The 113,094-nt window shown below is 68.7% G+C and carries 104 protein-coding genes and 1 tRNA gene (1 of these 105 only partly in view); 50 read left to right on the top strand and 55 right to left on the bottom strand.

Annotated elements, in window-relative coordinates:
- From EZ242_RS00515 to EZ242_RS00505, 3 genes are all read left to right on the top strand, one after another.
- Positions 1-432, top strand: partial view of a TlpA family protein disulfide reductase gene (locus EZ242_RS00515; protein ID WP_167784590.1) — the 3' portion only. 24 nt of this gene lie to the left of the window's left edge; only the last 432 of its 456 coding nucleotides appear in the window; its start codon lies beyond the left edge, outside the window; its stop codon occupies positions 430-432.
- A gap of 25 nt (positions 433-457) precedes the next feature.
- Complete coding sequence (locus EZ242_RS00510; RefSeq protein WP_205960569.1) at positions 458-1,426, top strand: metallophosphoesterase; 969 nt, start codon at positions 458-460, stop codon at positions 1,424-1,426.
- 121 nt (positions 1,427-1,547) lie between these two features.
- Positions 1,548-2,114, top strand: coding sequence for a hypothetical protein (locus EZ242_RS00505; protein WP_135283157.1), 567 nt, complete (start codon positions 1,548-1,550; stop codon positions 2,112-2,114).
- Between the two features lie 127 nt (positions 2,115-2,241).
- Here EZ242_RS00505 and EZ242_RS00500 read toward each other — a convergent pair whose 3' ends face one another.
- Positions 2,242-3,354, bottom strand: coding sequence for a PRC-barrel domain-containing protein (locus EZ242_RS00500; protein WP_135283156.1), 1,113 nt, complete (start codon positions 3,352-3,354; stop codon positions 2,242-2,244).
- Positions 3,355-3,614: 260 nt separating this feature from the next.
- On the opposite strand from EZ242_RS00500, the gene EZ242_RS00495 reads away from it, so the two are divergent.
- On the top strand, positions 3,615-4,727 hold the full coding sequence (locus EZ242_RS00495) for an endonuclease/exonuclease/phosphatase family protein (protein ID WP_135283155.1): 1,113 nt from the start codon (positions 3,615-3,617) through the stop codon (positions 4,725-4,727).
- A 16-nt stretch (positions 4,728-4,743) separates the two neighbouring features.
- Here the strand turns inward: EZ242_RS00495 and EZ242_RS00490 are convergent, their stop codons facing one another.
- Positions 4,744-6,438: a long-chain fatty acid--CoA ligase gene (locus EZ242_RS00490; RefSeq protein WP_135283154.1), complete on the bottom strand. Its 1,695-nt coding sequence runs from the start codon at positions 6,436-6,438 to the stop codon at positions 4,744-4,746.
- Between the two features lie 194 nt (positions 6,439-6,632).
- Positions 6,633-6,959: a hypothetical protein gene (locus EZ242_RS00485; RefSeq protein WP_135283153.1), complete on the bottom strand. Its 327-nt coding sequence runs from the start codon at positions 6,957-6,959 to the stop codon at positions 6,633-6,635.
- Positions 6,960-7,163: 204 nt separating this feature from the next.
- Between EZ242_RS00485 and EZ242_RS00480 the strand changes: the two genes are divergently transcribed.
- From EZ242_RS00480 to EZ242_RS00465, 4 genes are all read left to right on the top strand, one after another.
- Positions 7,164-7,763, top strand: a complete 600-nt coding sequence (locus EZ242_RS00480) for an ATP-dependent Clp protease proteolytic subunit (protein WP_135283152.1) — start codon at positions 7,164-7,166, stop codon at positions 7,761-7,763.
- A gap of 35 nt (positions 7,764-7,798) precedes the next feature.
- The gene (locus EZ242_RS00475; RefSeq protein WP_420821216.1) at positions 7,799-8,461 is read left to right on the top strand and encodes a trimeric intracellular cation channel family protein; all 663 of its coding nucleotides are present in this window, start codon (positions 7,799-7,801) and stop codon (positions 8,459-8,461) included.
- A 104-nt stretch (positions 8,462-8,565) separates the two neighbouring features.
- The gene (locus tag EZ242_RS00470) at positions 8,566-9,309 is read left to right on the top strand and encodes a lipid-binding SYLF domain-containing protein (protein WP_167784589.1); all 744 of its coding nucleotides are present in this window, start codon (positions 8,566-8,568) and stop codon (positions 9,307-9,309) included.
- A gap of 62 nt (positions 9,310-9,371) precedes the next feature.
- Positions 9,372-10,394, top strand: coding sequence for a P1 family peptidase (locus tag EZ242_RS00465; RefSeq protein ID WP_135283150.1), 1,023 nt, complete (start codon positions 9,372-9,374; stop codon positions 10,392-10,394).
- A gap of 276 nt (positions 10,395-10,670) precedes the next feature.
- Here EZ242_RS00465 and EZ242_RS00460 read toward each other — a convergent pair whose 3' ends face one another.
- On the bottom strand, positions 10,671-11,351 hold the full coding sequence (locus EZ242_RS00460; protein ID WP_135283149.1) for a YiaD family glycine zipper/OmpA-like lipoprotein: 681 nt from the start codon (positions 11,349-11,351) through the stop codon (positions 10,671-10,673).
- 104 nt (positions 11,352-11,455) lie between these two features.
- Complete coding sequence (locus EZ242_RS00455) at positions 11,456-11,902, bottom strand: MarR family winged helix-turn-helix transcriptional regulator (protein WP_135283148.1); 447 nt, start codon at positions 11,900-11,902, stop codon at positions 11,456-11,458.
- Between the two features lie 93 nt (positions 11,903-11,995).
- Here EZ242_RS00455 and EZ242_RS00450 point away from each other — a divergent pair, with 93 nt between their 5' ends.
- From EZ242_RS00450 to EZ242_RS00425, 6 genes are all read left to right on the top strand, one after another.
- Positions 11,996-13,186 carry a 3-hydroxybenzoate 6-monooxygenase gene (locus tag EZ242_RS00450; protein WP_135283147.1) on the top strand — a complete coding sequence of 397 codons (1,191 nt, stop codon included), beginning with the start codon at positions 11,996-11,998 and terminating at the stop codon, positions 13,184-13,186.
- Between the two features lie 23 nt (positions 13,187-13,209).
- Complete coding sequence (gene gtdA, locus EZ242_RS00445) at positions 13,210-14,268, top strand: gentisate 1,2-dioxygenase (protein ID WP_135283146.1); 1,059 nt, start codon at positions 13,210-13,212, stop codon at positions 14,266-14,268.
- On the top strand, positions 14,265-14,966 hold the full coding sequence (locus EZ242_RS00440) for a fumarylacetoacetate hydrolase family protein (RefSeq protein ID WP_135283145.1): 702 nt from the start codon (positions 14,265-14,267) through the stop codon (positions 14,964-14,966). Before gtdA ends, EZ242_RS00440 begins: the two co-directional genes overlap by 4 nt.
- 57 nt (positions 14,967-15,023) lie before the next feature.
- Positions 15,024-15,500, top strand: a complete 477-nt coding sequence (locus EZ242_RS00435) for a TRAP transporter small permease (RefSeq protein ID WP_135283144.1) — start codon at positions 15,024-15,026, stop codon at positions 15,498-15,500.
- On the top strand, positions 15,497-16,816 hold the full coding sequence (locus tag EZ242_RS00430) for a TRAP transporter large permease (RefSeq protein WP_135283143.1): 1,320 nt from the start codon (positions 15,497-15,499) through the stop codon (positions 16,814-16,816). Before EZ242_RS00435 ends, EZ242_RS00430 begins: the two co-directional genes overlap by 4 nt.
- 69 nt (positions 16,817-16,885) lie before the next feature.
- Entirely contained in the window at positions 16,886-17,953 is a 1,068-nt protein-coding gene (locus tag EZ242_RS00425) for a TRAP transporter substrate-binding protein (protein WP_135283142.1), read from the top strand.
- A 137-nt stretch (positions 17,954-18,090) separates the two neighbouring features.
- On the opposite strand, the gene hmgA is transcribed toward EZ242_RS00425, so the two are convergent.
- Positions 18,091-19,398, bottom strand: a complete 1,308-nt coding sequence (gene hmgA / locus EZ242_RS00420) for a homogentisate 1,2-dioxygenase (RefSeq protein WP_135283141.1) — start codon at positions 19,396-19,398, stop codon at positions 18,091-18,093.
- Between the two features lie 142 nt (positions 19,399-19,540).
- On the opposite strand from hmgA, the gene EZ242_RS00415 reads away from it, so the two are divergent.
- Both EZ242_RS00415 and EZ242_RS00410 read left to right on the top strand, forming a co-directional pair.
- The gene (locus tag EZ242_RS00415; protein WP_135283140.1) at positions 19,541-20,083 is read left to right on the top strand and encodes an NUDIX hydrolase; all 543 of its coding nucleotides are present in this window, start codon (positions 19,541-19,543) and stop codon (positions 20,081-20,083) included.
- Between the two features lie 136 nt (positions 20,084-20,219).
- Positions 20,220-20,651, top strand: coding sequence for a CopD family protein (locus EZ242_RS00410; protein ID WP_167784587.1), 432 nt, complete (start codon positions 20,220-20,222; stop codon positions 20,649-20,651).
- Between the two features lie 30 nt (positions 20,652-20,681).
- Here the strand turns inward: EZ242_RS00410 and EZ242_RS00405 are convergent, their stop codons facing one another.
- A complete protein-coding gene (locus EZ242_RS00405) occupies positions 20,682-21,155 on the bottom strand; it encodes a DUF2231 domain-containing protein (protein WP_135283138.1) in 474 nt (157 codons plus the stop codon).
- Positions 21,156-21,164: 9 nt separating this feature from the next.
- Between EZ242_RS00405 and coxB the strand changes: the two genes are divergently transcribed.
- The 4 genes from coxB to EZ242_RS00390 all read left to right on the top strand — a co-directional run bounded on the left by coxB (position 21,165) and on the right by EZ242_RS00390 (position 26,835).
- Positions 21,165-21,863, top strand: a complete 699-nt coding sequence (coxB, locus tag EZ242_RS00400) for a cytochrome c oxidase subunit II (RefSeq protein WP_135283137.1) — start codon at positions 21,165-21,167, stop codon at positions 21,861-21,863.
- The gene (ctaD, locus tag EZ242_RS00395; RefSeq protein ID WP_135283136.1) at positions 21,860-24,385 is read left to right on the top strand and encodes a cytochrome c oxidase subunit I; all 2,526 of its coding nucleotides are present in this window, start codon (positions 21,860-21,862) and stop codon (positions 24,383-24,385) included. Before coxB ends, ctaD begins: the two co-directional genes overlap by 4 nt.
- A 7-nt stretch (positions 24,386-24,392) precedes the next feature.
- Entirely contained in the window at positions 24,393-24,755 is a 363-nt protein-coding gene (locus EZ242_RS21860) for a hypothetical protein (protein WP_167784586.1), read from the top strand.
- 82 nt (positions 24,756-24,837) lie between these two features.
- Positions 24,838-26,835: an acyltransferase family protein gene (locus tag EZ242_RS00390; protein WP_167784585.1), complete on the top strand. Its 1,998-nt coding sequence runs from the start codon at positions 24,838-24,840 to the stop codon at positions 26,833-26,835.
- 3 nt (positions 26,836-26,838) lie between these two features.
- Here the strand turns inward: EZ242_RS00390 and EZ242_RS00385 are convergent, their stop codons facing one another.
- The gene (locus tag EZ242_RS00385; RefSeq protein ID WP_135283134.1) at positions 26,839-27,555 is read right to left on the bottom strand and encodes a DUF4142 domain-containing protein; all 717 of its coding nucleotides are present in this window, start codon (positions 27,553-27,555) and stop codon (positions 26,839-26,841) included.
- 210 nt (positions 27,556-27,765) lie between these two features.
- Here EZ242_RS00385 and EZ242_RS00380 point away from each other — a divergent pair, with 210 nt between their 5' ends.
- On the top strand, positions 27,766-29,418 hold the full coding sequence (locus EZ242_RS00380) for a cation:proton antiporter (RefSeq protein WP_135283133.1): 1,653 nt from the start codon (positions 27,766-27,768) through the stop codon (positions 29,416-29,418).
- Between the two features lie 88 nt (positions 29,419-29,506).
- Here EZ242_RS00380 and EZ242_RS00375 read toward each other — a convergent pair.
- From EZ242_RS00375 to aceA, 10 genes are all read right to left on the bottom strand, one after another.
- A tRNA-Pro gene (locus EZ242_RS00375) sits at positions 29,507-29,583 on the bottom strand.
- Between the two features lie 55 nt (positions 29,584-29,638).
- Positions 29,639-30,109, bottom strand: a complete 471-nt coding sequence (locus tag EZ242_RS00370; RefSeq protein WP_135283132.1) for a MerR family transcriptional regulator — start codon at positions 30,107-30,109, stop codon at positions 29,639-29,641.
- 124 nt (positions 30,110-30,233) lie between these two features.
- Positions 30,234-30,563 carry an integration host factor subunit alpha gene (locus EZ242_RS00365; RefSeq protein WP_135283938.1) on the bottom strand — a complete coding sequence of 110 codons (330 nt, stop codon included), beginning with the start codon at positions 30,561-30,563 and terminating at the stop codon, positions 30,234-30,236.
- 48 nt (positions 30,564-30,611) lie between these two features.
- On the bottom strand, positions 30,612-33,032 hold the full coding sequence (pheT, locus tag EZ242_RS00360; protein WP_135283131.1) for a phenylalanine--tRNA ligase subunit beta: 2,421 nt from the start codon (positions 33,030-33,032) through the stop codon (positions 30,612-30,614).
- A gap of 43 nt (positions 33,033-33,075) precedes the next feature.
- On the bottom strand, positions 33,076-34,122 hold the full coding sequence (pheS, locus tag EZ242_RS00355; protein WP_135283130.1) for a phenylalanine--tRNA ligase subunit alpha: 1,047 nt from the start codon (positions 34,120-34,122) through the stop codon (positions 33,076-33,078).
- A gap of 90 nt (positions 34,123-34,212) precedes the next feature.
- Complete coding sequence (gene rplT, locus EZ242_RS00350; RefSeq protein WP_135283129.1) at positions 34,213-34,572, bottom strand: 50S ribosomal protein L20; 360 nt, start codon at positions 34,570-34,572, stop codon at positions 34,213-34,215.
- 28 nt (positions 34,573-34,600) lie between these two features.
- Positions 34,601-34,804: a 50S ribosomal protein L35 gene (gene rpmI, locus EZ242_RS00345; protein WP_013901101.1), complete on the bottom strand. Its 204-nt coding sequence runs from the start codon at positions 34,802-34,804 to the stop codon at positions 34,601-34,603.
- Between the two features lie 187 nt (positions 34,805-34,991).
- Positions 34,992-35,588, bottom strand: coding sequence for a translation initiation factor IF-3 (infC, locus tag EZ242_RS00340; RefSeq protein WP_135283128.1), 597 nt, complete (start codon positions 35,586-35,588; stop codon positions 34,992-34,994).
- An 18-nt stretch (positions 35,589-35,606) separates the two neighbouring features.
- Positions 35,607-37,514, bottom strand: a complete 1,908-nt coding sequence (gene thrS / locus EZ242_RS00335; protein WP_135283127.1) for a threonine--tRNA ligase — start codon at positions 37,512-37,514, stop codon at positions 35,607-35,609.
- 239 nt (positions 37,515-37,753) lie between these two features.
- On the bottom strand, positions 37,754-39,079 hold the full coding sequence (gene aceA, locus EZ242_RS00330) for an isocitrate lyase (protein ID WP_135283126.1): 1,326 nt from the start codon (positions 39,077-39,079) through the stop codon (positions 37,754-37,756).
- Positions 39,080-39,376: 297 nt separating this feature from the next.
- On the opposite strand from aceA, the gene EZ242_RS00325 reads away from it, so the two are divergent.
- Positions 39,377-40,312 carry a DMT family transporter gene (locus EZ242_RS00325; protein ID WP_135283937.1) on the top strand — a complete coding sequence of 312 codons (936 nt, stop codon included), beginning with the start codon at positions 39,377-39,379 and terminating at the stop codon, positions 40,310-40,312.
- A gap of 146 nt (positions 40,313-40,458) precedes the next feature.
- Positions 40,459-40,950: an SWIB/MDM2 domain-containing protein gene (locus tag EZ242_RS00320; protein ID WP_135283125.1), complete on the top strand. Its 492-nt coding sequence runs from the start codon at positions 40,459-40,461 to the stop codon at positions 40,948-40,950.
- Positions 40,951-41,012: 62 nt separating this feature from the next.
- Here EZ242_RS00320 and EZ242_RS00315 read toward each other — a convergent pair whose 3' ends face one another.
- Genes EZ242_RS00315 through EZ242_RS00305 form a run of 3 tightly spaced genes read right to left on the bottom strand, consistent with a single transcriptional unit; the run spans position 41,013 to position 44,629 of the window.
- Positions 41,013-42,710 carry a thiamine pyrophosphate-binding protein gene (locus EZ242_RS00315; protein ID WP_135283124.1) on the bottom strand — a complete coding sequence of 566 codons (1,698 nt, stop codon included), beginning with the start codon at positions 42,708-42,710 and terminating at the stop codon, positions 41,013-41,015.
- 51 nt (positions 42,711-42,761) lie between these two features.
- The gene (xerD, locus tag EZ242_RS00310) at positions 42,762-43,658 is read right to left on the bottom strand and encodes a site-specific tyrosine recombinase XerD (protein WP_135283123.1); all 897 of its coding nucleotides are present in this window, start codon (positions 43,656-43,658) and stop codon (positions 42,762-42,764) included.
- A complete protein-coding gene (locus EZ242_RS00305) occupies positions 43,655-44,629 on the bottom strand; it encodes a tripartite tricarboxylate transporter substrate binding protein BugE (RefSeq protein ID WP_135283122.1) in 975 nt (324 codons plus the stop codon). The genes xerD and EZ242_RS00305 overlap by 4 nt, the downstream gene beginning before the upstream one ends.
- A gap of 127 nt (positions 44,630-44,756) precedes the next feature.
- Here EZ242_RS00305 and EZ242_RS00300 point away from each other — a divergent pair, with 127 nt between their 5' ends.
- Positions 44,757-45,674 (top strand): AEC family transporter, encoded by a 918-nt coding sequence (locus EZ242_RS00300; protein ID WP_135283121.1) that lies wholly within the window; start codon positions 44,757-44,759, stop codon positions 45,672-45,674.
- Here the strand turns inward: EZ242_RS00300 and queG are convergent.
- Positions 45,664-46,710, bottom strand: coding sequence for a tRNA epoxyqueuosine(34) reductase QueG (queG, locus tag EZ242_RS00295; RefSeq protein WP_135283936.1), 1,047 nt, complete (start codon positions 46,708-46,710; stop codon positions 45,664-45,666). The two genes, EZ242_RS00300 and queG, sit on opposite strands and share 11 nt — an antisense overlap.
- A gap of 27 nt (positions 46,711-46,737) precedes the next feature.
- Here queG and tsaE point away from each other — a divergent pair, with 27 nt between their 5' ends.
- The 3 genes from tsaE to EZ242_RS00280 all read left to right on the top strand — a co-directional run bounded on the left by tsaE (position 46,738) and on the right by EZ242_RS00280 (position 48,979).
- Positions 46,738-47,226, top strand: a complete 489-nt coding sequence (gene tsaE / locus EZ242_RS00290; RefSeq protein WP_420821224.1) for a tRNA (adenosine(37)-N6)-threonylcarbamoyltransferase complex ATPase subunit type 1 TsaE — start codon at positions 46,738-46,740, stop codon at positions 47,224-47,226.
- Entirely contained in the window at positions 47,223-48,584 is a 1,362-nt protein-coding gene (locus EZ242_RS00285) for an N-acetylmuramoyl-L-alanine amidase (RefSeq protein WP_135283119.1), read from the top strand. Before tsaE ends, EZ242_RS00285 begins: the two co-directional genes overlap by 4 nt.
- Positions 48,585-48,754: 170 nt before the next feature.
- Complete coding sequence (locus EZ242_RS00280; protein WP_135283118.1) at positions 48,755-48,979, top strand: glycine zipper 2TM domain-containing protein; 225 nt, start codon at positions 48,755-48,757, stop codon at positions 48,977-48,979.
- Positions 48,980-49,098: 119 nt separating this feature from the next.
- On the opposite strand, the gene EZ242_RS00275 is transcribed toward EZ242_RS00280, so the two are convergent.
- Genes EZ242_RS00275 through EZ242_RS00265 form a run of 3 tightly spaced genes read right to left on the bottom strand, consistent with a single transcriptional unit; the run spans position 49,099 to position 51,587 of the window.
- Positions 49,099-49,578, bottom strand: coding sequence for an aromatic-ring-hydroxylating dioxygenase subunit beta (locus EZ242_RS00275; protein WP_135283117.1), 480 nt, complete (start codon positions 49,576-49,578; stop codon positions 49,099-49,101).
- Positions 49,579-49,582: 4 nt separating this feature from the next.
- The gene (locus tag EZ242_RS00270) at positions 49,583-50,893 is read right to left on the bottom strand and encodes an aromatic ring-hydroxylating dioxygenase subunit alpha (protein WP_135283116.1); all 1,311 of its coding nucleotides are present in this window, start codon (positions 50,891-50,893) and stop codon (positions 49,583-49,585) included.
- Positions 50,894-50,930: 37 nt separating this feature from the next.
- A complete protein-coding gene (locus EZ242_RS00265) occupies positions 50,931-51,587 on the bottom strand; it encodes a DedA family protein (protein ID WP_135283115.1) in 657 nt (218 codons plus the stop codon).
- A gap of 29 nt (positions 51,588-51,616) precedes the next feature.
- Here EZ242_RS00265 and mutL point away from each other — a divergent pair, with 29 nt between their 5' ends.
- From mutL to EZ242_RS00210, 11 genes are all read left to right on the top strand, one after another.
- On the top strand, positions 51,617-53,452 hold the full coding sequence (gene mutL / locus EZ242_RS00260; protein WP_135283114.1) for a DNA mismatch repair endonuclease MutL: 1,836 nt from the start codon (positions 51,617-51,619) through the stop codon (positions 53,450-53,452).
- A 35-nt stretch (positions 53,453-53,487) separates the two neighbouring features.
- The gene (locus tag EZ242_RS00255) at positions 53,488-54,339 is read left to right on the top strand and encodes an alpha/beta hydrolase (protein WP_135283935.1); all 852 of its coding nucleotides are present in this window, start codon (positions 53,488-53,490) and stop codon (positions 54,337-54,339) included.
- Positions 54,340-54,384: 45 nt separating this feature from the next.
- Entirely contained in the window at positions 54,385-55,617 is a 1,233-nt protein-coding gene (locus EZ242_RS00250; RefSeq protein ID WP_205960568.1) for a multidrug effflux MFS transporter, read from the top strand.
- A complete protein-coding gene (gene miaA, locus EZ242_RS00245; RefSeq protein ID WP_135283113.1) occupies positions 55,595-56,575 on the top strand; it encodes a tRNA (adenosine(37)-N6)-dimethylallyltransferase MiaA in 981 nt (326 codons plus the stop codon). The genes EZ242_RS00250 and miaA overlap by 23 nt, the downstream gene beginning before the upstream one ends.
- A complete protein-coding gene (locus EZ242_RS00240; protein WP_135283112.1) occupies positions 56,572-57,255 on the top strand; it encodes an ABC transporter ATP-binding protein in 684 nt (227 codons plus the stop codon). Before miaA ends, EZ242_RS00240 begins: the two co-directional genes overlap by 4 nt.
- Positions 57,256-57,357: 102 nt before the next feature.
- A complete protein-coding gene (locus tag EZ242_RS00235) occupies positions 57,358-57,831 on the top strand; it encodes a hypothetical protein (protein WP_135283111.1) in 474 nt (157 codons plus the stop codon).
- 136 nt (positions 57,832-57,967) lie between these two features.
- A complete protein-coding gene (locus EZ242_RS00230) occupies positions 57,968-58,453 on the top strand; it encodes a hemerythrin domain-containing protein (RefSeq protein WP_135283110.1) in 486 nt (161 codons plus the stop codon).
- Between the two features lie 37 nt (positions 58,454-58,490).
- Positions 58,491-61,019: an FtsX-like permease family protein gene (locus EZ242_RS00225; protein WP_135283109.1), complete on the top strand. Its 2,529-nt coding sequence runs from the start codon at positions 58,491-58,493 to the stop codon at positions 61,017-61,019.
- 112 nt (positions 61,020-61,131) lie between these two features.
- The gene (locus EZ242_RS00220) at positions 61,132-62,478 is read left to right on the top strand and encodes a hypothetical protein (RefSeq protein ID WP_135283108.1); all 1,347 of its coding nucleotides are present in this window, start codon (positions 61,132-61,134) and stop codon (positions 62,476-62,478) included.
- Between the two features lie 119 nt (positions 62,479-62,597).
- The gene (locus EZ242_RS00215) at positions 62,598-63,704 is read left to right on the top strand and encodes a lipocalin-like domain-containing protein (protein ID WP_135283107.1); all 1,107 of its coding nucleotides are present in this window, start codon (positions 62,598-62,600) and stop codon (positions 63,702-63,704) included.
- A gap of 35 nt (positions 63,705-63,739) precedes the next feature.
- Positions 63,740-64,270, top strand: a complete 531-nt coding sequence (locus EZ242_RS00210) for a hypothetical protein (protein ID WP_135283106.1) — start codon at positions 63,740-63,742, stop codon at positions 64,268-64,270.
- Positions 64,271-64,369: 99 nt separating this feature from the next.
- Here the strand turns inward: EZ242_RS00210 and EZ242_RS00205 are convergent, their stop codons facing one another.
- Positions 64,370-65,533 (bottom strand): PilT/PilU family type 4a pilus ATPase, encoded by a 1,164-nt coding sequence (locus tag EZ242_RS00205; RefSeq protein ID WP_276606526.1) that lies wholly within the window; start codon positions 65,531-65,533, stop codon positions 64,370-64,372.
- A gap of 183 nt (positions 65,534-65,716) precedes the next feature.
- A complete protein-coding gene (locus tag EZ242_RS00200) occupies positions 65,717-67,153 on the bottom strand; it encodes a multicopper oxidase family protein (protein ID WP_135283105.1) in 1,437 nt (478 codons plus the stop codon).
- A gap of 44 nt (positions 67,154-67,197) precedes the next feature.
- Here EZ242_RS00200 and EZ242_RS00195 point away from each other — a divergent pair, with 44 nt between their 5' ends.
- Together EZ242_RS00195 and EZ242_RS00190 are read left to right on the top strand one after the other, a co-directional pair.
- Positions 67,198-68,994, top strand: coding sequence for an ABC transporter transmembrane domain-containing protein (locus EZ242_RS00195; RefSeq protein WP_135283104.1), 1,797 nt, complete (start codon positions 67,198-67,200; stop codon positions 68,992-68,994).
- Between the two features lie 412 nt (positions 68,995-69,406).
- A complete protein-coding gene (locus EZ242_RS00190; RefSeq protein WP_135283103.1) occupies positions 69,407-70,270 on the top strand; it encodes a hypothetical protein in 864 nt (287 codons plus the stop codon).
- 101 nt (positions 70,271-70,371) lie between these two features.
- Here the strand turns inward: EZ242_RS00190 and EZ242_RS00185 are convergent, their stop codons facing one another.
- The 3 genes from EZ242_RS00185 to EZ242_RS00175 form a co-directional block, all read right to left on the bottom strand.
- A complete protein-coding gene (locus EZ242_RS00185) occupies positions 70,372-71,139 on the bottom strand; it encodes a hypothetical protein (protein WP_167784584.1) in 768 nt (255 codons plus the stop codon).
- Between the two features lie 177 nt (positions 71,140-71,316).
- Positions 71,317-71,967 carry a hypothetical protein gene (locus tag EZ242_RS00180; protein WP_135283101.1) on the bottom strand — a complete coding sequence of 217 codons (651 nt, stop codon included), beginning with the start codon at positions 71,965-71,967 and terminating at the stop codon, positions 71,317-71,319.
- A 100-nt stretch (positions 71,968-72,067) separates the two neighbouring features.
- Positions 72,068-72,640, bottom strand: a complete 573-nt coding sequence (locus EZ242_RS00175) for a hypothetical protein (protein WP_135283100.1) — start codon at positions 72,638-72,640, stop codon at positions 72,068-72,070.
- 482 nt (positions 72,641-73,122) lie between these two features.
- Here EZ242_RS00175 and EZ242_RS00170 point away from each other — a divergent pair, with 482 nt between their 5' ends.
- Both EZ242_RS00170 and EZ242_RS00165 read left to right on the top strand, forming a co-directional pair.
- Positions 73,123-73,587 carry a type III secretion system chaperone gene (locus EZ242_RS00170; RefSeq protein ID WP_135283099.1) on the top strand — a complete coding sequence of 155 codons (465 nt, stop codon included), beginning with the start codon at positions 73,123-73,125 and terminating at the stop codon, positions 73,585-73,587.
- A gap of 276 nt (positions 73,588-73,863) precedes the next feature.
- On the top strand, positions 73,864-75,381 hold the full coding sequence (locus tag EZ242_RS00165; protein WP_135283098.1) for a hypothetical protein: 1,518 nt from the start codon (positions 73,864-73,866) through the stop codon (positions 75,379-75,381).
- A gap of 180 nt (positions 75,382-75,561) precedes the next feature.
- On the opposite strand, the gene fcl is transcribed toward EZ242_RS00165, so the two are convergent.
- Positions 75,562-76,539 (bottom strand): GDP-L-fucose synthase, encoded by a 978-nt coding sequence (gene fcl, locus EZ242_RS00160; RefSeq protein WP_135283097.1) that lies wholly within the window; start codon positions 76,537-76,539, stop codon positions 75,562-75,564.
- 519 nt (positions 76,540-77,058) lie between these two features.
- Positions 77,059-77,322 (bottom strand): hypothetical protein, encoded by a 264-nt coding sequence (locus EZ242_RS00155; protein WP_167784583.1) that lies wholly within the window; start codon positions 77,320-77,322, stop codon positions 77,059-77,061.
- 433 nt (positions 77,323-77,755) lie between these two features.
- Between EZ242_RS00155 and gmd the strand changes: the two genes are divergently transcribed.
- The 5 genes from gmd (at position 77,756) to EZ242_RS00130 (ending at position 85,244) form a co-directional block, all read left to right on the top strand.
- Positions 77,756-78,874: a GDP-mannose 4,6-dehydratase gene (gene gmd, locus EZ242_RS00150; RefSeq protein ID WP_135283095.1), complete on the top strand. Its 1,119-nt coding sequence runs from the start codon at positions 77,756-77,758 to the stop codon at positions 78,872-78,874.
- Between the two features lie 145 nt (positions 78,875-79,019).
- Positions 79,020-81,197 (top strand): YjbH domain-containing protein, encoded by a 2,178-nt coding sequence (locus EZ242_RS00145; protein ID WP_167784582.1) that lies wholly within the window; start codon positions 79,020-79,022, stop codon positions 81,195-81,197.
- Between the two features lie 61 nt (positions 81,198-81,258).
- Positions 81,259-82,482 (top strand): polysaccharide biosynthesis/export family protein, encoded by a 1,224-nt coding sequence (locus EZ242_RS00140; RefSeq protein WP_135283093.1) that lies wholly within the window; start codon positions 81,259-81,261, stop codon positions 82,480-82,482.
- Positions 82,483-82,506: 24 nt separating this feature from the next.
- Positions 82,507-82,938 carry a low molecular weight protein-tyrosine-phosphatase gene (locus EZ242_RS00135; protein WP_135283092.1) on the top strand — a complete coding sequence of 144 codons (432 nt, stop codon included), beginning with the start codon at positions 82,507-82,509 and terminating at the stop codon, positions 82,936-82,938.
- Between the two features lie 5 nt (positions 82,939-82,943).
- Positions 82,944-85,244 carry a polysaccharide biosynthesis tyrosine autokinase gene (locus EZ242_RS00130; protein ID WP_338101433.1) on the top strand — a complete coding sequence of 767 codons (2,301 nt, stop codon included), beginning with the start codon at positions 82,944-82,946 and terminating at the stop codon, positions 85,242-85,244.
- Positions 85,245-85,385: 141 nt separating this feature from the next.
- Here the strand turns inward: EZ242_RS00130 and EZ242_RS22610 are convergent, their stop codons facing one another.
- The 12 genes from EZ242_RS22610 to EZ242_RS00075 form a co-directional block, all read right to left on the bottom strand.
- Entirely contained in the window at positions 85,386-85,709 is a 324-nt protein-coding gene (locus EZ242_RS22610) for a class I SAM-dependent methyltransferase (protein ID WP_420821223.1), read from the bottom strand.
- Between the two features lie 195 nt (positions 85,710-85,904).
- Complete coding sequence (locus EZ242_RS22605) at positions 85,905-86,573, bottom strand: WecB/TagA/CpsF family glycosyltransferase (protein WP_420821222.1); 669 nt, start codon at positions 86,571-86,573, stop codon at positions 85,905-85,907.
- 74 nt (positions 86,574-86,647) lie between these two features.
- Complete coding sequence (locus EZ242_RS00115) at positions 86,648-87,484, bottom strand: glycosyltransferase (RefSeq protein WP_167784581.1); 837 nt, start codon at positions 87,482-87,484, stop codon at positions 86,648-86,650.
- A complete protein-coding gene (locus EZ242_RS21855) occupies positions 87,481-88,671 on the bottom strand; it encodes an O-antigen ligase family protein (RefSeq protein WP_167784580.1) in 1,191 nt (396 codons plus the stop codon). Before EZ242_RS21855 ends, EZ242_RS00115 begins: the two co-directional genes overlap by 4 nt.
- 63 nt (positions 88,672-88,734) lie before the next feature.
- Positions 88,735-89,952, bottom strand: coding sequence for a glycosyltransferase family 4 protein (locus EZ242_RS00110; protein WP_135283090.1), 1,218 nt, complete (start codon positions 89,950-89,952; stop codon positions 88,735-88,737).
- Positions 89,949-90,815 carry a glycosyltransferase family 2 protein gene (locus tag EZ242_RS22600; protein WP_135283089.1) on the bottom strand — a complete coding sequence of 289 codons (867 nt, stop codon included), beginning with the start codon at positions 90,813-90,815 and terminating at the stop codon, positions 89,949-89,951. The genes EZ242_RS00110 and EZ242_RS22600 overlap by 4 nt, the downstream gene beginning before the upstream one ends.
- Entirely contained in the window at positions 90,812-92,278 is a 1,467-nt protein-coding gene (locus tag EZ242_RS00100) for a lipopolysaccharide biosynthesis protein (RefSeq protein ID WP_135283088.1), read from the bottom strand. Before EZ242_RS00100 ends, EZ242_RS22600 begins: the two co-directional genes overlap by 4 nt.
- Before the next feature lie 17 nt (positions 92,279-92,295).
- A complete protein-coding gene (locus tag EZ242_RS00095) occupies positions 92,296-92,985 on the bottom strand; it encodes a class I SAM-dependent methyltransferase (RefSeq protein ID WP_135283087.1) in 690 nt (229 codons plus the stop codon).
- 9 nt (positions 92,986-92,994) lie between these two features.
- Positions 92,995-94,146, bottom strand: a complete 1,152-nt coding sequence (locus EZ242_RS00090) for a glycosyltransferase (protein ID WP_135283086.1) — start codon at positions 94,144-94,146, stop codon at positions 92,995-92,997.
- 78 nt (positions 94,147-94,224) lie between these two features.
- Positions 94,225-95,397, bottom strand: a complete 1,173-nt coding sequence (locus EZ242_RS00085; protein ID WP_135283085.1) for a nucleotide sugar dehydrogenase — start codon at positions 95,395-95,397, stop codon at positions 94,225-94,227.
- A gap of 18 nt (positions 95,398-95,415) precedes the next feature.
- Positions 95,416-96,858 carry a mannose-1-phosphate guanylyltransferase/mannose-6-phosphate isomerase gene (locus tag EZ242_RS00080; RefSeq protein ID WP_135283084.1) on the bottom strand — a complete coding sequence of 481 codons (1,443 nt, stop codon included), beginning with the start codon at positions 96,856-96,858 and terminating at the stop codon, positions 95,416-95,418.
- Positions 96,859-97,001: 143 nt separating this feature from the next.
- Entirely contained in the window at positions 97,002-97,835 is an 834-nt protein-coding gene (locus EZ242_RS00075) for a sugar transferase (RefSeq protein ID WP_240786929.1), read from the bottom strand.
- Positions 97,836-98,101: 266 nt separating this feature from the next.
- Between EZ242_RS00075 and EZ242_RS00070 the strand changes: the two genes are divergently transcribed.
- Positions 98,102-98,479, top strand: a complete 378-nt coding sequence (locus EZ242_RS00070; protein WP_167784579.1) for a VanZ family protein — start codon at positions 98,102-98,104, stop codon at positions 98,477-98,479.
- A gap of 348 nt (positions 98,480-98,827) precedes the next feature.
- Entirely contained in the window at positions 98,828-100,156 is a 1,329-nt protein-coding gene (locus tag EZ242_RS00065) for a hypothetical protein (RefSeq protein ID WP_135283082.1), read from the top strand.
- A 21-nt stretch (positions 100,157-100,177) separates the two neighbouring features.
- Here the strand turns inward: EZ242_RS00065 and acs are convergent, their stop codons facing one another.
- Positions 100,178-102,163, bottom strand: a complete 1,986-nt coding sequence (acs, locus tag EZ242_RS00060) for an acetate--CoA ligase (RefSeq protein WP_135283081.1) — start codon at positions 102,161-102,163, stop codon at positions 100,178-100,180.
- A 129-nt stretch (positions 102,164-102,292) separates the two neighbouring features.
- On the opposite strand from acs, the gene EZ242_RS00055 reads away from it, so the two are divergent.
- A complete protein-coding gene (locus EZ242_RS00055; protein ID WP_135283080.1) occupies positions 102,293-102,901 on the top strand; it encodes a YqhA family protein in 609 nt (202 codons plus the stop codon).
- A 10-nt stretch (positions 102,902-102,911) separates the two neighbouring features.
- Here EZ242_RS00055 and EZ242_RS00050 read toward each other — a convergent pair whose 3' ends face one another.
- The 10 genes from EZ242_RS00050 to EZ242_RS22180 all read right to left on the bottom strand — a co-directional run bounded on the left by EZ242_RS00050 (position 102,912) and on the right by EZ242_RS22180 (position 112,892).
- Positions 102,912-104,294 carry an ATP-binding protein gene (locus EZ242_RS00050; RefSeq protein ID WP_167784578.1) on the bottom strand — a complete coding sequence of 461 codons (1,383 nt, stop codon included), beginning with the start codon at positions 104,292-104,294 and terminating at the stop codon, positions 102,912-102,914.
- Between the two features lie 194 nt (positions 104,295-104,488).
- Entirely contained in the window at positions 104,489-105,889 is a 1,401-nt protein-coding gene (fumC, locus tag EZ242_RS00045; RefSeq protein ID WP_135283078.1) for a class II fumarate hydratase, read from the bottom strand.
- Between the two features lie 120 nt (positions 105,890-106,009).
- Positions 106,010-107,674: a complex I subunit 5 family protein gene (locus EZ242_RS00040; protein WP_135283077.1), complete on the bottom strand. Its 1,665-nt coding sequence runs from the start codon at positions 107,672-107,674 to the stop codon at positions 106,010-106,012.
- Entirely contained in the window at positions 107,671-109,134 is a 1,464-nt protein-coding gene (locus tag EZ242_RS00035; protein WP_135283929.1) for a complex I subunit 5 family protein, read from the bottom strand. The genes EZ242_RS00040 and EZ242_RS00035 overlap by 4 nt, the downstream gene beginning before the upstream one ends.
- Positions 109,134-110,621: a complex I subunit 5 family protein gene (locus tag EZ242_RS00030; protein WP_135283076.1), complete on the bottom strand. Its 1,488-nt coding sequence runs from the start codon at positions 110,619-110,621 to the stop codon at positions 109,134-109,136. Before EZ242_RS00030 ends, EZ242_RS00035 begins: the two co-directional genes overlap by 1 nt.
- Positions 110,618-110,911, bottom strand: a complete 294-nt coding sequence (locus tag EZ242_RS00025; RefSeq protein ID WP_135283075.1) for an NADH-quinone oxidoreductase subunit K — start codon at positions 110,909-110,911, stop codon at positions 110,618-110,620. Before EZ242_RS00025 ends, EZ242_RS00030 begins: the two co-directional genes overlap by 4 nt.
- Positions 110,908-111,834, bottom strand: a complete 927-nt coding sequence (locus tag EZ242_RS00020; RefSeq protein ID WP_135283074.1) for a hydrogenase subunit MbhD domain-containing protein — start codon at positions 111,832-111,834, stop codon at positions 110,908-110,910. Before EZ242_RS00020 ends, EZ242_RS00025 begins: the two co-directional genes overlap by 4 nt.
- Positions 111,831-112,139 carry a cation:proton antiporter gene (locus tag EZ242_RS00015; RefSeq protein WP_205960565.1) on the bottom strand — a complete coding sequence of 103 codons (309 nt, stop codon included), beginning with the start codon at positions 112,137-112,139 and terminating at the stop codon, positions 111,831-111,833. Before EZ242_RS00015 ends, EZ242_RS00020 begins: the two co-directional genes overlap by 4 nt.
- A complete protein-coding gene (locus tag EZ242_RS00010) occupies positions 112,136-112,420 on the bottom strand; it encodes an MrpF/PhaF family protein (protein ID WP_205960564.1) in 285 nt (94 codons plus the stop codon). The genes EZ242_RS00015 and EZ242_RS00010 overlap by 4 nt, the downstream gene beginning before the upstream one ends.
- The gene (locus EZ242_RS22180; protein ID WP_205960563.1) at positions 112,413-112,892 is read right to left on the bottom strand and encodes a Na+/H+ antiporter subunit E; all 480 of its coding nucleotides are present in this window, start codon (positions 112,890-112,892) and stop codon (positions 112,413-112,415) included. The genes EZ242_RS00010 and EZ242_RS22180 overlap by 8 nt, the downstream gene beginning before the upstream one ends.
- Positions 112,893-113,094: the final 202 nt, after the last annotated feature.

The following is a 113,094-nucleotide window of genomic DNA, read 5'->3' as shown; positions in this document are numbered from 1 at the left end:
TTCAAGGCGACGGTGTTGACCGGCGAAGTCGTCACCGAGCAGAAACTGCTCGGCCAGCCCACGGTGCTGATCGTCACCCCCAGCCGGGACGCGGCGCAGGAAACCCGCCAATGGGTCCAGGCGCTTCGCAAGAACATCCAGCCGGGCAAGGTCCGCGTGCGCGATGTGCTCGCACTGGACCTGCCCTTCTTCATCTCCGAGCAGGACGCCCTGTCCCGGGCCCGCCAGAAGATTCCGGACCGGTACCACGACCAGACCTGGCTGATGAACGAAGGCCCGCTGGAGGAGGCCTTCAGCATTCCCGCCTCCAGCGAGGACGCGTTCGTGCTGGTGCTCGATTCGCAGGGCCAGGTGGTCGCACGCGCCAAGGGCCAGCCCACGCAGGCCAACCTGCAGCAGATCCAGGATGCCGTTCGCAAGCTGACCGGCTGATCCCGGAACGCTGGGCTCGCTGGCAGTGAAGAGGCTCATCGCCTTCGTCTTCGGTGCGCTGGTGCTCGTGGCGGGCTGGGGTTTCGTCGAACCCCGGCTGGTCCTCGACGAAACCCATCGAGAGGCATCCATTCCAGGGCTTCCAGAGGCCTGGGACGGCGCGCGCATCGCCGTCATGGCCGACTGGCAGACGGGCATGTGGCTGGCCAACGAGGGAATGATCCGGCGAGGCATTGCCCGTGTGGTCGCACAGGCGCCCGCCGCCCTCCTGCTCGCCGGCGACTTCCTGTACCAGCCCGTCGATGAGGAATCCGCCCAGGAAGCCAATGAAGAACTCGAGCCCGAGGACCTGAAGGAAATCGAGGCCCAGATCGCCCGTACCGTCGAACTCTTGCGGCCGGTCCTTGCGGCCGGCATTCCGGTCTATGCCGTGCTCGGGAACCACGACTACCTCAAGGAGGAGTTCGAGTCCGCAGCCGTGAGCGGGGTGGCGGACCAGCTGGCGAACGCATTGCGCAGTGCGGGGGTGACTGTCCTGCGCAACGAAGCCGTCGCCCTGCCCCCTCCGAAGGGTCGATCGCCTGTGGCCGGCGCCCGGTCCCTGTACCTGGGGGGAATCGATTCGCTCCTGGCCGGACGCGCCGAGCCCGAGCGCATGCTCGCCGCCATCCCACAGGGCGCCCCGCGCCTGGTGCTGATGCACAACCCGGACGTGTTCGCCAAGCTGCCGGCCTCGAGCGCGCCGCTCGCGCTGGCGGGTCACACGCACGGAGGGCAGATGCGGGTGCCCGGCTTTCCGCGATGGTCCTGGATGGCGCTGCGTGCGTCCGGGCGCGTCACGGTGGATGGCTGGATCCACGACTACGGTGCCCCCGGCAACCGCCTGTATGTCAATCGCGGCATCGGCTTCAGCACGGCCCCGATGCGGATCAACTGTCCGCCGGAGCTGACCTGGTTCACGCTGCGCGCGCAGCCGTCGGGAGAGACCCGGTGAAGCTGCTCGCGTACTCCCAGCAAGCCTCGAATGGACCCGCAGCGTGGAGTCCGGTGCGCCCTCGTTCGGCTGCACCGCGAGGCGTGTCCAACCCCAAACGAACCGACTGAAGGGAAATCCAATGAAGTTCAAGTCCATAGCCCTGGCTGTGTCGATGAGCCTCGGTGCCGGCTTCGCTGGCGCGCAAGCCACTCCGGCGAAGCCTCCGGGCGCGGCACCCGGCGGCGTGCTGACAGCGAGCCAATCGAAGACTGTCGAGAACCTGCAGAACGCAACCAACCGGCTGCACGAGTCGATCAAGGCCATGGAGAACAAGGGCGAAGGCAAGCAGCGCCACGAGGCGATCACGCGCGCCCAGAAGGCGCTGATCGACACCCAGCAAGCCATGCTGGCCCTGCCCGACGAGATGCGCCAGTCGCCGGCGTTCACGATGTCAACGACCGAGTACAACGAGTCGGTGAAGAAGCTGATGCAAGCCGCCGAGTCGCTGCGCAAGTCCGTTCAGGCCATGGCGCAGATGCCGGCGGGTGAAGCGCGCAACAAGGCCATCCAGCAGGTCAACCAGGCCCTGGTGGACACGCAGGCCGCGATGGTGCTGGCCTCCGTACCCGCCACGGGACAGACCGGGACCATGGGCGCTGCCGGCACCGGCACGGCCGCCAAGCCGGCGGGCGAGACGAAGAAATAGAGCGAGGCTTCCGGGGCATGGCGAGGCGAGCGCCCCGGCCATGCCATCCGGATGCTGAAGATGCGCAAGGGGGCCGCTCGGCCCCCTTGTCCTGTGGGGCCGGCCGGCCCCACGTCCTGAGCGCTCGTCACCGCTCGGTGCGCCGCTCCTCGCGCACGCCGAAGCGCGTGAACTCCTGGCGCGAGAGGCGCCCGTCGCGGTCCGCATCAACCGTTCCCCAATGCCGGCCGAGGTCGGGCACCGCGTCGAGCTCACGGCGGTCCAGCCAGCCGTTGCCATCCTCGTCCAGGCGGTTGAACAGGTTGGTGTTGGGGCCGCTGCCCATCACCCCCGTGTCGACCAGCGCCGTGCCCGTGCCCACGCCGAGGAAGGTGCGATCGACGCCCGCAACGTAGGCCGGGTCGTTCAGCCGCCCGTACCAGTTGCGGTCCAGCGCCGGCATGTTGCCGACGCGCTGCTTGGTGAGGTTGGTGCTCAGTTCGTCGGACTCCATGCCGCGACCGCGCTGGAAGGCGGTGATCGGCACGGCGATCTTGCGTTCAGGCGACAGCCAACCCGGATCGAACTCCAGCACCGCGTAGTGGACCTTGGAGTTCGCCAGGTTGACCACCAGGGCTTCGATCTCGCCGATGTCGTCCTCGGTGGCGGTGTTCACCTCGCGGTCGATGATGCGGGTGGCCAGCATGGCACCCGGCGTGGCGGTGGGCGTGCCCATGCCCCAGGTCCGGTCGATGCCCGTCCACAGCGGCCGGTTGTCGAACAGCCTGGCCTCGCGCCTGTCGAACAGCCCGCCCTCGTAGTCCGTGCGCCGCACGGCCGAGGCCATGAGCTGCTCGCGGTTCATGCCCTGCAACACCAGCGCACCATCGCGCACCGTCTGGAACAATTGCTTCGTGGGTACCGCGGCCAGGGCGTCTTCCTGGAACAGTCCGCGCTCGAAACTCAGGAGGGCGTAGCGGACGTCGCCGGTGCTGATATCGATCACCAGGTCCGACAAGGTGCCCATGCGCCGGTTGTCGGGGCTGACCACCGGCATGCCGATCATGTCGTTGACACGCATGCCGCGGTAGTTCTGCACGCCGCTTTGGGCGCCCGAGCCTTGCTGGGCCTGCATGGCCTGCGATCCGGACGAGCCGGTAGCGCCGGAGGACTGCGCCTGGGCGGCTGCACCGCCCGCCAGCGCGAGCGCCAGCACGGCCCCGCTGATGATGTGCAGTCGGGCTTTGGAGGACTTGAGCATGGAATTTCCTTTCGATGGGTGTCAATGGGCGCCCGCGACCGGGCGCGCCTCGTCTTCGATGGAGCCCGCCTGCAGGCACGTCGTTCATCCCAGCAAAACCGCCTTTCAACTCTCGCCTCATGTCACTTGCGCGGCGGGGAACCGGCGCCGGAGCCGACGCCGGGTCGGGCTCATTCCGACACAGTCGTGCCGTCCCGCGCTACACACGGCGGCGGCATGCGTCGGTATCCTGAAATGCATCCACTACCGGCGAAGCGTGCATGGCTGCATCGAATGCGAAGTCCCTGTCGATGCTGCGGCGGGGCGCTGGCGCCCTGGTCCTGCTGCTCCTGGGCGCGGCCTGCGTCGCTTCGCTCCTGCCCCTGACGGAGACCGACACCTGGTGGGTGCGGTACCTGGACTTCATCCGGGTCCAGTTGTTCATCGCCATCATCATCCTGCTGGTGCTCTGGCTGCTGCTGGTGCCACCGTGGCGGGCGGGGAGAACCCTGGGCCTGGGCGTGCTGGTCTTTCCTGCGCTGGCACTGGGCTACCACGCCTACCGCCTGCATCCCTACGCGCCGGGTGCGGCGGTGCAGGCCGTGTCCATGGACGCCTGCCCCGAAGACGCACGCCTGCGGGTGCTCGTCGCGAACGTCAAGCGAGACAACGAACTGGCCGAACCCTTCCTGGCACTGGTGAAGCGGTCCGATCCGGACGTGCTGGTGGTGCTCGAAACCGATGCCTGGTGGGACCAGAAGCTGTCGGCGCTGCGTGGGCGCTTCGGCCACGTCGTCCAATCGATCCCGCAGGACAACGCCTACTACGGCATGCACGTCTTCTCGCGCTTCGAGCTCCTCGGACCCGAGTTCCTGCACCTGTTCGGCGACGTGACCCCGACCTTGTCGTCCGGACTGCGCCTGCCCGGTGGCGGACAGGTCCGGCTTTTCGCCCTGCACCCGCGCCCGCCGCAGGCCTGGTCGCAGCCGACGACCAGCCGCGACGGGCACCTGATGCAGATCGCCCTGGATGCCCGGGAGTCCAGGGTGCCCAGCATCCTGGCGGGCGACTTCAATGCGGCGCCCTGGGAGCGCTCGGTGCGCCGCGCGATGCGCATCGGCGGGCTGCTCGATCCCCGCGTGGGACGGGGCTTCATCCCGACCTTCGAAGCCGGCAGCACGCTCAAGTCGTGGCCGCTCGACCAGGTGCTGTTCCAGGAAGGCCTGGGGCTGATGGCCTTCGAGCGCTTGCCGGACTTCGGCTCGGACCACTACCCGGTCATGGCGCAGCTTTGCCTGAGCCAGGACGCCGCCGCATCGCAGTCGGCCCCGGCGCTCGAGCCGGACGACCTGGAGGAAGCGGCCGCCACCCTGCGCGCCGCGCGGCGCTCCTGATCGCCCCGCGCCGCGTCTAGGGGCTTGTTTCCCGCTCCTGAAGCGTCCGCCACATGACCTTGCCGCTGCCGCTCTTGGGCAGCGCCTCCACGAACTCGATCACGCGCGGGGCCTTGTAGACCGCCATGGTCTCGCGGCACCAGGCGATGAGGTCCTGCTCGCTCACCTGCCCGCGGTGCGAAGGCCGCAGCACCACCACGGCCTTGACCGTCTCGCCCCGGTAGCTGTCGCGGGCGGCGATCACGCAGGCTTCCTGCACTGCCGGGTGCCGGAACATGAGGGCTTCCACCTCGGCCGGCCAGACCTTGAAGCCCGAGGCATTGATCATGCGCTTGAGGCGGTCGGTGATGAAGAAGTAGCCGTCCTCGTCCACGCGCCCCAGGTCGCCCGAGCGGAAGAAGCGCTTGCCCCCGATCTCCACGAAGGCGGCCGCCGTGGCCTCGGGCCGGCGCCAGTAGCCCTGGAAGACCATGGGCCCTTGGATGACGATTTCGCCCTGCTCGCCCGGCGGCAGCTCGCGCAGGGTCTCGGGATCGACCACGCGCGCGTCGCAGCCGATGAAGGGAATGCCCAGGCACTGCTGCTTGGTCGCGTCGGGCGGGTTGTTGTGCGAGGGCGCGGCTGTTTCGGTCAGGCCGTAGCCCTCGGCGTAGCGCAGTCCGAACTGGTCCCACAGGCGCTGCGCCACGGCCTGCGGCATGGCCGCGCCGCCGCCGCTGATGTTGGTGAGGCTGGAGAGGTCGAACTGTTCCAGCCGCGGACTCGCCAGCAGGTCGATGACCATGGTGGGGATGTTGGTCCAGTGCGTGACCCCATGGCGCGAGATCAGCTCGCCCGCCAGCTCGCGGTCCCAGCGCGACATGAGCACCTGCGTGGAGCCGGCCCACACGCCGCAGTGCATCAGGCACACCATGCCGGTGATGTGGAACATGGGCACGGCCAGCAGCGACACGCTTTCTGCCGTGACGGAACCCCACAACGCGCTGGCCACGGCGTTGTGCATCAGGCTGGCGTGCGTGTGCATGCAGCCCTTGGGCAGGCCGGTGGTGCCGCTGGTGTAGGGCAAGGCGGCGAGGTCCTGCGGTCCGGCGTGGGTGTCGGCCAGCGGCAGGGCGTTGCCCAGCGCTTCGTCCCAGGCCATGACCTGCGTCGAGTCCAGCCGGGGCAACGCGGGTCGCGCAAGCAGCCATTCGCGCCAGGCCGGCGGCATGCGCCGGGCTTCTGCGGAGTCCGCATCGAAGGCGTCGGTGAACTGCGTGACCACGAGGTGCGACAGGCGCTGCGACGGCGGCAAGGCCTGGCTGGCCGCGGCGATCTCGGGAGCGAGATCGGCGGTGGTGATGGCCACCCGCAGTTCGGGGTCGGTGATGTAGTGCCCCAGCTCCGCGGCGCGGTTCATGGGGTTGACCGGCACCACCACCGCGTCGCAGCGCAGGATGGCGAAGTGCGCCACCACGAGTTGCGGGCAGTTCTGCATGTCCAGCATCACGCGATCGCCGGGGGCCACGCCCAGGGACTGCAGGCGCGCTGCGAGCCGCTCGGCCTGCGACAGCAGTTCGCGCCAGGAGGTCGAGCGGTCGAAGAAGACCAGCGCCGGCTTGTCCGGGTAGCGCCGTGCGGTGGTGGCGAGGTTGTCCCAGAGCGAAGTCTGCGGGACGGTGATGGCGCGCGGCACGCGCCGGGGCCAGAACTTGTCGTGGAAGCGCTGCAAGAAACGTCCTCTGGAAATCCGGGGCAGGCCGCAGACTAGGACGCTTTGAAGCCGCAGGGCATCAGGGTCGGCCCTCAGGCGGCGTCGCGCAGGTGACGCCCTGCGTCCGCCGGCAGGGCGCACGCAGGCCCCCGCCCCGCCCGGGCTGGGGGTTCAGCAGCAGGGCAGGCGCTCGCTCAGACGCGAGCGCGGCCTCAATGGGTGAACAGCTTGCCGAAGATCACGCCGGCGAGGAAGGCCACGCCCAGGGCGGCCAGCGGGTTCTCACGCACCTGTCCGCGGGCGTACTCGCCGTACTCCTGCTGCATGCCCATCACGCGCTGGCCGCTGGAGCCCAGGGTCTGCTCGAGGCGATCGACGGCTTCATGGGCGCGCTGCGCCACGCGGCGCACGGTGTTGTCGCTGCCGCCCGCGTCGCCGCCCTGTTCCCGCTGGGGCGTGGTGCCCACGGCACTCGAACCGGCGCCGGTGCCCATGCTGGTGCTGGTGGGGAAGGGATTGGTGCTGGTCTCGCTGTTCATGTCGGGGATCCTCTTGGCGGGTTGGTTGGATGGCCAGCGGCGCTGGCTGCGGAAACTGTAGGAAGCACAGCGTTGAGGGCCTGTCGCGAAGGAGCGGCTTCGGCTGTAGGACGTGGCCGCAGGCGGCCCTGCAGCCGAGCAGCGCGCAGGGAACGAAGGAACGGGACAGTGCATCATTCGCACCGGCAACCTAGGAGAACCTCGATGGAACACCCCGAATCAGAAACCCCCGCCTCGACGGCAGAGCCGCGCAACTCGTTCCTGGAGGAAAAGGCCTTCAAGTCGCGCACCGTACTGGTGTTCGGCGCCATCACCGACGAGTCCGCCGGCGGCGTCGCCCGGCGGCTGATCGCGCTGGACGCGGACTCGCCCGCGCCCATCGACATGCTGGTGAGCTCGCCCGGCGGCCACCTGGAATCGGGCGACGCCATCCACGACATCATCCGCTTCATCACCGCACCGGTGAACATGATCGGCACCGGCTGGGTGGGCAGCGCCGCCACGCACCTGTATCTGGCCGTGCCGCGCGAGCGGCGTTTCTGCCTGCCCAACACGCGCTTCCTGATCCACCAGCCCAGCGGCGGCGCCGGCGGCCAGGCGACCGACATCGCCATCCACGCGCAGGAGATCATCAAGGCCCGCGAGCGCATCGCCCGCACCATCTCCCGCGAGACCGGGCGGCCGCTGGACCAGGTGCTCACCGACATCGAGCGCGACCGCTGGCTGTCGGCCGAGGAAGCCGTCGAGTACGGCCTGGTGGGCCGCATCATTTCCCACAAGACCGAGCTGCGCCGCGGCGGCTGATCCGTCCCCGCTGACCTGGTCCATACTGCCGACCCATGTTGGACATGGGTTGGCTCAGCCTCGCCACCGCGCTGACCGCCATCGAGGCCGCGGCGGTGATCGCCTTCGCCCTGTCGGGCGTGGTGGCGGCCGCGCGCAAGCGGCTCGATGCGGTCGGCGTGTGCATGGTCGCCGGGCTGGCGGCCTTCGGCGGCGGCACCGTGCGCGACGTGCTGCTGGACCGGCGCCCCTTCTTCTGGGTCGAGCATGCCCTGTGGCTCTGGGTGCTGCTGGGCCTGTGCGTGGGGGCCATGTCCTTCCTGCGCTCGCGCCACCTGTCGCCCACCCTGCGCGCCATGCAGTGGCCCGACGCGATCGGCCTGGGCCTGTTCACCGCCAACGGCACGCAGATCGCCCTGGTCGAGGGCATGCCGGCCATCGTGGCCGTGCTCATGGGCATGATCACCGGCACCTTCGGCGGCGTGCTGCGCGACATCGTCTGCAACGAGATCCCGACCGCTTTCGCCGACCACCGGCCCTATGCGATCTGCGCCTTCGCCGGCGGCTGGGCCCTGGTCGCGGCGCAGGCCCTGCAGTGGCCGGGCGAGGTGGGGCTGCTGCTGTCCATCGTGCTGGCCACGGGCCTGCGCGCCTGGGCCTTGCGCACGGGATTCACGCTGCCGCGCTGGGAGGCCGATGAGCCCGGCCCGCCGCGCTGAAGCGATGAGCCGCCGCAACCCGACGCACCCGTAACCGTCCCATCCGGGAACGCGGGGCGCCCGCAGCCATCCCACCTTGCATGCACTCAAGATGGGACAAGCCAATGAACACGTTTCCACGCCGCCTGGTCGCGGCCGTCTCCGCCCTGCTCCTGGCCACGGCCGTCGGCGCGCAGCCCTGGCAGCCCCGCACCGCCCCCGGTGAAGGCGTGAACCCCGCGCGCGAGCCCGAGCCGGTCGTCGTCCGCCCGGCGAGCGAAGCCCTGGAAGAGGTGCGAGAACGGGTGCGGGAAGCGGTGCAGGCGGTGCGCCTCATGAAGGCCGACCCGCAGCTCGCCGTGCTGCTGCAGCGGGCGCAAGGCCTGTTCATCCTCACGGACTACGGGCGCGCCGCGGTCGGCCTGGGCGTGCGGGGCGGGCAGGGGGTGCTGGTCACGCGCCAGGGCACGGACTTCGGCAACCCGGTCTTCTACAACATGGCGGGCCTGAGCGTGGGCCCGCAGATCGGCGCCACCGGCGGGGACGCGGCCTACCTGCTGATGACGGAACGCGCCGTGCAGGAGTTCATGTCCGATCGCACCTTCGCGCTCACGGCCGGCGCCGGCCTGACCTTCGCCACCACCCACAAGGCGCGCGGCATGGCCGCGACCGGCAAGGTCAGCGACGTGGTGGTGTGGACCGGAGCGCCGGGGCTCTACGCGGGCCTGAGCGTGGGCGTGATGGGCATCCGGCCCGACGGCGATGCCAACCGCGTGTACTACGGCGCCGAGGCCTCGCCGCTTTCGATCCTCTCCGGCCGCGTGCCCAACCCGAACAACAACGTCCTGGCCATGGTGCTGGCCATCTGAGGGGGCGCCGGCTCGGCCACAATGCAGCGGCCCGGGCCCGCGTGCCCGCCCTGCCCCGCGCCATGACCCGAGCCGCTTCCCCGCCCCACCGCTTCGACACGCCTGCCGGCGCGATCACCGACGTACCCGGCATCGAGGTCGGCCACTTCACCCACGCGCTGCGGCCCACGGGCTGCAGCGTGGTGCTGGCGCGGGCCGGCGCGGTGGCCGGCGTTGACGTGCGGGGCGCCGCGCCCGGCACGCGCGAGACCGAGCTGCTGGCGCCCTCGAACACGGTCGAACAGGTGCATGCCATCGTGCTGGCGGGCGGCAGCGCCTTCGGGCTCGATGCGGCAGGGGGCGTGATGCGATGGCTGGACCAGCGCGGCATCGGCATCCCGGTGGGCCCGGTGCGGGTGCCCATCGTCCCGGCCGCGGTGCTTTTCGACCTGGTCCTGGGCGACGGCCGCATCCGGCCCGATGCCGGGGCCGGCTACGCGGCCTGCGAGGCCGCGTCGGCCACGCCGCCGCAGGAAGGCTGCGTGGGTGCGGGCGCGGGCGCGGCGGTCGGCAAGCTCTTCGGCCTGGGCCGCGCCATGAAGGGCGGCATCGGCACCGCCTCGGTGCGGGTGGGCGATGTGACGGTGGGCGCCCTGGTCGCCTGCAACGCACTGGGCGACGTCATCGATCCGGACACCGGCGCGGTGCTGGCCGGCGCGCGCAGCGAGGATGGTCGCTCGCTCCTGGACACGCGGCGGTCCCTGCTGGCGGGCATCACGCCCAAGCCGATGCTCGCGGGTGCCAACACCAGCATCGGCGTCGTCGCCACCGACGCCACCATCACCAAGGCCCAGTGCCACCGCCTCGCGCAGGCCGCGCACGACGGCCTGGCCCGCGCGGTCAATCCGGTGCACACGGTCTCGGACGGCGACACCTTCTTCGCCCTGTCCACCGCGCGCGTGGACGCGCACCCGGGGATGGTGGTGCTGGCCACCATGGCGGCCGAAGCCGTGGCCCGCGCCACGGTGCGCGCGGTGCTGGCGGCGACGGGCTGGCGCGGCGGCGGGCTGGAGCTGCCCGCAGCGCGTGAACTTCGAAGGTCTTAGGCGCGCGGGCCCCCATCCCAGCCTTCCCCCAGCGGGGGAAGGTGCAAGACCTCCCTCCCCCTCTGGGGGAGGGTCGGGGTGGGGGCTGCACGCGCGGGCCAGGCTCCTTCTCGCGTGCCCCCCTTCCCAGCCTTCCCCCAGCGGGGGGAGGTGCAAGACCTCCCTCCCCCTCTGGGGGAGGGTTGGGGTGGGGGCTGCGCGCGCGGGCCAGGCTCCTTCTCGCGTGCCCCCCTTCCCAGCCTTCCCCCAGCGGGGGGAGGAGCGAAAAGCCGGCCTTCAGCGTGCGGCTACGCGTTCACCCAGGTAGATCTCCACCCGCCGGTTCTTCGCGCGCCCGGCGTCGGTGCTGTTGTCCGCGATGGGCTCGCGCTCGCCGCGGCCGGCGATCACCACCTGGCGCGGGTCCACGCCGCGCGCGGCAAGGTAGTCGCGCGTCGCCTGGGCGCGCTGCAGCGACAGCCGTTCGTTCAGCTCGTCGGGCCCGGTGCTGTCGGTGTGGCCGATGATGCGCACCTCGGTCATGGGCTGGTTGGCCAGGCCCGAGGCGAACTGGTCCAGGATGGGACGCAGGTTGGGCCGGATGTCCGCACGGCCGGTGTCGAAGGACACGTCGCTCGGAATATCCAGCTTGAGCTGGTTGTCGGCCGTCTGCGAGACCTGCACGCCGGTGCCCACGGTGGCCCGTTGCATGGCCTGCCGGCGCTGCTCCATCTGCTGCGACCACACGTAGCCGCCCAGGGCGCCCAGGCCTGCGCCCACGGCAGCCCCCTTGACGTCACGGCCGATCACCGCCCCGCCGAGCGCGCCGACGCCGGCACCGATGGCGGCGTTGCGCTGGGTGGGCGTCATCGCCCCCATGTCCATGTTGGCGCAGCCCGTGGTGGCGGCCAGCGCGGCGGCCAGGGCGGCGCTCAGCACGACGCTGCGCGAGCGGCGGGAATTGAGGGTGGGGTTCATGTCTCTCTGTCCTTTCTCTGCGGCTTCCACAGGGGATTGGGCCCAGCCGCCGCGCTGTTGGCGCGCAGCGTGCGTCTGAGATTGCCGTAGGACGATGCCGCAGCTCAGCTTGAGACGGCCCCCTCGTGCCCCGCGACCAGCTTGCGCAGCAGCTGCACGAGCTGCTCGCGCTCTACAGCGTCGAGCGGCTCGACGATGCGGGCCTGGGCGCGCGCCACCGCGTGCTTCATCTGTTGTGCGACGCGCTGGCCCGGCGGCGTGATCCACAGCCGCTTGCGGCGCCGGTCCACCTCGTCGGCCTCGCGCCGCACCCAGCCGCGCGCCTCCAGGCGGCCGATCACCGAGCCGAAGGTGGCGGCATCGAACGCCACCCGGGCCGCCAGCGTGACCTGGTCCTCGCCCGGCGACTCGATCAGCGCGTTGAGGATGGCGAACTGCACCGGCGTGACCTCGAACGCGGCGGTCTCCTCGTGGAAGACCGCCACCGCCACCTGCTGTGCTCGACGGATCAGGTGTCCGGGTGCATGCTGGAAATCGAAGCCCTTGGCCATGGGCACGGAGTGTAGTGGGCGCGCGGCCAATTGCAATGCACGCATATCATATGTATGCTTAGCAACCCGCCCACATCCTCCGAGGAGAAGCCAATGAAGCAAGCCCTGCATCTCATCGTCGCCGGCGGCGGCATCGGCGGCCTGGCGGCCGCGTATGTCCTCGCGCGGGACGGCCACCGCGTCACGGTGCTGGAACAGTCCGCCGCCTTCGGCGAGATCGGCGCGGGCATCCAGCTCGGGCCGAACATCTTCAAGATGTTCGAGTGGCTGGGCCTGACCGAGGCGGTGAACGAAGTGGCCTACTTCCCCCCGGGCCTGGGCATGAACGACGTGCGCACGGGCGAGCGCGTGGTGCGCGTTCCCCTGGGCGACGTCGCCCGCGCGGCCTACGGCTTTCCCTATGGCGTGATCTACCGCGGCGACCTGCACGACGTCTTCCTGCGCGCCTGCGAGAAGCAGCCCACCGTGCAGCTTCGCACCAGCGCCAAGGTCGAGTCCTTCGAGCAGGACGAGGCCGGCGTGCGCGTGCGCCTGGCCGGCGGCGAGCAGCTCGCCGGTGACGCCCTCATCGGCGCCGACGGCCTGTGGAGCCGCATCCGCGAGCAGGTGGTGGGCGACGGCAAGCCACGCGTGTCGGGCCACATCGCCTACCGCGCGGTGCTGCGCCGCGAGGACGTGCCCGCGCACCTGTGGAGCGACGACGTGCTGCTGTGGGGCGGCGAGAAGACCCACCTGGTGCACTACCCCCTGCGCCGCGGCGAGCTGTTCAACCTGGTGGCGGTGTTCCACAGCAACAAGTACGACGAAGGCTGGAACACCTTCGGCGACACGGCCGAACTGAACGAGCGCTTCGCCCAGGCCGTGCCGCCCGTGCGCGAGCTGCTGGGAAAGATCGAGACCTGGAAGATGTGGGTGCTGTGCGACCGCGAGCCCGTCGCCAACTGGACCGACCGCCGCGTGACCCTGCTGGGCGATGCGGCGCATCCCATGCTGCAGTACCTGGCGCAGGGCGCGGGCCAGGCCATCGAGGACGCGGTGGTGCTCGGGCAGGCCCTCAAGGCCGCCGCTTCGCCGCAGGAGGCCTTCCAGCTGTACCAGAAGCATCGCTACCTGCGCACCGGGCGCGTGCAGCTCACCGCCCGCTTCTATGGCGACATCTATCATGCGAGCGGCGTGCAGCGCGAGCTGCGCAACCGCCTGTTCCAGAGCGGCACCGAGTCGGCCGGCTTCGCCGGCCTGAAATGGATGTACGAGGGCATCGACCCCAACCAGCTCTTCGCCTGAGACCTTTCACGAGGACCGACCCGATGAACGCCCCCCACCCAGCCGCGCGCGAGCGCGAGCAGCTCTATCGCGACATGGACCCGCTGAACCTCACGCCGCTGTGGGAGGTCCTGCACGCCCTGGTGCCGGTGCATCCGCAGTCCCCCTGCGTGCCGGCCCTGTGGCGCTACGAGGAGGTGCGCCCGCTCCTCATGCGCGCCGGCCAGGCCATCACCGCCGAGGAAGCGGTGCGGCGCGTGCTCATCCTGGAGAACCCCGCACTGCGCGGCCAGTCGGCCATCACGCAGTCGCTCTATGCCGGCCTGCAGCTGATCATGCCCGGCGAGGTCGCCCCGGCGCACCGGCACACGCAGAGTGCGCTGCGCTTCATCGTCGAGGGCTCGGGCGCCTACACCGCGGTGGACGGGGAGCGCACCACCATGCGCCCGGGCGACTTCATCATCACGCCGAGCTGGACCTTCCACGACCACGGCAGCGAGGCCGAGGGCCCGGTGGTGTGGCTGGACGGCCTGGACATTCCCATGGTCCGCTTCTTCGATGCCGGTTTCGCCGAGAACGGCAGCGCGCGCTCGCAGCAGGTCACCCGCGTGGAAGGCAGCAGCTTCGCCCGCTATGGGCACAACATGGCCCCGGTGCGCGGCGACGCGCCCTTCGGCGCCACCTCGCCCATCTTCAGCTACCCCTACGAGCGCTCGCGCGAGGCGCTGGAGCGCCTGGAGCGCGATGCGCCCATCGACGAATGGGAAGGCGTCAAGCTGCGCTACCTCAACCCGCTCACCGGCGGCTGGCCCATGCCCACGCTGGCCACCTTCATGCAGAAGCTGCCTGCCGGCTTCAGCGGCCGCGCGGCGCGCCAGACCGACGGCGCCGTCTACAGCGTAGTGGAAGGCCGGGCCGTGGTGCACGTCGAGTCGCCGCAGGGCGCCATCGTCCGCCACGAGGTCGGGCCGCGCGACCACTTCGTGGTGCCCTCCTGGCACGCGCTGCGCTTCGAGAGCGAAGCCGGCTGCGTGCTGTTCAGTTTTTCCGACCGCCCGGTGCACCAGGCCCTGGGCATCCTCAAAGAAGAAAGGTTGTCATGAGCTACGTCTTCAATCCCCCCGCCCCGGTGGCCGTCCCCGTCGTGGGCCGCACCGAGCGCTACCCGGTGCACCGCATCTACTGCGTGGGCCGCAACTACGAGGAGCACGCCAAGGAGATGGGCTTCACCGGCCGCGAGCCGCCCTTCTTCTTCCTCAAGCCGGCCGACGCGCTGGTGGTGGTGGAGGCCGGCCAGACCGGCACCATCCCCTACCCCAGCCTCACCAGCAACTTCCACCACGAGATCGAACTGGTGGTGGCCATCGGCCAGGGCGGGCGCAACATCAAGGCCGCCGACGCGAAGCAGCACATCTTCGGCTATGCCGTGGGCCTGGACATGACGCGCCGCGACCTGCAGAACGACATGAAGAAGCAGGGCCGCCCCTGGTGCATCGGCAAGGCCTTCGACCAGTCCGCGCCCATGGGCCCCATCACCCCTGCCGAGCAGGCCGGCGACGTGGACAAGGCGGCCATCTGGCTGCAGGTGAACGGGTCGGACCGCCAGCGCAGCACGGTGGCCAAGTTGATCTGGAACATCGGCGAGACCATCGAGCACCTGTCGGCCGCCTGGGAGTTGCAGCCAGGCGACTTGATCTTCACGGGCACGCCCGAAGGCGTGGCCGCGGTGGTGGCAGGTGATACGCTCACGGGCCATGTCGAGGGGCTCACGCCGCTGTCGGTGAAGGTGCAGGCCGCCTGAGCCGCCCGCCGCGCGCGGGCTCCGGCATGGCACGACAACCATGAGAAGGAGACCCGCGTGCGCGTTCTGGAGATGTTGGCCAAGTTGTGCGCCATCCTGGCCGGCGTGCTGCTCACGTTCATCACCCTGATGACGTGCGCCAGCCTCATTGGCCGCAACACCACCGGCTGGACCCTGGTCGGTGACTTCGAGCTCACCGGCGTGGCCACCGGCGCGGCCATCGCCCTCTTCCTGCCCTGGGCGCAAGCCACGCGGGCCAACATCATCGTGGACTTCTTCACCACCCGCGCGCGGCCCGAGACCAACGCCGCCCTGGACCGCCTGGGCGCCCTGCTGCTGGCCCTGGCCATGGGGCTCATGACCTGGCGCACCACGCTTGGCGGCCTGAACTCCTGGGAGACGCAGACGACCACCATGATGCTCGGCTGGCCGGAATGGACCGTGTACGCAGCCATGGTGCCGGCCCTCCTGCTCACGGCGCTCATCGCGCTGGTGCAGGCGCTGCGCGGCTTCGGGCCGGAGGTTCAGGCGTGAGCCCGCTCGCCCTCACCGCCCTCATCTTCGGGATCATGCTGCTGCTGATGGCGATCCGCACGCCGATCGCCATCGCCATGTTCACCGCCGGCGGCATCGGCTACGTGCTGCAGGCCGGCTGGCTGCCCCTGGCCAACTTCCTGAACACACAGGCCTTCGCCCGCTTCGCGAGCTACGACCTGTCGGTGATCCCGCTGTTCATCCTCATGGGCAACTTCGCCACGCAGGGCGGCATCTCGCGGGCGCTGTTCGAGTTCGCCAGCGTCCTCATGTCGGGCTTCCGCGGCGGCCTGGCCATGGCGGCGGTGGTCGCGAGCGCCGCCTTCGGCGCGATCTGCGGCTCCTCGGTCGCCACGGCGGCCACCATCACCTCGGTGGCGCTGCCCGAGATGAAGCGCCACGGCTACTCGGGGCGCCTGGCCACCGGCACGCTGGCCGCGGGCGGCACGCTGGGCATCCTCATCCCGCCTTCGGTGCCGCTGGTGATCTACGCCATCCTCGCGGAGCAGAACATCGCCAAGCTCTTCGCCGCGGCCATGGTGCCGGGCTTGATCGCGATGGTGGGCTACATCATCGCCATCGCGCTGTACGTGCGCTTCGTTCCCGGCCACGCGCCGGAACACGACGAGGACCGCCCGCGCCTGACCGGCGCCATGCTGGCCGGCGTGCTGCCCATGGTCACGATCTTCGCCATCGTCTTCGGCGGCATCTACGGCGGCTTCTTCACGCCCACCGAGGGCGCGGCCGTGGGCGCGGCCGCCACCTTCCTGGCGGCGCTGGGCAAGCGCGAGATGACCTGGGCCAAGTTCAAGCACTGCTTCTACGCCACGGCGCAGGCCTCGGCCATGATCTTCCTGCTCTTCCTGGGCGCCGACCTCATGAACTCGGCCCTGGCGCTCACGCAGGTGCCGGCGCAGCTGGCCGACGTGGTGCGCGGCTGGAACCTGCCGCCGCTGGCGGTGGTGGCCGGCATCCTCCTCTTCTACGTGGTGCTGGGCGCGGTGATGGACGAGCTGTCCATGATCCTGCTGACCGTCCCCATCTTCTTCCCGCTGATCATCAGCCTGGACTTCGGCATGCCGCGCGAATCGGTGGCGATCTGGTTCGGCATCATGGTGCTCATGACGGTGGGCTTCGGCCTGCTGGCGCCGCCGGTGGGATTGAACGTGTACGTGGTCAACGGGCTGGCCAAGGAAGTGCCCATCGCCGAAAGCTACCGCGGCGTGCTGCCCTTCCTGGCCAGCGACGTGGTCCGCACCCTGCTGCTGCTGTTCTTCCCGGCCATCTCGCTCTGGATCATTCAGTTCCTCGTTTGAGGGAAAGCCCCGTATGGCCGGCTGGGCCAGCTCGGGTAAGGTCCACCGATTCGCATTCGGAGACCCAGCATGATCCAGCGTCGTACCCTGCTTAAGTCCAGCGCCGCCGTGGCCCTCGGGGCACCCGGCCTCAGCGGCCTGGCCCAGCAGGCCGTCACCCTCAAGTTCCACACCTTCATGGCCCCGCAGTCGGCCGTGTGGCTGTCCATGCACAAGCCGTGGATGGACAAGGTCGAGAAGGAATCGAACGGCCGCATCAAGTTCGAGGGCTACCCCGCCATGCAGCTGGGCGGCACGCCCGTGCAGCTCTATGACCAGGCCAAGGACGGCGTGGTGGACATCGTCTGGACCCTGCCGGGCAACACCGCCGGCCGCTTCCCGCGCATCGAGGTGTTCGAGCTGCCCTTCATCATGAACAACGCCGAGGCCACCTCGCGCGCCTACTGGGAGTACTACCAGACCGCCGCGCCCGACGAGTTCAAGGACACCCATGTGCTGGCCCTGCACGTGCACGGCCCCGGCATGTTCCACACCCGCAGCAAGCTGATCAAGACCGTGAACGACGTGCGCGGCGTGAAGCTGCGCGGCCCCACCCGCCAGATCACCAAGATGCTGGGCTACCTGGGCGCCATTCCGGTGGGCATGCCGCTGCCGCAGATCCCGGACGCACTGTCCAAGGGCACCATCGACGGCTGCGCCATTCCCTGGGAGGTGGTGCCCTCGGTCAAGGTGCACGAGCTCACCAGCAACCACAGCGAGTTCGACCCCGCGGGCGGTGCGCTCTACACCACCACCTTCGTGATGGCCATGAACAAGGCCAAGTACGAGTCGCTCGCGCCCGACCTCAAGAAGGTCATCGACGCGAACTCGGGCCTGGCCACCTCCGGCTGGCTGGGGCGCACGCAGCAAAGCAACGATGCCGCCGGCCGCAAGGCCGCCGAGGCGCGCGGAAACACCATCTACACCATCCCCGCCGCCGACGCGCAGGAGTTCCGCCGCAAGGCCCGCCTGGTCGAAGTCGAATGGGCCGAGGACATGGACAAGCGCGGCTACGACGGCAAGAAGCTGCTGGAGACCGCCCGCACGCTCATCGACAAGCACGGCAAGGCCGTGAACGCGCCGGCCCGCAAGGCCTGAGCCGCCGGCACGCCGCTTCGGCGGCTGCCGTGAATCAGAGTGACCCAGGGCCCTGCGCGTGCAGGGCCCTTGTCATTCCAGGCCCCAGAGGTTCTTGCCACGCGGCTTGCGGCGGCCTCGGGCCTGCCCGGGGCGACTCAGCCCTGCGATGCGAAGCCAGCCCACACCTCGTCGTAGCCGGGCTGCAGATTGGGGGCCGCAAGCGCCGACGGCGTCGGGCGGAACACGTGGCGGCTCTCGAACATGAAGGCCAGCGTGTCGCCCAGCTTGTGCGGCGCAAGCGGCGCGGCGCTGGCCTTCTCGAAGGTGGCGGCGTCGGGCCCGTGGGCCAGCATGGAGTTGTGCAGGCTCACGCCGCCGGGCACGAAGCCTTCGGCCTTGGCGTCGTACACGCCGTGCACCAGGCCCATGAACTCACTCATGATGTTGCGGTGGAACCAGGGCGGCCGGAAGGTGTCTTCGGCCACCAGCCAGCGCGGCGGGAAGATGACGAAGTCGCAGTTGGCCACGCCCGGCGTGTCGGTGCCGGACGTCAGCACGGTGTTGATGGACGGGTCCGGGTGGTCGAAGGAGATGCTGCCGATGGCCATGAAACGGGCCAGGTCGTACTTGTAGGGAACGAGGTTGCCGTGCCAGGCGACCACGTCCAGGGGCGTGCCGGCCTGCTCGCCGACCCAGAAGTTGCCCAGGAACTTGTTCACCAGCTGCACCGGGCCCTCGCGGGTTTCGTAGGCGGCCACCGGTGCCTGGAAATCGCGGGCATTGGCCAGGCCGTTGGAGCCGATCGGGCCGAGCTCGGGCAGCGTGAAGGGCGCGCCATAGTTCTCGCACAGGTAGCCGCGCGCGCTGCCCTCGGGCAGGTCGATGCGAAGGCGCATGCCGCGCGGGACCACCGCGATCTCGCCCGGGCGCACGTGCAGGCGGCCCAGCTCGGTGTGCACGAGCAGCGCACCGGCCTGCGGCACCAGCAGCATCTCGCCATCGGAGTTCACGAAGTAGCGCCCGGTCATGGAGCGGTTGGCGCAGTACACATGGGCCGCCACGCCGGCCTGGGCATGCGCGTCGCCATTGCCCGCCACGGAGATCACGCCGTCGATGAAGTCGGTCGGCGCATCGGGCATGGGCCAGGGATCCCAGCGCAGGCGGTTGGCCGGGGTGGGCGCCTGGTCGAAGGGCCCGGTGAGCCAGCCGCGCTGGCCGCCCAGCGGCGCGAAGCGGCCATGGGCCGCGGACGGGCGCATGCGGTACATCCAGGTGCGCAGGTTGCGGTGGCGTGGGGCGGTGAAGGCCGCGCCGGAGAGCAGCTCGGCGTACAGGCCGTGCGGCGCGCGCTGGGGCGAATTGCGGCCCACGGGCAGCGCGCCCTCGCGGGCTTCGCTCGCGAACTGGTTGCCGAAGCCGCTCTGGTAGGCGAGGTCTTCGCCGGAAGAGGTCGGGTGGGTCATGGCAGGTAGGGGCTGGAGGCTGGACGAACGGTCCATTCTGGCACCTGGCCGGCATCGAAGCCCGGACGCTGGCGCCCCTTCGACACACGCGCCCGACCCTGCCCGCTTGCCTGCGACTCCTCCCGCCTTACACTGCCCCCCGATGCGCAGCCCGATCAAACATTGCCGCAACTGCGGCACCGTGGTGGCCTACCGGCTGCCGGACGATGGCGACACGCGCGAACGCGCCGTGTGTCCCTCCTGCGCCACCATCCATTACGAGAACCCGCTGAACGTGGTGGGCACGGTGCCCTATTGGGGCGAGCGCGTGCTGCTGTGCAAGCGCAACATCGAGCCACGCTGGGGCAAGTGGACCCTGCCGGCCGGTTTCATGGAGCTGGGCGAGACCGCCGCCCAGGGCGCGGCGCGGGAGACGGTCGAGGAAGCCGGCGCGCGCTTCGAGCTGGAGGGCCTGCACTCCGTGCTGAGCGTGCCGCGCGTGGGGCAGGTGCACCTGTTCTACCTGGCCCGGCTGACCAGCGACCGCTTCGAGCCCGGCATCGAGACGCTGGAGGCGCGGCTGTTCGCCGAGTCCGAGATCCCCTGGGAAGAGATCGCCTTCCGCACGGTGCGCGAGACGCTGCTGCGCTTCTTCGAGGACCGGCGCCAGGGGCGCCTGTCGGTGCACACCATCGACATCGACTAGCCCCGCGCAGTCCGCGTCCTACAGGCGATTCAGCCAGGGGCGACGCCAGCCGACCGCACGCTGGCTCAACATCAGGTGCCGCCCCTCGCGCGACGTCCCGCCACCCGCGGGAACGCACGGCCCCCTGGAGTCCCCCTTGCCCTGGCTCAAGCTGCTGCACATCTCGGCCGTGATCGTCTGGAGCGGCTGCCTGCTGTACATGGCGGCGGCCATCGCCAGCGCGGCGAGCGCCCGGCCGGCCACGCCGGTCGATCCCTCGCGCCAGCGGCTGCTGCGTCCCATGTTCACGCTGATGGCCACGCCCGCCGCCCTGGTGGCCATCGCCTCGGGCACGGCCATCTTCCTGCTGCAGGGGCCGGTGGCCGTGTGGCTGCTGGCCAAGCTCGGCGTGGTCTCGCTGCTGGTGCTCGGCCACGGCGTATGCGGCATGCTGATCCTGCGCACCGAGCGCCAGCACGAGAACACCTCGCCGGTCCGCACGCGCGTGGTGAGCGCGCTGGTCGGTGCCAGTTCGGCCCTGTGGCTGGGCACCATCGCCTGGCTGGTGCTGGGCAAGCCCGTCTTCTGAAGCCGACCCGTGCTGTTAACCTCTCCTGCTTCAGTCGCCGGTGTCCACGCCCACCGCGTGTTCGTAGACCAGGCGTCCGCCCAGGTAGGCCGCCAGGGCGATGAAACCCGCCGTGAGCAGCGACAGGCCCGCGCCCCAGGGGTTGACCAGCGCACCCGGCTCGTCGGACGTCAGGCGCAGCAGCCAGTTCATGCTGGCGAGCGAGAGCATCATCACCGCCATCAGGGCATGCCCCCAGGCCGTGACGAGGCGGCGCACGCGCCCGACCGTGAGCAGGTCCACCAGGCCGGCGACGCTCGCGAGCCAGCCGCCCAGCGCGCCGACGCCGGCCAGCCACAGCCCGGCGCGCGCCCAGAAGGGATCGCCGCCGGCGATCCAGGCCGCGTCCACCGCCACCAGCCCGATGAGCGATGCGACGGGGAAGTGGATCATCATCGGATGCACCGGATGGCCCTTGATGGCCGCGTGGCTGAGGATGGGTTCGGGCGTGCGCGGGGTGTCCATCGGGCCATTATGGGAGCCGGCCCGGCACTCATGGGGCTGGCGGGCTGCGCCGGTCCCTTGTCCGCGCTGGCGCCGGCCGGGCCCTCGGCCGAGGCGATCGCCCAGGTGTGGTGGTGGATGCTGGGGGTGTCCACGCTGGTGCTCCTGGGCGTGCTGCTGCTCTGGCTGTGGGCCATGCGCTCGCGGCGCAACCACGCGCAGGACGACGCCCAGCGCAGCGGGCAGCGCTGGATCATCGGCGGCGGCGTGGCGCTTCCCGGCGTGGCCATCCTGGCGCTGCTGGTCTTCGGCACGCCCGCGGGCCGGCACCAGATCGCCTGGCCGCGCGGCGCGGGTGAGCCCGCGCCGCTGGAGATCCACGTGAGCGCCAGCCGCTGGGAGTGGCACCTGGTCTACCCGGAGGCCGGCGTTCGGATCCGCAACGAGCTGCGCCTGCCGGTGGGCCGCGACGTGGACCTGCACGTGAGCAGCCGCGACGTCATCCACTCGTTCTGGATACCGCGCCTGGGCGGCAAGCTCGACGCGCTCCCCGGCCGCGTGCAGGTGCTGCGCCTGCGCGCCGACGAGGCCGGAACCTTCCTGGGCCAGTGCGCGGAGTTCTGCGGCCTGGGGCACGCGCACATGAAGTTCGCGGTGCATGCGATGGAGCCGGCCCGCTTCGAGGCCTGGCTGGTCGAGGCGCGCGGCACCCAGGAGGCGGCGCGATGAGCGAACCCGTGCTGGAAGCGCCCCCGCGCGACGCGGACCGGCTGCACGAGGAATTCGAGGCCGTGTGGGGCAACCCGCGCGGCTGGCGCGCGCTCGCGGTGGTCAACCACACCATCGTCATGCGGCGCTTCATGGTCACCGGCGGCGTGTTCTTCGTGATCGCGGGGCTGCTGGCCATGCTGATGCGGGCCCAGATCGCGCGGCCCGAGCAGGCCTTCATGACGCCCGAGGCCTACAACCAGGCCTTCACCATGCACGGCACCATGATGATGTTCCTGTTCGCGGTGCCGGTGCTGCAGGGGCTGTCCGGCTACCTGCTGCCCAAGATGCTGGGCGCGCGCGACCTGGTGTTCCCGCGCCTGTCCGCCTTCGGCTTCTGGTGCTATCTCTTCGGCGGCACGCTGCTCACCTTCAGCCTGGTGCTGGGCCTGGCGCCGGACGCCGGCTGGTTCATGTACACGCCCCTGGCCAGCCGCCCGTTCTCGCCCGGCGTGCAGTCGGACTTCTGGCTGATCGGCGTCACCTTCGTGGAGATCGCGAGCGTCTCGGCGGCGGTGGACCTGATCGTGTCCATCCTGCGCACGCGAGCGCGTGGCATGGACCTGCAGCACCTGCCCATCTTCGCCTGGGCGGTGCTGGTGAGCTCCTTCATGGTGGTGCTGGGATTCCCGCCGCTGATCCTCGGCTCCATCCTGCTGGAGCTGGAGCGCGCGGCGGGTTGGGCCTTCTACGACCCCACGCGCGGCGGCGACCCGCTGCTGTGGCAGCACCTGTTCTGGCTCTTCGGCCACCCGGAGGTGTACATCATCTTCCTGCCGGCCGCGGGCATCGTGTCCACGCTGGTGCCGGTGTTCGCGCGCCGGCCGCTGGTGGGCTACACCTGGGTGGTGGTGTCGCTCATCGCGACCGGTTTCCTCAGCTTCGGCCTGTGGGTGCACCACATGTTCGCGGTGGGCATCCCGGCGCTGGCGCAGGCCTTCTTCGCGGCCGCCAGCATGCTGGTGGCGATTCCCTCGGGCATCCAGGTGTTCGCCTGGATCGCGACGCTCTGGAGCGGACGCCCCGTCTGGTCGCTGCCCATGCTGTGGATCGCCGGCTTCGTGGCCATCTTCGTGCTGGGCGGACTAACCGGCGTGATGGTGGCCTTCGTGCCCTTCGACTGGCAGGTGCACGACACGCATTTCGTGGTGGCGCACCTGCACTACGTGCTGATCGGCGGCATGCTGTTCCCGCTGGTCGCGGGCCTGTACTACTGGATGCCCCTCTTCAGCGGTCGCATGCCCTCGCCCGCCTTGGGGCAGGTGGGTTTCTGGCTCACCTTCATCGGCTTCAACGGCACCTTCCTCGTGATGCACTGGACAGGGCTGCTGGGCATGCCGCGGCGCGTGTACACCTACCCCGGCGGGCTGGGCTGGGACCTGCCCAACCTCGTGTCCTCGGTCTTCGGCTTCGTGATGGCCTTCGGCCTGGCGGCGGTGCTGCTGGACTGGCTGCTGCATTGGCGGCACGGCCGGCGCGCACCGGTCAATCCCTGGAATGCCCCCACGCTGGAATGGGCCGCCGGCATGCCGCCGCGCAGCTACAACTTCGCCAGCCTGCCCACCATCCCCACCCGGCATCCGCTCTGGGAGAGTCCCGAGCTGCCGCGCAGCATCGCCGAAGGACGGCATGGGCTGCCGCAAGCCGGGCATGGCCGGCGCGAGACCCTGGGCTGCAACCCGGTGACGGGCGAGCCGCGCGAGGTCATGGTCCTGCCCGGCAACTCCTGGTGGCCGCTGCTGGCCGCGCTGCTGCTCACGGCCTTGTGCATCGGCCTGCTGACGAAGGTCTATGGCTTCGCGCTGGTGATGCTGGCGGCCGTGGTGCTCGTGCTGCTGCGCTGGTCCTGGGAGAACGGCACCCACGTCGCCGGCGCGGCGGAGCACGCGAAGGACCTGCCCGAAGGCCTGCGGCTGCACACGCACACCTTCGATGGCCCAGGCCTCTGGGGCACGGGCACGGCGCTGCTGGCCAACGCGGCCCTCTACGCCTCGCTGCTGTTCGCCTGGTTCTACCTGTGGACGGCGGCGCCGAACTGGCGGCCGCCGGCGAGCTCGCCCATCGGCGTGTGGCCGCTCGGGCTGGCGTCCGCCGGTTTGCTGGCCGGCTGGGTGGCCGTGCGCAGCGTGGTGGTGCGCCTGCGCGCGCGGCAGGCCGGGGGCCTGCGCACGCGCCTGCTCGTGGCGGCGGCCGCCGGTGCGGCAGGCTGCGCGGCGCTCGCCCTGCTGCTGGTCGCGGCGCCGCTGCAGCCGGCGGTGACGGCGCACGACGCCATGATCGCCTTCACCCTGTGGTACCTGCTGGTCCATGGCGCCCTGTGCAGCGTGGCCGCGGCCCTGCAGGCCTGGCGCATCCATGCGCAGCACGTGGGCATCGACGCGCCCTACGAACCCCAGGTCGTCCTGATGCTGTGGCAGTTCACCGGCGTCGCCGCCGTGCTGGGGTGGGCCGCCTTGTCGCTGCTGCCGCTGCTGCTGCGCTGAGGCCCCGATGCGCCTGCCCGCCCCCACGCATCCCCTGCACCTGGTCGCCGGCCAGGCGGCCTGGCTGGCCTGGTTCGGGCTGGTGTACGCGGGCCAGGCCGTGGGCTGCGCCGCCTGGCCGCCCGCACCCGGCCAGGGGCCGTTCACGGCCATCAATGCGGTGCTGCTGCTGGTCACGCTGGGCACGGCGGCGGCGCTGGCCTGGGCGGCCTGGGCGAGCTGGCGTTCGGCGAACGATCCGCTTGCGGGCGGACAAAGCGCGCAGGACGCCCGCTTCATCGGCCGCGCATCGGCCTGGCTGTACGCGGTGTCGAGCGCGGGCACGCTCTTCGTCGGCACGCCGCTCGTCATGCTGCCGCCCTGCCTCTGAGTTGCAACAGCGGCCTGGGCCGACAGCCGCTTCGCCGGGCATCCTACCGGGCCGCTTTCGCGAATGCCTGAGCCTTCGCGGCATGCAGCCGAACACCGCCGTTGACGGGCGGGCCCATCCGCGCGCCGATGCCTGGGCCCACTACCGCAGCGACATCGACGGCCTGCGCGCACTGGCCGTGGTGGCCGTGGTGCTCCACCACCTGATGCCCTCGGCCGTGACCGGCGGCTTCGTGGGCGTGGACGTCTTCTTCGTCATCTCGGGTTACCTGATCACGACCATCATCCACCGCGAGATGGCGCAGGGCCGCTTCAACTTCGGCCGCTTCTACGAGCGGCGGGCGCGCCGGCTCTTTCCTGCCCTGTTCGCCATGCTGGCGGCCACCGCCGTGGCCGGCTGGCTGCTGCTGCTGCCGAGCGACCTCACGGCCACCCTACTGGCCTTGCTGGGGACGCTGAGCTTCAGCGCCAACTTCGTCTTCTACCTGGGCGGCTCAGACTACTTCGACGCGACCGACCTGGCGCTCAACCCCCTGCTGCACACCTGGTCGCTCGCGGTGGAGGAGCAGTTCTACCTGCTGTTCCCCATCGTGCTCCTGATGCTGCGCCGCCGTGCCGCCCGCACGACGCGCGCGCTGCTGCTGGCGGGCGCCGTCGGCTCGCTGGCGATCGCGGCCGCCTATCTGGAGACCAACCGGGCCGCCGTCTTCTACCTCGCCCCCTTCCGCGCCTGGGAGCTGCTGGTCGGCTGCCTGCTGGCGCTGGGCAGCGTCGCCCCGGTGCGCTCGCGCGCGGTGCGCGAGCTGCTGGCGGCCGGGGGCCTGGGCGCGATTGTGGCGAGCTGCGTGCTGCTCGAGCCGGCAACGCTGTTCCCGGGACTGGCGGCGCTCGCGCCGGTGCTGGGCGCGGCCGCCGTGATCCATGCCGGCAGCCACGGCGAGCGGCCGGCGGTCACGCGCTGGCTGCTGCAGGCACGCCCCGTGGTCTACGTGGGCCTGATCTCGTATTCGCTCTACCTCTGGCACTGGCCGGTGCTGGTGTTCGCGCGCTATGCCAGTGCCTTCGAGCAGCCCACCTGGGCCACGCCCCTGCTCCTGGCCGGATCGCTGGCGCTGGCCAGCCTGTCCTATCACTTCGTCGAGCAGCCCTGGCGCCGGCCCACCCCGGCCCGGCCCCGGCGCGGGCGGCCGCTCATCGTGGCAAGCGCGAGCGCCCTCGCACTGGGCGCCTTCGCCGCCTGGGGGCTGCTGGTGGACCGCGGCTTCGCCGACCGCTACGACGCCCTGGTGCTGCAGCACGACCGCACCCGCAGCGAGCGCGTGGCGTGGCGGCCCTGCGCCACCCGGCCGCTGGAATCGGCCTGTGTGCTCGGTGCGCCAGAGCGTTCGCCCGACGTGCTGCTCTGGGGCGACAGCCACCTGCTGGCCTGGGCGCCGGCGATGGACAAGGTGCTGGCGGCACAGGGCCGCAGCGGCGTGCTGGCGGCGCGCACGGCCTGCCCGCCGATGTTCGAGGCGCGAAGCCGCAGCCGCACCGGATGCCGCCGCTATGCCGAGACGCTGCGCGCCTACCTGCAGGCACACCCGCAGATCCGCACCGTGGTGCTGGCGGGGTTCTGGGGCACCTACTTCCGCGACGACGGTCCGCTCACGCGCGTGGGGCCCTCGCACAGCGCGTCCGGCCTGATCGCGGCCGAGGAGTCGCTCGGCGCCACCCTGGGATGGCTGGAGTCGCAGGGCGTGCGCGTGAAAGTCATCGGGCCCGTTCCCTTCTACGACAAGAACGTGCCCGCCACCTTGGCGCTGGGCGCGGCGCACGGAAAGACCCGCCTGGACCGCTCGGCACAGGCGCAGCGCGAACGGCACGAAGCCTTCCTCAACGCGCTGGGCCCGTGGAGTGAACGCCCATCCATCGACCACCTGGATCCGATGGACTGGCTGTGCAACGGGACATGCCGGGTGCAGGACGGTGGCCGCGCGATGTACCGCGACCACCATCACCTGAGCGAGGCCGGCGCCCTCGCGCTGCGTGAGCCGCTGGCCCGCGCCCTCGCCCCCCGGCAGGAGGGCGAGGCGCGCTGAGGATCAGCCGCCGCTCTTGGCCGGAGCGGCCGGCTGCTTCGCGGCGTCGCCGGCAGGCCGGGCCGGCTGCTTGGCCGGGCCGGCGCCCATGCGCGAGCCGTCTTCCTTGACGGACTTCTCCAGGTTCTGCGCCGAGGCCAGGTGCTGCTGCAGCGCCGGCAGGGTCTTGTCCACCCAGGCCTTGAGCTCGGGGTCCTTCACGTCCTTGGCGGCCTTCTGGAACTTCTTGACATCGTCCTCATGGGCCTCGACGCCCACTTCCTTGACGAACTCGCGGTCGAACTCGGCGCCGGTCTTCTTCTGCAGGTCCTGCAGCTTGTTGCGCTGCGAGCGCGGCAGCTCCTTGGGCATGTCGACCTGGTGCTTGCTCGCGATCTGCTGCAGGCCCTGGTTGGCCTGGGTGTGGTCCTTGACGAGCTGCTCGGCGAAGGACTTGACCTGGGCGTCGCTCGCCTTGGTCGCCGCCAGCTGCGCCGCCTGCACCTCGAACATGCCGTGGGCAGCGGCATCCTCGATGAACTTGCGGTCGCCGCGGGCGAGCTTGTCGTCCTTCGCGGGCTTAGACTCGCGGCTGGCCGTGGTGGCCGGGGCCTTGGGGGCCATGGCGCCGCCGGTCGCGCCGCTGCCCGATGCCGGGGCGGTGGTGCTCTGGGCCGAGGCCATGCCTGCGCACAGCAGGGCAGCCAGGGCGGTGGGTGCAATCAGGTACTTCGATTTCATGGGTCATCTCCTTTGTTGGCGATCGGGAACCTGGAGAACGAACGGTCGGTCTCTCCCTCCACGTCCCGGGTTCGTCCGCAGCGCATGCCGCTGCCGGACAGCCATGCTTATGACGCTGCGGCCCGTGCCGTTTTGTCGGAACTTTCCACCCGGGCGCAAGCCGCGGCAGCCAAGCCGCGGTAGGACGGCGGCCTCAACCACGCCCTGCGGATGAACCACGCCTTCGCGCAGATCGCGGCCCTGCTGCTGGTCAGCGCCTGCACCGCCGCCCTGCTCACGCGGCTGCGACAGCCGGTCCTGATCGCCTACATCCTGGTGGGCATCGCCGTCGGGCCCGCGGGTCTGGACCTCGTCACGGCCCACGAGGAGGTGGAGCTGCTGGCGCAGGTGGGGGTGGCGGTGCTGCTCTTCGCCGTCGGCCTCAAGCTCGACCTGGAGCATGTCCGCCACATCGGCCCCGTGGCCCTGGCGACGGGCCTGGGCCAGCTGGCCTTCACGATCGCGGTGGGCTTCGGCCTGGTGCTGGCCCTGGGCCAGGGGCCGATAGATGCGCTCTACATCGCGGTGGCGCTCACGTTTTCCAGCACCATCATCATCGTCAAGCTGCTCTCGGACAAACACGAGCTGGACAGCCTGCACGGACGCATCGCGGTGGGCTTCCTCATCGTGCAGGACCTGGCCGTGGTGATCGCGATGATGGCCATGAGCACGATGCGCGGACCGGCCGAGGATGCAGTGGGCCTGGGCGCGGTGCTGTTCTCGCTCAGCTGGCGGCTGGTGCTCGCGGCCGTGCTGCTGTTCGTGGCGATGAAGTGGCTGCTGCCGCGGTTGGTGGCGGTGATGGCGAAGTCACCCGAGCTGCTGCTGCTCTTTGCCATTGCCTGGGGCGTGGGCCTGGCCGCGCTGGGTGAATGGGCCGGCTTCAGCCGCGAGGCCGGCGCCTTCCTGGCGGGCTTCTCACTCGCCTCCACGCCCTACCGCGAGGCCATGGCGGCGCGCCTGAGCGGCATCCGCGACTTCCTGCTGCTGTTCTTCTTCCTGGACCTGGGCGCGAGGCTGGACCTGTCGCTGCTGGGGGCGCAGCTGCTGCCCTCGCTGGTGCTCTCGGCCTTCGTCCTGATCGGCAACCCGCTGATCGTGATGGCGATCATGGGCTTCATGGGCTACCGGCGGCGCACCGGCTTCCTCGCCGGCCTGACCGTGGCGCAGATCAGCGAGTTCTCCATCGTCTTCGTGGCCATGGGCATCTCGCTGGGCCACATCGGCGACGCGGCCCTGGGGATCACCACGCTGGTGGGCCTGGTGACCATCACGGTCTCGACCTACATGATCCTGTACTCGCAGCCGCTCTATGCGCGCCTTGCGCCCTGGCTGGGCGTGTTCGAGCGCAGGCACCCTTACCGAGAGCAGGACGGCGAGCGGGGACCGTCGGAGTCGCTGCTCGCGCCGCAAGTCCTGGTGTTCGGCCAGGGGCGCTACGGCAGCCGCCTGCTGCGCCAGATGCAGGGCGCCGGCGTTCGGGTGCTGGGCGTGGACTTCGACCCGGACGTGGTGCGCGGCCTGCAGGCGCAGCAGCTTCCCGTGCGCTACGGCGACGCCGAGGACATGGAGTTCGTGCAGACCCTGCCGCTCGCCCAGGCCCAATGGGTGGCCATCGCGCTGCCGGACTGGCCCTCCACCCACATCCTGCTCAAGGCGCTGGAGGCCGCCGGCTACAGCGGACGCCTGGCCGCGGCCGCCCGCGATGCGCAGCACCACGAGCACCTCGCGCGCACGCGCATCGACCGCATCCTCAACCCCTTCGACGACGCGGCGGACCATGCGGCGCAGTACCTGCGGGAGCAGCTGGGCGCGGGAAGGTAAGGCGCCACCGGGGCGCCCTCGCTGCCGCGAGGTGGGTCGCGAAAAAGAAAAGGGCCAGCGCTCGGTGAGCGCTGGCCCTTCGAAGAAATGGTCGGCGTGGCGGGATTCGAACTCGCGACCCCTTGCACCCCATGCAAGTGCGCTACCAGGCTGCGCTACACGCCGACAAGCCCGCGATTATAGCCGGCCTTTTGGGCCAATCCGGGAAGGTGGAAAGCTTTTAGCCCGGCGACAGAAGCTCGCGGATTTCGAACAGCTCCTGGCGCAGCTGCGTGAGCTGCAGCGCCAGGGCGTCGGCGTCCTCGGGCGGCAGGGAATCCTCGAAGTCGGCGCCGAAGCCAGAGTCCATCGGCTCGGCGATTCCCGCATCGGCTCGCGGCTCGGGGGGCATGTCGATGCCGGCGTCCGTCCCCGGACGGCGGCCGCGCTCGCCTTGCGCGATCTCCTGCAGCCGGTTGCGGGCGCCGCTGATGGTGAAGCCCTGGTCGTACAGCAGGTCGCGGATGCGGCGGATCATGAGCACCTCGTGGTGCTGGTAGTAGCGCCGGTTGCCGCGCCGCTTCATGGGGCGCAGCTGCGTGAATTCCTGTTCCCAGTACCGCAGCACGTGCGGCTTCACGCCACACAGCTCGCTGACTTCGCCGATGGTGAAGTAGCGCTTGGCGGGAATCTGCGAAAGGAGTTTCTCCATGGAGAACAGCCAGATAGGAGACGAACCTGCGAGGTTACTCCAGCCAGGCTGCCGCAGCCAAGCGATGGGTGCGGCGCGTGCGCCTTGCCGTTCGCGGACCGGGCGGGCCGTGCGATTTGCGCGACTACTCCAGGCTGTCCGGCTCGCGCTGGAGCATTTCCTTGAGCTTGTGGCTCGCGTGGAAGGTGACCACGCGGCGGGCTTCGATCGGGATCTCCTCGCCCGTGCGCGGGTTTCGGCCGGGCCGGGGTGCCTTGGTGCGGATCTGGAAGTTGCCAAAGCCGCTGATCTTCACGTCCCGACCCTCGACCAGGCTGGCCGCGATGAGGTCGAAGAAGGCGTCGATCATGTCCTTGGATTCGCGCTTGTTCAGGCCGATCTGCTCGAACAGCAGTTCGGCCAGCTGGGCCTTCGTGAGCGCAGGCGTCTCCAGGCCATCGACGGTGAACTCCATGGGCTCGTGCACCGGCTCGTCGTTCGCGTTCATGCTGTGGGCCATCGGTCAGGCGCGAAGCCGCCCCTGCAGTTGACGGCCGATGGCCTCCACGACGGCGCGTACCGCGGCCTCGATCTGTTCGTCGGTGAGCGTGGCCTGCGCGTCGCCGAGCGTGAGGCGGATGGCCAGGCTCTTTTCTCCCGCGGCGAGGCCGCCGGTGGGCTGCTGCGGCTTGTACACGTCGAAGAGTTGCGCGCCCTGCAGCAGCCCGCCCGTGTCGGCGGCGCGCACCACGCGCAGGAGCTCGTCATGCGAGACGGTGTCGGCCACGATGACGGCCAGGTCCCGCTCGGCCGGCTGCACGCGCGGCACGGGAACGAAGCTCGCGAGCCGGCGTGCCAGCACCGCGTCCAGGTCCAGCTCGAACAGCACCGGCGCGGCCGGCAGCTCCCAGGACTGGCGCCAGCGCGGGTGCAGCTCGCCCACGAAGCCGATCGGCGTTCCGTCCAGCAGCACGCGCGCGCAGCGGCCCGGGTGCAGGGCCGGATGGGTGGCGGCTTCGAAGCGCGCCTCGCGCGGCGACAGCAGGGACTCGAGGTCGCCCTTCACGTCGAAGAAATCGACGGCGCCCTGGCCGCGCCGGCCCCACTGCAGGCCATCCGGCGTGCCGCAGGCCAGGCCGGCGACGCGCATGGGCTGGTGCACGCCGCGCACGCTGGTGTCGCTGGTGGTGATGCTGTCGTCGCGCAGGAACACGCGCCCGATCTCGAACACCCGCACGCGCTCGGCCTTGCGGTCGAGGTTGTGGCGCAGCACCTGCAGCAGTGACCCGAGCAGGGTCGAGCGCATCACGCCCATGGGGCTGGCGATGGGATTGAGCAAGCGGATCGGCGAGGGATTGCCGGCGAGCTCGTGCTCCCAGCGTTCCTCGACGAAGCTGAAGTTGATCGTCTCCTGCCAGCCCAGGGCCGCGAGCAGCCGGCGCAGGGCGAAGCGGCTGCGACGGGACTCGGAGGCGGGCCGCGCGATGACCGGCGCGAGCGGCGGCGTGGTGGGCAGCTGCTCGTAGCCGACGATGCGCACCACCTCCTCGATCAGGTCTTCCTCGATGGCGAGGTCGAAGCGGTGCGGCGGCGGCACGACGGTGATCACGTCGCCTTCGAGCTGCGGCTGCAGGCCCAGGCGCGCCAGCGCGTCGCTGCACTGCGCGGGCGTGAGCGGCATGCCGATCACGCGCGCCGCGCGCGAGGCGCGCAGGCGCACGGGCTGGCGCTCGGGCACCGCCACGACATGGTCGTCGATGGGCCCGGGCTCGCCGCCGCAGATCTCGACGATCAGGCGCGTGATGTGCTCGATGTGCGCCACCGTCTGGCTGGGATCGACGCCGCGCTCGAAGCGGTGGCCGGCGTCGGTGGCGAAGTTGTAGCGGCGCGAGCGCCCCTGGATGGCCTGCGGGTGCCAGAAAGCGGCCTCCACGTAGACGTTACGGGTGTCGTCGGAGACCGCGGTCGCGTCGCCGCCCATGATGCCGGCCAGCGACTCCACCTGCACCTCGTCGGCGATGACTCCGACGGTCTCGTCCACCTCCACGGTGCTGCCGTTCAGGAGCTTGAGCTGCTCGCCCTTGCGGCCCCAGCGCACCTCCATGCGGCCATGGAGCTTGTCCAGGTCGAAGATATGGGAGGGGCGGCCGAACTCGAACATCACGTAGTTGGAGATGTCCACCAGGGCCGAGACGCTGCGCTGGCCGCAGCGCGCCAGCCGGTCTACCATCCATTGCGGCGTGCGGGCACGGGTGTCGATGCTGCGCACGATGCGTCCGCTGAAGCGGCCGCACAGGTCGGGCGCGCTCACCGTGACGGGCAGCTTCGCGTCGTGCGCCGGCGCCATCGGGTGGAACTCGGGCGTGCGCAGCGGCGCGCCGGTGAGGGCCGCGAGCTCGCGGGCCACGCCATGCACGCTCAGGGCATGCGCGAGGTTGGGCGTGAGCTTGAGGGTGAAGAGCGTGTCATCGAGGCGCAGTACGTCGCGGACGTCGGCGCCGACGGCCGTGTCCTCCGGCAGCTCCAAGAGTCCGCCGTGGTCCTCGCTCAGCTGGAGCTCGCGCGCCGAGCAGAGCATGCCCTGGCTCTCCACCCCCCGCAGCTTGCCCAGCTTGATCTGGAAGGGCTTGCCGTCCTCGCCGGGCGGCAGCGCGGCACCGACCAGCGCACAGGGAACGCGGATGCCGGGGCGCGCGTTCGGCGCACCGCAGACGATGCTCAGCGCCTCGCCCTGCCCCACGTCCACCCGGCACACGCGCAGGCGGTCGGCATTGGGGTGCTGCACCGCCTCCAGGATGTGGCCGACCACCACCTTCGAGAACGGCGGCGCCACCGGGCGCAGCTCCTCGACTTCGAGGCCGCCCATGGTGAGCGTGTCGGCGATCTGCTGGGTCGTCAGCGGCGGGTTGCAGAACTCGCGCAACCAGGACTCGGGGAATTGCATCTCGGGGATCTTGTTCTGTGGGACTCGGCGGGTGCTCGGGCTGTCAGCGGAACTGGCGCAGGAAGCGGATGTCGCCTTCGAAGAAAAGGCGCAGGTCGTTCACGCCATAGCGCAGCATGGTCAGGCGGTCCGGTCCCATGCCGAAGGCAAAGCCGATGGTGCGTTCGGGATCCAGGCCCATGTTGCGCACCACGGCCGGATGCACCTGGCCGGAGCCGGCGACTTCGAGCCAGCGGCCGGCGAGCGGGCCGCTCTGGAACTGGATGTCGATTTCCGCGCTCGGCTCGGTGAAGGGGAAGAAGCTCGGGCGGAAGCGCAGCGCCAGGTCGTCCGTCTCGAAGAAGGTGCGGCAGAAGTCGGTGAAGACGACCTTGAGGTCCTTGAAGCTCACGTTCTCGCCGAGCCAGAGCCCCTCGCACTGGTGGAACATGGGCGAGTGGGTGGCGTCGCTGTCCACGCGGTAGGTGCGGCCGGGGGCGATGACACGGATTTCGGGCAGCTCGGCGCGGCCGGCGTGCTTCTTGACGTGGGCCTGGGCGTAGCGCACCTGCATGGGACTGGTGTGCGGACGCAGGTTGTAGGGGATGCCGTCCTCGCCGTCGATGTCCACATAGAACGTGTCCTGCATGGACCGCGCCGGGTGGTTGGGCGGGTTGTTCAGCGAGGTGAAGCTGTGCCAGTCGGTCTCGATCTCCGGGCCGTCGGCCACGTCGAAACCCATGCTGGCGAAGATCTGCTCGATCCGCTCCAGGGTGAGGCTTACCGGATGCAGCCCGCCGGGCTCACGGCGCCGACCGGGCAGCGTGACGTCCAGCGCCTCGGCGCGCAGCTGGGCTTCCAGCTCGGCGTCGGCCAGGGCCTTGCGGCGGGCATTGAGCGCCTCCTCGATGGCCTGCTTGGCCTGGTTGATGGCGGCGCCCCGCAGCTTCTTGTCCTCGGGTGCGAGCGCGCCCAGGCCTTTCATCAGTTCGGTGATGCGGCCGGCCTTGCCGATGAAGCGCGCCTTGGCGTCTTCCAGCTGCGCAGGCGTGGCGGCCGCGGCGAAGGCTTCGCGCGCGCTGCCGACGAGGGTGTCGAGTTCGCTGTTCATAGAAAAAAACAGGGCTAGCGCCGTCAAGCCCTAGCCCTGCTCCAGTTGGTTGCACCGGCGCCGCAGCACGAGCCGCGGCGCGACGTGAACTCAAGCCGCCAGCTTGGCCTTGACTTGCTCCACGATGCCGGCGAAAGCCGCCTTGTCGTGCACGGCGATATCGGCCAGGACCTTGCGGTCGATCTCGATGCCGGCCTTGCGGATGCCGTTGGCGAACTGGCTGTAGGTCAGGCCCAGTTCACGCGCGGCGGCGTTGATACGCGCAATCCACAACTGGCGGAACACGCGCTTCTTGGTGCGGCGGTCGCGGTAGGCATATTGCCCCGCCTTCATCACCGCTTCTTTGGCGATGCGGAAGACGTTGCCGCGGCGGCCGCGGAAGCCCTTGGCAAGGGCGAGGACTTTCTTGTGACGAGCGCGGGCGGTGACGCCACGTTTGACGCGAGGCATGTGTGACTCCTTGTGTGTCTTTAAAGAATCAGAGGCCCGCGAACGGGAGCATCTGCGCCATGTGACCCATGTTGGTCTCGTGCACGGCGACGGCACCACGCAGGTGGCGCTTGTTCTTGGTGGTCTTCTTGGTCAGGATGTGGCGCTTGAACGCCTGACCCCGCTTGACGGTACCACCGGGACGCACGCGGAAACGCTTCTTCGCGCCGCTCTTGGTCTTCATTTTGGGCATGTGAATGCTCCTTCTTAGTTTGTGCTCGTGAGGCGCCGCGAACCTTCCGCGGACTTGCTGGCCCCGAGCCACTTTTAATGGGCCGCACGAGGCGGCCCCTTCATCGGGCCACCGAAGTGGCCCTTTCAGGTCTCCGGCGGGTGACCGACCCGCCGGTGACTGAACTGTGTCCGACGCGCGGTGCGCGTCAGGCCGAGGCGTTCTGGGTCTCGGCAGCCGGCTTGGCCGCCGGCTGAGGCTTCTTGCGGCTCGGCGCGATCATCATGATCATCTGCCGGCCCTCGAGCTTGGGAAACTGCTCGACAAGGATGGTGTCGCCCAGTTCGTCGCGAATGCGGTTCAGGAGCGCGATACCGATTTCCTGGTGCGTGATCTCGCGGCCACGGAAGCGCAGCGTGATCTTGCACTTGTCGCCTTCGGCCAGGAAGCGCCGGATGTTGCGCATCTTGATGTTGTAGTCGCCATCATCGGTGCCGGGGCGGAACTTGACTTCCTTGATCTCGATGACCGTCTGCTTGGCCTTCGCCTCAGCCGCCTTCTTCTGCTCCTGGTACTTGAACTTGCCGTAGTCCATGAGCCGGCACACGGGCGGATTGGCCGTGGCGGCGATCTCGACCAGATCGACGTCCAGCTCACCGGCCATGCGCAGGGCTTCCTGCAGGCTCACGATGCCAAGGGGTTCGTTCTCGGGACCGGAGAGTCGGACCTCCGGGGCCATGATCTCTCGGTTCAGGCGGTGCTTGCGTTCCTCGCGGTGGCGACGGTCGCGGAAATCAGTAGCGATGGTGGCTTCCTTTGAAAATCAAATCTTGCTGGCAATGTCCTGGGAGATGCGCTGCACGAAGGCTTCGACGGGCATCACACCAAGGTCCTGGTTGCCCCGGGCGCGTACGGATGCAGAGCCAGAGGCCTTTTCCTTGTCGCCCACGACGAGGATGTAGGGCAGCTTCTGCAGCGAATGCTCCCGTATTTTATACGTGATCTTCTCGTTGCGAAGATCAAGCTCGACCCTAAGCCCTTGATTTTGCAGTGTTTCGGCAACTTGCCGGGCATAGTCGGCCTGGGAATCCGTGATGTTGAGCACGGCCACCTGCACCGGCGCCAGCCAGGCCGGAAGCGCCCCGGCATGCTGCTCGATCAGGATGCCGATGAATCGTTCCATGCTGCCCACGATCGCCCGGTGCAGCATGACCGGCCGGTGGCGGGCGCCGTCCTCGCCGACGTACTCGGCGTCCAGCCGCTCGGGCATGGAGAAGTCCACCTGCACCGTGCCGCACTGCCACTGCCGGCCGATGGCGTCCTTGAGCGTGTACTCGACCTTGGGGCCATAGAAGGCGCCGTCGCCGGGCGCTATCTCGAACGCGCAGTCCGAGGCGCGCAGGCTTTCCATCAGCGCCTCTTCGGCGCGGTCCCAGCTCTCGTCCGAGCCGATCCGCGCCGCCGGGCGCGTGGCGACCTTGTAGATGATCTCGGTGAAGCCGAAGTCCTTGTAGACCTTCTGCAGCAGACTGGTGAAGGCCTTGCACTCGGCCAGGATCTGGTCCTCGGTGCAGAAGATGTGGCCGTCGTCCTGCGTGAAGCCGCGCACCCGCATGATGCCGTGCAGGCCGCCCGTGGGCTCGTTGCGGTGGCACTGGCCGAATTCGCCATAGCGCAGCGGCAGGTCGCGGTAGCTCTTGACGCCCTGCTTGTAGATCAGGATGTGCCCGGGGCAGTTCATCGGCTTGAGCGCGTAGTCGCGCTTTTCCGACTCCGTGACGAACATGTTCTCGCGGTACTTGTCCCAGTGGCCGGTCTTCTCCCAGAGCGTCTTGTCCAGCAGCTGCGGACCCTTCACCTCCAGGTAGCCGTTGTCCCGGTACACGCGGCGCATGTACTGCTCCACCTCCTGCCAGATGCGCCAGCCCTTGGGGTGCCAGAACACCACGCCCGGCGCGTGGTCGTCGATGTGGAACAGGTCCAGCTCACGGCCCAGGCGCCGGTGGTCGCGCTTCTCGGCTTCCTCCAGCATGCGCAGGTAGCCCTGCAGGTCCTCCTTGCTGGCCCAGGCCGTGCCATACACCCGCTGCAGCATCTCGTTGCGGTGGTCGCCGCGCCAGTAGGCGCCGGCCACCTTCATGAGCTTGAAGTGCCTGAGCTTGCCCGTACTGGGCACGTGGGGGCCGCGGCACAGGTCCTCGAAGCCGCCCTCGCGGTACAGCGAGACGTCCTCGCCCGCGGGGATGCTGCCGATGATCTCGGCCTTGTAGGCCTCGCCCATGGCCTTGAAATGCTCGACTGCCTCGTCGCGCGGCAGCACCCGGCGCGTGACCGGCTCGTCCTTGGCGGCAAGCTCGGCCATCCGCTTCTCGATCGCGGCCAGGTCCTCGGGCGTGAAGGGACGCTTGTAGGCGAAGTCGTAATAGAAGCCGTTCTCGATGACCGGGCCGATGGTGACCTGCGCCTCGGGGAAGAGCTCCTTGACCGCATAGGCCAGCAGGTGCGCCGTGGAATGGCGGATCACCTCCAGGCCTTCGGGGTCCTTGGCCGTGACGATGGCAAGGCTCGCGTCATGGTCGATGCGGTGGGCCGTGTCGACCACCTTGCCGTCGAGCTTGCCGGCCAGGGCAGCCTTGGCCAGGCCCGAGCCGATGGACGCGGCCACCTCGGCGACCGTCACCGGGCCGGGAAACTCTCTTTCTGAACCGTCGGGAAGCGTGATGTGGATCATGGGTGGGATCGGTGAGCGAGGGACAAGAAAAAAGCGCGGTCCGGTGGCCGCGCTTTCCGATGCGCCCTGGCGGGGCGAGGATGACTGGACGCGACGACCCGACCGTCAGGCGACGGTGCTCTCCTGCGGGGTAGTTCGCGGTGTCATAACCAGGGTGCCTTTCTCGCTCTTGCTGCGTGCGCCGAAGCGGCGCGGAAGGCCGGATTCTACCGGCCTGCCGCGCCGCGCCGCTCTGCGGGCTAGGCGGCCTTGCGCTGCTCGAAGAACTGCTCGTCCTCGGTGGAGCCCTTGAGGGCTGCCGTGGACGCCTGCGCCTCGATGGTCGTGGTCACCGCGTCGAAGTAGCCGGTGCCCACCTCGCGCTGGTGCTTGACCGCCGTGAAGCCCTTGTCAGCGGCGGCGAACTCGGCCTGCTGCAGCTCGACGAAGGCACTCATGTTCTGGCGCGCATAGCCATAGGCCAGGTTGAACATGGAGTAGTTCAGGCTGTGGAAGCCCGCCAGCGTGATGAACTGGAAGCGGTAGCCCATGGCGCCCAGCTCCTTCTGGAAGCGCGCGATGGTCGCGTCGTCCAGGTTCTTCTTCCAGTTGAAGGACGGCGAGCAGTTGTAGGCCAGCAGCTTGCCCGGGAACTTGGCATGGATGGCATCGGCGAAGGCCTTGGCGAAAGCCAGGTCGGGCGTGCCGGTCTCGCACCAGATCAGGTCGGCGTACTCGGCGTAGGCCAGGCCCCGGCTGATGGCCTGCTCCAGGCCGTTGGTGCTGCGGTAGAAGCCCTCGACGGTGCGCTCGCCGGTGAGGAAGGGCCGGTCGTGCTCGTCCACGTCCGTGGTGACCAGGTTGGCGGCCTCGGCGTCGGTGCGCGCGAGCAGCACCGTGGGCGTGCCCATCACGTCGGCGGCGAGGCGCGCGGCCACCAGCTTGGACACCGCTTCGCGCGTGGGCACCAGCACCTTGCCACCCATGTGGCCGCACTTCTTGGCCGCGGCGAGCTGGTCCTCGAAGTGCACGCCGGCAGCGCCGGCGTCGATCATCGCCTTCATCAGCTCGAAGGCGTTGAGCACGCCGCCGAAGCCGGCTTCCGCGTCGGCGACGATGGGCGCGAAGTAGTCCACGAAGCCTTCGTCGCCCGGGCCCTTGCCTTCGCTCCACTGGATCTGGTCGGCACGGGTGAAGGTGGCGTTGATCTTGCGCACCACGTTGGGCACCGAATCCACCGAGTAGAGCGACTGGTCGGGGTACATCTCGCCATTGCTGTTGGCGTCGGCCGCGACCTGCCAGCCCGACAGGTAGATGGCCTTGAGGCCGGCCTTGACCTGCTGCATGGCCTGGTTGCCGCTGAGCGCGCCGAGCGAATTGATGAAGGGTTCGGTCTGCAGCAGGTTCCAGAGCTTGTCCGCACCGCGACGGGCCAGGGTGTGCTCCACCTGCAGCGAGCCGCGCAGGCGCACCACCTCGGCGGCGGTGTAGCCACGCTTGATGCCCTTCCAGCGAGGGTTCTCGGCCCAGTCCTTCTCGAGTTGGTCGATCTGCTGCTGTCGGGAGAGGCGGGTCCAGTCGGTCATGTGAAGCTCCTTGGTTGCGAAGTCGAATGAGGAACGAGGTGTTTTCCTGGGAGCTACTTTAGGTCTTCTACAAGACTTGGAGGACCTCTTATGTCTTTTATATGTCCAGATTTTTTTTGTTGTTTATCAAATACTTGCGCACTTCGTTTCTCAATGCGACATGCAAATTCTCATATTGAGAAAATTTGCGGCACCGCACAAGGCTCGCTTCCCGGATGATGAAACGCCGCCCGCACCATGGGAAACCGGAGGGATGGCCTGGCCTCATGCATGATGCGCCGCCCCGCCCGCCCGACGATGTCCAGCCACGCACCACGCCTTGCCGCCTACGCCTGCCTCGCCTCCAGCATGGCGCTGGTCGGCAGCTACGTGGCCCTGTCCAAGCCGCTGGTCGCGGTGTTCCCGGTGATGCTGCTCGCCTGGCTTCGCTTCGGGATCGGGGGCGCGGCCATGGTCCACTGGCTGCGCAAGCCCGCCGAGGAGCCGCACCTGGACCGACGCACCCACGGGCTGCTGTTCCTGGAGTCCTTCCTCGGCAACTTCCTCTTCACCGTTTGCATGCTGTGGGGGGTCAGCATGACCAGCGCCGTCTCGGCGGGCGTGATCATGGCCGCCATCCCCGCGGCGGTGGCCGTGATGAGCCGCGTGTTCCTGGGCGAGCGCATCGGCTCCCGCACTCTGGCGGCCATCGGCTGCGCGGTGGCCGCCGTCGCGGTGCTTGCCCTGTCGCCCGACGACACTGCGCCGGATGCGGACCGCCAGCGCGCCTGGCTCGGCAACCTGCTCGTCTTCGGCGCCGTGCTGTGCGAGGCGGCCTATGCGGTGATCGGCAAGGCGCTGACCCAGCGCGTGGGACCGCGTCGCATCACCGCAGTGATCAACCTCTGGGGCTTCGCGCTGGTCACGCCCTTCGGCGTGGTCGCGGCGCGCAGCTTCGACTTCACGGCCGTGCCGCCCTCCCTCTGGGCCCTGCTCGTGTTCTATGCGCTCGCGGCGAGCGTGTGGTCCGTGTGGCTGTGGATGACGGGACTGCGCCAGGTGCCCGCCGCCCGGGCCGGCGTGTTCACCGTGATGCTGCCGCTGTCGGCAGCGGCCGTGGGGGTGCTCGCCCTCTCGGAGCCCTGGGGCGTGGTGCAACTGGCCGCCCTCGGGCTCGGGCTCGCAGGGGTCCTGCTGGCGACACTGGGGCCTGCCGAACGCAGCGCCGCGGCACGCCGAGGGGAACATGGCTGATCGCCGCTGGAGAAAAAGCGACATCTCCCAATGAAAAATGCCTTTCTTCCCTTGGAAACGCATTTCTTTCCCTTTAGCATCCGCACTGCCAATGCCGCATGCATTGCATTGGCGATCAAGAGCAACTTCTAGAAGGAATTTCAGACATGGCAACTGCGAAGAAAGCTGCGGCGAAGAAGGCGCCCGCTGCCAAGAAGGCAGCTCCCGCGAAGAAAGCCGCCCCGGTGAAGAAGGCGGCCGCTCCGGCCAAGAAGGCCGCGCCCGCGAAGAAGGCGGCCGCCAAGGCCCCTGCTGCGAAGAAGGCGGCTCCGGCGAAGAAGGCCGCGGCCCCCGCCAAGAAAGCCGCTCCGGCGAAGAAGGCCGCTGCGAAGAAGGCGCCCGCCAAGAAGCGCACTCCCAACGCCGCGTTCATGAAGCCCCTGACCCCCGACGCCGCGCTCGCGGCCGTGGTGGGCAGCACCCCCATGCCCCGCACCGAGATCGTCTCCAAGCTGTGGGCCTACATCAAGAAGAACAAGCTGCAGGACGCGCAGAACAAGCGCATGGTCAACGCCGACGCCAAGCTCAAGGAGCTGTTCGGCAAGAACCAGGTGTCCATGTTCGAGATGGCGGGCCTGATCGGCAAGCACGTCAAGTAAGCCGGTTCCACCGGAAGCAGAAAGGGCCGCGTCGAGCGGCCCTTTTTCTTTGCGGCGCAGGCTCAGCGACCGAGCGCCTGCTCGCGAATGGTGGAAAGGCTCACCCGCGTGGTGATCACCTCCGGGTCCAGCGGCACCTCGATCAGCGTGCCCCGCTCGCTCGCCAGGGCGGCGCGCAGGGCCGGCTCGAACTGCGCGGTGCGCTCCACGCGCTCGGCATTCCAGCCGTAGGCGCGCGCCAGGGCGACGAAGTCCGGGTTGGCCAGGGCCGTGCCATGCACGTGCGTGGGGTACTCGCGCTCCTGGTGCATGCGGATGGTGCCGTACATGCCATTGTTCAGGAGCAGCACGATGGACTTCGCGCCGTGCTGCGAGGCGGTGGCCAGTTCCTGCCCGTTCATGAGGAAGTCGCCATCGCCCGCGATGGTGAAGGCGATCCTGCCGCTGACCAGGTTGGCGGCGATCCCCGCCGGCACGCCGTAGCCCATGGCACCGCCCGTGGGGGCGAGCTGGGTCTTCAGGCCCTTGGCCAGGCCGTGGTAGCGATAGAAGCGGTGCAGCCAGCTCGCGAAATTGCCCGCGCCGTTGGTGAGCACCGCATCCGGCGGCAGCAGCTTCTGCAGCACCTGCACGATGGCTGGCATGTCGATGTCACCCGGAAGCTGCTGCGGCTGGAGGTTGGTTTCGTAGTCGGCGTGCGCGGCGGCGGCGCAGTCGCGCCAGGGCAGTTCCGTGGGCGCCGACAGCACCTCCAGCGAGCGCGCGGCGGCGTTCATGGTGGCGTTGATGGCGAGTTCGGCCCGGTACACCCGGTTCAGCTCCTCGGCGCTGGCATGCACGTGCACCAGCTTCTGGGCGGGCAGCGGCGGCTCGATGAGGCTATAGCCATTCGTGGTCATCTCGCCGAGCCGAGCCCCCAGGCAGATCAGCAGGTCGCATTCACGGATGCGGCGGGCCAGCGCCGGGTTGATGCCGATGCCCACGTCGCCCGCGTACAGCGGATGGTGGTTGTCGAAGCAGTCCTGGAAGCGGAAGGCATTGCCCACCGGCAGCTGCCAGTTCTCGGCGAAGCGCTGCAGGGCCTGCGCGGCCTGCGGGGTCCAGCCTCCCCCGCCGGCGATGACGAAGGGCCGCTGCGAGGCCAGGAGCAGCTCGCGCAGGCGACGCAGGGCGCCAGGGTCGCTCCAGGCCTCCACCGGCTCCACGCGCGGCAGCGGCCGGGCCGACACGGGCTGGGTGAGCATGTCCTCGGGCAGCACCAGCACCACCGGCCCGGGGCGTCCGTTCATGGCCGTGGCGAAGGCGCGCGAGACGTATTCCGGGATGCGCTGGGCGTCGTCGATACGCTCCACCCGCTTGGCCATGCCCTTGGTGCTGGGGCCGAAGAAGCTGTGGTACTCCACTTCCTGGAAGGCTTCGCGGTCGCGCTGGTGGCTGGCCACGTCGCCCACGAAGACCACCATCGGGGTGGAGTCCTGGAAGGCCGTGTGGATGCCGATGGACGCAGCGGTGGCGCCGGGCCCGCGCGTGACGAAGCACACCCCCGGACGGCCGGTGAGCTTGCCCACCGCCTCGGCCATGAAAGCCGCGCCGCCCTCCTGCCGGTTGACGACGAAGCGGATCCGCTCCGCGTGGCGATGGAAGCCGTCCAGAACAGCCAGGAAGCTTTCGCCGGGGACGCCGAAGGCGTGGGTGACGCCCTGGGCGACCAGGCATTCGACCAGCAGGTGGCCACCCAGGGTTTGCGCGTTGGAATTCATGCGCGCGATCTTAGGCCGTCGCGATGAAGGCAAGCACGCGCTCGGGCGGGCTCACCCGCGCGGGTGGTGGGCGGCGTGCAACTGCTTGAGCCGCTCGCGCGCGACGTGCGTGTAGATGGTGGTGGTGGAGATGTCCGCGTGGCCCAGCAGCATCTGCACGGCGCGCAGGTCGGCGCCGTGATTGAGCAGGTGGGTGGCGAAGGCGTGCCGAAGGGTGTGCGGCGACAGCGGCGCGGTGATGCCCGCAGCGAGCGCCTGCTTCTTCACGATGACCCAGAACATGGCCCGGGTCATGCCCGCGCCACGCGCGGTAACGAAGAGGTCGTCCGTCCGCTGCCCGGCCAGGATGGTTTCGCGCGCCTCGCGCAGGTACTGCTGCAGCCAGTCGGCGGCCACTTCGCCGAAAGGCACCAGCCGCTCCTTGCCCCCCTTGCCGAAGACGCGCAGCACGTGCTCGTTCAGGCCCACGTTCAGCACCTTGAGCGTGACCAGCTCCGACACCCGCAACCCGCTGGCGTACATCAGCTCCAGCATGGCGCGGTCGCGCAGGCCCAGGGGGGTGTCGATGTCCGGCGCCGCGAGCAGCGCCTCGACCTGCGCCTGCGTGAGCGTGCGCGGCACGCGCAGCGGCCGCTTGGCCGGGGCGAGCTTCAGCGTGGGATCGACCTGGATGCGGCGCTCGCGCAGCGCCCAGCGGAAGTAGCGCCGCAGCACCGCCAGCCGGCGGTTGGCCGAGGTGGCCTTGGTCTCCCGGTGGCGGGCGGCGAAATAGCCGTGCAGTTCGGCTTCGGTACTGGCCGCGAGGCTGCGGCCCTGGGACTGCAGCCAGCGGTCGTACAGCGTGAGGTCACGCCGATACGCCGCCAGCGTGTTCTTCGACAGGCCCTCCTCCAGCCAGAGGGCGTCGATGAACGCGTCGATGGAAGGGTCGGGCTGGGGGGAGCTCAATCGAGCTTCAGGCCGGCCTTTTCAACCACGTTCTTGTACACCTCGTACTCGGCCTTGATCTGCTGCGCGAACTGCTCCGGCGTGTTGCCGATGACGACCGAGCCGGTGTCCTCGATGCGCTTGCGCACGGCGGGGTCCTTCAGCGCGGCGACGGTACCGGCATGGACCTTCTCCACGACTTCCTTGGGCAGGCCCTTGGGACCGAGGATGCCGTAGTAGGCCATGCGGTTGACCGGCTCCAGGCCCACTTCCTTGAAGGTGGGCACGTTGGGCAGCGAAGCCACGCGCTGGGGCGCCGCCACCACGATGGGCACCAGCTTGCCGCTCTGGATGAAGGGCAGCGCCGAGGGCAGGTTGTCGAAGATGATGGGCACCTGGCCGGCCACCGTGTCGTTCAGCGCCGGGCCCGCGCCGCGGTACGGGATGTGCGTGACGAAGGTGTTGGACAGGTTCTTGTACAGCTCCATCTGCAGGTGGCCGATGCCGCCCGTGCCCGAGGACGCGTACGAGTACTTGCCCGGGTTGCGCTTGAGTTCCTCGACAAAGCTCTTGTAGTCCTTGGCCGGGAAGCTGGGGTGCACCGCGATCACATTGGGCGTGGCGGCGATGTTCACGATGGGCGTGAAGTCGGTGACCGGGTTGTAGGGCACCTTGGGGTTGATGGCCGGGTTGGCCGCCGTCGTGGACACCGTGGCCATGCCCAGCGAATAGCCGTCCGGTGTGGCGCGCACGGTCTCGGCCGCACCGACGATGCCGCCGCCGCCGGCCTTGTTCTCCACCACCACGCTCTGGCCGAGGTTCTTGCCCAGGGGCTCGGAGATCACGCGGGCCACGATGTCGGTGGTGCCGCCCGGCGCGAAAGGCACCTGCAGCTTCACGGGCCGGCTCGGGTAGGCCTGGGCCAGCGCGGCACCGGATGCGAACACGGTGACGGTGGCGGCACACAGGGCGAACCATTGGCGACGTTTCATCAGAACACTCCTATTTGTGAACAACAGTCGCGCGATGGTAACGGCGTGCGCGGGCCTTCACGCCTCTGGAGAACACCGATAAGGGCTAACCCGAAGACGCCTGCCTCCTGCTTGCTATGCTCGGCCGGTGGATTTCGCCAAGCTGCTGTTCCCCGATTTCTCCCTGATCCTGTGCGGCTGGCTGGTGTGCCGCTACACGGCGCTCAATCGCACCGTCTGGATCCAGGTGGAGGCGCTGGTCTACTACTTCCTCTTCCCTGTCCTGCTGTTCCAGTCCATCGTGCGCAGCCCCCTGGACGTGGGCGCCACCTCCAGCCTGATCGTGGCCGGCGTGCTCACCGGCCTGGCCGGCATCGGCCTGGCCTACTACCTGCCCCGGCTGCCGCTGCTGCGCCGGCACATCGACCGGCGCGACCACGCCGCCTCGGCGCAGGTGGCCTTCCGCTTCAACTCCTTCATCGGCCTCGCCCTGGCCGAACGCCTGGCCGGCCCGCAGGGACTGCAGCTGATCGCGGTGCTGATCGGCTTTTGCGTGCCCCTTTTCAACATCGGCGCCGTGTGGCCCATGGCGCGCGACTCGGGCAGCCACTTCGGCGCGGCGCTGGCACGCAACCCGCTCATCATCGGCACGGCCGCGGGCCTGTCGGCCAACCTCCTGGGCCTGCACATCCCCGGCTGGCTGGAGCCCACGGTCTCGCGCATCGGCGCGACCTCCATCGCGCTCGGCCTGATGGCCGCCGGAGCGGGCATGCAGTTCGGCTCCCTGGCCAACGGCAAGTTCCTGGCCGCCTCGGTGCTCACGATCAAGCACCTGCTCCTGCCCGTGATCGCCCTCGCTGCCGCCCTGCTGCTGCGGCTGGACGCGGCGCAGACCACCATCCTGCTGGCCTTCTCGGCCCTGCCGACCGCCTCCAGCTGCTACGTGCTCGCGGCCAAGATGGGCTACAACGGGCCGTACGTCGCGGCCCTGGTGACGCTGTCCACCGTGGCCGCCGGCTTCAGCCTGCCCTTCGCGCTGGGCGTGCTCGGGACCCTCAGGCCGTAGCCTGCGCCAGCGCCCACGCCACGTGCTCGCGCACGACCGCGCTGGAATGGCTTCGCAACGCCTCCAGGCTGGCGACGAGCGACGCGTCCCCCTCCCCGGCGCGCAGCGCGTTGCCCGCTGCCACCGCCAGGTTGCGCAGCCAGCGCTCGTGGCCGATGCGGCGGATCGCCGAGCCTTCGGTGCGCTGCAGGAACCGCGCCTCGCTCCAGGACAGCAAGTCGGCGAGCGGAGTGCCGACCAATCCGTCGCGGGCATCGAAGTCCGCCAGCACGGCGGGCCGGGCGAACTTGTTCCAGGGGCAGGCGAGCTGGCAGTCGTCGCAACCGTAGATGCGGTTGCCCATGAGCGGGCGCAGCGCGGGGTCGATGGACCCGGCGTGCTCGATGGTCAGGTACGAGATGCAGCGGCGCGCATCCAGCACGCCCGGCCCGAGGATCGCGCCGGTGGGACAGGCGTGCACGCAGGCCTCGCAGCTGCCGCAGTGCGCGCTCACCGGGTCGGTGGTCGGCAGCGCCAGGTCCAGGTAGATCTCGCCCAGGAAGAACATGGAGCCGCCTTCGCGGTCCAGCACCAGGGTGTGCTTGCCGCGCCAGCCCTGGCCGCTGCGGGTGGCGAGTTCGGCTTCCAGCACCGGCGCGGAGTCCGTGAACACGCGGTGGCCGAAGGGCCCGACGTCCTCGGCCAGGCGTTCGGCCAGTTTCTGCAGCCGCGATCGCATCACCTTGTGATAGTCCCGTCCGCGCGCATAGAGAGACACCACGCCCTCGCCCGGGCGGCGCAGGCGCTCCCATTCGACGGCCTGCCAGCCCTCGGGCGTGCCCTGCGGCAGGTAGTCCATGCGCGCGGTGAGCACGCTCACCGTGCCGGGAACCAGCTCCGCGGGCCGCGCGCGCTTCAGGCCATGGGCGGCCATGTAGGACATGTCACCGTGGAAGCCATGCGACAGCCATTGCAAAAGACCGTCTTCCGCCGAGGAGAGGTCGATTCCGGCCACCCCGATTTGCGAGAATCCGAGCTCAAGGGCCCACAGCCGGATGCGGCCCAGCAGCGCAGGAGGATCGAGCTGAGCGCGAGCGAACGTCACCCGCCGATTGTAGGAAGCCCCCTGGTGCTGCACTGGGCGGACGAGAACGCCACGCGCGCCTTCGCCCAAGGCCTGGCGGCCAACCCGGCCATCGCCCGGGCCTTCATCGAACTGCGCGGCGAACTGGGCACCGGCAAGACCAGCTTCGTGCGCCACCTGCTGCGTGCGCTTGGCGTGGCCGGGCGCATCAAGAGCCCCACCTACACCGTGGTCGAGCCCTACGAGACGCCCGCCCTGGCCATCTGGCACTTCGACTTCTACCGCTTCGAGGACCCGCGCGAATGGGAGGACGCGGGCTTTCGCGACGTGTTCGCGCAGCCGGGCCTCAAGCTCGCCGAGTGGCCCGAGAAGGCCGCCGGCCTGCTGCCCCGGCCCGACTTGGTCCTGGCCATCGAGGTGCAGGAGGACGAAGGCCGCCGCGTGCGGGCCACGCCCCTGTCGGCCACCGGCGCGGAGCTGCTCGCATGAGGCTGGCCCGCCGCTCCCTGCTGCGTGGCGGTGCGCTGGTGCTGCTGCTGGGGTCGCAGCACATCGCGCGCGGCGCCGGCATCGTCGCGGTGCGGGTCTGGCCCGCGCCCGACTACTCGCGCGTGACCATCGAGTCCGACGCGCTCCTGCGCTCCTCCCAGACCACCGTGGCCAGCCCGCCGCGGCTCGCGGTGGACATCGAGGGACTGGACCTGGACCCGGCGCTGCGCGAGCTGGTGGCCAAGGTGCAGGCCGACGACCCCTACATCGCCGGCATCCGCGTGGGCCAGTACGCGCCGGGCACGGTGCGGCTGGTCATCGACCTCAAGCAGGACGTGCGTCCGCAGGTTTTCCATCTGCCCCCCGTGGCCGCCTACCAGCACCGCCTGGTGCTGGACCTCTATCCGCAGCAGCCGATCGATCCGCTGGAGGCGCTGATCGCCGAGCGCCTGCGCGAGCGTCCCCTGGCCGAGCCCGCGCCCGCGCCCGTGCCCGCACCCGACACCGCCATCGCCGCGGCCGATCCGCTCGGTGAGCTGATCCAGCGCCAGGCGCAGCGCCCGCCTCCGCTGGTCCTGACCCGGCCCGAACTGGCAACAGGCCCCATGGGGCCCGCGGCCCGTGGCAGCCGCACCGACCGGCTGATCATCGTCGCCCTGGACCCCGGCCATGGCGGCGAGGACCCCGGCGCCATCGGCCCGAACGGCACGCGCGAGAAGGACGTGGTGCTGTCGGTGGCGCGCAAGCTGCAGGCGCGCATCAATGCGGCCAGCGTCAAGGGCAGCCCCATGCGGGCCTTCCTCACGCGCGACGCCGACTTCTTCGTCCCCTTGGGCGTGCGCGTGCAGAAGGCGCGGCGCGTGCAGGCCGACCTCATGGTGAGCATCCACGCCGATGCCTTCACCACGCCGCGCGCGCGCGGCGCGAGCGTCTATGCGCTGAGCGAGAACGGCGCCTCCAGCACCGCCGCGCGCTGGATCGCCAACAAGGAGAACCAGGCCGACCTGATCGGCGGCCTGAACGTGGACACCCAGGACAAGCACATGGCCCGCGTGCTCCTGGACATGAGCACCACGGCGCAGATCCGCGACAGCCTGCGCCTGGGCGCCGCCATGCTGGGCGAGATCAAGCAGGTCGGCCACCTGCACAAGCCACGCGTGGAGCAGGCGGGCTTCGCGGTACTCAAGGCGCCGGACATCCCGAGCGTGCTCGTCGAGACAGCCTTCATCAGCAACCCCGAGGAAGAAGCGCGCCTGCGCAGCGACGACTACCAGGAGCAGCTCGCCGACGCGCTCATGCGCGGCATCCAGGCCTACTTCGAAGCCAACCCGCCGCTTGCGCGCAGCCGCGCGCTTTGAAGCGTGCACGGCGCAACGGCCGAGTCTGCCGAGGCCGGCACAGCCGGGCGTGAAGCGGCGACAACCGCCGGCTCATTTATCTGACAGAACCCAGGCCCGAGCGGTTCCTAAAGTCACCCGCATGGAAGGTCGCGACGTCTCGCGGCCCAACAACTCAAGGGGTGAACGCCATGAAACTCAAGCTCGTCCTCGCCGCTGCGGCCGTCTCTCTGGTGGGCCTGACCGGCTGCGAAAGCATCGAACGCATGGACAACCAGACGCTGGGCACCATCGGCGGCGCCGCCGCCGGTGGCCTGGTGGGTGACGCCGTCCTCGGCGGGCCGCTGGGCACGCTGGGCGGCGCGGCTGCCGGCGGCTACATCGGCAACCGGGTAACCGACCCGAACCGCCGCTGATGCTTGACGCCCCTTCCCCCTCTGGGGGAAGGCTGGGATGGGGCGCGCGTGAAGCGGCGTCGTCGGCGCGCGTGGCCCCCACCCGCCCCTCCCCCAAGAGGGGGAGGGAGGCAGCAAGCTCAGATCGGGTAGATCAGCGAGTTCAGCACCATCTCGGTGTCGTAGACGCACAGGCGGCTGCGCAGCTTCAGGCCCTCGGGCGTGCGCACGATCTCGTCGATGTAGCGCCCGACGTTGTAGACCTCGCTCGCATCTCCCGGCCGGGTGCGGAAGACGGCGTAGTTCGCCTGGGCCCTCACCAGGCCCTCGTCCTGCGCCAGCACCCGCGCCGGGCCCACCACGTGCCGCGTGTAGTACGGACCGTGGTAGATGGTCTGCGTGATGCCGTAGACGCGGTCCATCATCATCCCGCGGCTTTCCAGGGCGATCAGGGCCAGCGGCAGGCCACGGTCGTGGTTCTCCCGGGCCTGCACGGTGTAGTGCGCGTCTTCGGTGAAGAAGAGCGGCCAGTCGTCGAAGCGGCGCTCGTCGAGCGCGGCGGCGTAGTCGGCATTGAGCTGGTCGATCTCCAGCTGCAGCATGAGGCGTTCCTGGCTCATCGGCTCACAGCTCCATCACGCGGCGCCAGTAGGCATACATGGACCGGATCAGCGTCTCGGTCACCATGTGCTCGGTCGGGGCGCAGTCGGTGCCGCCCAGTTCGCACAGCGTGCTGCCGTCCTCGCCCCATTGCGAAAAGCCCTGCTGGCTGAACTCGATCACTTCGCCGTCGTCGGCGGAGACGAAGCCGGCGGGCCCGAAGAGGTTGGCCTGGCGCAAGCGCCTGCGCGTCATCTCCGGCGTGTCGTCGGCGAAACCGAAGTGGGTCCAGACGAAGTCGAACTCGCCCTCGCCGCGCGGCACGATGTGGCGGGTGGACAGGGAGTTGACCTGCTGCTGGATGATGACGCTGGGAAACAGCGTGATCATGGTCACCGTCGGCGTGATGCTCTCGCCCGGACGGCCCGGGTCCGGGACGGTCCACCAGGGTTCCGGCACCACGTCGAGCAGGCGGTCGTCCTTGAGCGTCATGTTGGCCTTGAACGAGGTCACGCCCTCGGTCACCTGCCGGTTCTCGCCGCCGTCGTTGCGGCGCGAGATCATCACGGCGTGCCGCCCCTGGGCGTCCATCACCATGCGGCTCTTCTGGTCGGCCCGCCAGAGGCCGAAGGTCACGAACCAGGTGTGAAGCAGGCCCGGGTGGTAGGGGTCCTTGATGTTTTCCATCATCAGCTTCCAGTTGCCCGGAATGCGCTGCCGGTTGATGCCCAGGAGCGTGAGCGTGCGGCCCTTGAAGATGCGATCCAGCCAGGGCATGAGCTCGGGGCCGAGATACTCCTCCAGCGGCTCGGCGTCGGGGCTGAAGGTGGCGAAGACCAGGCCGTGCAGCACGGCCACGCGCAACCGGGTCATGCCATTGGCCTTCAGGTCGAAGTCCGCCGGCATGCCGCCGTTGACGCTGTCGCCGTCCTTCACGCCGTTCCTGAACGGCAGGCCCGCCAGCTCGCCGTTGAGTTTGTAGGTCCACTGGTGGTAGGGGCAGGTGAAGCTGCGCACGCTGCCCTGGGGCTGCTTGACGAAACGCACACCCCGGTGCGCGCAGCGGTTCTCGATCACGCGCACGCCGCTGTCCCGGCCCTGGTCGGCCGGGGCGACGCGGTCGCGCACCATGATCACCTGGCGCTCGCCGACCCAGCTGAGCTTGTAGTCGAAGAGCTTGGGGATCTCGGCCTCCAGGCCGACGTAGCACCAGTGGGGGCCGTAGAAGAGGCGCTCGAGTTCGCGCTGGTACACCTGGGGATCGGTGTAGGCCCAGAAGGGCACGCGGCTGGAGCCCTCGCGGCTCCAGCGGGAAAGGGCTTGGGGGGCATTCATGGCGTCTGTCTCCAGCCGCCAATGGTAGCCCGCGCCGTCAGCCCCGCACGATGGCCGCCGCCTTGCGCCGCGCCTGCCAGGCGCCGCCCAGCACGATCAGCCCGGGAATGAAGATCATGGCCCAGATGATCTTGTCCAGGTGCGCCTTCACGAAGGGCATGCTGCCGAGGAAGTAACCGGCCGTGCAGATGCCCAGCACCCAGACCAGCGCGCCGCCGACGTTGTAGGCGCTGAACTTCCAGCGGGTCATCTCGGCCACGCCCGCGACGAACGGTGCGAAGGTGCGGATGAAGGGCATGAAGCGCGCGATCACGATGGTGATGCCGCCATAGCGCTCATAGAACTCGTGCGCCTGCAGGAAGGCGCGCCGGTTGAAGTAGCGCGACTGCTCCCACTGGAACACCTTGGGGCCGAAGTAGCGACCGATGTGGTAGTTGCACTGGTCGCCCAGGATGGCCGCGGCCAGCAGCACCGTGACCGCAATGGGAAAACTCATGAAGCCCACGCCGCACAGCGCACCCACCACGAAGAGCAGCGAGTCGCCCGGAAGGAAAGGCATGACGACCACGCCCGTCTCGGTGAAGACGATGAGGAACAGCAGGGCATACACCCAGGCCCCGTAATTGCGGACGAAAGTCTCCAGGTGCACGTCCACGTGCAGGATGAAGTCGATCAGGAAGGCGACGTATTCCATGGCCGAGGCATTATGGAGCGACACCTAGAATGTTTGGTGTGAATGCCCTGCTGTCCCCCCCGCCGCGCCGTCCGATCCGTGAACTTCCGGACGAGCTGATCAGCCAGATCGCGGCCGGTGAGGTGGTCGAGCGGCCGGCGTCCGTGGTGCGCGAACTGGTGGACAACGCGCTCGATGCCGGCGCCACGCAGGTCACGCTGCGCCTTCTGGCCGGGGGCGTGCGCCTCGTGTGCGTGGAAGACGACGGCTGCGGCATCGCCCGGGCCGAGCTGCCCGTGGCCCTGAAGCGACATGCCACGAGCAAGATCGCCTCGCTGGGCGACCTGGAATCGGTGGGCACCATGGGCTTTCGCGGCGAGGCGCTGGCCGCCATCGCCTCGGTGTCCGAGCTCAGCCTGCTCTCGCGTACGGCCGAGGAGTCCAGCGCCTACCTGCTCGATGCGCGCAGCGGCGAGCTGCGGCCGGCGGCGCGCAGCGTGGGCACCACGGTCGAGGTCAAGGAACTCTTCTTCAGCACGCCGGCGCGCCGCAAATTCCTCAAGACCGACAGCACCGAGCTGGCGCACTGCGTGGAGGCCGTGCGCCGCCACGCCCTGGCGCGGCCCGAGGTGGGCTTCGCGATCTGGCACGAAGGCCGGCTGGTCGAACAGTGGCGCGCCACGCCGCGCTGGGAGCAGCGCCTGGCCGACGTGCTGGGCGCCGACTTCCTCGAGGCCAGCGTGGCCGTGGACTGGCGCGCCGGTCCGCTGCGCGTCTGGGGCCGTGCGGGCCTGCCCGATGCCGCGCGGGCGCGCGGCGACCAGCAGTGGACCTGGGTCAATGGCCGCTACGTGCGCGACAAGGTGCTCGCCCACGCGGCGCGCAGCGCGTACGAGGACGTGCTGCACGGCCAGCGCCAGCCGGTGTATGCCCTGTCGCTGGAAATCGATCCCGCCCAGGTGGACGTGAACGTTCACCCGACCAAGATCGAGGTGCGCTTTCGCGACGGCCGCGCCGTGCACCAGGTGGTGCGGCACGCCATCGAGAACGCCCTGGCCGCCCCACGCGCCGGGCAGGCGCCGCAGAGCCAGCAGGCCTTGACCGACGACCCCGCGCCGCCGCTGCCGGCCGCCGTGCCGGCTGCCGCGTGGCGGCAGCCCGCCATGGCCTTCGCGGCGCGCGAGCCCGCGCCATCCGGCCTGCCGGTGTCGGACCTCGGGCTGCTGTGGAACCGGACACCGGCCCCGAGCGTGTCCGAACCCGCCCCGGCCCCCGCGTCCGCCCCCGCCCTGCCCGACGGCGACTGGCCCCTGGGCCGCGCGCTCGCGCAGTTGCAGGGCATCTACATCCTGGCCGAGAACGCGCAGGGCCTGGTCATCGTCGACATGCACGCGGCGCACGAGCGCATCGTCTACGAGCGGCTGAAGCAGCAGATGGACGGCGAGGGCCTGGCCAGCCAGCCGCTCCTCATCCCCGCCACCTTCGCCGCCACGCCCGAGGAGGTCGCCACGGCCGAAGCCTGCGCGGAGGCACTGCGCAGCCTGGGCCTGGAGATCACCCCCTTCTCCGCGCGCACCCTGGCGGTGCGCGCCCTGCCCACGCACCTCGCCCAGGCCAACGCAGTGGACTTGGCACGCAGCGTGCTTGCCGAACTGGCGCAGCACGATGCCAGCACCGTGGTGCGGCGCGCGCGCGACGAGCTGCTGGCCACCATGGCCTGCCACGGCGCGGTGCGCGCCAACCGCCGCCTCACGGTGGAGGAGATGAACGCCTTGTTGCGACAGATGGAACAGACCGAACGCGCCGACCAGTGCAACCACGGCCGCCCCACCTGGCGGCAGCTGTCGCTGCGGGAGCTCGACGGCCTTTTCCTGCGCGGTCGATGAACTTTCCCGGCCTGAAGGTGATCAGCAGGAACGTGATGAAGCGCTGGTTCATGCTCCTGGCCGCCGCCGTGCTCGCGGGCGGCCTTTCCCTCGGTTGCGCCACGCTCGACGAGAAGCAGCGCGTATGGATCTTCCAGCCCAGCGACCGTGCCTGGGGCGGCAGCGCCTCGCTGGCCGAAGGCATGGAAGACGTCTGGATCAACTTCGAATCGCGCATCAGCGGCGAGAACGTCCAGCTGCACGGCCTGTGGTTGCCGGCCGACCAGCCCCGCGCCGGCCAGCCGCTGATGCTTTACCTGCATGGGGCGCGCTGGAACGTGGCCGGATCGGCCGGACGCATCCGGCGCATGCAGGAGCTGGGCTTCTCGGTGCTGGCCGTCGACTACCGGGGCTTCGGCAAGAGCACCAAGTCCCTCCCCTCCGAAGCCATGGCCTACGAGGACGCCCGCGCGGCCTGGGACTGGCTGGCGCGCAGCTACCCGGGCCGGCCGCGCTACATCTTCGGCCATTCGCTGGGCGGGGCCATCGCCATCGACCTGGCCGCCAGCGTTTCCGACGAGCGGGGCACCATCGTCGAGGGCACCTTCACCTCCATTCCCGAACTGGCCAGCACCTTCAAGTGGGGCTGGCTGCCCATCGGGCCGCTGATCACGCAGCGCTTCGAATCCGTCCGCAAGGTCGGCCAGATCGGCTCGCCGCTGCTGGTGGTGCACGGCAGCCGCGACACGCTGATCGCCACCGACCTGGGCCGGCGCCTGTTCGACGCCGCCCACGGGCCCAAGAAGTTCCTGCTGGTCGAGGGGGGCTCGCACCACAGCACCATGTCCCTGGGCCAGCCGCTGTACCGCGAAGCCATCGACCAGCTGTTCCAGGCGGCGGCGCACTGATCTCCTCGGGGCGGCGGACCACGGGTCTCTGCTACCCTCCGGCGGATGTCCGCCCTGCCCGCGGCCGAGCGCGGCGCCGCAGCGCCCATGGGCCCCTCGCTCGTGGTGCTGCTGCTGTCCCTGATGCTCGGCATCCAGCCCATCACCACCGACCTGTACCTGCCCGCCCTGCCCGAGCTCACGCGGGGCTTCGGGGCGGCACCCGGGCAGGCGCAGCTCACGCTCACCAGCCTGCTGCTCGCCTTCGGCATCTCGCAACTGGGCTGGGGGCCGCTCGCGGACCGCTTCGGCCGGCGGCCGGTGCTGCTCACGGGCGTGGCCCTGTACACCCTGGCCTCGGTCGGCTGCGCCCTGGCCGGCTCGCTCGCTTCCCTGCTCGTCTGGCGCGCAGTGCAGGGCGCGGCCATGGGGGCCGCGGTCATGGGGGCGCGGGCCATCGTGCGCGACCTGTACGAGCCGCAGCAGGGCGCGCGCACGCTGTCCATGGCGCTGGGCGGCCTGGGCGTCATCGCCTGCGTGAGCGCCCCCCTGGGCGGCTGGGTGAGCGACGCGCTGGGCTGGCGCTGGGCGCTGGCGGTGCTGGCCGTCTTCGGCGCCGCCCTGTTCGCGCTGCTCGCGGCCCGCTTCACCGAGACGCTGCCGCCACAGCGACGCGCCCCGCTGAACGCCGCGGCACTGGTGCGAAGCTGGGCCACCATCCTGCGCAACCGCCGCTTCCAGGCCGCCTCGGCGCTGGCCATCACCTCCTACGCGGGGCTCTTCACCTTCCTCGCCAGTTCGCCCTTCGTGTTCATGCAGGTGCTGGGCCTGTCCGGCGTGCAGTACGGCCTGGCCCTGTTCTCCATCTCCGCGGTGTACATCGTGGGCACCTTCATCTGCCGGCGCCTGCTGGTCCGCCTGGGCATGCGGCGCGCGGTGATGCTGGCCGGCGCCGTGACGCTGCTGGCGGTCACGTCCATGGCGCTGCTCGCCCTGGCCGGCGTGCGCAGCGTCTGGGCCATCCTCGTGCCCTTCTGGCTGTACATGCTGGCCCACGGCGTGCACCAGCCCTGCGGACAGGCCGCCGCCGTGGCGCCCTTCCCGCACGCGGCGGGCGCTGCCTCGGCCCTCAATGGCTTTCTCATGATGGTGGTCGCCTTCCTCATGGGCGCCTGGCTGGGGCAGCAGGCCGGCGGCTCGGTGCGGCCCCTGGTGCTGGGCGTGTGGTTCTGGGGCAGCGCGCTGGCCCTGGTGGCCTGGACCCTGATCCGGCGACATGGCGAAGCCCCCGGTGCCTGAGGTCCTGCCCTGCATCGCCCTGGCAGGGCCCACCGCCTCGGGCAAGACCGCGGCGGCGCTGGCGATCGCGCGCGAGCTGCCGGTGGAGATCGTGAGCGTGGATTCGGCGCTGGTGTACCGCGGCCTGGACATCGGCACGGCCAAGCCCGATGCCGCCGAACGCGCCGCCGTGCCGCACCACCTCATCGACATCCGCGACCCCGCGCAGACCTACAGCGCCGCGGAGTTCGCCGCCGATGCCCGCCGCCTCGTCGGCGAGATTCGCGCGCGCGGCGCGGTGCCCCTGCTGGTGGGCGGAACGCTCCTGTACTTCAAGGCGCTGTTCGAGGGCCTGGCGCAGATGCCCGCGGCCGACCCGCTGGTCCGTGCAGCCCTGGAGGCGCGTGCGCGCGTGGAGGGCTGGCCCGCGCTGCACGCCGAGCTGGCGCGCGTCGATGCCTCGACGGCGGCCCGCCTCGCACCCCACGATGCGCAGCGCATCCAGCGCGCGCTGGAGGTCTGGCAGCTCTCGGGCCGCCCCCTGAGCGAGTGGCATGCGCAGGCGCGAGAGCACGAGGTCCGGCCGCCGGCGCTGCTGCTTTCCCTGGAACCTGCGCAGCGCAGCTGGCTGCACGAGCGGATCGCGCAGCGGTTCGAGCACATGCTGCGCAGCGGACTGCTCGACGAGGTACGCGCCCTTCGGGCCCGGCCCGGGCTCTCGCCCGAGCTGCCCAGCATGCGCTGCGTGGGCTACCGCCAGGCCTGGGAATGGCTGGATGCGCAGGAGCGCGGCGAGGCGCCGCCGCTCTCGGAACTGCAGGCGCGCGGGATCGCGGCCACGCGCCAGCTTGCCAAGCGACAGCTCACGTGGCTGCGCGGCATGAGCGAACGCGTGGTGATCGCCTGCGACGCCCCCGACGCGCTCGATCGGGTGCTGCAGGCCGTGCGCGCGAGCGCACTCGCGAAAGGCGCGGCATGAGTGGCGAGGGCATCCCCGTGCTGCAGGTCACGGACCTCGCCAGGCACTACGGCGAGGAGGCGGTGTTCTCCCGTGTGTCGCTGCAGGTTCCGGCCGGCCAGTTCGTCGCCATCCTCGGGGAGTCCGGCGTCGGCAAATCCACGCTGCTCAATTGCCTGGCCGGCCTGGACCATTGGGACGGGGGCCAGGTGCGCCTGTGCGGGCGCCTGCTGGACGAGGCGGACGACGAGGAGCGTGCCCTCATCCGCCGGCGGCACGTGGGCTTCGTGTTCCAGGCCTTCCATGTGCTGCCACACCTGGATGTGGCGCAGAACGTCGGCCTCCCGCTGCTCCTGCTCGGAACGCCCGAGCCCGAGCGCAGCCAGCGCGTCCAGGCCGCGCTCGAAGGCGTGGGCCTGGGCGGCCTGGAAGCGCGGCTGCCGCAGCAACTCAGTGGCGGGCAACTGCAGCGCGTGGCCATCGCGCGGGCGCTGGTGCATCGGCCGGCCCTGCTGCTGGCGGACGAGCCCACCGGCAACCTCGATCCCACGACGGCGGCGCGGGTACTGGACTTGCTCATCGCCCAGACGCGGGACCACGGCGCCGCGCTGGTCCTGGTGACGCACTCCGAGGCCGCGGCCGCCCGCGCGGACCGCGTCCTGCGCCTGACAAGCGAGGGCCTGAGGCCCACGGAAGGCTAGGACACGCCCCGCCTGGGCGACCGGAATCGTCCGACGCCCGGGCAAGGCGCGGTCCGCGTCCCCCCTTGCGGGTCCAGGCCTAGCCTTCAGGAACAGCAGGCCATGAAAGGCCGCGTGTCCAACTTCAACCGTCTTTTCAAGGAGAGCAAGATGATCAAACATTCCAAGCTGATGGGTCTCATGGTGGGTATCTCGGCCGCCGCCACGATGGGCCTGGCCTCGGCCCAGTCCGTGCCCCCCAATGCCGACGTCGCGAACGAAGCGATCGGCGCGGGCCAGCAGAACATGTACGGCGCGCCCATGGGCGAGACCGGCATCAACGAGGTGGCACCGCTTGCGCCTGAAGTGCTGTTGGTCCCGCTGGCCGTCGTCGTGCCGGCCGAGCCCGTGGTGGCCGCTGCGCCCCAGCCGACCGAGGTGATCGTCGTGACGCCGCCGCCGGCCGAATCGCAGCCGGTGGCGCAGGCGCCTGTGATGCAGCCGCGCCAGCCGGAACCGATCGTGGCCCAGGCGCCGGTGTATCGCGCGCCGGAGCCGGTGATCACCGAGCCGCGGATGCGCGCCGACCGCAACTGATCTGCCACACGGCACCCAAAAGCCGCGGGCACTCCGGTGCCCGCGGCTTTTTTTCGCCGTTCCACAACCGGCCTTTTCCTACCTGGGCGCTTCGAGGCGGCCGCAATCATCAGCCTCCCCATTCAGGAGAACACCCATGCCCAGCACCCGTACCAAGGACGCCTGCGACCTGCTCGACGCCGATCACAAAGCCGTCAAGAAGATGTTCAAGGAGTTCGAGGAAACCACGCAATCGCGCGCGAAGAGCGCCGCGCAGAAGAAACTGGACCTCGCCCGCCGCATCTGCCTGGAGCTGACCGTGCACGCGCAGATCGAGGAGGAGATCTTCTACCCGGCGCTGCGCGGCGCCATCAAGGAAACCGACCTGCTCGACGAAGCCACGGTCGAACACCAGAGCGCCAAGGACCTCATCGCGCAGATCCAGGAGATGGACGCTTCCGACCCGATGTTCGACGCCAAGGTCAAGGTGCTGGGCGAGTACGTGGACCACCACGTCAAGGAGGAACGCAGCGACATCTTCACCAAGGCCCGCAGCGCCCGCAAGCTCGACCTGGTCGCCATGCGCGACGAGCTGGAGGCCCGCAAGGAAGAACTGATGGCCGAGATGGAGGCGACTGCCTGAGCGCAGCCCGGCCGGGGCCGCGGCCACAATCGGCCCCATGCTTGCCCTGCTTCGCAGCTTCTCCTGGCAGGAACTGCGCCACCACCCCTGGCGCAGCTTCGCCGCCGTCCTGGCGGTCATGCTGGGCGTGGCGCTGGCCTTCTCGGTCCACCTGATCAACGCCTCGGCGCTGAGCGAGTTCTCCAGCGCCGTGCGCTCCGTCAACGGCGAGCCCGACCTGGAGCTGCGGGCCGTGCAGGGCGGCTTCGATGAGGCGCTGTATGCGCGCGTGGCGGCCCACCCCCAGGTGCGCCAGGCCAGCCCGGTGCTCGAGCTGGCCACCTATGCCACGGACCTGCAGGGCGAGCGCGTCGCGCTGCGGGTGCTGGGCGTGGACGCGCTCGCGGTGGCAGCCATCGCGCCGGCGCTCATGCCCTCGCTGGCCGACGGCGCTGGCCGCTTCGACCTCTTCGCGCCCGATGCCGTGTTCCTCAACCCCGCCGCGCGACGCGTGTTGCCCGCAGGGCAGCTGTCCGTGCAGACGGGGCTGCGGCTGCGCACGCTGCGCGTGGCGGGCAGCGTCTCGGCAACCGGCGCGCCCACGGCGGTCATGGACATCGGTGCGGCGCAGGACCTTTTCGGGCGCGGCGGCGAGCTCACCCGCATCGACCTGCGCCTGGCACCCGGCACGCCGCGCGAGGCGCTGCTGCGTTCGCTGGCGCTGCCCGCGGGCGTGGTGGCGACCGAGCCCGGCGATGCCGCCCGGCGCGTGAGCCAGCTCTCGCGCGCCTACCGGGTCAACCTCACCGTGCTGGCGCTGGTGGCCCTCTTCACCGGCGCCTTCCTCGTGTACTCCGTGCTGTCGCTGAGCGTGGCGCGCCGCCTGCAGCAGCTCGCCCTGCTCGGCGTCCTCGGCCTCACCGCGCGCGAGCGCCTGCGCCTGGTGCTGGCCGAGTCACTGGCGCTGGGCGCACTGGGCAGCGTCGCCGGCATCGCGCTGGGCACCGCGCTCGCGGCCCTGGCCCTGCGCCTGCTGGGCGGCGACCTGGGCGGCGGCTACTTCTCCGGCGTGGCGCCCGCGCTGCAATGGAGCGCGCCGAGCGCCCTCGTCTATGGCCTGCTCGGCGTCGCCGCCGCACTGGCCGGTGGCTGGGTTCCCGCGCGCTCGGCCCAGCAGCTTCCGCTGGCCCAGGCGCTCAAGGGACTCGGCGCGGCCGGCGGTCGACGACGCAGCGCCGCCTGGAGCCTGGCACTGGTCGCCGCGGGAGGCCTCATGGCCCTGCTGCCACCGGTGGCCGGTCTTCCGCTGGGCGCCTATGCCTCGGTGGGCCTGCTGCTGGTCGGCGGCATCACGGCCCTGCCCTTCGGCGTCGCCGCGGTGTATGACCGCCTGGCTCCCCGGGTCGCGGGATGGCTGCTGGCGCAGCTCGCGGTCGAGCGGGCGCGGCGCGTGCGCGAAAGCGCGGCGGTGGCGGTGAGCGGCGTGGTGGCCTCGCTGGCCCTCGCCGTCGCCTTGACGGTCATGGTGGCGAGCTTCCGCGAGTCCGTGAGCCGCTGGCTGGACGTGGTGCTGCCGGCCGACCTCTACGCCCGCACGGCCGAAAGCTCGGCGGCCGGCGAGGCGGCCTTCCTCGAGCCGGGCTTCGTGCAGCGCGCCGCCGCCCTGCCCGGCATCGAGCGCGTGGGCACGCAGCGCGTGCGCTCGCTGCTGCTCGACCCGGGCCGCCCGCCGGTGACCCTCATCGCCCGCCCCATCGACGAGCCCGCCGAATCGCTGCCCCTGGTGGGCACGCCCCGGCCAGCCCCGGAAGGCCGCGTGGCGGTGTACGTGAGCGAGGCCATGGTGGACCTCTACGGCCTGTCGCCGGGCGACGCGGTGCCGGCGCTGGCGCGGGCCTTCGGCCTGGCGTCGCCCGGCTCGACCTTCTTCGTGGCCGGCGTGTGGCGCGACTACGTGCGCCAGAGCGGCGCCATCATGGTGGACGTGCGCGACTGGCGACGCCTCACCGGCGACGAACGCGTGAACGACCTGCAGCTGTGGCTGGCGCCCCAGGCCGACGCCGCCGCCGTGCGCGCCGCGCTGGAGGCGCTGGCCGCGCGCGAAGCGGGAACCGGCGGCCTGGTCGAGGTCTCCAGCGCACGGGACATCCGCGCCGCGTCGCTGCGCATCTTCGACCGCAGCTTCGCCGTCACCTACTGGCTGCAGGGCGTGGCCATCGCCATCGGCCTCTTCGGCGTCGCGGCCAGCTTCAGCGCGCAGGTGCTGGCGCGGCGCAAGGAGTTCGGCCTGCTGCGCCACTTGGGGCTCACGCGCCGGCAGGTGCTGGCGGTGGTGGCCGGCGAAGGCGCGGCCTGGACCGCCATCGGCTCGCTCGCCGGGCTGGTCCTGGGCCTGGCGGTCTCGGTGGTGCTGGTCCACGTGGTCAACCCGCAAAGCTTCCACTGGACCATGGACCTGCAGGTGCCCTGGGGCCGCCTCGCGCTGCTGTGCGCGGCGGTGGTGGGCTCCGGCACGCTCACGGCCTGGCTTGCGGGCCGCGCCGCTGCGGGGCGCGATGCGGTGCTGGCCGTGAAGGAGGACTGGTGAGCGACACGAGCGGCGGGGGCATGGAACGCGGGGGTGCCTGGGGCTACTGAATCGCCGCGTGCACCTCACGGCTGACGCACCTTGCCCCCAACGACATGTCCCCCAATCCTCGATGACCGACCGCAAGATCACCGCCCTCCCCTTCACCTCACCGCTCGGTTCCGCGCCACCCCCCGCGGATTCGACTCCGGGCCCGACCCCGCTGGATGCGCGCCAATGGATGGCGCCGCGCCTGAAGACCTTCGACAACGCCATCGAAGGGCTTGCGCAGCAGACACGTGAACTGCCCTGCGCGCCGGAAAAAGCCCGCAACCTGGTCCTGCAGACCCAGGCGCTGCGGTCCGCCCTGTGGCAGATCGAGACCGAATGCATCCGCCACGGCCTCGAACCGGTGGGGCGCAGCCGGACCTTCTCGACCATCGCCGCCGCGAAGCGTGCCATCACGCAGCTCGGCCTGCCGGACTGGGGCGCCGAAGGCCAGGCGGCGTACTTCGAATCCGTGGCCCGCCGGGCCACCGGCAGTCCCACCCACGCACGAGCCGAAGGCACGCTGCTCGGCCTGCGCTTCGGCCGCTGCCACGCCAGCCAGCTGGGGGCCTTCCTGGAAGCCTGCGCAAGGCACCTCCTGGACGCGCATGCCATGCCCGCCAGCGAACTGGCCCCCTTCCTCTCGGGCTTCCTTGCCGAGACCGTCGGCGGCCCCCGCGCCCTGGCCGCGAGTCCCCACCTGGACACGCTGGTTGCCGCGGCGTTTCGCCACTCTCCCGACAAACCCGCGCCGGAAGATGTGGAGGGCGTGGTCGTGCGCGCGGTACGGCTGGCCGTCCATACCGTGCTGCCGTGCCTGGGCCTCAGGCTGATGACGGCGGCGGCGTTCCGGCGCTACCTGCAAGCCCTGCTCACGCCGCCCGATGCACAGGCCCGCGATGCGCGGCACTGGCTGTCCACCGCGGACTTCGGCCTGGTGCTGGCGGAGGTCTGGCTCACCCTGGCGCAAGCGCCGCAGCCGCGCCTGGACCTGCTGGGCGTGCTGCTCGACGCGCTCGGCGAGTTCCCGGTGCCCAAGGAGGAGCGGGTTCTCGAGCTGCTGGAGACGATGCAGTCACGCCTGGGCGACAGCTGCCGCAACCTCGACATTCCCCGGGTTCGTCCACCCACGCTGCTGAACGACCCGCTCTGGGCGCCCGCCTACGCACGCGTGAACGCATGGTGTGCGCAACACCAGGGCCTGGTGCAAAGGTGCGTCGGCAACGGGCTCGCGGGCACCGAGCTCGCTGCCGCCATCCGGCCAGCGCTGGTGCATCTGGACCGCCTGTCCGCCTACATCAGCCTGCGCACGACCATGCCGGACCCCGCCAAGGCGGCACTGACCCGCCGACTGGACGCCACCCGCGCCCGCCTGCGCGAGGACCTGGCGCAGGCGCGCTTCGCAGCCGAAGGCATGGCACTGCTGTCCTGAACGCCTGGGCGGCAGGAAGTCGCCTGCCGCCGGTCCGATGGACTGGCATGGACGGCGGATGGGGTCAGCGCAGCATGCGCCCGCACCTCCAGCGGCGGGCCGCCTCGTACCATGCGCGCATGGCCCACCTCCCCGCCCCGCACGCGCCCGCCGCGTTCGGCCTTGTCCTCTCGAGACGCCAAGCCCTCGCGCTGCTCGCGGGCGCCGCGGCACGCCCGGCGTGGGCCCTGCCGCCGCGCCAGCTCGCGTTCCCGCGCGACCACGGCGCGCATCCCGGGTTCCGCACCGAGTGGTGGTACATCACCGGACACCTTCGCGCGGGCACGGGGCGCGACTTCGGCTTCCAGGTGACCTTCTTCCGCACGCGGGTGGATGCGGCGCAGGCCATCGAGTCCCGCTTCGCGGCCCGGCAACTCATCTTCGCTCACGCGGCCGTGACCGACCTGGACGGACAGCGGCTCCTGCACGACCAGCGCATCGCGCGCGCAGGCTTCGGCATCGCCGAGGCGGCCGAGGACGACACGCGCGTGCGCCTGCGCGACTGGCAGCTGGAACGCGGGCAGGACGGGCGCTACCACGCGCTCGTTCCGGCCGAGGGCTTCACCCTGGACCTGCGCTTCGAGCCGACCCAGCCGCTGCTGCTGCAGGGCGCGCAGGGCCTCTCGCGCAAGGGGCCGCAGGCCAGCCAGGCGAGCTACTACTACAGCCAGCCGCAGATGCGCGCCTCGGGGCTGCTTCGCGTGGCCGGCCGCGAATTCGAAGGCACGGGCCGGGCCTGGCTGGACCACGAATGGAGCGAGGAACTGCTGCACCCCGATGCCGTGGGCTGGGACTGGGTCGGCATGAACCTGGACGACGGCGGCGCGCTCACGGCCTTCCGCCTGCGCCGCGCCGACGGCAGCGCCGTGTGGGACGGTGGCTCCTTCCGCGCGCCGGGCCAGCCGGTGCGCGCCTTCGACGCGGGCCACACCGTGTTCACGCCGATCACATGGTGGACCAGCCCGCGATCCAAGGCGCGCTACCCGGTGACCTGGCGGCTCCAGTGCCCCGCCGGCGACTTCACCGTGCGCGCCCTCCTGGTGGACCAGGAACTGGACAGCCGGGCTTCCACCGGCGCGGTGTACTGGGAGGGCCTGTCGGAACTGCTCGACGCGCAGGGCCGGCGCGTGGGCACCGGCTACCTGGAGATGACAGGTTATGTTGGGCCGCTGCGCCTCGGGGGCTGAAGAATCGGTGGACCTTCAACTGCCTGCGACAACAAATGGAACGCACGCCCAAACGCACGACCTCCTCCAGCTTCGCACCGCAGCGCGCTACGCCGCCTGCACCCAGCGCGCTGCAGGTGCTGCGACCCGAACTGGCACGCTTGTACACAGGGGAGAAGGTGGCGCTTGCCGCAGTCGCCCTCCTGGGCCACGCCATGTACGACAAGCCCTTGCCTGCTGAATTCGAGTCGCTACCCGGCAAACTTTCGCCGGCAGCGAAGAAGGCCGTGGAGGCGCTGCGTCCGGTCAGGAAGCACTTGGAAGTGCCAGGCCTTCCGGCGAAACACTACCTTGCATTCACGAACACCTGGGGACCGCAACGCAAGCTCTCGGAGCGCATGCCGGTTGCAGTTGCAGCGCTCGTGCCGCCGGCTACGCAGCAACGGGATCGCAAAGGCACCGAATCCGCCGGGCCCGAAGTTGCCACCGAGGCACGACAAGCGCCCGAGACGGCTGTGCCGCCTTCGGAGATCTCGCCCGCGAGGGACGCGCACGAGCAGCACTCAGAAGGTGTGAAGGAATCGTAGCGAGCGGGTCGAGGTGGCGCGGAGCATCGCAGCCGTACTTGGGTACGGCGAGAAGCGCAGGCGCCAGATCGGGCCGCGCAGTAGATTCATTCGCACCTTCTAGGCGCTGCGCCGCTTGCGCAGGCTGCTGAGGTTCGGCGGCGCCTCCATCGTGACGCCCGCATGGAGCCGCACGCGCAGCGACAGGTCGGTCTTGGAATCCGCATGCTCCAGCGCCTCTTCCAGCGTGATGTCGCCGCGCTGGTACAGGTCGTGCAGGCTCTGGTCGAAGGAATGCATGCCGACCTCGTTGGACTTGGCGATCACCGCCTTCAATTCGTCCACCTCGCCCTTCTGGATCAGCTCGGAGATGTAGGCCGACAGCAGCATCACCTCGGTGGCCGGCACGCGCCGCCCGGCCGTGCCCTGCACCAGGCGCTGCGCGACCACGCCCTTGAGGTTGAGCGACAGGTCCATCAGGATCTGACGACGGCCCGTCTCCGGGAAGAAATTGATGACGCGCTCGATCGCCTGGTTGGCGTTGTTGGCGTGCAGGGTGGAGACGCACAGGTGACCGGTCTCGGCGTAGTGCAGCGCGTGGCGCATGGTCTCCTCGTCGCGGATCTCGCCGATCATGATCACGTCCGGGGCTTCGCGCAGCGCGCGGCGCAGCGCCTCGCTGAAGGAGCGCGTGTCCAGCCCCACCTCGCGCTGGTCCACGATGCACTTGCCGTGCTCGTGGATGAACTCGATGGGGTCCTCGACGGTCAGGATGTGCCCCGCGGCAGTGCGGTTGCGATGCTCCAGCATGGCGGCCAGCGTGGTGGACTTGCCCGAGCCGGCCGAGCCCACCACCAGCACCAGGCCCTGGCGCAGCATCGCCAGGCGCTCGACGATGGCCGGCAGGCGCAGTTCGCCCACGCTGGGTATTTGGCTCTTGACGTGCCGCACCACCATGCTCACTTCGCCGCGCTGCACGTAGACGTTGAAGCGGAAGCGCCCCAGGCCGTTGACGGTCAGCGCCAGGTCGCATTCCAGGTCACGCTCGAAGTCACGGCGCTGGTTGTCCGACATGGCCGAATAGGCCAGGCGCTTGACCGCCCCCGACGCCAGCGTGGCCGAGCCGACGGCGTGCATGCGCCCCTGGATCTTGACCGTGGGGTGCGCCCCCACCGTCATGAAGAGGTCGGACGCATCCACGCGAACCATGTAGTGGAGGAACGCGCCGACATCCGCGGCCAGCACGGACGGCAAGGCGGCCGCCTCGGTGAACTGATACTGCATCTTGACCTCGAATCGCCGTCCTGGGAGGGGGCGGCATCAGGGACTGAAACGCCGACGCGTGCCATGCGGCACGGGTCGGCGCATGAAGAGACATTCTAGGAATGCCTCAGCCATAACAAGAAGGGAGGAGCTGGATTCTGTAGCGATGTTCCGACGATGACCTACAGAACGAGAACCAAGGAACTAGGCAATGACCCGCACCACGCCCATCATCCCGCCGTCCTGGTGCTCCAGCACGTGGCAATGCAGCATCCAGTCGCCCGGGTTGTCGGCCACGAAACCGATGTCCGCGCGCTCATCCGGCGCGAGCAGCACCGTGTCGCGCCACTCCCGCCATGGCGTCGGCCGGTCGCTCCGCGCGAGCACGCGGAAGGCATGGCCGTGCAGGTGGATGGGGTGGAACCAGCGCGTGTCGTTGTGCAGCGTGAGCACGCAGGACTGGCCGCGCCGCAGCGTGAGCAGCGGTGCGTCGTGCGCGTGCGCCGCACCGTGGCCGGCCGAGACCACGCCATTGATGGCCCAGGCCTTGCCCTGCCGCAGCAGCTGCATCATGGGCACGGCCTGCCCATCCAGCAGGGCGCGGTGCATGCCGCTCATCATCCCGCCTTCGAAGCGCAGGGTGTGGCGCACGGCGCCCTGCAGCTGCGGCTCGGCCAGGGGGTTGGGCGCGAGCGCGACGGCCGCAGCCATGGGCGCATCACGCAGCGCCGCCGGCCCGTACACCAGCTGCAGCAGGTCGAAGGCCTGGCGGGGGTAGAAGTCGTCGAAGACCGCATGCCGCTCGCCCGGCCGCCCGGTGGCGTCGAGCAGCAGGTCGCAGCGGTTGCCCGGTGCCAGCACGACGCGCCCGCGGGGGGGCGCATGCGGCGTGACCGGATGGCCGTCGAGGGCGATCACCTGCGGCGCGTGGCCGTCGAAGCCCAGCGAGAAGATGCGCGCATTGGCCACGTTCACCAGCCGCAGCCGGATGCGCTCGCCGCGGCGCAGCGCCAGGTCGGCCGGGGCGGCGCCGTTCACGCTGATGGCGTTGCCGATGCGCCCGGCGTGCGAGATGTCGTGCGGGCTGCCGAAGCTGTCGCTGAGCTGGCCCGTGGGCGACAGGCGCCAGTCGTCCAGCGCCCAGGCGATGTCGCGATCCACCCGGGGCGGCTCGCGTTCGTCCACCACCAGCAGGCCGTGCAAGCCGCGCTCGACCTGCTCGCTGCTGCGCAAATGCGAGTGGTACCAGTAGGTGCCGGCGTCCGGCAGCTCGAACTCGTAGAGGAAGGACTCGCCCGGCCGCACCGGCGGCTGCGTGAGGTGCGGCACGCCGTCCATGGCATGCGGCACGCGCAGCCCGTGCCAGTGGATGGTGCTGTCCTGGGGCAGCGCGTTCTCGAAACGCAGGCGCAGGCGCTCACCCTGCCGATAACGCAGCAGCGGCCCGGGCACGCTGCCCTCATAGCCCCAGGCGGTGATGGCCGGGTGCGCGCTGCCGCGCAGCGGATGGGACAGCGGCGCCGCGCGCAGCACGCGCACACCGCCCTCCTGCGCCATTGCGGGCAGGGGCAGGCTCAGCGGCAAGGCGGCGGCCAGGAGGCACTGCCGCCGCGTCAGTCCGGTCGCGCGGGTTTCGGGCATGCGGGCCAATATAGCCGCGCGGGACGGTGGCTACACTGCCGGCCATGCCAAGCCCGAGTGCGCCACCGGCCCAGGACGCCCTGCCCCGGGCTTCACCCCGCGCGCTCTCGGGGCTGCTTCCCTTCCTGCGGCCCTACCGTGGCCGCATCGCGCTGGCGGGCTTCTTCCTGGTGATGGCCGCCGCCGCCACGCTGGCCTTCCCGGTGGCGCTGCGCGGCCTCATCGACACCGGCGTGGCCGCCGCCGACCGGGGCGAGCGCCTGCTCGCGCTGCGCGAGCACTTCCTCGCGCTCTTCGGCGTGGCCGTGGCCCTGGGCCTGTTCTCGGCGGCACGCTTCTACCTGGTCAGCTGGCTGGGCGAGCGCGTCACCGCCGACCTGCGGGCCGCCGTGTACGCCCACGTGCTGCGGCAGAGCCCCGAATTCTTCGAGACCACGCAGACCGGCGAGGTCATCTCGCGCCTGACCACCGACACCACCGTGGTGCAGACCGTCGTCGGCTCCTCGCTGTCCCTGGGCTTGCGCAACACGGTGATGGGCCTGGGTGCGCTGGGCATGCTGGTGTGGACCAACCCCTGGGTCATGACGCAGGTGCTGCTGGTGCTGCTGCTGGTGGTGCTGCCGGCCATGGCCTTCGGGCGACGCGTGCGGCGCCTGTCGCGGGCCAGCCAGGACCGGGTGGCCGACTCCAGCGCCATCGCCGCGGAGGTGCTCAACGCCGTGCCCGTGGTCCAGAGCTACACCGCCGAGGCGCGCGAAGCGGCGCGTTTCGAGGGCGCCACCGAACGGGCCTTCGCCACCAGCGTGCGCCGCAACCGCGCCCGCGCGCTGCTGGTGGCTTTCGTCATCATCGGCACGGCGGCCCTGCTGCTGTGGGCCCTGTACCGCGGCACGCAGGCCGTGCTGGCGGGGAGCATCAGCCCGGGCCACCTGGGGCAGACGGTGGTGTATTCGGTGATCCTGGCCGGCGCGGTGGCCGTGCTGGGCGAGGTCTATGGCGAGCTGCTGCGCGCGGCGGGCGCGACCGAGCGGCTGATGGAGCTGCTGCATGCGCGCAGCACCGTGCAGGACCCGCAGCCCGCGCGCGCGCCGGGCGTGGCCGCCGCCGGCAGCGCGGTGCGGTTGGAAAAACTGCGTTTCTCGTACCCCTCGCGGCCGGCGACGCCGGCCCTCGCGGACCTGTCGCTGTCCATCCGCCCCGGCGAGACCGTGGCCCTGGTGGGCCCGAGCGGGGCCGGCAAGAGCACGGTGTTCCAGCTGCTGCTGCGCTTCTACGACCCGCAGCAGGGCCGCATCCTGCTGGACGGCGTTCCCATCCGCGAGCTGGGCCTGCAGGCGCTGCGCGCGCGCATCGGCGTGGTGCCGCAGGAGCCGGTGATCTTCTCGGCCAGCGCCATGGAGAACATCCGCTACGGCCGCCCGGGTGCGAGCGACGAGGCGGTGCGCGCCGCCGCCCGCGCGGCCTTCGCCGACGGCTTCATCGAGGCGCTGCCCGGCGGCTGGGACAGCTTCCTGGGCGAGCGCGGCGTGCGCCTGTCCGGCGGTCAGCGCCAGCGCATCGCCATCGCGCGGGCCATGCTCAAGGACGCGCCGCTGCTGCTGCTGGACGAGGCCACCAGCGCGCTGGACGCCGAGAGCGAGCGCGTGGTGCAGGCCGCCCTGGAGTCGGCCATGCGCAACCGCACCACGCTGGTCATCGCGCACCGCCTGGCCACCGTGCAGCGGGCCGACCGCATCGTGGTGCTGGACCACGGCCGCATCGTCGAGACGGGCACGCACGAGGCGCTGGTGGCGGCCGGCGGCACCTACGCCGGACTCGCGGCGCTGCAGTTCATGGCCTAGGACTTACCCGCAAGCCCCTCCAGCTTCGCCGCCCGCTGCATCGGTGCGAACGCGCCCGCCCACGTGGCCCTGCAGGACCCTCGCGGTCCAGCGTGGTCTGCACCCGTTGCAGCCGCTGCGCGTCAGCCGTGTTGGACACCGCGGGATTCGCTTCGAGGAGCAGATGGCCTCGTCGAAGGTCTGGAACACGCTCTGGCGGCCCGCGGGCACGATCTGAGGCTTCGCACCCGGCCGTTACAAAAAACATAACTGGCGGGCACACAGATACCTTACATACAGATACACTTCCGGCAGTTTTGTTGCAGGAAGTGCCATGTCCCCTTTCAAGCGTGTTGCGACGGCGGCCGTGAGCGCCCTGTCCCTGTCTTTCCTTGCCGCTTGCGGCGGGGGCGGGAGTGATCCGGTCCTGCCCATGGCCGACCCGGTCGCCTCGTTCGCCGGCGGACCCGAAGCCAGCTACAGCCCTGGCGAAGCCGTGGCGATCCGCACCGACCCTACGGAGCCCGGTGATGTCGTCGTCGAGGTGGACGGCATTCGCGTCGAGGTGCTGCATTCCGCCACCCCCGGCACCCCCGGCGACTCCGGCGCGGCTAACACCGGCGGCGAGCCGGACGCGAGCACCGGCAGCACGGGCGAAACGGGCGGCAACACGGGCGAACTGATCGTCGTGCTTCCGGCCGATCTCACCCCCGGGACGCACGCCCTCACCCTCACGATCCGGGGCAAGACGATCACCTTGCAGCTCGAAGTCGGGAACCCCTCGACGGGCGGCAGCAGCGCACGGGACCTCGTGGCGAGCCTCATCGAACAGGCGGTCGCGCAGCTGCAGGCGCACCTGGCGCAGAACCCCGGCGACACCGCGGCCGCGGCCCTGCTGGCGCAGCTGACGTCCGCCGCACAAACCCTGGAGCAGATGACCGATGCCGAAGTGGAAGCCCTCTACCAGCAGCTGATGGCGAACGCATTGCCGCCGTCAGACCTGCCCGGATCGTGCGTGGCCGCCAAGTCGAACTTCGAGGCCCGGATGAAGGCGATGCTGCGCTCCGCGCGCCTGGCGGCCTGGCTCGCACAGCGACATGCGGAGAACGGCGCCAAGGGCTCCAACCTGCCGGTGCTGCTGGCGCAGGCCAGGATGGAAGAAGCCACGCGCCGCGTGCTGGCCTATGCCGCGGCGGCAAGTTCGCTGTGCGGCGAGGACAGCCTCACCCGCGAAGCCGAACGCGGCAGTCGCGCCAATGGGCGCAGCAACCGCGCCGCTGCCGGCGGGACGCGCTGAGACACGGGCCCGCCCGGGGGGGATGAGCGGGCTCGCTTGGCTTCGGGAGCAAGGGGTGTGTGGCGTCGCGCTGGATGACGCGCCTCAGGAGCGGTCGGCCGTCACTGCCGGTCACCGACGAACAGCAGCCCCGCGGTCTCCTGCGCATCCGCCACCGTGATGTACAGCCGTTGCAATGCCGCCGGGTGGTGGAACGCCAGTCCGGTGAACGGCTGATCAGGGAAAGCGCAGGCCGGCCCGACGAATCGCAGAGACACTGCGAACACATGATTGCCCTGAGCGGCCGTGAGCTGCCCCGAGAGCGCACATTGGGCAGGATCACCTCCCCCGCGCAACTGGCCATCTTCGGAGAGCGTGAACACCCCAGGTGCACCGAACGAGGACTGGGCGTTGTAGCGGCCTGCGACCGACTGCAACATGGGCGGCGCGCCGTAGTACGCCAGGTATTTCAGGAGCAGTGGTTCGGCGGCCCCGCCGGCTTCCTGCGCAGTACCGACCATCGACTCGGCATCGACGCCGGCAGCCAGCTGCGAGTCCAGCGCCGCGGCGCCGAACGGATAGCTGCGGGTGCGCGAGGTGAACCGGGTCGCGCTCAGCTCACCGCCGCCCTGGATGAAGCCCGCGAGCATGGTCTCGTCGCCAGGCGGGGAGAACAGCAGTGAGTGGCGGCCATCCTGCAGGATGAAGCCGAAGACGACTCGATCGCCCAGGGTTCCCAGCCAGGAGCCGCCGGTGGACACGCGCTGTTCGGGCGTGGGACCGCTGGCAATGGGTTGCGCCTCCTGTCCCGCCAAAGGCGCCGCGGCCTCTCCGGTCGGGTCGCCACCGCCGCCGCCACACGCGGCCAGCACGATCAGACCCGCCACCATGAGTCCGCGCTGCAGTGCAGGTTGCCATGTACGCATGAAACATCCCCCTGAGCTGCCCGAGCCGGGCCTGCGAGCAGTTTTGGGGGTGAATCTCTTGCTGTTGGCAACAGCGCCGTAACGACCCCGACGAGATGTATAGGCTGGGCTGAGAGTCGCGCGGCAGCAAGCCGGTGGCGCCTAGGGGGTGGGACAGCGCATGTAAGAGCTCTGCAGATGACTCCAGACGGCGTCGGCGTCGAACGGCGCCACCAGCGCGTTCTGCGGTGATGCCCTTGCGGACAGCGCATCAACCCCGTGCTGGATCATGTAGCGGGGAAGGTATTGCGGCACGCCAAGCTGTCGCACCTGGGCGCAAAACGCTTGTTGCTGCCTTCGGTCTTCGCCGGCCAGGCGCTTGACGCCGGCGGCGAGGCGCTCGCGATCGGAGGCGCTGAAGGCGCTGGTGGTCTGGATGATCAGGGCTCTGCCGGCCCCGTGTGCGGAGGGATCGGCCACGCGTTTGGCATCAAAGCGGGCGTACACGCCGGCCAGCACGAAGAGCCGGGCGGCGCGGTCGAACTCCCGTGCCTGGATGCACGCACGCACGGCGGTATGCAGGTCGGGCGGCGTCATGGTCGGGCGCGCGTCGGCGAGGTCGATACAAGGAAGCTGCTGCGTCGCGGCCAGGCTGCCGGGCGCCTCGTAGTTTGTGATGTTCGCGCGCGGCGCGGAGCCGGGTTGGGAGAAGGCCAGGGTCGGCGCCAGCCAGAGCGCCAGGAGCAACTGCTTGTTCATGCGTACAGGGGAAAACCGGCGGGCGCTCTCGGCGAAATGCAGGCGCGGGAACATGCCAGTTCTTTGGATATGCCCACGCCGGCCGGCGCAGGCCTGATGAAAAAACCCGCGCCAGGCGCGGGTTGTTAGGGAAGCACGGGGTGCCGTGCGGGGGTCAGAGCCCGCTGCCCGTCGCGCCGGTGGGCGGCACGGTGGTCACCGTGCCGAACAGCGCCTGGCCCACATAGAGCTCGCCAGACTCGGTGATGCGGATGCTGGTGCTCACGCCGCGCGACGCCAGGCTGCCCAGCACCAGCTGCGCATTGACGGAAGCCGGCACGCCGGTCGCGGCCACGCCGCGCGCCTTGATGTCGATCTGGCAGGGGTCGATGCGCACCGACTGTCCCACGGTGCCCAGCGGATGGCCCGCGCCGAAGGTGGTGCTTTGCACGGTGAAGATGCAAGACCCGTAGGTGGTGCCACCGCTTGCGGTATTGCCGCCGGCGCTCACGGCGAAGCTGGAGCCGCTGGTGAAGGTCAGGCTGGTGGCCACGCCGCTGGTGCCCAGCGCCGCGACACCCGAATCGAAAGCGAAGGTCTCGTTGGCGAAGGCCTCCGTGGTCGACGAATCCGCGTTGACCTTCACGTCGGACGAAGCGACCTGCGGGGTTTCGCTGCCGCCGCCTCCGCAGGCGACAAGGCCCAGGGCCAGGATTGCACTCAGAACGACAGAAAGGCTCGACTTCACGGGATTCCTCAGGAATGTTGCAGGGGATGCGGGTCCAGCGCGCCGGCCGCGTGAACGCGTCGCACGCCAGTCTGAATCGGTGGGTACTCTACCGTAGCGCTGTACGCGCTCCCGGCAAGTTCGCTACGGCTGTTGTAGCGAAGGCACAGGCGCTTGAATGCGGTGGGGCTCAAAGACTGTGGGCGAGTCCCCGGCCTGCCGGCTCTCCAGGCAACCAGCATGCCATCGGCGCCGACTGCAGGCGTCCCTCGGCGCCCTGGGCGTGGGCGTGCCCGCGCTCGAAGAGTCGCGCGCGCAGCACCTGCGAAGCCGCCGGTCGGCTGGATGCCGGCACGCCCGGCGGGCGGGCGCTCGGCCAGGCCTGAAGCCGCCATGCGCTTCTGAGAACCTTGTCGTCCGACTGACAGGACCGGAAACCCCGGATACCTGCCCACGGCGAAGTCTGGTCAGCTCGTGGTTTTCCCACGCCACGCGCCCGACCCATGCCCGACGTCTCCGCCGCCTTCCAGGCCCTCTACGACGGCATCGCCGCCCACCTGAACGTGGACACGCAGGTTCTCGCGCCGGACGAGCACGGCGTGGTCGGCTTCCAGCTCATGCAGGAAGGGGCGGCCTTGCAGGTGGTCCAGACGCCCGAGGGCACGTCCCTGCTGCTGATCGCCGACCTGGGCGAGCCGCCCGAGGGAGACGCCGCCGCGGTGGCCGACGCGCTGCTGGACGCCAACTACCTGCTGCTGGAGCCGGGCGCGCCGACGTTCGGCCGCAACCCGCTGACGCGGACGTATACCGTGCAGTGCGCGCGGCCGCTGCAGGGGCTGGGGGCGGACGAGCTGCTGGCGGCGGGGCAGCGGCTGGGCATGCTCGTGACCTTGTGGAAGCGTGGTGGGCTGCACATGGAGCGACTGCGGGAAGGGGGTACGCGGCCGGTGGGCGCGGTCCTTGCTTGAACGCTTTCTTCTTGCTTTCGGGAGCGGCGCATGGAAGGATTGCGAGGTACAGGAGGCCCTGGCCGGCCGGGTCGCGGTGGCCCTGACGATCTGCGCGACTTCAAGCGCAATGCGCAGGTCAACTCGAGGCGCCGAATCGAGCGAGAGCGCCAGGAAGCGACAGCACCCCGAGGGGGCCCACCGAGGCGCGATGTCCCGCTGACCCCCTCGGTCGCTTCGGCGCATTCGGCCGCCCGACCGGATTCGTCGACGCCGTCGCAGGAAGACTTTCAGCCCGTGTTGTTCCGTGGCCCCTCCCGCCTGCGCGTCCTGGACGTCCACAGCCCGGAGGGTCGGGATCATGCGCGGCTGCATGCCGCGGCGGAGCGCCCCGTCCTCGCGACCACGCTGGTCCTCATGCTGCGCGAGCTCTTCGTCGTCGGGGCCGCGACCCAGGTGGCCGCCGCCATCCGCGGCACGATCCGTTCGCAGCTGTGCGACGAGGCGCAGGAATGCACCTGGAGCGACTTCAAGCTGGTCGCCGGCCTCGTCTTCTTCGTCGTGCTGCCGCTGTACATGCTGTCCGGCTATCGGGGTAGTCGGGTCGGGACCGGCGCCCTGCGCCCCGACCTGCGCGAGGGGCTCGTTCCCCGGGCCTTGCAAAGTCTTCCGCCGATCGCCTTCGTGACGGCCATGACCCTCACGTACCCGAGCAGCGGCCTGCCCGGTGCCGTCGCCGTGACGGCGCGCGCGGTGGGGCGCCTCGTGCAGACGACGATCCGCGACGTCGGCACCCAGGTGTTCACGCGTCACTCCCATTTGCGAGCGAACTCGCTGTATCCGGGCCACAACCTGGAGGTGCGGGACGCGCATGACATTCCCGTGCCCAGGGCCAGTCCGCTCTACGCCAGCTACGTGTCCGACAGGCTGCTCATGGCCACCGGCCTCTACACCGTGGTGGCCGTCGCGGGGGCGCTGATCACGCCCGTTCTCGCCGAAGCCATGGGGACCGTTCCGGCGCGCGGGCGCTTCCACGCCTGGTACCCCGAGGAAGCCGCCACGGCTCTCGTTTCGACCGGCGTGGAGATGCTGGACATCGTCGTGGGTGCGTTCGCCACGCACTGGGCCGCGAGGCGCCACAGGCTGCAGCTTCAACTGGACAACGCCGCCCCGCCCAACCATTCCGTGCTGCGCGACATCCTGGACCATGCCTCGCTGCGCACGATGATGACGGCCCCGCTCGACTTCGCCGGCGCGGTGAACGACGTGGTCGCCTACGCGTCCGACAACGGCATCCCGCCGCCCGAGGAGCTGCGGTTCATCATGCCCCTGGCGCAGTACCTCGCGCGGATCCTCTCGGGGGTGCTGCTCGGGGCGACCGAGATCCGCGGCTACCTCGCCAAGACCGGGCGCGACGCCCTCATGGCGTCACCCGCCAGTCGGTCCGGTTCACCGGCCACGCCGGCGAGTTCCCTGGTCACGCCCACCTCCGGTCGCCCGCGGCCGCAAGCGATCCGCACCCGACACGCAGTCGTCCCCGTCTTCACTCCCGCTCCGGTGCCCGGTCGCGCCGTCCGCGTGGCAGTGGAACGCGAGGCGCAGCGTGCCGTGCCAGACGAGGGCGACGGGCTCGGGCCGCGCCCCCCGGGAGCCGTGATCCCCATGCAGCGCCTCGATATGGCGCTGGCCGCGGGGCCCCGCCGAGCCGACCGTCGCGGCGCAGCCGAAGAGGCGCCCCATGCCGGGCAGCGGCTGCGGTCCTACCGCGAGCGTAAAGGCCTGGCTCAGCAGGACACGAAGCGCCCGCCCGCCTGATCCCCCCTGCCCCGCTCACCAGTCCTTCAGCCGCGCCCGCAGCCGCGGATGCGCTGCTCGCGCGTGCCCGGCTCCACCCAGGTGGCCGGCAGGCCGAAGGCCGGTCGGTGGTGGCGGTGCCGGGCAGCGCGATCTTGATGTGCCCGGGGTTGACGGCCAGCCCAGGCCGCCTAGGGCCGCCTAAGCCGCCCGCGCCTGCTGCGCGTTCGCGCGGAACCACGCATAGGCGTCGCGCAGGCCCTCGTCGAGACCGATCGACGCCTCCCATCCCAGCCCGCGCAGGCGGCTCACGTCCAGCAGCTTGCGGGGCGTGCCATCGGGCTTGCTGGCGTCGAACACCACCCGGCCTTCGAAGCCGGTGACGCGGGCCACCGTCTCGGCCAGCTCGCGGATGGTGCAGTCCTGGCCGGTACCGACGTTGACGTGACTGAGCATCGGCTGCGTCGCCGCGCGCCAGGTGGCTTCATCGAGTTCCATCACATGCACGCAGGCGGAGGCCATGTCGTCCACATGCAGGAATTCGCGCATCGGGCGGCCGCTGCCCCACACCGCCACCTCCGGCTCGCCACCTTGCACCGCTTCATGGAAGCGCCGCAGCAGCGCGGGGATGACGTGGCTGTTGTCCGGGTGGTAGTTGTCATGCGGGCCGTACAGGTTGGTCGGCATCACGCTGCGGTAATCGCGCCCGTGCTGGCGGTTGTAGCTCTCGCACAGCTTGATGCCGGCGATCTTGGCGATGGCATAGGGCTCGTTGGTGGCCTCCAGCGTCCCGGTGAGCAGCGCGTCTTCGCGCATCGGTTGCGGCGCGAGCTTGGGGTAGATGCAAGAGGAGCCGAGGAACAGCAGCTTGCGCACGCCGGCCCGGTGCGCGGCCCCGATCACGTTCGCCTGGATCAACAGGTTGTCGTGGATGAAATCCGCCGGGTAGGTGTTGTTGGCGTGGATGCCGCCCACCTTGGCGGCGGCCAGGTACACCTGGTCGATCGGATGTCGCCGGAAAAACGCCTGCACCGCGGCTTGGTCGGTGAGGTCCAGCTCGGAGCGGGTGGCAGTCAGGATGTCTTCGTAGCCGAGCGCCTGCAGGTGCCGGACCAGGGCCGACCCGACCATGCCCCGGTGGCCTGCGACGAAAACCCGGGTGGTAGCGCGCGCGATCATGTTGTTCTCAATTCCAAGACGAAGGCGCCGAGGATATCGCGTGAGAAGGCCATCGCATGCGCACGCGGGGCGGCAGCGCCACCTGACCGGCAGCTTGTCACGCTTGTGCGGCGGCACAGCGCCCCGCCAGTGGGCCCGCTACTCGATGGCAACCCAATCGATCCGCAACGAGCAAAGTGCCAGCGTGCCGTGCGACGTTGCTCACCGCCAGGGACCCTCGAGGGCCGCCTGGAAACGTCCGTCCGGTGCGTGCGGACTGGGTCGTTGCCGGCAGCTCCAGAACGAGCCTCTCCCCGTGACGGTCGGCGTCTGGCCGAAAGCCACCGCGCACACACGGCTGGCCGCGTCCGGTCACCCCGCTCGTGGCCGAGATGCCCCGCGACGCTGGCGGGGCGAGGTTCAGGCGGGGCGAAGATCTGGTGGGGCGAGGATCAGGTGCGGCAAAGCCGGGCGGCTCGGCTGGCGCCATGCCGCCGGGAAACACCGGTCGCAAACCGACGCGACTGCCCGCGCCGACGCTCAATTGGCAAGTGACGGACCGAAGGCGGAGTTGCGCGCTTCTGCTGCTGCCGAACGCGTGCGCTGCGGCAGCAAATCCTCGACCTGCCAGCTCGCGCCGCAGTCTGCGCAGACGCAGCTACGGGCCCAGTCGTCCATCGCCTGGGCATGGTGGCGGCGCTCGATGGGCCGCATGACTGCCGAGACGAGACCCAGTACAGCCGTGCCAGCGAGCCACCAGGGTGAAAGCACCACTGCCGGCGCCACCGATGCAAGCGCGGTCACACCAAGCCGCTGCGCCCCGCGAGGCGCGGCCGGCGGTGCAACCTCGGGCGCACCACCACCTCCTTGGGCGTGCAGCACGCCGACAAGCTCGCAGCGGTTGCCATGGCAGGAAGGGCATTGCATCGTGAAATGGGGCTGGGTCCGGGTGGGCGCGCGCTCCTGGCGGCGGGCGCGGACTTGTAGATGAGCTAGCCTCACTTTGCCACAAGGCCCGCCCCAAGGCCAGCGCGCGCGCGCGGGGTGCGTGGTCGCATGTTGTCCTGATCCCACAGCGCATGCGGAGCGTTACGCATTGATCCCATTTCTGGAACGGAGACGAAGGCGCCCTGCTGAGCTACCGAGATAATGGCGCCCCGGGAAGGCACAGGCACAGCTTCGCAAGCGTGCGCTGCGGCATCCCGCATTCCTTGTATTCGGGTTCGCGAGGCACTTGTTGAAAAAAGCACTGATCACCGGCATCACGGGCCAGGACGGCTCTTACCTGGCCGAACTCCTGCTGGAAAAGGGCTACGAAGTCCACGGCATCAAGCGGCGCGCCTCGCAGTTCAACACGCAGCGCATCGACCACATCTACCAGGATCCGCACGTCGAATCGGCCCGCTTGAAGCTGCACTACGGGGACCTCACGGATACCAGCAACATCATCCGGATCATCCAGCAGACGCAGCCCGATGAAATCTACAACCTGGGCGCGCAAAGCCATGTGGCGGTGAGCTTCGAGTCGCCCGAGTACACGGCCGACGTGGACGCCATCGGGACGCTGCGCATTCTGGAAGCGATCCGCATCCTCGGCCTCGAAAAGAAGACGCGCTTCTATCAGGCCAGCACCTCCGAGCTGTACGGCCTGGTGCAGGAAACCCCGCAGAAGGAGACCACGCCCTTCTACCCGCGCAGCCCCTATGCGGCGGCCAAACTCTACGCCTACTGGATCACGGTGAACTACCGCGAGGCCTATGGCATGTACGCCTGCAACGGCATCCTCTTCAACCACGAGAGCCCGCGCCGCGGCGAGACGTTCGTGACGCGCAAGATCACGCGCGGGCTGGCCAACATCGCCCAGGGCCTGGAGAGCTGCCTCTATATGGGCAACCTGGACGCGCTGCGCGACTGGGGGCACGCCAAGGACTACGTGCGCATGCAGTGGATGATGCTCCAGCAGGACCACGCGGACGACTTCGTCATCGCCACCGGCCTGCAGTACACCGTGCGCCAGTTCATCACCTGGAGCGCCGCCGAGCTGGGCATTTCGCTGCACTTCGAAGGCCACGGCGTGAACGAGCGCGGCTACGTCATGGCAATCGAAGGCGACAAGGCGCCGTGCCTGAAGCCGGGGGACGTGGTGGTCTCCATCGACCCCCGCTACTTCCGGCCGACCGAAGTGGAGACGCTGCTTGGCGATGCGACCAAGGCGCGCGAGAAGCTCGGCTGGGTGCCCGAGATCACCACGCAGGAAATGTGCCGCGAGATGGTGGCCGCCGACCTGCAGGACGCCCGTCGCCACGCCTTCCTCAAGGCCCACGGCCATTACGTTCCGGTCTCCATGGAGACGTGATTCGGCGCCCTCCGATTGCACGCTGCCTCCCTGTAGTCTGATGCGCGCCTTCCGAGTCGCTCTCGTCGCCGTTTCCGTTGCGGCGCTCCAGCCGTTCGCGCCGCCGGCCCATGCCGGCGCGGGGGCCGGTGCAACTGCCGCTGGCGTGAGCAACACGCTCGGCCAGGCAGGCTTCACCGGCCTGGGCATCACGCCCAATGCCCACCTGCTCCACTGGGGCCGCGCGGAGCTGGGCTACGACAACCAGTTGCCAGGGCTGCGCAACACCACGGGCCACAACTGGGTGCTGGGATTCGGGCTGCTGCCCAACGTGGAGATCGCCGGACGCCTGGCGGCCAACACCCTGCACACCAACTGCCTTGCGGCGAACTGCGGTGCGCGCGACCTGTCGGCCAGCGGCAAGGCCTCCATCGGCCTGGATGCGCAGGGCCACTGGCGCCTCGGCGCAGGCGCCACCGACGTCGGCGGCGCTGTCACCTACTTCCGCACGCTGTACGGCGTGCTCACCTACGACCAGGGCCCCTGGCAGGCCAGTGCCGGCCTGGCGCGGCGCAGTGGCGCCGGCATCAACGGATCGCGCTCGCCGCTGGACGGCCCGTTCGCCAGCCTCGCGTGGCAGCCGCTCCCCTGGCTGCGGGCCCACGTCGAGATGGCCGATGCGCAGGCCTGGGCGGGTGTGCGTGTGTTCGCGCCCGCGGCCTGGCTGCCGCGCGGCTGGCAGCTCTCGGCCGGAGCGCACCAGCGCCTCACCGACACCGCGCTTACCGAGCGGCAGTGGTGGTCGGCCAACCTGTCGGTGCCGCTGTACCACGTCCCGGCACCGGCCCCGCGCCGGCCGTCTGCTGAGCCCGCGCGCCTGGCAGCGCCGGCCTCTCCCGCTGCAGTCGCCAGCGATCCTGGCGCCCCGGCTCGCCAGGCTCACAAAAGCAGCCAAGTGGCCGGCCTGCCCCCTTCTGACGGCGCCACTACGCCCTTGCCGAAGCCGGGCAGCCGCGCCTCTTCTCCCGAGGCGCCTGCGCCCGAAGACCTGCTGCAACTCGCCGCGCGCCTGCAGGATGCCGGCCTGGAAGACATCTGGGTCGGCCGCATGGCCGACCACTCCATCGCGGTGCGCGCAGAGAACGCGAGCTACCGCTGGAACAGCGTGGATGCGCTGGGCGCGGGGCTGGGCGTCATTGCGCACACGCTGGGTGACCAGCCCACGGCCTTCCGGTTCATCCTGACCCAGCGCCAGCAGCCGCTGGTCGCCGTCACCGGCCAGGCCGACTGCCTGCGCCAATGGATCGACGACGCAGCCTCCTGCGCCGGTGGGGAGTTGACCACCCCCGGCATGCAGCCGCTTGATGCACTGCACGGCGGGGCCGACTGGCTCGTGCAACGCGGCGCACCCAGCTCCGAGACGCTGCGCGTCATCGTCGAGCCGGTGCTGCGCACCAACATCGGCTCGGAAGTCGGCGCGCTCGACGCCTCTCTGGGCGCCAGCATCGGGCTGCAGCTGCCCCTGTGGGCGGGCGCGAGCGCAGAGGTGCGGCAGGCGGTGCCCGTCTATGAAACGCGCAACTACGAAGACGGCGGCGTCTTCGCCAGCCGGCGCGTGCGCACGCAGCTCGAGCGGGTGGCCTTCACGCAGACCATCCGCCTGCCGGTGGACCGCTGGCTGGCGCCGGGCGACCCGCTGGCCGCGCGCCGCTGGGGACTGGGCGCCGTCACCGGGCAGGTGACCCTGGGCCGCATCGGTGGCTGGTGGGACGGCGCATTGGCCAGCGTGCGCTGGGAGCCGGCCGAAGGCCTGCACCGAGTGACCGCCATGGCCGGGCACTTCCGCCATGCCGACCCGGGCGAGCCGAACAAACCCGGCCCGCAGAGCGCCACCCCCATCCTGGGAAGCTACCGCTACTACGTCTCCCCGACCCGCACCGCGCTGGAGGCCACCGCTGGCCGTTTCTTCTACAACGACCTGGGGCTGCAGCTGGGCCTGCGCCAGTGGTTCGACGATGTGAGCGTGGCGGTGTACTACAAGCGCACCCGGTTCGAGAACCAGCCGGTGCGCCAGTTTGGCGGCGTCGAGATCAGCCTGCCGCTCACGCCCCGGCGCGAGCGGGCAGCCGCCGGCCCGGTGGGCTTCATGGGCGCCGAGCGCTTTGCCACCGGGCTGGAAACCACCCTGCGCGAAGGGCGCGGCAACCCGGTCCGCTTCGGCCATGGCCTGCTGCCGCCGGCTCCGACGCTGGACGCCACGTTCAACAGCGACCGCGCGGGCCTGCGGTATTTCGAAGACAACATCCGGCGCATTCGCGATGCGGCCCGTCATGCAGTGCCGTAGTGGGCATGCAACGGACCGTGCGCTAGAGTCTGCCGCCGCGACGAACAGAGGAACACGAGAGATGGGGATCGAGGACACCGGCCACTTGCGCGGCACAGCCCGCGCGAGTGGCCGCAAGGCCGCACACCGGCACGCTGCCATCCGATGGGCCATCGGCACGGCCACGCTGGCTTCGCTGCTGGCGGCTTCGGGCTGCGCGGTGGTCACCACGCCCGGCTTCGACTACGCCGACCCGAAGCTGCGCACCAGCGTCACGCTAGGCCAGTACCTGCCTGCCGACGCCAACAACCCGCCGCAGGGCATGGTGACGCCCATCACGCCGCAGTTGGTGCAGGCCCAGGCCAGCGCGCGCCCGCGCACCGTGGCGCCCGAGGTGCAGGCGCTGTTCGGCAAGCCACAGGCCTATACCATCGGCACCAGCGACGTGATCGGCATCGTGGTCTATGACCACCCGGAGCTGCTGCCGTCGGCCGGCACCGTCATCAGCCAGCAGGCCGACCCCACCGGCATCAGCAGCGCCCCCGGCTTCATCGTGGGGGCGGACGGTCAGGTGTCCTTCCCCTTCATTGGCCGCGTGAAGGTGGAAGGCCTCACGGAGATTGAAGCTTCGGAGTTGATCCGCCAGCGCCTGGCCCGTTACATCAAGGACCCGCAGGTCTCGGTGCGCATCAACAGCTTTCGCAGCCGCCGCGCCTATGTGGACGGTGAGGTGCGCAGCCCCGGCACGCAGATCTTCACCGACGTGCCGATGACGCTCCCCGAAGCCATTAACCGGGCAGGCGGCATCACCGCCGCCGGTGACCGCTCGCAAGTGACGCTCACGCGCGGCGAGCGCAGCACGGCCATCGACCTCATGCAACTCCAGGAGCAGGGCATCAACCCCAACCAGATCCTGCTGCAGAGCGGCGACCTGGTCACCGTGCGCAATCGCGACGAAAGCAAGGTATTCGTCATGGGCGAGATCGCCCGCCCCTCGGCCCTGCCCATGCGCAATGGGCGCCTGAGCCTGAATGAAGCCCTGGGCGAAGCCGGCGGCCCCAACCTGGCCACGGCCAACACCCGGCAGATCTACGTGATCCGCAACACGATGCAGGGCACGCCGGCCATCTACCACCTGAACGCCGGCGCGCCCACGGCACTGGCTCTGGCGGAAACCTTCCCGCTGCGCCCGCGCGACGTGGTGTACGTGGACGCCGTGCCGCTGGTCAACTGGAACCGCATCGTGTCCCTCATCGTGCCCTCGGCCTTGGCCGTGGGCGCCGGGCGCAGTGCGGTGGGCCAGTAAGGCACTGGCTCACCGACTCACCGCATGAACAAGATTCTGGTCGTGTGCGAAGGCAACATCTGCCGCAGCCCCATGGCGCAGGGCCTGCTGGCACAGGCCATGCCGCAGGCGCAGGTGCAATCGGCCGGCCTGGGTGCGATGGTCGGGTGGCCCGCCGACGAGCAGGCCGTGCGCCTGATGGCCGAGCGCGGCGTCACCCTGCGCGCCCACCGGGCGCAGCAAATCAATAGCGTCTTGTGCATTGCATCGGAGCTGGTGCTGGTGATGGACACCGAGCAGCGCCAACGCGTGGAGGACATGTACCCGCAAGTGCGCGGTCGGGTCTTCCGCGTGGCCGAGCACCTGAAGCAAGACGTACCCGACCCCTACCGCCAGGGTGAACTCGCCTTCCGCGAGGCGCTGGCCCTCATCGACGCAGGCACCACCGAATGGTTGCTGCGCATCCAGAGATTGTGAACACCATGAACGCCCCGCACCCGCTGCAGGCCCCCCTGGCCTCGAACCCGCTCGCGATGCCCATGCTCGCGCCCATGCCGGCGCCGCTGAAGGACGACGACGACGAGATCAACCTGGCCGAGTACTGGGACATCATCATCGACAACCGCTGGCTGATCGCCGCCATCACGGCGGTGGCGGTCGCGGCGGGCGGTGCCTACGCCTACCTCACGCCCCCGGTGTACCAGAGCAACCTGTTGATCCAGGTGGAAGACAGCAAGGGCGGCGCGGCCAGCCTGCTTGGCGAGGCGGCCAGCCTCTTCGAGGTGAAGACCGCCGCCAGCGCCGAGATGGAAATCATCCGATCGCGCATGGTGATCGGCCAGGCCGTGGACAACACGGCGCTGTACATCGACGCCAGGCCGCGCCTGCTTCCCGTGGTAGGCGACTGGCTGGCCCGCCGGGCCGAGGGCCTGAGCGAGCCCATGCGTGGCTATGTGCACGGCAAGGAGCACATCACGGCCACGGTGTTCGACGTGCCGGCGCTGCTGGAAGGCACGCCCTTCACGCTGACCCTGGCCGGCGCAGAGGGCGCCTTCACCCTGCGCCACCCCGAGCTGGGCGAGCCGCTGGCCGGCCGGGTGGGCGAGCCCATGAGCCGCCCCACGCCGTTTGGCCCCGTGAAGCTCCTGGTGACCGAACTGCAGGCGCGGCCCGGCGCCGAATTCGAGCTGACCCGGCATGCGCGCCTGGCCATGATCGAAGGCCTGCAGAAGGCCCTGAAGCTGTCCGAAAAGGGCCGCCAGAGCGGCGTGATCGACGCCACGCTGCAGGACACCGACCGCGAGCGCCTCGCGCGGATCTTGAACGAAATTGGCGAGCAGTACGTGCGCCAGAACGTGGAGCGCAAGGCCGCCGAAGCGCAGAAGACGCTGGCCTTCCTGGATTCCCAATTGCCGCAATTCAAGCAGCAACTGACCCAGAGCGAAGAGGCCTACAACCGCTTCCGTAACCAGAAGGGCACCGTCGCCCTGGACGAAGAAGCCAAGCTAATCTTGAGCCGCAGCGTGGAACTGCAATCCAAGCTGCTGGAGGCGCAGCAAAAGCGCCGCGAGATGTTGCAGCGCTTTACGGGCGAGCATCCGAACGTCAAAACGCTGGACGCACAGATTGCGGCGTGGGACCGTGAGATCGGCAGCCTGAACGCCCGCGTGAAGAGCATGCCCGCGGTGCAGCAGGACACCGTGCGGCTCGAGCGGGACGTGAAGGTCAATAACGCGCTGTACGAGCAGCTGCGCGGCCAGGCGCTGCAACTGCAACTGGTGCGGGAAGGCAAGATCGGCAACGTGCGCGTGATTGATCAAGCCGCGTTGCCGAAGAAGCCGGTGCAGCCGCGTAAGGGCATCACGCTCGGACTGGCGCTGCTGCTGGGGCTGCTGGGGGGCGTCGGGCTCGCCATCGCCCGGGCATCGTTCTTCCGCGGCGTCGTGAACCCGCAGGAGATCGAAGCGCGAACAGGCCTGAATGTGTACAGCACCATTCCCCTGAGTGCCGTGGAGCGCGCGTTGGCTAAGGAAGCCAAGGAGAAGCAACCCGGGCTGCACCTGCTGGCCCACACCGCCCCGCAGGACCCGGCGGTCGAAAGCCTGCGCAGCCTGCGGACCTCGCTCCAATTCGCGATGCTGGACGCCCCCAACAACCGCCTATTGATCACCGGCGCTACCCCGGGAGTCGGCAAAAGCTTTGTGTCTGCAAACCTCGCGGCGGTTGTTGCCAGCGCCGGCAAGCGCGTGCTGCTGATTGACGCGGACCTGCGCAAGGGGCACCTGAATCAGTACTTCGGAATGGAGCGCGCCAGCGGGCTCAGCGAACTGGTGACCGGCACCATTGGCGCCGACCAGGCGATCCGCAGGAGTGTGCTGCCGGGCATGGACTTCATCCCGACCGGGCTACTCCCGCCGAATCCGGCGGAATTGGTAATGAGTGCCGCACTGGCGAATCAGCTCGCTGCGCTCTCGGCGGACTACGACATGGTGATCATCGACACGGCGCCGGTGCTGGTAGCGGCCGATACGTTGACCATCTCAACGCTCGCGGGAACGCTACTGCTGGTGGCGCGGTCGGGCGACACGCAGATTGGCGAGCTACAGGAAAGTGCGCGGCGGCTGGCGCATGCGGGGAGGCGTGCGGATGGGGTGCTGTTCAATGCAATGGATCTGAGTCGACGGCACTACGGGAGTTATGGGTACAGGTACGGGGCGTATCGATACCGGCAGTACAGCTACGCCAGTCAATCTAGCTCGCATGGGGCACAGCGGCTGCAATAAGCCCGCACAAGAGGCTCGCACGGCCTTAGAAAATCAGGACATAGTCTAGCGTAAAAGGTCCAAGCCGATTCTTCACGATGCGGTAATCGTAAATAGCGGCTTCCCTCATCATCCGCTGAATGTTCTCGTAACGTCAGAAGGTCATGTATCCGCCAGCTGCCCAAGCTTTCCCAACCTTGTGCAGGTACCCGTCGAACTGTCGTTTCGGGAGGCAGTGAAGGAAAGGTGTGTGCGTATGGACTTCGACGGGAAAATGCCGATTGGGAGTGGTGATGAATGACCGTCGGCCCACCCGTTAAGCTCACGGATGAAATGCAGTTGCCGATCCCGGTCTCCAACGTGCTCCAAAACCGCGGTAGACCAGCAGACGTCGAATTCGCCATCTGCAAACGGAAAATCGCCACCTTGATACTGCACCGTGCGCACCGCCGGGTAGCGCACGGCAAACTGCCGAGCCTCGTGCAGGCCGAGGGCAGTTATCTTTTCCAGGAATGGATAGTGCTTTTCGAGGTAGTTGTCAACACGGCTAGTGTCTCTATCTCGAATCCAATATCAAGAATAGTTGAGGTTGGCTTCGGCGCAATCTCCTGCGTGAACAGCCTCCACTTACGAGCCCTGTTAAATGCTGGAACTCGCTCTGCTAAACGCATAGCCCCCCAATTAGCTACGCTTGGTCAAATGGGCACCTACTGCCCATGCAAACCTCAACCCAGTTCCTAAATAGCGCGCCCACAGCCGCCTCGGCTCGCAGCAGAACCTGTGTAGCCACTCCAACCCGACTCCGCGCATCCACAAAGGCGCTCGACGGATAACGCCCGCATGGAAGTCAAATGCCGCACCGACCCCGAGCATCACCGCGTTAACGGAGGCCGAATTTCGTGCCATCCATAGCTCCTGCTTCGGACATCCAAGACCGACGAACACAATCGACGCAGTCGAAGCGTTTATCGCCGCCGTTATCGCCGCATCCTCTTCCCTCGTAGTAGTTCGGAACGGCGGCGCATACATGCCAACTATTTTAATCCGCGGAAATCGATGCCCCAGATTCCGAGCAAGAAGGTTCAGGGTTCTAGACGTTGCGCCATAGAGGAATATTCCCAACCCTTCTGCTTCGGCGAGTTCACATTGACGCAACATCAAATCTGGCCCAGGAACCCGACTTTGTGCTGTCTCGCCAAATCGACTAACGGCCCAAGCGACAGGAGCACCGTCAGGTACCACAAAGCGGGCCAAACACAACGACCTAAGAAATTCATCGTTGCTGCGAGCCGTTACCACGGAATGTACGTTGGCGAAGCATACGTATCCTTTTTCCCGCGTGATAGCCATCCCGAGGATGCTCCTAGCAACGCCTTCAAAGTCCATTGCATCCAACTCAACGCCTAGTACCGACACACGCGTGCTCAAGTTTCACCCCCTAGTTCCTTGTGCGTCAGGATAGACTGAGCGAACAGGCGTATCCTCACAGAATCGGGAAGAAGCCAGACGCACCCAACAAGAACGGCATACAGCTTGTCGAGCCAAGACGCAGTGTCAGCGGCCCCCCTAAGCTCCGACAAATATTCAAGACGATGCACCGCCGACAGCTGCCCCTCGTGAATAGTAAATCCACCGAGCCACAAGCTAATCACACGAAGTCTATATTGCGCCGAAATGCAGCGCCAAAGGTAATAATCGCCGGCAAGGTGCATTCCTTTGAGTCGATGCAAGTCGATTGTTGAATGCGCCCGGCGGGACCAAAACGTGCTTTCCTGCTGGACGCACGGGAGCAGCAGCCCAAACTGACCACAGTCAATCAACCTACGGGGGTACGGCCCAGGCAGTCTTGCGCTGATGATGTCGCCACTGTCGTTGTACTTTACGTTGAGACCCGTTACCCAATCATGGCCAGAACGAAGTGCCATCGAAACGTTGGAAAAGGCGCGCGGCGCGTAGTAATCACCGGCATTGACATACGCAAGTACGTCGGCATTGCCGACCTCGGCATCCGAAAATCCCTTACTGAGCGCATCGTACATTCCAGAGTCCGGCTCGGAATAAACCCGAATCACCAGATTTGGATAGGATAGCTCACCAGCGAGCAATGCAACGAATTCTGGCGTTCCATCGGTAGAGCCTCCATCCCGGACGATATACATTACCTGCAAACGCGGATCAGCGCACTGCAACGCAACTGACCGGATAGTGCGCTCGATCAGCGCCCGTCCATTGAATACGGGAGTAACAATCAAAAATCTCATCGGACTTTCCGACTCAAGAACGGAAGGCCTAAAAATAGCGGCAACAGCAAGAAATGCTGGCTCTGCAATGCCAAAAGCAAGAACATGACCAGTACGATTCGATCCTGCAAACACACTCTGGCCCGGGACCAGAGGACACCAAAATAACCGAAGAGCCCAACAAGCCCCATCGAGGCCAAAAACCCACTGAACCCGTTTCCGTGCCCAAGATGCACTCCGATGAGCCATGGATGATCAGCGTAGCGTGTCTCAGGCGCAAAGCCGTTGCCGGTCAGCGGCCGCTTATCTATGTAATGAATATCAAAGAGGAAAGCGCCAGAACGGCTAGGATTGAAGTCTCCAGCATTGATAGCCGAGTAAGACAGCTCCTCTCTTATCTTCGGCCCCAGAAAATCCAGTTGCGAATAGATCACGGAGACTGCTACACCGAATCCAGCGAGCAAAGCCATCCGCACAGGAACTCCACGGCGATTAGCCAACGCCATCCGCACGGCAATCACCACGAAGAATATAATGTATCCGGCCGTGCTAAATGTTGTGAGCAATGCGATTAACATCAGCACCAACTTTGACCGCCCTTGGGAGGCGATTACCTTTAGCGGCACAAGAGCGAACCCCAAGTTGAGGAAGCCCTGGAAGGCGCCGGGCTCCCAGAAGAGACCGGCGTTTCGAAATGGATCCGTAGTGACCACTGTGTGGAGACCGATTGACCGATGATTTCCGGCAGGTGCGAACGTTTCGACAAAGGCTGGAAAGCTGTCCGCCCCCACCGCTAACTGTAGGCTATACATCACCAAGCTAAGCACTGATGCATGGAACATGACGGTCAGATAGACGTTGACGAATGCCCCACGTAGCGTAGCGATGACCAAGCCACCTGCCAGCACCTTCAGCAGCAGAGAAGCCATCCAAGGGAATGCCCGTCCGTACTCAACGATCTGAGCAAAGATAACGATCGCGAAGGCGGAGCTCAGCAGCAAGAGGACCTGAACAAAATGTTTGGAACGTACCGCCGCTCGCCCGTACATTGCCGCCGCAAGAGCTAAAAAGACAGGCAGGGAGTACTTGATAGCAACATCGTTGTTCAGTGCAGGACTGCCACTGACTACGATAAGTCCAGCGACCATCACATATGCCCGCGCGAACGCGTGGCCAGAAAAATGCGATTCGCATTGATAATTACTCATTAGGGCGGTCCTTCGATTTGCCCGCATTGACCACCGCTAACGGATTCCAATCCGGCTATCGAGTCACAGGATTGATTGATAAAGATCGACATACCGCTTACCGACCGCTTGATTGCTCCACAGGGACACCGCTCGGAGCCGGGCGGCGTCGCGCAACTGACGTCTATCTGGGTGCTCCAAAACCCACTGGATTCCATGGCCAAGCTCTTCTGCGTCGAATGGGTGAGCTAAGTAGCCCGTAACTAGGTGATCGACTACATCCGGCAATCCGCCCGTTGCAAATGCCACCACCGGCGTTCCGCACGAATGTGCCTCGAGCCCAGCATTTGGCAGGTTTTCGGACCTTGACGGGATCACTACGACGTCCACCGCTGAATACAGCAGGCGCAGGCTAATGTCGTCGTGCAAATGCCCAATATAGTGAACTGCCATTCCACCCTTGCTGCGCTCGGGCGCTGATTGCCCGAGCACCACCAGTTCAGCATCTGGACAGATTCGTTCCAAGCCGCAAAGCGCCTCCTGAAGTAAATCAAACCCTTTACGAGGATCGCGTGAACCGCCCCACGCACCAAACATGACTAGAGGCACGTCTTGGCGGAGGCCTAAAACCTCCCGAGCCACAAGCCGATCTACTGGAGCCCATGTCTCTGTGTCGATTGCGTTCGGGATAACTGTCACCGGCCAGTCCTTCATCAGCGCACTACCCCTAACGCAGGTGGCCAGCCACTGGCTAGGACACACGATATTGATAGGCCGCTTCCAGCTACTTTTTTTACGCCGCCACGTCCAGGCGTCGATGTTTTCGGTCCAGTTCATGGGAACGCGCCAAGAGTACTTGTAACCGCGGGTCCACCTGTCACTTAGCGCGTAGTGCTCATATCCGCAAAATGCCCACATGTCATGCAACGTCCAGACCGTCGGCTTTTTAATGGCTCCTACTTCAGAGATCGACATCATCTCAGCGTTAATCCAATGCAGATGAACAATGTCAATATCGTCCCGCTTCACCGCTGCACCAAACGAACCAGGCAGTATGGCAAGAGAGCGATAACCGCCGTCCGAACGAGAATTCAGCAAACGGTCCATCAGGGCTGCGCCAAGCCTCAAGTAAAGCTTCGCCGCGAAGGAAGTTGGCCCTTGCACTGAGGGATCAGCGATGGTCTGCTTACAAACATACATCCGGGAATTTACTCCACAATCGCGAAGGGCGTGGTGCAAACGATATGCCGCTCGGGCAGCGCCGCCCTGCGAGTCGAAGTGATTCACCAAGGCTATGTTCATGGTTTTGCACGCCTAGCTTGACGAGCACCAATCTGGCGTATCCATGCGCTGCAGAGAGCTCGCACTAGCGGCCCGATAGCTTCCAAGTCTTTCGACAGCAACGCGCTCTTGGTTAAATTTGCCAAATGGCGCCGATAGAATTCAGGATCAACTCGAGGCGCCCAGTCCTTCACGACCCGCCAGCAGTCGTAGTGATACTTGTGGCGCCGCGGATAAGTCCACTCAACGTTAACCTGTGGCTCTTTCACGCAGCAACTCAGCGCTCCCGAATTCATACACCTAACGAAGAAATCGTAGTCTTGATGTCGACCTAAGTCCTCGCGCCAGAGTACAGCGTGCAGCAGTGACGACGCCACCATGTATGTACTGGTTTGGGCCGGACGATATGCAAGAAGGTAGTTCTCTGGAGTCGCAAAGACCCGCCAATCGTCTGCAGTAAGGGTCTCTTTCAAGCCACCCGCTCGATGGACATTAATCGAGCCGTAGACAAATCTTACGTCTTTATCAGCGTTATTGAGCGCTCTCGCACAAGTTTGCGCCCAATCAACATCCCACCAGTCATCACTGTCGAGGAATGCAACCCAGGGCGTAGAGACGCATTTAGCACCCAAGTTACGCGCGGCGTTCGCGTTTTTACATGAATCTGGCGCCTCCAGAAGCCTGCACTTGATCGACGAACTTGAGAGTGCTGCCCGCAAAACCTGTTCAGCGTCCGAAGCTTTAACGGGTCCGTTGCAAACAATGACCACCTCCTCTGGTGGATAACTTTGCTCAAGTATGCTCAACAAGCACCGCGCGGTGTTTCCACCGATCTTTCCGTAAGGCACAACTACTGAATACGAAAATTGAGGGCCGGGACTCATGTTGCGGTCACCCCGATCTTGGTTCTTCGGACCCCAAGAACATCAGTTATTGCCCTAAGCACCTCAGGCATGAAAACTGACGCGAGCAGACCGTAAGTCGCAATCCAAGCAGCAGTTGCAGCCAAGGTCTGAACTACAGGGGACAAATCAAACCTCTCAAATGCGTACACTACCACTACTCCCGAAACTGCAGCACACAATACCGGCCCGCCGGCAGTTTGCAAAACGCGCAGCGGCGTTTCATTCATCAACCGGAGTGCAAGACCAAAACAAGGCACAAGATTGCAGACGCTAGCACAGAGGCACGCGATTGCAACGCCTTCAACTCCACCCCAAGCGCTGCCGACAGCTGAAAATAAAACGGTTAAGCCAGCGTTAAACATCCCTAGCTGCAACAAGAGTAGGGTTTTTTCTTTCGCCATAAAAACAGCACCCAGTGTACTTACAAGCGACTGGAGAAAACCGGCAGGCGCGAGCCAAGCAAGGGCTACTGGCACATTGGACCATGCTGGACCAAATGCGATCTCCACTATTTCCTCTCTAAAGCACCACAACCACGCCATCAACGGCGCGGTTACGCCCGCAATCAACCTGAGATTCCCAAAGTAGATCTCCGCAAATACGCCCAAATTGCCATTGAATCGACTCAGGACCGGGTACGTGGCGCGCGAGATGACCTGCGTTATGTTCTGAACTGGAAAAGCCATCAACTTATATGCATGCGAATACGTACCGAGCGCCATCGGTCCGATCATCCTCCCTATGATTGCCGCATCCGCATTTCGGGAGACATAATTCACAAGGTTGAACGCCCCCACACTTCCGCTAAAAGACCAAAGAGACACCGCTTCAGCTTTGTTGAACCTTATACGAGGTCGCCAGTTGGCCGCCACCGACAGCTGCATTGCGACTACGAAGCTCGAGACCAAGAGTTGTGCAACTAGGCTACCTACACCGAATCCGGCGTATGCGAGCGCAACTGCGGTGATAAGGCCTGACAATGCAGCGATGCCTTCTATGCGCGCAAGCGTCCTAAACCGACTAGAACGTTCTAACAGCGCTTGGGGTACAACGGTGCAGCTGTTGATAATGAAATTTAGGGCTGAAAGACAGATGTAAGGGGTCACGCTATGTACGCCGACCGCTGCAGCCAAGGCTGGCGCGGCGACCGCTGTGGCGATCGCCAATGCGCCACCCGCGGAAATCACCATCAGAAATACTGAGTCGAGAGCCTCCTCGCTGACGTGTTTCCGCTGAACCAGCGCAGAGCCGGTGCCGAAATCCCGGAACAGCGCGCCAAAGTTAAGTATGACCATCAATGCAGCCATCGCACCATACTCAGCAGGTGACAAGTAGCGGGACAGAACCGAGAGACCGACCAATTGAACTAGGACGCGAATTCCCTGGCTCCAGAATAGCCAGCGCACATTTCTGTTGACGGCAGTGGCTTCGACATCTTCCATGCGGACGCAGGTTGGCTTCACGTTGCCTGCCCTGGCTTTCTACCAACGACGACATAGCCTGCCGTTTCGTTCGGCGAAGCCCAACGCGACGAGACGATACCAGCGGTCGTTTGACTCACCCACCATAAAGGAACCAATATGGCACGAATCAACTTCCGCAATAAACGCGGCCCTTTGATCAATCGAAGTGACTGGTAGTTGAGCTTGAGCACCCACATCTCCCAAAAGCCGGTTGTCTCCTCAACACACACATCCTCAAACCCCGCTTTTCTTAAGAGATAATCGAGACCAAACCGGGTATAGCGGAAATAGTCCCAGGGGGACTCGTGCACCCACCACTGAAAAGGAACGGTTATTAATATTACACCGCCAGGACGTAGTATCCGATTGGCTTCGCGCAGCATGTTCAGCGGCTCACATAAATGCTCAAGCACCTCAAACGAAACAATCGCATCCGCAGATTCGCTAGGAATCGGAAGCGGAGAGTTGAGGTCTGCAACCAGTTCGCATCGAGTTCCGTGCAAGGTGTTTGACCAGTCAACGCCGACGTACTCCTCAGCCCGCTCCAGGATATCCGCCTCGTACGGCATTGTTCCGCAACCAAAATCATAAACACGCCCTTGCAACAGATGCAAATGACGCGCAACAGCGCTATTCAACGCTCGCTTCATCAGCCAATTGTGCGAGAGCTTATCAATTGAATTCATCAGTTCAGATTAACTCGCCGCGCAGTCGTAGAGTCGCTCGAGTTCAGATGTGCAATTAGCCAAATCAAAACTTCTTGCTACGTGAATTATCGCGCTCGCACTCATTGCTTCAGCACAATCATCCACCGTCAAGATGTGCTTTAATTTTCCAGCGATCGCAGCGATGTCATTCGACGGGCAGATGAATCCGGACTCTCCATCAAGGACCGCTTCGCGCCCTGCTTGCGTCGCAACTACAGGAAGCCCGCATGCCTGCGCCTCGAGCAGCGAAATAGGCAACCCCTCTGCATCCCCGTTCTCAGCCGTAATGCTGGGCAAGCAGAAGACTCTTGCATCTTGCATTATTGCTCTAACCTCTTCATGCGAGCATGCTCCTTTGAAGCAGACATTCACGGCAAGGACCTTAGCTAGCTGCTCGCATTCAGCACGCTGAGGACCGTCGCCAACAACAGTTAGATGCGCGCTTGGGAGCGCATGCTGAACGACCGCCATCGCCCGGATCAGATTGAGAGCGCCCTTTTTCTCAACCAACCTTCCAACAAAGAGGACCTTCGCACCTCTGCTTCGTACGGGCAAACCAACCGGTTTAAACACTTCACGATCAACCCCTATGTGCAAGACACTCACCTTTTCGGACGGCAAGCCGTACATTGCGATCGCTTTGCTCCGGATTGAATTCGAGACGGCTACAAATCGGACCCTAGGCTGCCGGGCCAGTCGGGCAAGAAGGTTAGGGTAGTGCCGACGGGATCTACCGCCGTTTCCGGCCCACCACCACTCCGGCCGGATAGTCACGTCGTACCCGTGCAATGTCACCACCACCGGAATTTTCGTCTGAGACAACCATCCCCATGCGGAAACCGCGTCCACACCAAAATGGACATGCGCCAAATCTGGTGCAAAGCGGTGTACAGCTCTTATTCCAGAACTGATGCCAATAAAATTCAGAGCGCGAAAAGGCAGCCCACCCCAGCGACTCGGATCAGTACCCATTGGACCACGAATGAGAGCCGGATTTATACCTTGAAGATTGATGCCGGGCTCTACAAGCCGATAACCAAACAATGCCGGCTGCCAGCGTCTTAGCGCTAAAAACTGCTGATAGATAAACGTCTCGGTGACCGGCAGAAGATCACTTCGAAACACGAGGACTTTTCTCATTAACTGCTCGACTGCGCGTTCCGCAAACCCACATTCACACCCCAGAACTGTGCATCCTAACTCCCGACGCTCAGCATTTCAGCTGTCGCCGCCAAAGAGATCTCTTGTGTAAACCCGTGCAGCGACGTCATGCAAATCAGGCGACATGCGATTCGAAAGAATCAAGTCTGAGCGACGCTTAAATTCATCGAGCGAGCGCATCACCAGCGAGTGCATGAACTCGGGCGCAGTTATCAGAGGCTCGTAAACGATGACCTCGACGCCCTTGGACTTGAGTCTTTCCATCACATCGACTACGGAGGACGCGCGGTAGTTGTCTGAGCCCGCTTTCATGATCACGCGGTGAATACCGACCACCTTCGGTTGCCGGCGTAGCACCTCCCGAACAATAAAGTCCTTGCGGGTACAGTTGGCATCGACTACCGCGCGAATTAGGTCCTGCGGCACGTCCTCGCAGCTGCCAAGGAGTTGTCGCGTGTCCTTAGGCAGGCAGTAGCCGCCGTACCCGAAAGACGGGTTGTTGTAGTGCCGGCCGATCCGCGCATCAAGGCCTACGCCATCGATTACTTGACGGGTGTCCAAGCCATGCACGGCGGCATAGGTGTCCAGCTCGTTAAAGAACGCGACGCGCAGGGCCAGGTAGGTGTTGGCGAACAGCTTGATTGCTTCCGCTTCGCTATTGTTGGTGAGGAGCACGGGCACTTCCGTGTCTAGGGCGCCTTCGCGCAGCAGCCCGGCGAAAATGGTTCCCCGCTCGGCCCGCTCGCCGACGACGATCCGCGAGGGATGCAAGTTGTCGTGCAGCGCCATGCCTTCACGCAGGAATTCCGGCGAGAAGACGATGTGGGCGTGGCCCAGTTCGGTCTTCAGCTTCTCCGTGTACCCCACGGGCACGGTGGACTTGATTACCAGTGTGGAGTGCGGGCTGAGCGCGATGGCCTGCCGCGCCACCACCTCGATAGACTGTGTGTCGAATCGATTCGTTTTTGGGTCGTAGTCCGTGGGGGTGCAGATCACGACGAAATCTGCGCCTTTGAAGGCCTGCGCTGCGTCCAAGGTGGCCCGCAGGTTCAGCGATCGGGTCTGCATGTAACTGTCGATCAGAGCGTCTTTGATGGGCGAGCGCCGCTGGTTCACTTCCTCGACCCGAATCGGGTTCACATCAAAGGCCACCACCTGATGGCGCTGCGCCAGCAACACGGCTAGCGACATCCCCACATAACCCGTCCCGGCGACGGCGATTTTCTTCATTGCGTTTTCCTGGGCTGCTCAACCTATCCGCTTGGCCCCGGCAATCGGCACGACTCGCCCGTAGCTGTCGTCCAGCCGGACGATATCGTCTTCACCGAGATAGCTCCCCGACTGAACCTCGATCATCTCCAGCGGGGTCTTGCCCGGGTTGTGCAACCGGTGCACTTCGCCCAGGGGGATGTAAGTGGACTGGTTCTCGGTGATGAGGAAGGTGTCCTTGCCGCGGGTGACTTCGGCCGTGCCCTTGACGACAATCCAGTGCTCCGCCCGGTGGTAGTGCTTTTGCAGACTGAGCGATGCGCTCGCCTTGACCACGATGCGCTTGACCTGGAAGCGCGGGCCGGCTTCGATGCTGTCGTAGCTGCCCCAGGGGCGCTGCACCTTTCGGTGGCTCACGGCTTCGGGGCTTTGGCTGGCTTCCAGCGCGGCCACCACGGCCTTCACCTGTTCGGCGCTGGCGCGGCGCGTCACCAGCACGGCGTCCGGGGTGTCGACGATCACCACGTCTTCCATGCCCAGGGCCACCACGCGGCGGTGCGGGGCGTGGATGTACACATTGCGCGAATCGACGGCCACGCCCTGCCCCTCGATGCGGTTGCCCTGCTCGTCGGGCTCGGTCATGTCGGCCACGGCGTTCCAGCTGCCCACATCGCTCCAGGCCGACCGGAACGGATACACGCGCACGTTGTCGTGCCGCTCCATGACGGCGTAATCGATGCTCTCGCTGCGACAGGCTTGCAAAGGCGCCTCGGCCGGGCGCAGGAAGATGCCGTCGTGCGTGCGCCCGCTCATCGCCTCCTGGCAGCGCGTGAGGATGTCGGGAGCGTGCTGGGCCAAGGCCTCCAGCAGGGTGCCGGCGCTGCATAAAAAGATGCCCGCGTTCCACAGCACCTTGCCACCCAGGATCAGTTCTTGCGCGAACTCCCGGTTGGGTTTTTCGATGAAGCGGCGCACCCGGTGGCTGGTATCGCCCTGGGGCTCGCCGCATTCGATGTAGCCGTAGCCCGTACTCGGGAAGGTGGGCAGCACGCCGAAGGTGACGATGGTGCCGGGCTGCCTGGCCGCGCGCGCGGCGTTGCGCACCATCTCGCAGAAGGCCGCTTCGTCGGGAATGTGGTGGTCAGCGGGGCAGAACAGCAGCAGTTGCTCGGGACCGGCGGCTTGCAAGGCCGCAAGCGCCATCGCAGCGGCCGTGTTGCGGGCCACCGGCTCCAGCAAGGCGGTGCCTTGCACGCCGGCTGCTTCGAGAGATTCATTCACCAGAAAGCGATGGTCTTCCGCGCCCACGCACAACACGCCAGGGTGGCCTGGGCCCTTGCACAAGGCGGCCACGCGCTCCAACGTCAAGGCCAGCAAACTCTTGCCGCCAATCAACGGGACGAACTGCTTGGGAAAGGCTTTGCGGGACAGCGGCCACAAACGGGTGCCGGAGCCGCCGCACAGGATGACGGGCTGGATCATTACAGTACTTGGAGCGACGAAAGCGCGGGGCGAGAAGGGGGCGTTGCGGCTGCTCAGCGGATCGACGGTGATGCTAGCTCAGCATGTGGTGCGCGCCGCAGGAATTGGCGTGGATCGTTGTGCATCGACATCGTGGGTGGCGACTACTTCGACCCATCACCCGTCGCCACCACACGCAGCGTCTTGACCAGGATGCGCAGGTCCATCCAGATCGACCATTCGCGGGCGTAACGGGTGTCCAGGGCCACACGCTCGCTGAAGCTCAGACGATTGCGCCCGCTCACCTGCCACAGTCCGGTGAGTCCCGGCTTGAGCGCGCAGTAGTCCGGCCAGTACGGGCCATAAAGCTGACGCTGGCTTTGCATGCAAGGGCGCGGCCCCACCAGGCTCATGTCGCCGACCAGCACGTTCCAGAACTGCGGCAGCTCGTCCAGGCTGGTGCGGCGGATGAAGGCACCAAAGCGGGTGATGCGCGGATCGTCATCGAGCTTCTGGAACTTGTGCCATTGCTCGCTGGCTTCTGGGTGCGTGTCCAGATAGCGCACGAGGGCGCGATCGGCGTCGGCCCGCATCGACCGAAACTTGTAGAAGCGGAAGCTGCGCCCGTGCAGGCCCACGCGGCGCTGCGTATAGAAAACCGGCCCGCGCGAGGTGAAGGCCACCCCGGTCGCAACAGCCAGGTAAACCGGCATGAAAAGCGTGAAGAAGACGAGGGCACCTGCGATATCGAACGCGCGCTTGACCGCGCGGTGGCGGGGCCGCAGTTCGCGCCCGGGCCGGGTGTGGACCACTTCTGCTGGCGTGATGACGCTTGCTGCAAAAGGCAGCGGATCGCTCTTATCTCTGTACATCCTGCGGAAAACTCCCTGTGCCCCGTCAGCCCTCGCCGTACTGATGCACGACCCCGTGATGTTTCCACAGACATTGCTGAGCTGTCCAGTAATAAAAACATCGGTATTGAGTTTCCAGATAAACAACGTATTAACCATATACCTACCCGGGGCCCGGCATTTATTGCCACTAAAAGATTCTCTTCCGGACCGGGTGATACGTACAAAAAACAGAACAAAACTCCACGCGTGTGTCGGAACCACTCCATGCGTTGTCGAGCCGACACATGGGGGCCATAGAAAGCTCTCTCGTGCTGGGGTGCTCACTCGCCGGCGGCCGGCGCCCGACCCGTTCGTACGCTACTCTTCAGTTAGCGCTGATGACCGTGGCCATCCTCCGCAAGACTCCCACAATGCCTTCACGCCTCTTTCCTGCCCTCCTCTTTGCCATCGTGCTTGGCACTCTGATGCCAGGCGAAATCAAGGACCAGGCACATAGCCTCCTTGGCCCCCAGCTGCCCTGGCCCGCAGTGGCGCATTTCGTGCTGTTCGCTTTGCTAGGCAGCATGTCCGCACCGGGGCCGCACTGGCGTGCTACCGGGCGTGTGCTGGCCCTGGCAGTGGCCCTGGCGATCGGTACCGAGCTGATGCAAACCTGGGTTCCCGGGCGGCACCCCACGCTACGCGATGTCGGAATCGATCTGGCGGGCGCACTGGCCGGCCGGATGTATGCCCTCGTGCGGACCCGCCTGTCTGGAACTCCAAGCACGCGCCAGACGGTGCAGACATAGGCCGCGGAGCTGGCAGGGAGCTCCTCCGCTTGTGCGTTGACCGTCATGCGGCGCAGAGGACTTGCAGTTAGCTTCGCCCACTAGCCTCCCGCCGGAAAGCCCCTCCTTCATCGACGCGGGACCGCCGCGTGCGAGTCACGCGCGAGGAGGCGAGCCTGGCGGTGCTCGGAGCACCGTTGCTGGTGCTGTCGCACGCCGTGTAGCCGCGCTCTCTCGTTCGCGGCATCGCCTGCGCGGCGCTGATTTCATTTGGCCTGCTGTGCTTGCAGCCTGACCAGAACTCCCCTTAAGGTGCGCGACCGGGTTCCGATCTATTTTCAAGATCATTCACCCAGCAAGGGAGAGCACATGGCCAGGTTGAAGTGGGCGGCAGCATGCATTTCGGCGGCGGTCTTGTCCGCGTGCGGGGGTGGCGCGCCGAATGAACTTGCGCTGGCGCATGCCAACGATCCTGCGCTTGCAACCAAGCGCCCGTCGCGGGGCACGCATCCAGACGCCCCGGCCTCCCCTGCCTTCCAGCCCTTCGACGTCGAGGTGACGACCACGGCGGGCGATGCCCACGGGCCGGATGTTGCGCGGTTTGCCGACGGCAGCTCGCTTGTCGTATGGGCCGTGCAGGGCGACATGTTCGGGCAGCGCCTGGACACGCGCGGCGCCCTCACCGGTGCAGTCCTCCAGCTCGGCATGACAGACGCACCCGGCCCGCAGCGGCTCACGGTGACTGCGCTTTCGAGTGGCGGGTTCTTACTCGCATGGGCACAGGATCTTCACGCGACCACGCCGGCCGGTGTCCGGCAGGCGGTCCACGCGCAGCGCTTCACGGCATCCGGTGATCCGGTGGGCGAGCGGATCCTGGTGAGCGAAAGTCCGGTACATCCCGGAGTGCTCGACCTGACTGTGCAGCCGACCGCGGAAGGCGGCTTCGACGTGGGATGGACCGGCAAGCCCGGGCGCGCCGGCCTGGGCCGGGCTTACGTTCAGCGGTATGCGGCAGACGCTGTGCCGAGCGGTGGCAACGTCGCGGTGAGCGAGACACCCGGCGAGCAGTCCCGGATCGAGCTGGTCCCCCTCCCCAATGGGACTCTGGTCGCTGCCTGGGTGAACACCACCGCCGACGCCGTTCCGGTGTCGTCCGTGTACACGCGCCGCATCAATCGCCATGCCGAACCCGTCGGCCCGGAGACAGAGGTGGCCGCTTCACGGGGAAGCACCGCCATCCCGGAGATTGCAGCCACCGGCGTCTCCCATGCGACATTCGCGCTCGCGTGGCACCGCGGGGATTACTCGTTGCAGCCAAGCATCCTGGTGCAGACCTTGGGCATGAACGGGCGCGAGGTCACACCGGCCGTTGTCTTGCCGACGGCTCCGTTCGTCTACAAGCTAAACGCGATAACGCTGCAGGACCACGCTTTCGCCATCGCCTGGCAGAACGAACGGGGATGGAACCGCGGCACCAGCGCGAGCATCGGTCTTCAGGAGTTCGATGCTGATGCCAGGATGCAAGGCGCCTCCGAGGTTCTGGCGGACAGGCTGACGAGCTGGTGGAGCAGCGTGGGGCCGCAACATGGAATCTCGGGCAAAGACTACGCCATCGCAGGCGGGCCGGACGGGCACGTGGTGCTGGTGTACGAAGGGGTAGGCAACGGCGGCAGCACGGTACACGCGCTGGGGCGCTGACCGAATGCCGGCTGGCCTGGATCAATTCGCTTGTGCCAATTGATCCAGGATGGCAGGGTTCTCCAAGGTACTCGTGTCCTGCGTGATCGCCTCCCCCTTGGCAATGCTCCGCAGCAACCTCCGCATGATCTTCCCGCTGCGCGTCTTCGGCAGGTTGTCGCCGAAGCGTATGTCCTTCGGCTTGGCGATGGGTCCGATCTCCTTGGCCACCCAATTGCGCAACTCGTTGGCGATCTGGCGGGCTTCCTCGCCCGTGGGGCGCGGACGCTTGAGCACCACGAAGGCGCACACCGCCTCGCCCGTGAGGTCGTCGGGGCGGCCGACCACCGCGGCTTCGGCCACCAGGTCGGTCTTGGCCACCAGGGCCGATTCGATCTCCATGGTCCCCAGGCGGTGGCCCGAGACGTTCAGCACGTCGTCGATGCGGCCGGTGATGCGGAAGTAGCCCCGGTCGGCGCTGCGCACCGCGCCGTCGCCGGCCAGGTAGGTGCGTCCGCCCATCTCCTCGGGGAAGTAGCTTTTCTTGAAACGCTCCGGGTCGCCCCAGATGGTGCGGATCATCGAGGGCCAGGGCCGCTTGACCACCAGCATGCCGCCCGCGCCGTTCGGCAGGTCCTTGCCGGTCTCGTCCACGATGGCGGCCATGATGCCCGGCAGCGGCAAGGTGCACGAGCCCGGCACCAGCGGCGTGGCGCCCGGCAGCGGCGTGATCATGTGGCCGCCGGTCTCGGTCTGCCAGAAGGTGTCCACGATGGGGCAGCGCTCGCCGCCCACGTTCCGGTGGTACCACATCCAGGCTTCGGGGTTGATCGGCTCGCCCACGCTGCCCAGGATGCGCAGCGAGGAGAGGTCCCAGCGCCTGGGATGGACGGCTTCGTCGCTCTCGGCGGCCTTGATGAGGGAGCGGATGGCCGTGGGCGCGGTGTAGAAGATGCTGACCTTGTGCCGCTCGATCATCTGCCAGAAGCGGCCCGCGTGCGGGAAGGTGGGCACGCCCTCAAAGATGACCTGCGTGGCCCCGGCGGCCAGCGGGCCGTAGGCGACGTAGGTGTGGCCAGTGATCCAGCCGATGTCGGCCGTGCACCAGAACACGTCCTCGGGCCGGATGTCGAAGGTCCACTTCATGGTGAGGTGGGCCCACAGCAGGTAGCCGGCGGTGGAATGCTGCACGCCCTTGGGCTTGCCGGTGGAGCCGGAGGTGTAGAGGATGAAGAGCGGGTGCTCGGCATCCACCGCTTGCGGCGGGCACTCGTCGGCCTGGCCCTGCAGCGCCTCGTCGAAGGTCTTGTCGCGCCCGTCCACCATGTTGCAGGCCGTGCCCGTGCGCCGGTACACCAGCACGCTGCGCAGCGTGTCGCAGCCGCCCATGCCGATGGCCTCGTCCACGATGGCCTTCAGCGGCAGCTCCTTGCCGCCGCGCATCTGGAAGTTGGCGGTGACCACGGCCACCGCGCCAGCGTCGATGATGCGCTCGTTCAGCGCCTTGGCCGAGAAGCCGCCGAAGACCACGCTGTGCGTCGCGCCGATGCGGGCGCAGGCCTGCATGGCGACCACGCCCTCGATGGTCATGGGCATGTAGATGATCACGCGGTCGCCGCGGCCGATGCCCTGCGCCTTCAGGGCATTCGCGAACCGCGCCACGCGGGTGAGGAGTTCGCGGTAGGTGACGGTGGTGACCTGGCCGTCGTCGGACTCGAAGACGATGGCGGTCTTGTTCTCCACCGGGGTGCCCAGGTGCTTGTCCAGGCAGTTGGCGCTGGCATTGAGCTGGCCGTCGTCGAACCAGCGGTAGAACGGTGCGCGGCTCTCGTCCAGGGTGCGGGTGAAGGGCCGCGTCCATTCGACGTTCTCGCGCGCCAGGCGCGCCCAGAAGCCCTCGAAGTCGTCTTCCGCCTCCCGGCACAGGGCCTCGTAGGCCTGCATGCCGGCGATGCGCGCCCCCTGCACTGCCGATTCCGGCGGCGGGAACACGCGGTTTTCGACCAGGACGGACTCGATGGCGCTCATGCTTGTCTCCGAAGTGGTAGGACCGGGGCGGGACTCTCCGGGGAGCCTCTTACATCGCCCTGACGCGAGTTTAGCCAGCCGCCCCGGGCCCCGCCTCTAGAATCGCCGGTCCTCCCAGCACCTGATCCGATGGCCGACCCGAATCCGCTCCAAGGCAGGAAATCTCCCCTGCGCCCGCTTCCCAACCTGATCTTCGCCAGCCGCTGGCTGCAACTGCCCCTGTACCTGGGGCTGATCGCCGCCCAGGCGGTGTATGTCTTTCACTTCTGGGTGGAACTCGTCCACCTGCTGGAGGCCGCCTTCGGCAGCGAGGTCGCCCTGCAGAAACTGGTGACCAGCATCGGCTACAAGAGCACCGCGCCGGTCACCTCGCTGAACGAGACGGTGATCATGCTGGTGGTGCTGGCGCTGATCGACGTGGTGATGATCTCCAACCTGCTGATCATGGTGATCGTGGGCGGCTACGAGACCTTCGTGAGCCGCATGAACCTGCACGGACACCCCGACCAGCCCGAGTGGCTCAGCCACGTGAACGCCTCGGTGCTGAAGGTCAAGCTGGCCACCGCGATCATCGGCATCAGCTCCATCCACCTGCTCAAGACCTTCATCAACGCCGACAACTATTCCGACCGGGTGCTGATCGCGCAGACGGCGATCCACATCGCCTTCCTGCTGTCGGCCATGGCGATCGCCTACACCGATCGCATCATGGCCGGGCCGGCGACCCAGCGGCACTGAGGGGCGCCGCTCAGGCCAGCCGCGCGGGGCGCAGCCACACCTCCACCTGCAGGCCGCCACCGGGCCGCGGCGACAGGCGCACCACGCCGCCATGCGCCTCGGCCTGCTGGCGCGCGATGGCGATGCCCAGGCCGCTGCCCGCGGCGCGCGAGCGGGCACGCTCGGTGCGATAGAAGGGCCGGCCCACCAGGACCAGTTCCTGCTCGGTCAGGCCCGGGCCGCGGTCCAGGATGCGCACCACGACCCAGCCGTGCTCGACACTGCTGCTCACCTCCACGGCCTCCCCGCCGTAGCGCACCGCGTTGTCCAGCAGGTTGCCGAAGATCTGCCGCGCCGCCGAGGGGCGCAGGTCCGTGTACGGCAGGCCGCCGAGCTGCATGCGCACGGGGATGTCGGGGCGTGCCAGCTGCAGGGCAAGCTCGGACAGCAGTGGGTCGAGGTCCAGTTGCTGCACCTCCTCGCCCGCAGGCGACTGGGCGAACTCGCTGAAGCGCCTGACCACGCGCTGCATGTCGTCCGCGTAGCGCGCCGCCTCGGGTGAGAGTGTCGTCGCAGGCTGCGCCCTGCGAAAGTTCTGCACCAACTCCTCCAGGTCCCTTGCCACGCCCACCATCAGCAGCGTGCGTTCTGCCTGCACCTCAGCCACGCGCGAGGCCATGCCGCGCAGATGGCTGGCGAGTTCGAGCGGGTCGCTGCCCGGACTCACGGGCGGCACGGTGTCCAGGCGGCCGCTGCGCGGGTCCATGCGGTCAAGGGCCTCCGCGACCCACGACAGGCGGCGGCGCAGGCTGGTGATCAGGTAGGCGGTACCGGCCGAGGCGGTGAGCACCGCCAGGAACACGACGATCGTCAGGTGGGCGGCGCGAACCGAGACGAATGGCCCCAGATCCATGCGAACCCAGGCCGTGCGGCCGACGTCCACCGGCACGCTCAACCACAGCAGCGGCCGCGGACCCGGCGTGAACGCGACGTCGTAGCGGGGGAGGCGCTCGCGCAGGCTGAAGAGGAAATCCTGCACCAGCAACTGGTTCGGCTCGACCAGGGGCCAGGCAGTCGGGTCGTCCTCGGCCACCAGGTCATTGCTCATTTGCCCCAGCTTTCTCAGCAGGGCCAGGCGCTCGGGCACGGGGTTGGACTGGACCGCGGTGACCAGCGCCTCGAAATTCGCGGCGTAGACCTCGGCGGCCATGCGCACCCGCGGGCGCTGCACGAAGTGCTCGAAGGCAATCCCGAACAAAGCCGTGGTGAGCGACAGCACAGCGACGATCACGACGAAGTGGAAGAGGAACACCGCCCCGAAACGGCTGACGATCTTCTGCCAGGTCCGTCCCAGGGCGGCGCGCGCGCCCGAAGAGGCCCGAACCCTGGACAGCCCGCTGCTCACGTGCTCCATGATCGATTTCTCCTCTGCTCCAGATCGACGCTCGTCCATCCGTGCACTCGGTTACTGCCGCCACTCTCGTGGGCCATTCCAACTCAACAATTGGTGCGAGGCAGATTAGCACGCTCCACTTCAGTTGGGAAACTATTCGATACCAAATCAACCAAATCGACGGTCACTCTAATTCTTTGTATTTATTTCCGTCGTCAGTCCTGGCCTGGGTGCTCGCCCGTCATCTGCTCGGGCCGCACCCACCGGTCGAAGTCCTGCGCGCTCACATGCCCCAGTGCGATCGCCGCCTCGCGCAGGGTCGTGCCCTCGCGGTGCGCCTTCTTGGCGATCTGGGCGGCCTTGTCGTAGCCGATGTGGGGATTGAGCGCCGTCACCAGCATGAGCGAGCGGTCCACCAGCTCGGCGATGCGCGCGCGGTCCGGCTCGATGCCCCGTGCGCAATGCGCATCGAAGCTGTCCATGCCGTCGGCCAGCAGGCGCACGCTCTGCTGGAAGTTGTGCGCGATCAGCGGCCGGAAGACGTTGAGCTCGAAGTTGCCCGAGGCCCCGCCGACGTTGATGGCCACGTCGTTGCCGAAGACCTGGGCGCACAGCATGGTCAGCGCCTCGCTCTGCGTCGGGTTGACCTTGCCCGGCATGATGGACGAGCCCGGTTCGTTCTCCGGAATGCGCAGCTCGCCGATGCCGCTGCGCGGACCGCTCGCCAGCCAGCGCACGTCGTTGGCGATCTTCATCAGGCTGGCGGCCAGGGTCTTGAGCGCGCCGTGCGCATGCACCAGCGCGTCGGCCGCGGCCATCACCTCGAACTTGTTGCCGGCGCTCACCAGGGGCTGCCCGGTGAGCCGGGCCAGCTCGGCGGCCACCTGCACATCGAAGCCGCGCGGCGCGTTCAGGCCCGTGCCCACCGCGGTGCCGCCCAGCGCCAGCTCGCACAGGTGCGGCAAGGCCGCCTCGACGTGGCGCCGGTTCTGCGCGAGCTGCGCGGCATAGCCGGAGAACTCCTGGCCCAGCGTGAGCGGCGTGGCGTCCTGCAGGTGGGTGCGGCCGATCTTCACGATGTCCGCGAACTCGCGCGACTTGGCCGCCAGCGTCTCGTGCAGGCGCTCGATCGACGGCAGCAGCCGCTCGCGCAGGCCCACCACCGCCGCGATGTGCATGGCCGTGGGGTACACGTCGTTGGACGACTGGCTGCGATTGACCTCGTCGTTGGGGTGCACGAGGCGGCCCTCGCCGCGCGGGCCGCCGAGCAGTTCGCTCGCGCGGTTGGCGAGCACCTCGTTGACGTTCATGTTGGTCTGGGTGCCCGAGCCTGTTTGCCAGACCACCAGGGGGAATTCGTCCGCATGCCGGCCGGACAGCACCTCGTCGGCCGCCGCCACGATGGCCGCCGCCTTGTCCGGCGGCAGCAGCCCCAGCGCGCGGTTGACCACTGCGCAGGCGCGCTTGACCTGCACCAGCGCTCGGATGATCTCGCGCGGCTGGCGCTCGCCGGAGATGTCGAAGTTCTGCAGCGAGCGCTGCGTCTGCGCGCCCCAGAGGCGTTCGGCCGGGACTTCGACCGGGCCGAAGGTGTCGTGTTCGATGCGCGTGCTCATGGGCCTCGTTCCGTGCGACGCATCCAGCGTCGCTCTCGAATTCAGAGCGGTTCGATGCCGTGCAGGGTTCCGCGATACGAGGGCTACCCTACCAGAGCGCCGCCCAAAACGCGACGCAGACTAAGGTAGCAGCAGCCCGATCCCGAGTGCGACGAGCGCCAGCGCCACGGCGGCGACACGCCAGTACGAAAGTTTTTCCGCCGCATCGAGGGCGCGGCGCGAGGCGCCGGCGCCGGCGGCCCGCCAGGCCTGAAGGTCCCAGCGGCTCGGGGCTGGCGCTCGCGTCGGCCGGCTGCGCCATCGCAGCCACGCGGCATCCGCGATGCAGGCGATATCGCCCGAGGGAACGCGCGGCACGCGGCCGACGCGAAGCGCGGCCCAGGCCAGCGCCAGGGCGAGCAGCAGCGGCCAGGTCGCCGTCCACGCGTTGCCAGCCTCCAGGACCTTCGGCAGCAGCGTCGCGTCGGTCCGCGCCGCCAGCCACCACGGTGCCAGCAGGGCCGCGGCGGCGAGCGCGCCGAAGGCGAGCGTCTGGCGCGGCCCCGCATGGGCCTTGCCAGGCGCCTGCCGCGCGGCCAGGTGGAGGAAGCGCAGCATCAGCAGCAGCGTCCCCGCCCCCACCAGCGCGGCGGCCTGCGCGACGAGACCACTGCCCAGCGGCTCCTTGGCCGCGAGCTTGGCGAGCATGCCGCCGGTGAGCGGCAGGCCGGCCAGGGCCAGGCCCAGCACCGCGCACGCAACGAGCACGCCGCGGCGGCCCGGCCCCGACAACACGCCCACGGCCAGGAACAGTGCGCCCTTGGCCAGCCCGTGGTGGACGGCGAAAACAAGCACCGCCACCGCCGTGGCGCCGCCGATGCCGGCCTGCGAGGCGCCCCCGGCGAGGATGGCCACCAGCAGGCCCATCTGGCTCATCGTGGAGTACGCCAGCACGGGCTTGGGCTCGCGCTGGCAGACGCCGAGCGCCACGGCCATCCAGGCCGTGCCGACACCCAGCACCTGCAGCCACTCGGCGAAAGCCGCCATGCCGCCTTCGCCCGGAAGGAAGCGCAGCAGGCCGAGGATGCCGGCCTTCACGATCGCGCCGCTCAGCACCGCGGACGCCGGCACCGGCGCCGCGGCATGCGCGAGCGGCAACCACCCGTGCAGCGGAAAGAGGCCGCACTTGACCCCGAGCCCGGTCGCCAGCGCCAGCACCGCCAGCTCGCCGTGCGCCGCCGCCGGCAGCGCCTCGCGCACCCTCGCGATCTCCAGGCTGCCCGCAGCCTGCACCCCCAGCATGAGCCCGAGCAGCAGCGCGATCTCTGCGAAGAGCGCGAGCGCGATGTAGACGCGCCCGGCGCGCCAGGCGGCGTCGCTGCGTTCATGCATGACCAGTCCGTAGGCGGGCAGCGAGACCAGGGCAAAGGCGAGATAGAAGCTCGCCGCGTCCGCGGCCAGGCAGGTGCCCAGGCTGCCGGCCAGCGTGAGGTTCCAGGCGATGCAGAAGGACCGCGGATGCGGCGTGCCGCGCAGGTACGCCGGTGCGTAGAAACCGGCGGCCGTCCAGAGCACCGCGCAGAGGCCGAGGAACACCGCGCCCGTGCCGTCCAGTTGCAGCACCGTCCCGAGCAGGAGTTCCGGCGCGTCCACGCGCGTTCCCCAGGGCGCCGCGAGCGCGCACGCCAGCCCCGGCAGCGCCGCCCAGGGCAGCAGGCGAAGCGGCTCCCGCACGGCGCCCGACAAGGCCGCCAGCACCAGCGGCACCGCCAGCGCGAGCACGACGAGCAGCGAGGCCAGGTTCACGGCCGGTAGCTCCTGTCCACGATCAGCGTCGCCCAGCCCAGGGGACTGTAGGCATAGCCGGCCAGCGCGCCGGCCGCCACGCTGACCACCGCCGTCACCACGGCCGGCAACACCAGCCCCGGCGCGGGCGGCTCCCGCCGCGCGCCCGGGGGTGCCGGCCGGAGCCAGGCGCGGTGCAGCATGGGCAGGAAGTACGCGGCGTTCAGCAGCGCGCTGGCGCCCAGCACCAGCAGCACCCACGGCCGGTCGGACTGCAGCGCGCCCACGCCCAGGTACCACTTGCTCACGAAGCCCGCCACCGGCGGCAGGCCGATCATGCCCACGGCCGCCGCGCTGAAGGCCAGCATCGTGCCGGGCATGCGCCGACCGGCGCCGTCCAGCTGGTCGATGCGGGTGATGCCGGCGCGCTCGGCCAGGGCGCCGGCGCAGAAGAAGAGCGTGATCTTCATCAGGCCCTGGTGCACCAGATGCACCAGGCCGCCCACGGTCGCCGCCGGCCCGAACAGCGCGGTCCCCAGCACGATGTAGGAGACCTGGCTCACGGTGGAATAGGCCAGGCGCCGCTTGATGTCCACCTGCTGCAGCGCCCGCAGCGACCCCCACAGGATCGTCGCGCTGGCCACGAGGGTCAGCGGCAGCCCCAGGCCGAGGTGGTGGACCAGCTCGATGCCGTACACGTCGTACACCAGCCGCACGATGCCGAAGGCGCCGGCCTTGACCACGGCCACCGCGTGCAGCAGCGCGCTCACCGGCGCGGGCGCGACCATCGCCGAGGGCAGCCACCCATGCAGCGGCACCAGCGCCGCCTTCACGCCCAGGCCGGCGACCATCAGGGCGAAGATCCAGCGCAGCGAGTTGGCGTCGCCCTGCGACAGGCTGCCCTGGCGCACGAACTCGATCGGCCCGGTCTGGCCTTCCAGCCACACGATGCCGGCCAGCAGCAGCGCGCTGCCGAAGAGGGTGTAGGCCAGGTACCGCCGACCCGCCGCGAACGAGGCCGCATCGCCCTTGTGCACCACCAGCGGCCAGGTCGCCAGCGTGAGGATCTCGTAGAAGATGAAGAAGGTCACCAGCGTGCCCGAGAGCGCCACGCCCGTGGTGGCGGTCACGCAGAGGCTGAAGAAACCGAAGAAGCGGGACTGCTTCGGGCCGTCGCCGAGGTAGGCGATGGCATAGACCGTGGTCACCAGCCACAGGAAGGCCGACAGCGTCACGAAGAGCAGCGAGAGCGCGTCCACCCGCAGCAGCAGGTCCAGCCCGGGCACCAGTTCGAGCCGGGCCTCGTAGGCGACGCCGTCGCGCACGCCGGACAGCATGGCCAGCACCAGGCCCAGCTTGGCGACGGCGGCGCCCAGGTTGAAGGCGCTGCGCGTGCGGCGCGCCTCCTCCGGCAAGGCAAAGATCACCAGCGCGGCCAGCAGCGACAGCGCCAGCGTGGCGATGGGCAGGACGGCCTGCATCACGGGGCCATCTCCAGCGGGGCCGCCAGCATGCGGTAGGGCCAGGCCGAGCCCAGGCCCAGCAGCACGGCCGCCAGGGCGAGCGCCAGGGCGAGTGTCTGGCGCGCACGCGAGACGTCCCTCTGCAGCACGGGCTGCGCATCGGCCAGCAGGCGGGCCATGGGCCGGAACAGGTAGCCCGCGGCCAGCAGCCCGCCCACCAGCATGACCGCCGCCCACCACCATTGCCCGCTCGCGAGCGCGGCCACCAGCAAGAGGTACTTGGCCAGGAACCCGGCCGAGGGCGGCAGCCCCATGAGCGAGACCGCGGCCAACGCGAAGGCGAAGGCCGCCAGCGGCATGGCGCTGCCCAGGCCCGCCAGCGAATCGATGCGGTCGTTGCCCACGGCCTCGGCCATCGCCCCGGCCGAGAGGAACAGCGCCGCCTTGGCCAGGGCATGCGCCAGCGCGTGCAGCGCCACCCCCACCCAGGCCGTGGCGGCCCAGTCCTCGGCGCGGGCCGCGCCCGTGGCCAGGGGGAACAGCAGCAGCAGGTAGCCCAGCTGGGCCACCGTGGAGTACGCGACCACGAGCTTCAGCCGCTGCTGGCGCCAGGCCAGCAACGATCCCAGCACGATGGCCAGCGCGCCCAGCGCCCCGAGCAGTTGGCCCAGGGCCGGGCCCGTCAGCGCCGGGAACACCTCGAAGCCCAGGCGCAGCAGCACGAGCACCGGCGCCTTCACCACCAGCGCGGACAGCAGCGCGCTGGCGGGCGCGGGTGCCGCCGCATGCGCGGGGGCGAGCCAGCCGTGCAGGGGGAACAGGGCCGACTTGGCCATGAGCCCCGCGGCCACCAGCGCGATGGCCGCCGGGGCGGGCGGCTGCGTGGCGCCCAGGCGTCGCAGCTCCCCCAGGTCCAGGCTACCGAAGCCCGCATACAGCATCACCACCCCGAGCAGGAAGGACAGCGAGCCGAGCAGCGCGAACAGCAGGTAGCGCAGGGCCGACTCGAGCGCGGCCCGCGTGCCTTCCAGCGCCACCAGGGAGACGCCGCAGATCGTGAGCAGCTCCAGGGCGACATAGAGGTTGAACAGGTCGGCCGCGAAGAAGGCGGCATTCAGCGCGGCGACCAGGCCGAAGCACAGCGGCCAGAAGGCCCAGGCGCGGCGCTGCGGGCCCTCGCGCATCGGTCCGCGCGCGAAGCCCAGGGCGGCCGCGGCCACGAGCGCGCCGACCAGGGTGAAGGCCGCCGCGAGGCCGTCGTTGCGCAGCGCGATGCCCAGGGGCGGCCGCCATCCGCCGACCGCCAGGACGGTGGCGTCGTGCGATGCGGCCTGCAGCACGGCCCCCAGCCCCACCGCGATGGCCAGCAGCGAGACCGGCAGCACCAGCGCCTGCGCCAGCCGCAGCGACACGCTCGCCGCCAGCGCGGCGGCCAGCGGCAGGGCCACGGCCATGGCCGACCAGGGCACCTGCGGCGAGGCCGCCGCGGCCAGCCACTCGCTCAATGCTCCTCCTCGCCTTGCGCAGGCGCAAGGCGCTCCAGCCGCGCGGCGAGCGCCAGCGCCAAAGCGGTGGCGGCGAGCGCGACGACGATGCCGGTGATCACCATCGCCAGCGGAACGGGGTCGGTCTCGGGCATGCGCGCCGCCACGCTGCCGAAGACCAGGAAGATGCCGCTTCCCAGCAGGTTGAAGCCGAGCACGCGGCGCAGCAGCAGCTCGTGCGCCACCAGGCCGTACAGGCCGATGGCGACCAGGGCCGCGCCGCACAGGCCGAACAGCACGGCCGACGTCACGCCCGCCTCGCGGGGGCGCCCAGCACCAGCAGCGCCAGCGTGGCCGCGATCGAGGCGGTGAGTCCGGCCTCGATCACCAGCACCGCCGCCTTGGCCAGCGGCTGCGGGAAGTCGAGGAAACCGCCGGACGGCAGGGCGCCGGCGGCGAAGAGCAGGAACAGCGCCGGGCCGAAGACAGCGGCCAGGCGCAGGCGCCAGTCGGTCACGCCCGCCGGCGCGCCCTGCCCCGCCAGCGCCACCAGCAGCGCCACGGCCGCCAGCACGGTGCCGGCCTGGAACGCGCCGCCCGGACCGGTGGCCCCGGCCCAGAACAGATGCAGCGCCACCAGCAGCGCCAGCGGCGGCAGCACCCGCGCGAAGGACACCAGCAGGCCCTGCGCGCGGGCATGCTCCTCGTGCCCCGGCCGCTGGCCCCAGTCACGGTCGGCGCAGAGTGACCAGGCACCCACCAGCGCCATGAGCAGCACCACCGTCTCCAGCAGCGTGTCGTAGCCGCGGAAGTCCAGCAGCACCGCCGTGACCGGATGGCTCACGCCGGTGGCGCCGAGCTGCGCCCGGACGGGCCCGGCCAGGCCACTCGTGGCCGGCGGGTCAAGCACGAAAGCGGCCAGCGCGCCGAAAACGCCCAGCGCGAGCACGGCCCCCAGCGCGCGGCGCGGCGCCGCCACGCGCCACGGCGTGCGATCGGGCGTGGTGGGCAGGCGCGCGGCCGCGCGCACCAGCAGCACCCCCGTCAGGCCCGCGCCGATGGCCGCCTCGGCGAGCGCCACGTCCACCGCCCCCAGCCGCACCCAGGCCACGGCGGCGAAGAGCCCCAGCACCATGAAGAGCATCACCACCGCATAGGTCTCGCGCGCCAGCACCGCGCCCAGGGCGACCGCCAGCAGCAGCAGGCACAGCAGCGCGTCGAAGGCCAGGCTCACGGCTCCTCCTCGCGAACCGCCTGGGGGCTCACCAGGGCCGACCGGGCCACCAGCTGCGCGGCCGTGGCCGCGGCCAGCAGCGCCAGCAGCCACACCAGCATCAGCTTGAGCGCCTGCCAGGCACTTTCCGACTGCAGCGCCATGGCCAGGGCGATGAAGCCCAGCCCGAGGTTGTCCGCCTTGGTCAGCGCATGCAGGCGGCTGTGCACGTCGGGAAAACGCAGCAGGCCCACGGTGCCGGCCAGGAAGAACAGCAGTCCGGCGGCGAGCAGCACGAGGCTCAGACCGTCGATCAGCATCCTCATGGCGCTTCTTCCTCCGGGTCGCCGGCGCCGTCGCGGCTGGCGGCCTTCACGAAGGCCACCGTGGCCAGGGCGGCCAGCAGGGCCAGCACCAGCGCGACGTCCAGCACGGCCGGCAGGGCCTGTGCCTGCGCGAGCAGCATGAGCACGGCCACGCCCGCGGTCGCGCTCAGCTGCGCGCCCATCATGCGATCGGCCCGCGTGGGCCCGCGCAGCACCCGCACCAGGCTGGCCGCCACGGTCAGCAGGAGCAGTCCGGCAGCGCCGTACAGCAGCTCATTCACGGCGCGCCTCGCCCTCGTGGCCCAGCGTCTGCCGCAGCAGGCGCTCCAGCGCGCGGATGTCGCTGCCCACCGGCTGGCGGGTGTCCAGGCAATGCACCAGCAGCGACCGGCCGTCATCGCCGGCGGCCATGCTGCCGGGCATCAGCGTGAGGAGGTCGCCCAGCAGCTTGCGGCCGGGCCCGGGGGGAAGGTCCAGGCCATGGCGGATCCAGCCGGGGCGCAGCGGCATGCGGGGGTCGAAGGCCCGGCGCGCCACGTCGATGCCGCCGCGCAGCGAGCCGGAGAGGAAGTGCCCCGCCAGGCGGACGGCCCGGCGCGCGCTCACGGCCGAAGGCGCGGGCGGCAGGATGCGCATGCTGAGCCCCGCCGCGAGCGCGGCCGCGAGCAGGCCCATGAACCAGGCACCGGGCTCGGCCTGGGTGAGCACGAGCCACAGGGCGAGCATGAGGAGGAAGCGCTTGAGGAGGGACATGCCTGGTCGCATCGGATCAGGCACCCTAGCAGGAAGGGGGCGGGGTGTGTGTGAGCCTCGGCCGTCAGTGCGGCGGGGGACTTCTCTGATTTGGCACGGGCTTCTTTGCACTGTGGGCTTGCTCCCGTGGCGTGCCGGGTCTCGGCCCGGCGGCCGACCTACTTTCTTTGCTTCGCCAAAGAAAGTAGGCAAAGAAAGGCGA

This window comes from Ramlibacter rhizophilus (assembly GCF_004681965.1).
Taxonomy (GTDB): Bacteria; Pseudomonadota; Gammaproteobacteria; order Burkholderiales; family Burkholderiaceae_C; genus Ramlibacter; species Ramlibacter rhizophilus.
The sequence above is the reverse complement of the archived record's forward strand: the minus strand, read 5'-3'. Positions and strand labels throughout refer to the sequence as shown.

Excerpts from the sequence above, each read along its gene's own strand:
- EZ242_RS00505 (WP_135283157.1), top strand. The coding sequence starts at position 1,548 with ATGAAGTTCAAGTCCATAGCCCTGGCTGTGTCGATGAGCCTCGGTGCC.
- EZ242_RS00500 (WP_135283156.1), bottom strand. The coding sequence starts at position 3,354 with ATGCTCAAGTCCTCCAAAGCCCGACTGCACATCATCAGCGGGGCCGTG.
- EZ242_RS00495 (WP_135283155.1), top strand. The coding sequence starts at position 3,615 with ATGGCTGCATCGAATGCGAAGTCCCTGTCGATGCTGCGGCGGGGCGCT.
- EZ242_RS00485 (WP_135283153.1), bottom strand. The coding sequence starts at position 6,959 with ATGAACAGCGAGACCAGCACCAATCCCTTCCCCACCAGCACCAGCATG.
- EZ242_RS00480 (WP_135283152.1), top strand. The coding sequence starts at position 7,164 with ATGGAACACCCCGAATCAGAAACCCCCGCCTCGACGGCAGAGCCGCGC.
- EZ242_RS00475 (WP_420821216.1), top strand. The coding sequence starts at position 7,799 with ATGTTGGACATGGGTTGGCTCAGCCTCGCCACCGCGCTGACCGCCATC.
- EZ242_RS00470 (WP_167784589.1), top strand. The coding sequence starts at position 8,566 with ATGAACACGTTTCCACGCCGCCTGGTCGCGGCCGTCTCCGCCCTGCTC.
- EZ242_RS00465 (WP_135283150.1), top strand. The coding sequence starts at position 9,372 with ATGACCCGAGCCGCTTCCCCGCCCCACCGCTTCGACACGCCTGCCGGC.
- EZ242_RS00460 (WP_135283149.1), bottom strand. The coding sequence starts at position 11,351 with ATGAACCCCACCCTCAATTCCCGCCGCTCGCGCAGCGTCGTGCTGAGC.
- EZ242_RS00455 (WP_135283148.1), bottom strand. The coding sequence starts at position 11,902 with ATGGCCAAGGGCTTCGATTTCCAGCATGCACCCGGACACCTGATCCGT.
- EZ242_RS00450 (WP_135283147.1), top strand. The coding sequence starts at position 11,996 with ATGAAGCAAGCCCTGCATCTCATCGTCGCCGGCGGCGGCATCGGCGGC.
- gtdA (WP_135283146.1), top strand. The coding sequence starts at position 13,210 with ATGAACGCCCCCCACCCAGCCGCGCGCGAGCGCGAGCAGCTCTATCGC.
- EZ242_RS00440 (WP_135283145.1), top strand. The coding sequence starts at position 14,265 with ATGAGCTACGTCTTCAATCCCCCCGCCCCGGTGGCCGTCCCCGTCGTG.
- EZ242_RS00425 (WP_135283142.1), top strand. The coding sequence starts at position 16,886 with ATGATCCAGCGTCGTACCCTGCTTAAGTCCAGCGCCGCCGTGGCCCTC.
- hmgA (WP_135283141.1), bottom strand. The coding sequence starts at position 19,398 with ATGACCCACCCGACCTCTTCCGGCGAAGACCTCGCCTACCAGAGCGGC.
- EZ242_RS00415 (WP_135283140.1), top strand. The coding sequence starts at position 19,541 with ATGCGCAGCCCGATCAAACATTGCCGCAACTGCGGCACCGTGGTGGCC.
- EZ242_RS00405 (WP_135283138.1), bottom strand. The coding sequence starts at position 21,155 with ATGGACACCCCGCGCACGCCCGAACCCATCCTCAGCCACGCGGCCATC.
- coxB (WP_135283137.1), top strand. The coding sequence starts at position 21,165 with ATGGGAGCCGGCCCGGCACTCATGGGGCTGGCGGGCTGCGCCGGTCCC.
- ctaD (WP_135283136.1), top strand. The coding sequence starts at position 21,860 with ATGAGCGAACCCGTGCTGGAAGCGCCCCCGCGCGACGCGGACCGGCTG.
- EZ242_RS21860 (WP_167784586.1), top strand. The coding sequence starts at position 24,393 with ATGCGCCTGCCCGCCCCCACGCATCCCCTGCACCTGGTCGCCGGCCAG.
- EZ242_RS00390 (WP_167784585.1), top strand. The coding sequence starts at position 24,838 with ATGCAGCCGAACACCGCCGTTGACGGGCGGGCCCATCCGCGCGCCGAT.
- EZ242_RS00385 (WP_135283134.1), bottom strand. The coding sequence starts at position 27,555 with ATGAAATCGAAGTACCTGATTGCACCCACCGCCCTGGCTGCCCTGCTG.
- EZ242_RS00380 (WP_135283133.1), top strand. The coding sequence starts at position 27,766 with ATGAACCACGCCTTCGCGCAGATCGCGGCCCTGCTGCTGGTCAGCGCC.
- EZ242_RS00370 (WP_135283132.1), bottom strand. The coding sequence starts at position 30,109 with ATGGAGAAACTCCTTTCGCAGATTCCCGCCAAGCGCTACTTCACCATC.
- EZ242_RS00365 (WP_135283938.1), bottom strand. The coding sequence starts at position 30,563 with ATGGAGTTCACCGTCGATGGCCTGGAGACGCCTGCGCTCACGAAGGCC.
- pheT (WP_135283131.1), bottom strand. The coding sequence starts at position 33,032 with ATGCAATTCCCCGAGTCCTGGTTGCGCGAGTTCTGCAACCCGCCGCTG.
- pheS (WP_135283130.1), bottom strand. The coding sequence starts at position 34,122 with ATGAACAGCGAACTCGACACCCTCGTCGGCAGCGCGCGCGAAGCCTTC.
- rplT (WP_135283129.1), bottom strand. The coding sequence starts at position 34,572 with ATGCCTCGCGTCAAACGTGGCGTCACCGCCCGCGCTCGTCACAAGAAA.
- rpmI (WP_013901101.1), bottom strand. The coding sequence starts at position 34,804 with ATGCCCAAAATGAAGACCAAGAGCGGCGCGAAGAAGCGTTTCCGCGTG.
- thrS (WP_135283127.1), bottom strand. The coding sequence starts at position 37,514 with ATGATCCACATCACGCTTCCCGACGGTTCAGAAAGAGAGTTTCCCGGC.
- aceA (WP_135283126.1), bottom strand. The coding sequence starts at position 39,079 with ATGACCGACTGGACCCGCCTCTCCCGACAGCAGCAGATCGACCAACTC.
- EZ242_RS00325 (WP_135283937.1), top strand. The coding sequence starts at position 39,377 with ATGTCCAGCCACGCACCACGCCTTGCCGCCTACGCCTGCCTCGCCTCC.
- EZ242_RS00320 (WP_135283125.1), top strand. The coding sequence starts at position 40,459 with ATGGCAACTGCGAAGAAAGCTGCGGCGAAGAAGGCGCCCGCTGCCAAG.
- EZ242_RS00315 (WP_135283124.1), bottom strand. The coding sequence starts at position 42,710 with ATGAATTCCAACGCGCAAACCCTGGGTGGCCACCTGCTGGTCGAATGC.
- EZ242_RS00305 (WP_135283122.1), bottom strand. The coding sequence starts at position 44,629 with ATGAAACGTCGCCAATGGTTCGCCCTGTGTGCCGCCACCGTCACCGTG.
- EZ242_RS00285 (WP_135283119.1), top strand. The coding sequence starts at position 47,223 with ATGAGGCTGGCCCGCCGCTCCCTGCTGCGTGGCGGTGCGCTGGTGCTG.
- EZ242_RS00280 (WP_135283118.1), top strand. The coding sequence starts at position 48,755 with ATGAAACTCAAGCTCGTCCTCGCCGCTGCGGCCGTCTCTCTGGTGGGC.
- EZ242_RS00275 (WP_135283117.1), bottom strand. The coding sequence starts at position 49,578 with ATGAGCCAGGAACGCCTCATGCTGCAGCTGGAGATCGACCAGCTCAAT.
- EZ242_RS00270 (WP_135283116.1), bottom strand. The coding sequence starts at position 50,893 with ATGAATGCCCCCCAAGCCCTTTCCCGCTGGAGCCGCGAGGGCTCCAGC.
- EZ242_RS00265 (WP_135283115.1), bottom strand. The coding sequence starts at position 51,587 with ATGGAATACGTCGCCTTCCTGATCGACTTCATCCTGCACGTGGACGTG.
- mutL (WP_135283114.1), top strand. The coding sequence starts at position 51,617 with ATGTTTGGTGTGAATGCCCTGCTGTCCCCCCCGCCGCGCCGTCCGATC.
- EZ242_RS00255 (WP_135283935.1), top strand. The coding sequence starts at position 53,488 with ATGAAGCGCTGGTTCATGCTCCTGGCCGCCGCCGTGCTCGCGGGCGGC.
- EZ242_RS00250 (WP_205960568.1), top strand. The coding sequence starts at position 54,385 with ATGTCCGCCCTGCCCGCGGCCGAGCGCGGCGCCGCAGCGCCCATGGGC.
- miaA (WP_135283113.1), top strand. The coding sequence starts at position 55,595 with ATGGCGAAGCCCCCGGTGCCTGAGGTCCTGCCCTGCATCGCCCTGGCA.
- EZ242_RS00240 (WP_135283112.1), top strand. The coding sequence starts at position 56,572 with ATGAGTGGCGAGGGCATCCCCGTGCTGCAGGTCACGGACCTCGCCAGG.
- EZ242_RS00235 (WP_135283111.1), top strand. The coding sequence starts at position 57,358 with ATGAAAGGCCGCGTGTCCAACTTCAACCGTCTTTTCAAGGAGAGCAAG.
- EZ242_RS00230 (WP_135283110.1), top strand. The coding sequence starts at position 57,968 with ATGCCCAGCACCCGTACCAAGGACGCCTGCGACCTGCTCGACGCCGAT.
- EZ242_RS00225 (WP_135283109.1), top strand. The coding sequence starts at position 58,491 with ATGCTTGCCCTGCTTCGCAGCTTCTCCTGGCAGGAACTGCGCCACCAC.
- EZ242_RS00220 (WP_135283108.1), top strand. The coding sequence starts at position 61,132 with ATGACCGACCGCAAGATCACCGCCCTCCCCTTCACCTCACCGCTCGGT.
- EZ242_RS00215 (WP_135283107.1), top strand. The coding sequence starts at position 62,598 with ATGGCCCACCTCCCCGCCCCGCACGCGCCCGCCGCGTTCGGCCTTGTC.
- EZ242_RS00210 (WP_135283106.1), top strand. The coding sequence starts at position 63,740 with ATGGAACGCACGCCCAAACGCACGACCTCCTCCAGCTTCGCACCGCAG.
- EZ242_RS00205 (WP_276606526.1), bottom strand. The coding sequence starts at position 65,533 with ATGCAGTATCAGTTCACCGAGGCGGCCGCCTTGCCGTCCGTGCTGGCC.
- EZ242_RS00200 (WP_135283105.1), bottom strand. The coding sequence starts at position 67,153 with ATGCCCGAAACCCGCGCGACCGGACTGACGCGGCGGCAGTGCCTCCTG.
- EZ242_RS00195 (WP_135283104.1), top strand. The coding sequence starts at position 67,198 with ATGCCAAGCCCGAGTGCGCCACCGGCCCAGGACGCCCTGCCCCGGGCT.
- EZ242_RS00190 (WP_135283103.1), top strand. The coding sequence starts at position 69,407 with ATGGCCGACCCGGTCGCCTCGTTCGCCGGCGGACCCGAAGCCAGCTAC.
- EZ242_RS00185 (WP_167784584.1), bottom strand. The coding sequence starts at position 71,139 with ATGGTGGCGGGTCTGATCGTGCTGGCCGCGTGTGGCGGCGGCGGTGGC.
- EZ242_RS00180 (WP_135283101.1), bottom strand. The coding sequence starts at position 71,967 with ATGTTCCCGCGCCTGCATTTCGCCGAGAGCGCCCGCCGGTTTTCCCCT.
- EZ242_RS00170 (WP_135283099.1), top strand. The coding sequence starts at position 73,123 with ATGCCCGACGTCTCCGCCGCCTTCCAGGCCCTCTACGACGGCATCGCC.
- fcl (WP_135283097.1), bottom strand. The coding sequence starts at position 76,539 with ATGATCGCGCGCGCTACCACCCGGGTTTTCGTCGCAGGCCACCGGGGC.
- EZ242_RS00140 (WP_135283093.1), top strand. The coding sequence starts at position 81,259 with ATGGGGATCGAGGACACCGGCCACTTGCGCGGCACAGCCCGCGCGAGT.
- EZ242_RS00135 (WP_135283092.1), top strand. The coding sequence starts at position 82,507 with ATGAACAAGATTCTGGTCGTGTGCGAAGGCAACATCTGCCGCAGCCCC.
- EZ242_RS00130 (WP_338101433.1), top strand. The coding sequence starts at position 82,944 with ATGAACGCCCCGCACCCGCTGCAGGCCCCCCTGGCCTCGAACCCGCTC.
- EZ242_RS22605 (WP_420821222.1), bottom strand. The coding sequence starts at position 86,573 with ATGGCTATCACGCGGGAAAAAGGATACGTATGCTTCGCCAACGTACAT.
- EZ242_RS00115 (WP_167784581.1), bottom strand. The coding sequence starts at position 87,484 with ATGAGATTTTTGATTGTTACTCCCGTATTCAATGGACGGGCGCTGATC.
- EZ242_RS21855 (WP_167784580.1), bottom strand. The coding sequence starts at position 88,671 with ATGAGTAATTATCAATGCGAATCGCATTTTTCTGGCCACGCGTTCGCG.
- EZ242_RS00110 (WP_135283090.1), bottom strand. The coding sequence starts at position 89,952 with ATGAACATAGCCTTGGTGAATCACTTCGACTCGCAGGGCGGCGCTGCC.
- EZ242_RS22600 (WP_135283089.1), bottom strand. The coding sequence starts at position 90,815 with ATGAGTCCCGGCCCTCAATTTTCGTATTCAGTAGTTGTGCCTTACGGA.
- EZ242_RS00100 (WP_135283088.1), bottom strand. The coding sequence starts at position 92,278 with ATGGAAGATGTCGAAGCCACTGCCGTCAACAGAAATGTGCGCTGGCTA.
- EZ242_RS00095 (WP_135283087.1), bottom strand. The coding sequence starts at position 92,985 with ATGAATTCAATTGATAAGCTCTCGCACAATTGGCTGATGAAGCGAGCG.
- EZ242_RS00090 (WP_135283086.1), bottom strand. The coding sequence starts at position 94,146 with ATGAGAAAAGTCCTCGTGTTTCGAAGTGATCTTCTGCCGGTCACCGAG.
- EZ242_RS00085 (WP_135283085.1), bottom strand. The coding sequence starts at position 95,397 with ATGAAGAAAATCGCCGTCGCCGGGACGGGTTATGTGGGGATGTCGCTA.
- EZ242_RS00080 (WP_135283084.1), bottom strand. The coding sequence starts at position 96,858 with ATGATCCAGCCCGTCATCCTGTGCGGCGGCTCCGGCACCCGTTTGTGG.
- EZ242_RS00070 (WP_167784579.1), top strand. The coding sequence starts at position 98,102 with ATGCCTTCACGCCTCTTTCCTGCCCTCCTCTTTGCCATCGTGCTTGGC.
- EZ242_RS00065 (WP_135283082.1), top strand. The coding sequence starts at position 98,828 with ATGGCCAGGTTGAAGTGGGCGGCAGCATGCATTTCGGCGGCGGTCTTG.
- acs (WP_135283081.1), bottom strand. The coding sequence starts at position 102,163 with ATGAGCGCCATCGAGTCCGTCCTGGTCGAAAACCGCGTGTTCCCGCCG.
- EZ242_RS00055 (WP_135283080.1), top strand. The coding sequence starts at position 102,293 with ATGGCCGACCCGAATCCGCTCCAAGGCAGGAAATCTCCCCTGCGCCCG.
- EZ242_RS00050 (WP_167784578.1), bottom strand. The coding sequence starts at position 104,294 with ATGGAGCACGTGAGCAGCGGGCTGTCCAGGGTTCGGGCCTCTTCGGGC.
- fumC (WP_135283078.1), bottom strand. The coding sequence starts at position 105,889 with ATGAGCACGCGCATCGAACACGACACCTTCGGCCCGGTCGAAGTCCCG.
- EZ242_RS00035 (WP_135283929.1), bottom strand. The coding sequence starts at position 109,134 with ATGCAGGCCGTCCTGCCCATCGCCACGCTGGCGCTGTCGCTGCTGGCC.
- EZ242_RS00015 (WP_205960565.1), bottom strand. The coding sequence starts at position 112,139 with ATGAGGATGCTGATCGACGGTCTGAGCCTCGTGCTGCTCGCCGCCGGA.
- EZ242_RS22180 (WP_205960563.1), bottom strand. The coding sequence starts at position 112,892 with ATGTCCCTCCTCAAGCGCTTCCTCCTCATGCTCGCCCTGTGGCTCGTG.